This is a genomic window from Burkholderia sp. BCC0398, from assembly GCF_902833245.1.
Lineage (GTDB): Bacteria > Pseudomonadota > Gammaproteobacteria > Burkholderiales > Burkholderiaceae > Burkholderia > Burkholderia sola.
Genome location: NZ_CADFEM010000014.1, coordinates 1 through 115,343, shown reverse-complemented (window position 1 = coordinate 115,343; position 115,343 = coordinate 1). Strand labels below are relative to the sequence as shown.

General features: G+C 67.0%; 98 protein-coding genes, 1 tRNA gene and 1 riboswitch (1 of these 100 running past the window's edge). Of the genes, 47 read left to right on the top strand and 52 right to left on the bottom strand.

Annotated elements, in window-relative coordinates; genetic code table 11:
* The 3 genes in view from HWX76_RS27585 to HWX76_RS27575 are tightly spaced (at most 17 nt apart) and all read left to right on the top strand, a layout consistent with a single transcriptional unit that may run on beyond the window.
* Positions 1–523, top strand: partial view of an ABC transporter substrate-binding protein gene (locus tag HWX76_RS27585; RefSeq protein WP_124629988.1) — the 3' portion only. It extends 506 nt beyond the left edge of the window; the window shows 523 of its 1,029 coding nt (coding positions 507–1,029); the start codon falls outside the window, past its left edge; it ends in the stop codon at positions 521–523.
* A gap of 17 nt (positions 524–540) precedes the next feature.
* Entirely contained in the window at positions 541–1,365 is an 825-nt protein-coding gene (locus tag HWX76_RS27580; protein WP_050015128.1) for an ABC transporter permease, read from the top strand.
* Between the two features lie 10 nt (positions 1,366–1,375).
* Positions 1,376–2,278: an ABC transporter permease subunit gene (locus HWX76_RS27575; RefSeq protein WP_089488303.1), complete on the top strand. Its 903-nt coding sequence runs from the start codon at positions 1,376–1,378 to the stop codon at positions 2,276–2,278.
* Positions 2,279–2,308: 30 nt separating this feature from the next.
* On the opposite strand, the gene HWX76_RS27570 is transcribed toward HWX76_RS27575, so the two are convergent.
* Positions 2,309–3,361 carry an RNA-guided endonuclease TnpB family protein gene (locus HWX76_RS27570; protein ID WP_050015125.1) on the bottom strand — a complete coding sequence of 351 codons (1,053 nt, stop codon included), beginning with the start codon at positions 3,359–3,361 and terminating at the stop codon, positions 2,309–2,311.
* Between the two features lie 92 nt (positions 3,362–3,453).
* Here HWX76_RS27570 and HWX76_RS27565 point away from each other — a divergent pair, with 92 nt between their 5' ends.
* The 3 genes from HWX76_RS27565 to HWX76_RS27555 all read left to right on the top strand — a co-directional run bounded on the left by HWX76_RS27565 (position 3,454) and on the right by HWX76_RS27555 (position 6,771).
* Positions 3,454–4,485 (top strand): ABC transporter ATP-binding protein, encoded by a 1,032-nt coding sequence (locus HWX76_RS27565; RefSeq protein ID WP_050015123.1) that lies wholly within the window; start codon positions 3,454–3,456, stop codon positions 4,483–4,485.
* An 83-nt stretch (positions 4,486–4,568) separates the two neighbouring features.
* Positions 4,569–5,393, top strand: a complete 825-nt coding sequence (locus tag HWX76_RS27560; protein WP_124629984.1) for a phosphodiesterase — start codon at positions 4,569–4,571, stop codon at positions 5,391–5,393.
* Positions 5,394–5,571: 178 nt separating this feature from the next.
* Entirely contained in the window at positions 5,572–6,771 is a 1,200-nt protein-coding gene (locus HWX76_RS27555; RefSeq protein WP_176016613.1) for an MFS transporter, read from the top strand.
* A gap of 22 nt (positions 6,772–6,793) precedes the next feature.
* Here the strand turns inward: HWX76_RS27555 and HWX76_RS27550 are convergent, their stop codons facing one another.
* Positions 6,794–7,972 carry an EamA family transporter gene (locus HWX76_RS27550; protein ID WP_050015120.1) on the bottom strand — a complete coding sequence of 393 codons (1,179 nt, stop codon included), beginning with the start codon at positions 7,970–7,972 and terminating at the stop codon, positions 6,794–6,796.
* Positions 7,973–8,080: 108 nt separating this feature from the next.
* Here HWX76_RS27550 and HWX76_RS27545 point away from each other — a divergent pair, with 108 nt between their 5' ends.
* The 3 genes from HWX76_RS27545 (at position 8,081) to HWX76_RS27535 (ending at position 9,111) form a co-directional block, all read left to right on the top strand.
* On the top strand, positions 8,081–8,278 hold the full coding sequence (locus tag HWX76_RS27545; RefSeq protein ID WP_176016593.1) for a hypothetical protein: 198 nt from the start codon (positions 8,081–8,083) through the stop codon (positions 8,276–8,278).
* Between the two features lie 201 nt (positions 8,279–8,479).
* Positions 8,480–8,833, top strand: coding sequence for a type II toxin-antitoxin system RelE/ParE family toxin (locus HWX76_RS27540; protein WP_050015118.1), 354 nt, complete (start codon positions 8,480–8,482; stop codon positions 8,831–8,833).
* On the top strand, positions 8,830–9,111 hold the full coding sequence (locus tag HWX76_RS27535) for an XRE family transcriptional regulator (RefSeq protein ID WP_050015116.1): 282 nt from the start codon (positions 8,830–8,832) through the stop codon (positions 9,109–9,111). Before HWX76_RS27540 ends, HWX76_RS27535 begins: the two co-directional genes overlap by 4 nt.
* Before the next feature lie 25 nt (positions 9,112–9,136).
* On the opposite strand, the gene HWX76_RS27530 is transcribed toward HWX76_RS27535, so the two are convergent.
* From HWX76_RS27530 to HWX76_RS27520, 3 genes are all read right to left on the bottom strand, one after another.
* Positions 9,137–9,925 carry a molybdopterin-dependent oxidoreductase gene (locus HWX76_RS27530; protein WP_050015114.1) on the bottom strand — a complete coding sequence of 263 codons (789 nt, stop codon included), beginning with the start codon at positions 9,923–9,925 and terminating at the stop codon, positions 9,137–9,139.
* Positions 9,926–9,952: 27 nt separating this feature from the next.
* The gene (locus HWX76_RS27525; protein WP_089488301.1) at positions 9,953–10,588 is read right to left on the bottom strand and encodes a cytochrome b/b6 domain-containing protein; all 636 of its coding nucleotides are present in this window, start codon (positions 10,586–10,588) and stop codon (positions 9,953–9,955) included.
* Positions 10,589–10,664: 76 nt separating this feature from the next.
* Entirely contained in the window at positions 10,665–10,919 is a 255-nt protein-coding gene (locus HWX76_RS27520; RefSeq protein WP_050015110.1) for a pentapeptide MXKDX repeat protein, read from the bottom strand.
* 282 nt (positions 10,920–11,201) lie between these two features.
* Positions 11,202–11,318, top strand: a riboswitch (TPP riboswitch).
* 124 nt (positions 11,319–11,442) lie between these two features.
* Between HWX76_RS27520 and thiC the strand changes: the two genes are divergently transcribed.
* The 5 genes from thiC to HWX76_RS27495 all read left to right on the top strand — a co-directional run bounded on the left by thiC (position 11,443) and on the right by HWX76_RS27495 (position 17,150).
* Positions 11,443–13,374, top strand: coding sequence for a phosphomethylpyrimidine synthase ThiC (gene thiC / locus HWX76_RS27515; RefSeq protein WP_050015108.1), 1,932 nt, complete (start codon positions 11,443–11,445; stop codon positions 13,372–13,374).
* Positions 13,375–13,606: 232 nt separating this feature from the next.
* The gene (locus HWX76_RS27510; protein WP_011545020.1) at positions 13,607–13,819 is read left to right on the top strand and encodes a glycine zipper 2TM domain-containing protein; all 213 of its coding nucleotides are present in this window, start codon (positions 13,607–13,609) and stop codon (positions 13,817–13,819) included.
* Positions 13,820–14,038: 219 nt separating this feature from the next.
* Complete coding sequence (locus HWX76_RS27505) at positions 14,039–14,293, top strand: hypothetical protein (RefSeq protein WP_176016612.1); 255 nt, start codon at positions 14,039–14,041, stop codon at positions 14,291–14,293.
* Positions 14,294–14,445: 152 nt separating this feature from the next.
* Positions 14,446–15,372, top strand: coding sequence for a DMT family transporter (locus HWX76_RS27500; protein WP_089488300.1), 927 nt, complete (start codon positions 14,446–14,448; stop codon positions 15,370–15,372).
* Between the two features lie 497 nt (positions 15,373–15,869).
* A complete protein-coding gene (locus HWX76_RS27495; protein ID WP_050015104.1) occupies positions 15,870–17,150 on the top strand; it encodes an EAL domain-containing protein in 1,281 nt (426 codons plus the stop codon).
* 55 nt (positions 17,151–17,205) lie between these two features.
* Here HWX76_RS27495 and arfB read toward each other — a convergent pair whose 3' ends face one another.
* From arfB to recC, 4 genes are read right to left on the bottom strand one after another with little or no spacing between them, the layout of a single operon-like run.
* Positions 17,206–17,610 (bottom strand): alternative ribosome rescue aminoacyl-tRNA hydrolase ArfB, encoded by a 405-nt coding sequence (arfB, locus tag HWX76_RS27490; protein WP_050015102.1) that lies wholly within the window; start codon positions 17,608–17,610, stop codon positions 17,206–17,208.
* Positions 17,607–19,934: an AAA family ATPase gene (locus HWX76_RS27485; protein ID WP_176016611.1), complete on the bottom strand. Its 2,328-nt coding sequence runs from the start codon at positions 19,932–19,934 to the stop codon at positions 17,607–17,609. Before HWX76_RS27485 ends, arfB begins: the two co-directional genes overlap by 4 nt.
* Positions 19,931–23,638 carry an exodeoxyribonuclease V subunit beta gene (recB, locus tag HWX76_RS27480; RefSeq protein ID WP_176016610.1) on the bottom strand — a complete coding sequence of 1,236 codons (3,708 nt, stop codon included), beginning with the start codon at positions 23,636–23,638 and terminating at the stop codon, positions 19,931–19,933. Before recB ends, HWX76_RS27485 begins: the two co-directional genes overlap by 4 nt.
* Positions 23,635–26,973, bottom strand: a complete 3,339-nt coding sequence (recC, locus tag HWX76_RS27475) for an exodeoxyribonuclease V subunit gamma (RefSeq protein ID WP_176016609.1) — start codon at positions 26,971–26,973, stop codon at positions 23,635–23,637. Before recC ends, recB begins: the two co-directional genes overlap by 4 nt.
* Before the next feature lie 181 nt (positions 26,974–27,154).
* Between recC and HWX76_RS27470 the strand changes: the two genes are divergently transcribed.
* Positions 27,155–29,446 carry an FUSC family membrane protein gene (locus HWX76_RS27470; RefSeq protein ID WP_050015094.1) on the top strand — a complete coding sequence of 764 codons (2,292 nt, stop codon included), beginning with the start codon at positions 27,155–27,157 and terminating at the stop codon, positions 29,444–29,446.
* A gap of 295 nt (positions 29,447–29,741) precedes the next feature.
* Here the strand turns inward: HWX76_RS27470 and HWX76_RS27465 are convergent, their stop codons facing one another.
* Positions 29,742–30,794: an RNA-guided endonuclease TnpB family protein gene (locus tag HWX76_RS27465; RefSeq protein ID WP_176016608.1), complete on the bottom strand. Its 1,053-nt coding sequence runs from the start codon at positions 30,792–30,794 to the stop codon at positions 29,742–29,744.
* A 92-nt stretch (positions 30,795–30,886) separates the two neighbouring features.
* Between HWX76_RS27465 and HWX76_RS27460 the strand changes: the two genes are divergently transcribed.
* Positions 30,887–32,254, top strand: coding sequence for an amino acid permease (locus HWX76_RS27460; protein ID WP_089488294.1), 1,368 nt, complete (start codon positions 30,887–30,889; stop codon positions 32,252–32,254).
* Between the two features lie 146 nt (positions 32,255–32,400).
* Here HWX76_RS27460 and HWX76_RS27455 read toward each other — a convergent pair whose 3' ends face one another.
* On the bottom strand, positions 32,401–32,562 hold the full coding sequence (locus tag HWX76_RS27455) for a hypothetical protein (protein WP_006476417.1): 162 nt from the start codon (positions 32,560–32,562) through the stop codon (positions 32,401–32,403).
* Positions 32,563–32,804: 242 nt separating this feature from the next.
* On the opposite strand from HWX76_RS27455, the gene HWX76_RS27450 reads away from it, so the two are divergent.
* From HWX76_RS27450 to HWX76_RS27440, 3 genes are read left to right on the top strand one after another with little or no spacing between them, the layout of a single operon-like run.
* A complete protein-coding gene (locus tag HWX76_RS27450; RefSeq protein ID WP_050011360.1) occupies positions 32,805–33,848 on the top strand; it encodes a Fe(3+) ABC transporter substrate-binding protein in 1,044 nt (347 codons plus the stop codon).
* 52 nt (positions 33,849–33,900) lie between these two features.
* On the top strand, positions 33,901–35,535 hold the full coding sequence (locus HWX76_RS27445; RefSeq protein WP_239468932.1) for an iron ABC transporter permease: 1,635 nt from the start codon (positions 33,901–33,903) through the stop codon (positions 35,533–35,535).
* A gap of 4 nt (positions 35,536–35,539) precedes the next feature.
* A complete protein-coding gene (locus HWX76_RS27440) occupies positions 35,540–36,313 on the top strand; it encodes an ABC transporter ATP-binding protein (RefSeq protein WP_176016607.1) in 774 nt (257 codons plus the stop codon).
* A 38-nt stretch (positions 36,314–36,351) separates the two neighbouring features.
* Here HWX76_RS27440 and HWX76_RS27435 read toward each other — a convergent pair whose 3' ends face one another.
* The 4 genes from HWX76_RS27435 to HWX76_RS27420 all read right to left on the bottom strand — a co-directional run bounded on the left by HWX76_RS27435 (position 36,352) and on the right by HWX76_RS27420 (position 38,847).
* Positions 36,352–36,822 carry an Lrp/AsnC family transcriptional regulator gene (locus tag HWX76_RS27435; RefSeq protein WP_006484401.1) on the bottom strand — a complete coding sequence of 157 codons (471 nt, stop codon included), beginning with the start codon at positions 36,820–36,822 and terminating at the stop codon, positions 36,352–36,354.
* 249 nt (positions 36,823–37,071) lie between these two features.
* On the bottom strand, positions 37,072–37,713 hold the full coding sequence (locus HWX76_RS27430) for an NAD(P)H-binding protein (RefSeq protein ID WP_050011363.1): 642 nt from the start codon (positions 37,711–37,713) through the stop codon (positions 37,072–37,074).
* 159 nt (positions 37,714–37,872) lie between these two features.
* Positions 37,873–38,328, bottom strand: a complete 456-nt coding sequence (locus HWX76_RS27425; protein WP_050011364.1) for an Rrf2 family transcriptional regulator — start codon at positions 38,326–38,328, stop codon at positions 37,873–37,875.
* A gap of 90 nt (positions 38,329–38,418) precedes the next feature.
* A complete protein-coding gene (locus tag HWX76_RS27420) occupies positions 38,419–38,847 on the bottom strand; it encodes a hypothetical protein (RefSeq protein ID WP_050011365.1) in 429 nt (142 codons plus the stop codon).
* Between the two features lie 195 nt (positions 38,848–39,042).
* Between HWX76_RS27420 and HWX76_RS27415 the strand changes: the two genes are divergently transcribed.
* From HWX76_RS27415 to HWX76_RS27380, 8 genes are all read left to right on the top strand, one after another.
* The gene (locus HWX76_RS27415) at positions 39,043–39,378 is read left to right on the top strand and encodes a hypothetical protein (RefSeq protein ID WP_050011366.1); all 336 of its coding nucleotides are present in this window, start codon (positions 39,043–39,045) and stop codon (positions 39,376–39,378) included.
* A gap of 253 nt (positions 39,379–39,631) precedes the next feature.
* Entirely contained in the window at positions 39,632–40,825 is a 1,194-nt protein-coding gene (locus HWX76_RS27410; RefSeq protein WP_050011367.1) for an ammonium transporter, read from the top strand.
* 190 nt (positions 40,826–41,015) lie between these two features.
* Positions 41,016–42,974 (top strand): alkaline phosphatase PhoX, encoded by a 1,959-nt coding sequence (locus HWX76_RS27405; protein WP_050011368.1) that lies wholly within the window; start codon positions 41,016–41,018, stop codon positions 42,972–42,974.
* 613 nt (positions 42,975–43,587) lie between these two features.
* Positions 43,588–44,412 carry an IclR family transcriptional regulator gene (locus tag HWX76_RS27400; RefSeq protein ID WP_176016606.1) on the top strand — a complete coding sequence of 275 codons (825 nt, stop codon included), beginning with the start codon at positions 43,588–43,590 and terminating at the stop codon, positions 44,410–44,412.
* 255 nt (positions 44,413–44,667) lie between these two features.
* On the top strand, positions 44,668–46,041 hold the full coding sequence (locus tag HWX76_RS27395) for an MdtA/MuxA family multidrug efflux RND transporter periplasmic adaptor subunit (RefSeq protein WP_050011370.1): 1,374 nt from the start codon (positions 44,668–44,670) through the stop codon (positions 46,039–46,041).
* Between the two features lie 15 nt (positions 46,042–46,056).
* The gene (locus HWX76_RS27390; protein WP_050011371.1) at positions 46,057–49,170 is read left to right on the top strand and encodes an MdtB/MuxB family multidrug efflux RND transporter permease subunit; all 3,114 of its coding nucleotides are present in this window, start codon (positions 46,057–46,059) and stop codon (positions 49,168–49,170) included.
* Positions 49,171–49,253: 83 nt separating this feature from the next.
* Positions 49,254–52,562 (top strand): efflux RND transporter permease subunit, encoded by a 3,309-nt coding sequence (locus HWX76_RS27385; protein ID WP_050011372.1) that lies wholly within the window; start codon positions 49,254–49,256, stop codon positions 52,560–52,562.
* A 131-nt stretch (positions 52,563–52,693) separates the two neighbouring features.
* A complete protein-coding gene (locus tag HWX76_RS27380) occupies positions 52,694–53,077 on the top strand; it encodes a VOC family protein (protein WP_050011373.1) in 384 nt (127 codons plus the stop codon).
* A 99-nt stretch (positions 53,078–53,176) separates the two neighbouring features.
* Here HWX76_RS27380 and HWX76_RS27375 read toward each other — a convergent pair whose 3' ends face one another.
* Positions 53,177–54,628 (bottom strand): NYN domain-containing protein, encoded by a 1,452-nt coding sequence (locus HWX76_RS27375; RefSeq protein ID WP_176016605.1) that lies wholly within the window; start codon positions 54,626–54,628, stop codon positions 53,177–53,179.
* A 267-nt stretch (positions 54,629–54,895) separates the two neighbouring features.
* On the opposite strand from HWX76_RS27375, the gene HWX76_RS27370 reads away from it, so the two are divergent.
* Complete coding sequence (locus HWX76_RS27370) at positions 54,896–55,525, top strand: SDR family oxidoreductase (protein ID WP_124556947.1); 630 nt, start codon at positions 54,896–54,898, stop codon at positions 55,523–55,525.
* Positions 55,526–55,611: 86 nt separating this feature from the next.
* Here HWX76_RS27370 and HWX76_RS27365 read toward each other — a convergent pair whose 3' ends face one another.
* Complete coding sequence (locus HWX76_RS27365; RefSeq protein WP_050011409.1) at positions 55,612–56,160, bottom strand: peroxiredoxin; 549 nt, start codon at positions 56,158–56,160, stop codon at positions 55,612–55,614.
* A 278-nt stretch (positions 56,161–56,438) separates the two neighbouring features.
* On the opposite strand from HWX76_RS27365, the gene cdpA reads away from it, so the two are divergent.
* Positions 56,439–58,181 carry a cyclic di-GMP phosphodiesterase CdpA gene (gene cdpA, locus HWX76_RS27360; protein ID WP_200891613.1) on the top strand — a complete coding sequence of 581 codons (1,743 nt, stop codon included), beginning with the start codon at positions 56,439–56,441 and terminating at the stop codon, positions 58,179–58,181.
* Positions 58,182–58,207: 26 nt separating this feature from the next.
* Entirely contained in the window at positions 58,208–59,719 is a 1,512-nt protein-coding gene (locus HWX76_RS27355) for an HDOD domain-containing protein (protein ID WP_176016604.1), read from the top strand.
* A 93-nt stretch (positions 59,720–59,812) separates the two neighbouring features.
* On the opposite strand, the gene HWX76_RS27350 is transcribed toward HWX76_RS27355, so the two are convergent.
* The 16 genes from HWX76_RS27350 to hpnI all read right to left on the bottom strand — a co-directional run bounded on the left by HWX76_RS27350 (position 59,813) and on the right by hpnI (position 78,165).
* Positions 59,813–60,607, bottom strand: coding sequence for an ABC transporter substrate-binding protein (locus HWX76_RS27350; protein ID WP_050011412.1), 795 nt, complete (start codon positions 60,605–60,607; stop codon positions 59,813–59,815).
* A gap of 329 nt (positions 60,608–60,936) precedes the next feature.
* The gene (gene astE, locus HWX76_RS27345; protein WP_176016678.1) at positions 60,937–61,965 is read right to left on the bottom strand and encodes a succinylglutamate desuccinylase; all 1,029 of its coding nucleotides are present in this window, start codon (positions 61,963–61,965) and stop codon (positions 60,937–60,939) included.
* Positions 61,966–61,972: 7 nt separating this feature from the next.
* A complete protein-coding gene (gene astB / locus HWX76_RS27340; protein ID WP_176016603.1) occupies positions 61,973–63,313 on the bottom strand; it encodes an N-succinylarginine dihydrolase in 1,341 nt (446 codons plus the stop codon).
* A 14-nt stretch (positions 63,314–63,327) separates the two neighbouring features.
* Complete coding sequence (astD, locus tag HWX76_RS27335; protein WP_050011415.1) at positions 63,328–64,791, bottom strand: succinylglutamate-semialdehyde dehydrogenase; 1,464 nt, start codon at positions 64,789–64,791, stop codon at positions 63,328–63,330.
* Between the two features lie 7 nt (positions 64,792–64,798).
* The gene (astA, locus tag HWX76_RS27330; protein WP_089488287.1) at positions 64,799–65,845 is read right to left on the bottom strand and encodes an arginine N-succinyltransferase; all 1,047 of its coding nucleotides are present in this window, start codon (positions 65,843–65,845) and stop codon (positions 64,799–64,801) included.
* On the bottom strand, positions 65,842–66,909 hold the full coding sequence (gene aruF / locus HWX76_RS27325; protein WP_050011417.1) for an arginine/ornithine succinyltransferase subunit alpha: 1,068 nt from the start codon (positions 66,907–66,909) through the stop codon (positions 65,842–65,844). Before aruF ends, astA begins: the two co-directional genes overlap by 4 nt.
* Before the next feature lie 30 nt (positions 66,910–66,939).
* Positions 66,940–68,172 carry an aspartate aminotransferase family protein gene (locus HWX76_RS27320; RefSeq protein WP_050011418.1) on the bottom strand — a complete coding sequence of 411 codons (1,233 nt, stop codon included), beginning with the start codon at positions 68,170–68,172 and terminating at the stop codon, positions 66,940–66,942.
* 1,017 nt (positions 68,173–69,189) lie between these two features.
* Positions 69,190–70,230 carry a GlxA family transcriptional regulator gene (locus HWX76_RS27315; RefSeq protein WP_089488286.1) on the bottom strand — a complete coding sequence of 347 codons (1,041 nt, stop codon included), beginning with the start codon at positions 70,228–70,230 and terminating at the stop codon, positions 69,190–69,192.
* A gap of 21 nt (positions 70,231–70,251) precedes the next feature.
* Complete coding sequence (locus tag HWX76_RS27310) at positions 70,252–71,052, bottom strand: ATP-binding cassette domain-containing protein (RefSeq protein ID WP_006488736.1); 801 nt, start codon at positions 71,050–71,052, stop codon at positions 70,252–70,254.
* A gap of 20 nt (positions 71,053–71,072) precedes the next feature.
* Positions 71,073–71,786, bottom strand: a complete 714-nt coding sequence (locus HWX76_RS27305) for an ABC transporter permease (protein WP_006476443.1) — start codon at positions 71,784–71,786, stop codon at positions 71,073–71,075.
* The gene (gene hisQ / locus HWX76_RS27300) at positions 71,783–72,472 is read right to left on the bottom strand and encodes a histidine ABC transporter permease HisQ (protein WP_011544981.1); all 690 of its coding nucleotides are present in this window, start codon (positions 72,470–72,472) and stop codon (positions 71,783–71,785) included. Before hisQ ends, HWX76_RS27305 begins: the two co-directional genes overlap by 4 nt.
* 364 nt (positions 72,473–72,836) lie before the next feature.
* A complete protein-coding gene (locus HWX76_RS27295; RefSeq protein ID WP_050011421.1) occupies positions 72,837–73,391 on the bottom strand; it encodes a hypothetical protein in 555 nt (184 codons plus the stop codon).
* A gap of 87 nt (positions 73,392–73,478) precedes the next feature.
* Positions 73,479–74,528 (bottom strand): lysylphosphatidylglycerol synthase domain-containing protein, encoded by a 1,050-nt coding sequence (locus HWX76_RS27290; protein WP_176016602.1) that lies wholly within the window; start codon positions 74,526–74,528, stop codon positions 73,479–73,481.
* On the bottom strand, positions 74,525–75,409 hold the full coding sequence (gene hpnK / locus HWX76_RS27285) for a hopanoid biosynthesis-associated protein HpnK (protein ID WP_050011423.1): 885 nt from the start codon (positions 75,407–75,409) through the stop codon (positions 74,525–74,527). The genes HWX76_RS27290 and hpnK overlap by 4 nt, the downstream gene beginning before the upstream one ends.
* A gap of 3 nt (positions 75,410–75,412) precedes the next feature.
* Positions 75,413–76,834, bottom strand: a complete 1,422-nt coding sequence (gene hpnJ / locus HWX76_RS27280; protein WP_050011424.1) for a hopanoid biosynthesis associated radical SAM protein HpnJ — start codon at positions 76,832–76,834, stop codon at positions 75,413–75,415.
* A gap of 155 nt (positions 76,835–76,989) precedes the next feature.
* Positions 76,990–78,165, bottom strand: coding sequence for a bacteriohopanetetrol glucosamine biosynthesis glycosyltransferase HpnI (hpnI, locus tag HWX76_RS27275; protein ID WP_050011425.1), 1,176 nt, complete (start codon positions 78,163–78,165; stop codon positions 76,990–76,992).
* A gap of 637 nt (positions 78,166–78,802) precedes the next feature.
* On the opposite strand from hpnI, the gene HWX76_RS27270 reads away from it, so the two are divergent.
* Complete coding sequence (locus HWX76_RS27270) at positions 78,803–79,801, top strand: LLM class flavin-dependent oxidoreductase (RefSeq protein WP_050011426.1); 999 nt, start codon at positions 78,803–78,805, stop codon at positions 79,799–79,801.
* 36 nt (positions 79,802–79,837) lie between these two features.
* On the opposite strand, the gene HWX76_RS27265 is transcribed toward HWX76_RS27270, so the two are convergent.
* Positions 79,838–80,899, bottom strand: a complete 1,062-nt coding sequence (locus tag HWX76_RS27265; RefSeq protein WP_176016601.1) for an alpha/beta hydrolase — start codon at positions 80,897–80,899, stop codon at positions 79,838–79,840.
* A 244-nt stretch (positions 80,900–81,143) separates the two neighbouring features.
* Here HWX76_RS27265 and pdxY point away from each other — a divergent pair, with 244 nt between their 5' ends.
* The 3 genes from pdxY to HWX76_RS27250 all read left to right on the top strand — a co-directional run bounded on the left by pdxY (position 81,144) and on the right by HWX76_RS27250 (position 85,987).
* Positions 81,144–82,004 carry a pyridoxal kinase PdxY gene (gene pdxY / locus HWX76_RS27260; RefSeq protein ID WP_050011428.1) on the top strand — a complete coding sequence of 287 codons (861 nt, stop codon included), beginning with the start codon at positions 81,144–81,146 and terminating at the stop codon, positions 82,002–82,004.
* A 320-nt stretch (positions 82,005–82,324) separates the two neighbouring features.
* Positions 82,325–84,469, top strand: a complete 2,145-nt coding sequence (locus HWX76_RS27255; RefSeq protein ID WP_050011429.1) for a phospholipase C, phosphocholine-specific — start codon at positions 82,325–82,327, stop codon at positions 84,467–84,469.
* 369 nt (positions 84,470–84,838) lie between these two features.
* Positions 84,839–85,987: a branched-chain amino acid ABC transporter substrate-binding protein gene (locus tag HWX76_RS27250; RefSeq protein WP_050011430.1), complete on the top strand. Its 1,149-nt coding sequence runs from the start codon at positions 84,839–84,841 to the stop codon at positions 85,985–85,987.
* A gap of 135 nt (positions 85,988–86,122) precedes the next feature.
* On the opposite strand, the gene HWX76_RS27245 is transcribed toward HWX76_RS27250, so the two are convergent.
* Entirely contained in the window at positions 86,123–86,872 is a 750-nt protein-coding gene (locus HWX76_RS27245) for a FadR/GntR family transcriptional regulator (protein WP_011544971.1), read from the bottom strand.
* A 362-nt stretch (positions 86,873–87,234) separates the two neighbouring features.
* Here HWX76_RS27245 and gudD point away from each other — a divergent pair, with 362 nt between their 5' ends.
* Complete coding sequence (gene gudD, locus HWX76_RS27240) at positions 87,235–88,587, top strand: glucarate dehydratase (protein ID WP_050011431.1); 1,353 nt, start codon at positions 87,235–87,237, stop codon at positions 88,585–88,587.
* A 218-nt stretch (positions 88,588–88,805) separates the two neighbouring features.
* On the opposite strand, the gene HWX76_RS27235 is transcribed toward gudD, so the two are convergent.
* The 3 genes from HWX76_RS27235 to HWX76_RS27225 form a co-directional block, all read right to left on the bottom strand.
* Positions 88,806–89,270, bottom strand: coding sequence for a DUF2214 family protein (locus tag HWX76_RS27235; RefSeq protein WP_050011432.1), 465 nt, complete (start codon positions 89,268–89,270; stop codon positions 88,806–88,808).
* Between the two features lie 38 nt (positions 89,271–89,308).
* Complete coding sequence (locus HWX76_RS27230) at positions 89,309–90,118, bottom strand: hypothetical protein (protein WP_089488280.1); 810 nt, start codon at positions 90,116–90,118, stop codon at positions 89,309–89,311.
* 226 nt (positions 90,119–90,344) lie between these two features.
* Positions 90,345–91,409, bottom strand: coding sequence for a glycosyltransferase family 4 protein (locus tag HWX76_RS27225; protein ID WP_006476459.1), 1,065 nt, complete (start codon positions 91,407–91,409; stop codon positions 90,345–90,347).
* Positions 91,410–91,970: 561 nt separating this feature from the next.
* On the opposite strand from HWX76_RS27225, the gene HWX76_RS27220 reads away from it, so the two are divergent.
* On the top strand, positions 91,971–93,803 hold the full coding sequence (locus HWX76_RS27220) for an ABC transporter ATP-binding protein (RefSeq protein ID WP_050011436.1): 1,833 nt from the start codon (positions 91,971–91,973) through the stop codon (positions 93,801–93,803).
* Between the two features lie 87 nt (positions 93,804–93,890).
* Here the strand turns inward: HWX76_RS27220 and otsA are convergent, their stop codons facing one another.
* Positions 93,891–95,276, bottom strand: coding sequence for an alpha,alpha-trehalose-phosphate synthase (UDP-forming) (gene otsA, locus HWX76_RS27215; protein WP_124556929.1), 1,386 nt, complete (start codon positions 95,274–95,276; stop codon positions 93,891–93,893).
* Complete coding sequence (otsB, locus tag HWX76_RS27210; protein ID WP_050011438.1) at positions 95,273–96,025, bottom strand: trehalose-phosphatase; 753 nt, start codon at positions 96,023–96,025, stop codon at positions 95,273–95,275. Before otsB ends, otsA begins: the two co-directional genes overlap by 4 nt.
* 283 nt (positions 96,026–96,308) lie before the next feature.
* Between otsB and HWX76_RS27205 the strand changes: the two genes are divergently transcribed.
* From HWX76_RS27205 to HWX76_RS27195, 3 genes are read left to right on the top strand one after another with little or no spacing between them, the layout of a single operon-like run.
* The gene (locus HWX76_RS27205) at positions 96,309–96,923 is read left to right on the top strand and encodes an SCO family protein (protein WP_124556927.1); all 615 of its coding nucleotides are present in this window, start codon (positions 96,309–96,311) and stop codon (positions 96,921–96,923) included.
* Positions 96,924–96,931: 8 nt separating this feature from the next.
* Positions 96,932–97,378 carry a copper chaperone PCu(A)C gene (locus HWX76_RS27200; protein ID WP_050011440.1) on the top strand — a complete coding sequence of 149 codons (447 nt, stop codon included), beginning with the start codon at positions 96,932–96,934 and terminating at the stop codon, positions 97,376–97,378.
* 10 nt (positions 97,379–97,388) lie between these two features.
* A complete protein-coding gene (locus HWX76_RS27195; RefSeq protein ID WP_176016600.1) occupies positions 97,389–98,258 on the top strand; it encodes a cytochrome c oxidase assembly protein in 870 nt (289 codons plus the stop codon).
* Positions 98,259–98,273: 15 nt separating this feature from the next.
* Here HWX76_RS27195 and HWX76_RS27190 read toward each other — a convergent pair whose 3' ends face one another.
* Both HWX76_RS27190 and HWX76_RS27185 read right to left on the bottom strand, forming a co-directional pair.
* Complete coding sequence (locus HWX76_RS27190) at positions 98,274–98,765, bottom strand: GNAT family N-acetyltransferase (RefSeq protein ID WP_089488277.1); 492 nt, start codon at positions 98,763–98,765, stop codon at positions 98,274–98,276.
* Positions 98,766–98,900: 135 nt separating this feature from the next.
* Positions 98,901–99,767 (bottom strand): pirin family protein, encoded by an 867-nt coding sequence (locus tag HWX76_RS27185; RefSeq protein WP_050011444.1) that lies wholly within the window; start codon positions 99,765–99,767, stop codon positions 98,901–98,903.
* 111 nt (positions 99,768–99,878) lie between these two features.
* On the opposite strand from HWX76_RS27185, the gene HWX76_RS27180 reads away from it, so the two are divergent.
* Together HWX76_RS27180 and HWX76_RS27175 are read left to right on the top strand one after the other, a co-directional pair.
* Positions 99,879–100,796, top strand: coding sequence for a LysR family transcriptional regulator (locus tag HWX76_RS27180; protein WP_050011446.1), 918 nt, complete (start codon positions 99,879–99,881; stop codon positions 100,794–100,796).
* 103 nt (positions 100,797–100,899) lie between these two features.
* Positions 100,900–101,403: a GAF domain-containing protein gene (locus tag HWX76_RS27175; RefSeq protein ID WP_124629903.1), complete on the top strand. Its 504-nt coding sequence runs from the start codon at positions 100,900–100,902 to the stop codon at positions 101,401–101,403.
* A 91-nt stretch (positions 101,404–101,494) separates the two neighbouring features.
* Here the strand turns inward: HWX76_RS27175 and map are convergent, their stop codons facing one another.
* Both map and HWX76_RS27165 read right to left on the bottom strand, forming a co-directional pair.
* Entirely contained in the window at positions 101,495–102,301 is an 807-nt protein-coding gene (map, locus tag HWX76_RS27170; protein ID WP_124556925.1) for a type I methionyl aminopeptidase, read from the bottom strand.
* Complete coding sequence (locus tag HWX76_RS27165; RefSeq protein WP_050011449.1) at positions 102,301–102,537, bottom strand: ParD-like family protein; 237 nt, start codon at positions 102,535–102,537, stop codon at positions 102,301–102,303. Before HWX76_RS27165 ends, map begins: the two co-directional genes overlap by 1 nt.
* Positions 102,538–102,683: 146 nt before the next feature.
* Here HWX76_RS27165 and HWX76_RS27160 point away from each other — a divergent pair, with 146 nt between their 5' ends.
* Complete coding sequence (locus HWX76_RS27160; protein ID WP_176016599.1) at positions 102,684–103,304, top strand: helix-turn-helix domain-containing protein; 621 nt, start codon at positions 102,684–102,686, stop codon at positions 103,302–103,304.
* A gap of 48 nt (positions 103,305–103,352) precedes the next feature.
* Complete coding sequence (locus HWX76_RS27155) at positions 103,353–103,901, top strand: GNAT family N-acetyltransferase (RefSeq protein WP_050011451.1); 549 nt, start codon at positions 103,353–103,355, stop codon at positions 103,899–103,901.
* Positions 103,902–103,937: 36 nt separating this feature from the next.
* Here the strand turns inward: HWX76_RS27155 and HWX76_RS27150 are convergent, their stop codons facing one another.
* The gene (locus tag HWX76_RS27150; protein WP_124556921.1) at positions 103,938–104,222 is read right to left on the bottom strand and encodes a hypothetical protein; all 285 of its coding nucleotides are present in this window, start codon (positions 104,220–104,222) and stop codon (positions 103,938–103,940) included.
* A 496-nt stretch (positions 104,223–104,718) separates the two neighbouring features.
* On the opposite strand from HWX76_RS27150, the gene HWX76_RS27145 reads away from it, so the two are divergent.
* Positions 104,719–105,408 carry a hypothetical protein gene (locus HWX76_RS27145; protein WP_050011453.1) on the top strand — a complete coding sequence of 230 codons (690 nt, stop codon included), beginning with the start codon at positions 104,719–104,721 and terminating at the stop codon, positions 105,406–105,408.
* Between the two features lie 87 nt (positions 105,409–105,495).
* The gene (locus HWX76_RS27140; RefSeq protein WP_080334137.1) at positions 105,496–105,726 is read left to right on the top strand and encodes a hypothetical protein; all 231 of its coding nucleotides are present in this window, start codon (positions 105,496–105,498) and stop codon (positions 105,724–105,726) included.
* Positions 105,727–106,698: 972 nt separating this feature from the next.
* On the opposite strand, the gene HWX76_RS27135 is transcribed toward HWX76_RS27140, so the two are convergent.
* From HWX76_RS27135 to HWX76_RS27120, 4 genes are all read right to left on the bottom strand, one after another.
* Positions 106,699–106,804: transfer RNA gene (locus tag HWX76_RS27135), tRNA-Ser, on the bottom strand.
* 65 nt (positions 106,805–106,869) lie between these two features.
* Positions 106,870–107,388, bottom strand: coding sequence for a hypothetical protein (locus HWX76_RS27130; protein ID WP_176016598.1), 519 nt, complete (start codon positions 107,386–107,388; stop codon positions 106,870–106,872).
* Between the two features lie 550 nt (positions 107,389–107,938).
* Positions 107,939–109,009, bottom strand: a complete 1,071-nt coding sequence (locus HWX76_RS27125; RefSeq protein WP_175949409.1) for a D-cysteine desulfhydrase family protein — start codon at positions 109,007–109,009, stop codon at positions 107,939–107,941.
* Positions 109,006–110,034 (bottom strand): D-alanine--D-alanine ligase, encoded by a 1,029-nt coding sequence (locus tag HWX76_RS27120; protein WP_176016597.1) that lies wholly within the window; start codon positions 110,032–110,034, stop codon positions 109,006–109,008. Before HWX76_RS27120 ends, HWX76_RS27125 begins: the two co-directional genes overlap by 4 nt.
* Positions 110,035–110,225: 191 nt before the next feature.
* Here HWX76_RS27120 and HWX76_RS27115 point away from each other — a divergent pair, with 191 nt between their 5' ends.
* A complete protein-coding gene (locus HWX76_RS27115; RefSeq protein ID WP_279612904.1) occupies positions 110,226–111,131 on the top strand; it encodes a LysR family transcriptional regulator in 906 nt (301 codons plus the stop codon).
* 472 nt (positions 111,132–111,603) lie between these two features.
* Here HWX76_RS27115 and HWX76_RS27110 read toward each other — a convergent pair whose 3' ends face one another.
* Together HWX76_RS27110 and HWX76_RS27105 are read right to left on the bottom strand one after the other, a co-directional pair.
* Entirely contained in the window at positions 111,604–111,858 is a 255-nt protein-coding gene (locus HWX76_RS27110) for a hypothetical protein (protein ID WP_176016596.1), read from the bottom strand.
* A gap of 249 nt (positions 111,859–112,107) precedes the next feature.
* The gene (locus tag HWX76_RS27105) at positions 112,108–112,350 is read right to left on the bottom strand and encodes a hypothetical protein (RefSeq protein ID WP_175994914.1); all 243 of its coding nucleotides are present in this window, start codon (positions 112,348–112,350) and stop codon (positions 112,108–112,110) included.
* Between the two features lie 876 nt (positions 112,351–113,226).
* On the opposite strand from HWX76_RS27105, the gene HWX76_RS27100 reads away from it, so the two are divergent.
* Positions 113,227–113,400, top strand: coding sequence for a hypothetical protein (locus HWX76_RS27100; RefSeq protein ID WP_176016595.1), 174 nt, complete (start codon positions 113,227–113,229; stop codon positions 113,398–113,400).
* A gap of 814 nt (positions 113,401–114,214) precedes the next feature.
* On the opposite strand, the gene HWX76_RS27095 is transcribed toward HWX76_RS27100, so the two are convergent.
* The gene (locus tag HWX76_RS27095; RefSeq protein ID WP_124557756.1) at positions 114,215–115,234 is read right to left on the bottom strand and encodes an IS110 family transposase; all 1,020 of its coding nucleotides are present in this window, start codon (positions 115,232–115,234) and stop codon (positions 114,215–114,217) included.
* Positions 115,235–115,343: the final 109 nt, after the last annotated feature.

Below are 115,343 nucleotides of genomic sequence, written 5' to 3'. Positions count from 1 at the left end.
GAGCGCGTTCGTCGGCTATGCGGGCGCGGTCGCCGTCAACCAGGCGCTCGGCGGCAGCCTCGACAACTTCAAGCCGGGCCTCGACTGGTTCCGCAAGCTCAAGGCCAACGCGCCGATCGTGCCGAAGCAAACGGCCTATGCACGCGTGCTGTCCGGCGAGATTCCGATCCTGCTCGACTACGACTTCGACGCGTATCGCGCGAAATACAAGGACAACGCGAACGTCGAGTTCGTGATTCCGAAGGAAGGCACGATCGCGGTGCCGTACGTGATGAGCCTCGTGAAGGGCGCGCCGCACGACGCGAACGGCAAGAAGGTGCTCGACTTCGTGCTGTCGGACGAAGGCCAGAAGCTGTGGGCCAACGCATACCTGCGCCCGGTGCGCGCGCAGACGCTTGGCGCCGACATCGCCGCGAAGTTCCTGCCGGCGAGCGAATACGCGCGGGCGAAACCGGTCGACTTCGGCAAGATGGCGGCCGGCCAGCAGGCGTTCGGCCAGCAGTACCTGCAGATCATGCAGTAAGCCGCGGGACGCAACCGATGCTCGACCTGACTTTTCCGCTGCGCTGGCGCATCGCGCTCGTCGCGCCGGCGCTGGCGGTATTCGCCGCGTTCTGGCTGCTGCCGATGGCGTCGCTCGTGCAGGTGTCCGCCGACGGCGCTTTCTTCTCGCACTACGCGGCACTGCTCGGCAATGCGCGCTACATGAAGAGCCTCGGCGAGACGGTGGCGCTGTCCGCGGGCGTCACGCTCGCGACGCTCGCGCTGTCGACGATCTCCGGCCTGCTGCTCGCGCGCCGCGAATTCGCCGGCAAGCGCGTGCTGCTCGCGCTGCTCACGTTTCCGCTCGCGTTCCCGGGTGTCGTGGTCGGCTTCATGGTGATCATGCTCGCCGGGCGCCAGGGGCTGATCGGCATGCTGTCGGCGAAACTCACCGGCGACAAGTTCGTATTCGCGTATTCGGTGGCCGGCCTGTTCATCGGCTACCTGTACTTCTCGATTCCGCGCGTGATCGTCACCGTGATCGCGGCCGCGTCGAAGCTCGACGCGTCGCTCGAGGAAGCCGCGCGTTCGCTCGGCGCGTCGCCATGGCGCATCTTCGTCGACATCGTGCTGCCCGCGCTCGCGCCGGGCCTGGTCGCGGCCGGCGCGATCTGCTTCGCGACCGCGATGGGCGCGTTCGGCACCGCGTTCACGCTCGCCACCGACCTGAACGTGCTGCCGATGACGATCTATACCGAGTTCACGCTGAACGCGAACATCGCGACGGCGGCCGGCCTGTCGATCGTGCTCGGCATCGTCACCTGGGCCGTGCTCGCGCTCGCGCGTCGCTTCACCGGTCACACCGCCGCCGCCGCGGCCTGAGGATTTACGCATGCAATCGCTTTCCGGCTCTTCCACGCCGTCACCGGCACCCGCTCCAGCGCCGCTGCACGCGACACGCGCCGCCCGGCATGCGCCGCGGGTCGCCGGCGCGCGCGCGATCGCCGCGCTGCAATGGGGCGTCACGCTGCTGCTGTGCGCGTTCCTGATCGTGCCCGTCGTGACGTCGGTGCTCGCGGGGCTGACCGTCAACTATTTCCGCGGCCTGTCGAGCGGCCTCACGCTGCGCTGGCTTGAGCAGGTGTGGCAGCAGTATCACGGCTCGGTCGCGCTGTCGCTCTACGTCGCGTTCGCGACGCTCGCGATCGTGCTCGCGGTCGGCGTGCCGGCCGGCTATGCGCTCGCGCGCAGCAAGAGTCGCATCGCTCGGGCGATCGAGGAAGCGCTCGTGCTGCCGGTCGCGCTGCCGGGGCTGGCTTCGGCGCTCGCGCTGCTGGTCGTGTACGGCGGCTTCACCGCGTTCCGGATGAGCCTGTGGTTCATCGTCGTCGGCCACGTCGTGTTCACGCTGCCGTTCATGGTGCGCGCGGTCGCGGCCGTCGCGGCCGGCGCCGACCTGCGCACGCTCGAGGAAGGCGCGGCGAGCCTCGGCGCATCGTTCGTCACGCGCTTCGTCACGATCGTGCTGCCGAACCTGCGGCCGGGCATCGTCGCCGGTGCGCTCGCGGTGCTCACGCTGTCGATCGGCGAGTTCAACCTCACGTGGATGCTGCATACGCCCGACACCAAGACGCTGCCGGTCGGGCTCGCCGATACCTATGCATCGCTGCGCCTCGAAGTCGGCAGCGCGTACACGATCCTGTTCCTGCTGATGACGCTGCCGCTGCTCGTCGCGATGCAGTGGCTCGGCGTCGATCCGTCCGGTACGCGCGCGCTGAAGAAGCGCCCGCGCTGAAATTTTCGCAGACTTGACGTCCTCGTCCGCCTAAAGGCGGAGGATTCCCACACCTGGCGATGCACGTCCGCATCGGAAAATGTTCAGCGCAGCGTTGATATCACGATCATGCACGACACCACATCCACTGCAGGCCCACTCTCTTATTCGCAGTCCCGCGATACCTTTCGGCCGCGTCGTGCTGTCTTTCGACCCACACGACGAACAGGACTGGGTAGAACCGCTTTCGTCGACTTCCTCGAACGTGGCTCCGTGCGCGATCGCTTTGTAGCGGAGCTTGTTCCGGAAGGACGACCAGGATGCGTCGTAGACGCTCTTCGCCATCCTGGTTCTGGCGAGCTTCGCGGCCGACACGTTGCCGACCACGATGTAATCGAACCGCCGCACCAGATCGAGCGCGAGCTTATGCTGGAAATCGGCACGGGCATTCGCGACCTTGGCATGCAGCTTCGCGATATGCCGCTTGTGCTTTCGCGCCCGTTGCGCTTTCGCGAGCTTTTCCGCCGCGCGTCGGCCGAACCGGTCATTCGGCAGTTTTTCGCCGGTCGAAAGTGTGGCGAAGTCTTTCAGGCCGAGATCGATGCCAACACCGGAACGGATCGGACGAGCCTGAACATCCGGCATCTCGATCACGATATTCAGAAACCAGTTGCCGCGTGCATCTTGCGCAAAGTTGGTCCCGTCCTTGATCTTGCCTTCGGGAAGCGCTCGGCTGTTGAACACGCGAAACGTGTTGCCGGCGAAACGGAACGCGTCACCCTCGCGCTTCAGGTCGCGGCCCTTCAGCGGCACCCAGCCGAGCGATTTCCTGCCGCGATAGCGCAGGTAGGGCCGACGGCGCTGACTGCGCGACTTCACGTATTGCTCGCACGTCGCGTTGATCGTGCCGGAGTGGATGCCAAGTTCCTTACTGCTACCAGTGGTGAGCACATTCAAGTCGAAACCGGTCGGCCACTTCTTGTTCCACTTGAGCGCGTGCTTCTGCGTGTCGTTGCAGAAGTTCCAGACGTAGTTCACCGCGCGGCTCTGCTTGTTGAGCAGTCCGTTGAGCGACTTCACCCGGTAGCGGTAGACAAGGATCATGCCGGTGATCCTAACCCGTGGAAGAAGCTGCCTGTCAACAGCACGCCTTTCCTTCCCGCCATCAATGGCGGGGTTTCTCGGAGCAAATTCTGATGAAACTCGATTCCACTCCCATCACCCTGACCGGCTGCGCGAAGACGTTCCGCGGCACACGCGTGCTCGAACCGCTCGACCTGTCGATCGGCGCCGGCGAAACGCTCGTGCTGCTCGGGCCGTCCGGCTGCGGCAAGACGACCACGCTGCGCCTGATCGCGGGACTCGACACGCCGGACGCCGGCGGCACGATCGCGTTCGGCGACGACGACGTCACCGCACTGCCGATCGAACGCCGGCAAGTCGGCATGGTGTTCCAGAACTACGCGCTGTTTCCGAACCTGACGGTGCGCGGCAACGTCGGCTACGGGCTGAAGATCCGCAAGACCGAGCCGCGTACGCTGCGCGAGCGCGTCGACGAACTGCTCGCGATGATGCGGCTCGATGCCCATGCGGACAAGCCGGTCGATCAACTGTCGGGCGGCCAGCGGCAGCGCGTCGCGCTGGCGCGCGCGCTCGCGGTGCGCCCGCGCGTGCTGCTGCTCGACGAACCGCTGACCGCGCTCGACGCGAAGCTGCGCGACGTGCTGCGTCGCGACATGAACGCGCTGCTGCGCGAGCTCGGCGTGACGACCGTCTACGTGACGCACGACCAGGCCGAAGCGATGGAGCTCGGCGACCGGATCGTCGTGATGGGCGCGGGCCGCATCGAGCAGATCGGCACGCCGCGCGAGATCTACTACCAGCCCGCGAACCGCACGGTCGCGCAGTTCATCGGCACGCTGAACCGGCTCGCGGGCCAGTGGCGCAACGGCGCGCTCGAAACGACGGGCGGCGCGATCGCCACGCCGCATGCGGCCGACGAATGGTTCTTCCGCCCCGAGGATGCGCAGCTCGCCGATCCTGCGCATGCATCGCTGCGCGGTGCGGTCGGTGCGTGCGCGTTCCTCGGCGAACGCACGCGGCTCACGATCGAGCATGCGGCGCCCGACGCGCTCGTGATCGACGTGCCGGGCCGCGTCGCGCTTGCGCGCGGCACGGCGGTCGGCCTCACGATCGCGCCGGAAGGCTTGATCGCGCTCGGCGCGTAAGCCGTCGATCGGGCATCATCCACGCAGCACCCCACGCGGCGCCCGCCGCCGCGACAACAACCAGACGATTCCGAGGAACGACGATGCTGCTTGCTCAAATCAGCGATCTCCACATCAAGCGGCCGGGCCAGCTCGCGTACCGGCGCGTCGACACGGCGGCCGCGCTCGCGCGCTGTATCGAGAAACTGAACGCGCTCGTGCCGCGCCCCGACGCCGTGCTCGTCACCGGCGACCTGACCGACTTCGGCCACGACGAAGAGTACGGCAACCTGCGCGGGCTGCTCGACGCGCTCGAGATTCCGTATTACCTGATGATCGGCAATCACGACGACCGCGCCGGTTTGCGCCGCGCATTCGCCGATCGCGCCGAGCTGCAGGACGGCGAATTCGTGCAGTACGCGCTCGACGTCGGCGCGGTGCGCGTGCTCGCGCTCGATTCGCAGGTGCCGGGCGCGAGCCACGGCGACCTGTGCGACGCCCGGCTCGCGTGGCTCGCCACGCAGCTCGACGCCGCGCGCGACCGGCCGGTGATCGTCGCGCTGCATCACCCGCCGTTTGTGTCCGGCATCGGGCACATGGACAAGCTGCGTCTCGCGCCCGCCGCCGCCGCGAAACTCGATGCGCTGCTGCGCGGCCATCCGAACGTCGAGCGCGTGCTGTGCGGTCACGTGCACCGCACGATGTTCACGCGCTTCGGCGGCACGCTCGCGTGCGCGGTGCCGTCGCCCGCGCATCAGGTCGCCTTCGACTTGCGGGTTGATGGGCCGTCCGCATTCCGGCTCGAACCGCCGGCGTTCGCGGTCCATCGTCATGCGCCCGATACGGGGATGACGTCGCATCACGTCTATGTGGACGAAGGCGCCGGACCGTATCCGTTCTACGAGCCGACGGGCGAGCTGGTCGACTGACGACGTGAAGCGCGTGCCGTGACGGGGGCGGCCGGCCGGTTGTGCCCGTTATACCGGTTATGCGGCCGGCAGGATTCGCGTCGCTCCGGTATGATCGGCAGCCTCGACCGGCGCCCGGCCTGACTGCGCACCCGACGCGTGCGCCGCTGCCGCGCCGCCCCACTCCGTCGCCGCCGCCATGTCCACTGCCTCGACCGACCGTCCGACCGACACCCCCTCGCCCCACTACTCGCGCGGCCTGCTGTTGCTGCTTGCGACGATCGCAGGCGTATCGGTCGCGAACATCTATTACAACCAGCCGCTGCTCGACAGCTTCCGCTCGTCCTTCCCCGACAGCGCGTCATGGATCGGCGTGGTGCCGACCGCGACGCAGCTCGGCTATGCGGCCGGCATGTTCCTGCTCGCGCCGCTCGGCGACCGCTTCGATCGCCGCGGGCTGATCCTGCTGCAGATCGCCGCGCTGTCGATCGCGCTGATCGCGGCGGCCGCCGCGCCGTCGCTCGTCGTACTCGCACTCGCGAGCCTCGCGATCGGCATCCTCGCGACCATCGCGCAGCAGGCCGTGCCGTTCGCCGCCGAAATCGCGCCGCCGGCCGAACGCGGCCACGCGGTCGGCACCGTGATGAGCGGCCTGCTGCTCGGCATCCTGCTCGCGCGTACCGCCGCCGGCTTCGTCGCCGAGTATTTCGGCTGGCGCGCGGTGTTCGCCGCGTCGGTCGCGGCGCTCGTCGCGCTCGCTATCGTGATCGTGCTGCGGCTGCCGCGCAGCTCGCCGACGTCGACGCTGTCATACGGCAAGCTGCTCGGCTCGATGTGGCATCTGGCCGTCGAGTTGCGCGGGCTGCGCGAGGCATCGCTGACGGGCGCCGCGCTGTTCGCGGCGTTCAGCGCGTTCTGGCCGGTGCTCACGCTGCTGCTCGCCGGCGCGCCGTTCCATCTCGGCCCGCAGGCCGCCGGCCTGTTCGGGATCGTCGGGGCCGCGGGCGCGCTCGCCGCGCCGTATGCAGGCCGCTTTGCGGACACCCGCGGCCCGCGCGCGATCATCTCGCTCGCGATCGCGCTGCTCGCGCTGTCGTTCGTGATCTTCGCGCTGTCGGGTTCGAGCCTCGTCGGGCTGGTGATCGGCGTGATCGTGCTCGACGTGGGCGTACAGGCCGCGCAGATCTCGAACCAGTCGCGCATCTATGCGCTGAAGCCCGACGCGCGCAGCCGCGTGAACACGGTGTACATGGTGTGCTATTTCATCGGCGGCGCGCTCGGCTCGTCGGCCGGCGTCGCCGCATGGCGCGCGTTCGGCTGGACCGGCATGTGCGCAGCCGGCCTGCTGTTTACCGCGCTCGCCGGCTGGTCCCACCATCGCGGCGGCAGGCGCGGCTGAGCACGACCGGGCCACCGCGGCGTCACGCGTCGGTGCGCGACGCGGCCGGCTCCGCGGCGACGGGCGGCGGCGCGAACGCCGGGGCCGGGTCGATCACCGCGGCGGGATCCATCACTGCCGCGGGCGTTGGCACCGCGAGCGGGACGGCGGAAGGCGCGAGGATCGGCGCCGCCTCCTGCGTGGCGACCGGCTCGGCGACAGGCGAACCGTCCGCCGTCACCGCCTGCTCGGCCGCCATGGCCGGCGAACCGGCAGCAGCGGCCGCCGCGGGCCGGCGCGCCGGGTCGAACACGAACGACAATCCGACGCTGCCGAGGATCGCGACGGTCGCGACGACGGTCGCCATCGTCACCGGTTCGCCCAGCAGCAGCGCACCGAGCGCGACCGCGACGATCGGGTTCACGTACATGCAGCTGCTCGCGATGATCGGGCTCGTGTGGCGGATCAGGTAGCCGTACGCAACGTACGCGGCCATCGTGCAGAACACCATCAGGTACACGAACGCGAACACCGGCCCGACGGCCAGTTGTTCGACGCGTTCGCCGAGCAGCCACGCGACGATCGTCGACATCAGGCCGCCGAGGCCGATCTGCAGCGACGTCGACAGGAACAGGTCCGACGGCAGCTTGAGCCGCGTCGCGAGATGCGCGCCGCCCGCCCAGAACAGCGCGCCGGCCAGCACGCAGATCGTGCCGAGCGCCGAGTTCGCGGCGGGCGCGCCGCCCGAATTCAGCACGACGATGCCGACCATCCCGAGCGCGACGGCCGCCCATTCGCCCTTCGTCACCGGCCGCCCGGCCACCGCCGCGATCACGGTCGCGAACAGCGGCACAGTGGCGACCATCACCGCGGCCGACCCGCTGCTGACCGTGCGCATGCCGAGCGCGATCGTGCCGGACGACAGCGCGACGAGCATCGTGCCGACGATCGCCGAGTTGCGGATTTCCACGAGCGTCGGCCACTCGGGCTTGCGCCGCAGCGCGAAGATGAACAGGCCGATCCCGCCGAGCAGGTTGCGCAACCCCGACAGCAGCAGCGGCGGGAACGACTGCAGCGCGAAATGCAGCCCGCTGTAGGTCGAACCCCAGACGAAATAGATGAAGACGAGCGCGAGCGCCACGCGGCCGCCGCGGCTTTGCGGCAGGCGGATCCGGAACGAAAAACGGGCGAGGAAATCGAGGAGGCGGTCGAGCGGCGTCATCGAGTCACCCGCTCGCACGTCACGCCGCGTGCTCCGCTGAAAGGCGCCGGCGATGCCGGCAAACGGTCCATGCGGGACCGGGAAGGCAGAGCGAACGTGCGGGACGACATGGCAGTGCGAACGGCGACGAAAGAGAACCGGCAAGCGGCGGCAAAAGGGCAAAAACGGGGCAAAAAAAACGTGCGCAACCGCGCGGCTGCACACGCTCGGCATTATGGCATCAAGGATTCGAAAGCATCGTCAGACCTGTCTGAAAGATATCGACTGATGTTTCGGCGCGACATTTTTCGCGCGAAGGACGGGTGAAATGCGGGGCCGGATACGCGGGGGCGGATAACCGGCGCGTGGGCGACCCGCCTCGTCGCCATTCGCAGCCGTTGATCCAGCATCGGCCGGACGACCAGTCAAGTGCGCCGGCGCTTCGCGGCGCGTCTATCGTGACGGACGGCATGCTCGCGCATTGCCGTGAGCAGCCTCTTTCCGATACTCACACCGCCATACAAGATTTTGTATAATTCAGATATCCTTCCGCCGAAGCCGGTCGTTTTCGTCGGCACCGCGCTGGCCGATCTCCGCGACTTTCCGCTGCCCGCGCGGCGCGAAGCCGGCCACCAGATCGACCAGGTGCAGCGTGGCCTCGCGCCCGACGACTGGAAACCGATGCGCACCATCGGCATCGGCGTGCGGGAAATTCGCCTGCGCGATGCGAGCGGCGCCTTCCGGATCGTCTACGTCGCGACGTTCGCCGAAGCCGTCTACGTGCTGCACTGCTTCCGCAAGCAATCGTCGCGCACGAACAAGACCGATATCGACCTCGCCGCCCGCCGGTACCGGTCGTTGATGATGGAGTTGAAACAATGACCAATGAACGTTACGCGAACGTCTGGGACGCAATCGAAAGCGAGCCAGCGGAGGCCGCGAACATGAAGCTGCGCTCCGAACTGATGATCGCGCTCAAGCAGCGCATCGCGCGGCTCGAACTGAGTCAGGCCGAAGCCGCGAAGCAGCTGGGCGTCACGCAGCCGCGCGTGTCCGACCTGATGCGCGGCAAGATCAACCTGTTCGGGCTCGACGCGCTCGTGAACATGGCCGCGGCCGTCGGCCTGCGCGTCGATCTGCAGGTGCGCGAATCCGCATGACGCACGCGCATGCCCCGCGCATCGCTCACGATCCGCCGAACCAGTTGTAGCCCTGATCGACCCAGTAGCCACCCGGAAACGTATCGGTCACGAAGATTTCCATGATGTGCTTCGGGTTCTTGTAGCCGAGCTTGGTCGGCATCCGCAGCTTCATCGGGAAACCGTATTCCGGCGGCAGACGATGGCCGTCGTACTCGAATGCGAGCAACGTCTGCGGATGCAGCGCGGTCGGCATGTCGATGCTCTCGTAGTAGTCGTCCCCACATTTGAAGCCGACGTATTTCGCGTGCGTATCGGCACCGGCGCGCGCCAGAAACGCGCCGAACGGCGTGCCGCCCCAGCGGCCGATCGCACTCCACCCTTCCACGCAGATGTGCCGCGTGATCTGTTCCGCGTGCGGCAGCGCATACAACTCGTCGAGCGTCCACACGCGCTTGCCGGTCACGCGGCCCGACAGCACCAGCCGGTACGTCGACGCGTCGACGTGCCGCACTTCGTCGATCCCGTAGTACGCGTTGAACGGAAACGGCCGCGTGATGTCGGCTTCGGTGTAGGTCGGCGCGAGCTGGTTCGGGTTGAACAGCCACGCCTGCACGCGATCGTTCATGCGCGACACTTTTTCGAGAAACGTGTTGACCGATGCGTCATCCTGCAGCGTGCAGCCGGTCAGCATCGCAAGGCCGCCGAGCGTCAGCACGCGCCGGTTGAAGAGCCGTCGCGACGGCATCTCGAGTTCGCGGCGCACGTCAAGCTCGAGCGACTTCCGGTCGAGCGTCCAGCGCGGCTCGCCGCGGGATTTTTCGGATTCCGACATGATGATTTCCTTCGCCCGCGAAGCGGGTCAGCGGCCGCGCAGCATCGCGAGCAGCGAGCGCGGCACCAGCAACGCCATCGCGACGTGAACGACGACGAATGCGACGAGCAGCGCCATCGCCCAGAAGTGCACGATACGCGCGTTGTCGTAGCCGCCGAACAGCTCGCGCAGCAACGGGAATTGCACCGATTTCCAGATCGTGAGCCCGGACAGCACCAACAAGACGAGATCGACGATCGCGGTCAGGTACGCGGCACGCTGCACCGCGTTGTAGACGCTCAGGTCGTCGTGCGACAGCCGCCCGCCGAGCGCGGCGCGCACGTCGCGCCACACCGACGCGGGCGTCACGGGCAGCAGCTTGCGTGCGAAGCGCCCCGTCGCGATCGACATCGCGAGGTAGAACAGCCCGTTGCCGACCAGCAGCCACATCGCCGCGAAATGCCATTGCAGCGCGCCGCCGAGCCAGCCGCCGAGCGTGATGCCGTGCGCGAACGTGAACGACGGATAGATCGGCGACGCGTCGTAGATGCGCCAGCCGGACAGCGCCATCAGGATCGCCGCGAGCGCGTTGAGCCAGTGGCTCGCGCGCACCCACCGCGGATGGATCGTCGTCGGCGCGGGCGGCGGCACGCTCGCACGATCGGTGACAGGAACCGTTTGCATGATGATGACTCCCGGAATGAGGCGACGGGACGCGATGCGCGCCGATGACCGGCCGCCCGCGCCCCGCACGCATTCGTCAGTTCGACGGGCTCATGGCGTCCTTCTTCATCGCGTCGCCCTTCTTCATCGCGTCGTGGCCCATCGCATCCTTCTTCATCGCATGCTTCTTCATGCCGTCCTTCTTCATGCCGTCCTTCGCCATCGCGTCGTGGCCCATCGCGTCCTTCGACATCGACATGCCGTCCTTCGACATCGCATCGTTCTGCGCATGGGCGCCCGTTGCGATCGTGGCAAGTGCGGCGACGCAGGCGGCAAGGAATACGTTTTTCATGACATCTCTCCGATACATGGGTTTGGGAGCCGAATAGACGGAGGACGCCGCCGGAAATGACAGCGATGTCGAAAATTTTTTCGAAACGGGAAACAACGGACGGAAATGCTGCACTGCCCGCTCCTTCTGTTCCGGGCGCCACGGCGGATAGACGGCCGCGCCTGCTGCGGCGCACCGCGTCGGCGTCGGCGTCGGCGTCGGCGTCCGCGCCCCGCCCGCTGCCCGCCGACATCGGCTTCGGACCCGGTTGAAACCGCCGCCAAGCCGGTGTATCGTGTGCCCTTGCTAACGCGGGGGTCCTGCAATGCGTTCGGTCAAACAACCGGCATTGCGGGTGAGAAATACCCTTTGAACCTGATCTGGATAATGCCAGCGCAGGGAAGCGTACGGATTTCGCCGCCATCCTTCTGACGAAATCCGCCGCCTCACCAAGCCTCGTCTCCTGCTTAGCTCGAGCCCCACATTCGTCAAGGGCTCCGGGCAAGCGCCGACGCGCCTGCCCGGCGCCCGCACAGGAGATTGCATGAACGCCAATCCGAAGTTTCTGTCTGCCGACGCGCACGTCGACGCCGCTGCCGTCGCGCCGCTGCCCAATTCGCGAAAGGTTTATGTCACCGGCTCGCAGCCCGATATCCGCGTGCCGATGCGCGAGATCACGCAGGCCGACACGCCGACCGGCTTCGGCGGCGAGAAGAATCCGCCGATCTACGTGTACGACACGTCGGGCCCGTACACCGATCCGGACGCGAAGATCGACATCCGCGCGGGCCTGCCCGCACTGCGCCAGCGCTGGATCGAAGCACGCGGCGACACCGAGGTGCTCCCCGGCCTGTCGAGCCAGTACGGCCTCGAGCGCGCGGCCGATCCGGCCACGGCGGACCTGCGTTTCCCGGGCCTGCACCGCAACCCGCGCCGCGCGCAGCCCGGCAAGAACGTCACGCAAATGCACTACGCGCGCCAGGGCATCATCACGCCGGAAATGGAATACATCGCGATCCGCGAGAACCAGCGCCGCGCCGAATACATCGAGAGCCTGAAGTCGAGCGGCCCGAACGGCGCGAAGCTCGCCGCGATGATGGGCCGCCAGCACCCGGGCCAGGCGTTCGGCGCCGCGGCCTTCGGCGCGAACGCGCTGGCCGAGATCACGCCGGAATTCGTGCGCGACGAAATCGCACGCGGCCGCGCGATCATCCCCGCCAACATCAACCACCCGGAATCCGAGCCGATGATCATCGGCCGCAACTTCCTCGTGAAGATCAACGCGAATATCGGCAACTCGGCCGTCACGTCGTCGATCGGCGAGGAAGTCGACAAGATGACGTGGGCGATCCGCTGGGGCGGCGACACGGTGATGGACCTGTCGACCGGCAAGCACATCCATGAAACGCGCGAGTGGATCATCCGCAACAGCCCGGTGCCGATCGGCACGGTGCCGATCTACCAGGCGCTCGAAAAGGTCAACGGCAAGGCCGAGGACCTGACCTGGGAAATCTTCCGCGACACGCTGATCGAACAGGCCGAACAAGGCGTCGACTACTTCACGATCCACGCGGGCGTGCGCCTGCAGTACGTGCCGCTCACCGCGAACCGGATGACGGGCATCGTGTCGCGCGGCGGCTCGATCATGGCGAAGTGGTGCCTCGCGCATCACAAGGAAAGTTTCCTGTACGAACACTTCGAAGAGATCTGCGAGATCATGAAGGCGTACGACGTGAGCTTCTCGCTCGGCGACGGCCTGCGTCCCGGCTCGATCTACGACGCGAACGACGAAGCGCAGCTCGGCGAACTGAAGACGCTCGGCGAGCTCACGCAGATCGCGTGGAAGCACGACGTGCAGGTGATGATCGAAGGCCCCGGCCACGTGCCGATGCAGTTGATCAAGGAGAACATGGATCTCCAGCTCGACTGGTGCAAGGAAGCGCCGTTCTACACGCTCGGGCCGCTGACCACCGACATCGCGCCGGGCTACGACCACATCACGTCGGGCATCGGCGCCGCGATGATCGGCTGGTTCGGCACCGCGATGCTGTGCTACGTGACGCCGAAGGAACACCTCGGGCTGCCGAACAAGGACGACGTGAAGGAAGGGATCATCACGTACAAGCTCGCCGCGCACGCGGCCGACCTCGCCAAGGGTCACCCGGGCGCGCAGGTGCGCGACAACGCGCTGTCGAAGGCGCGCTTCGAGTTCCGCTGGGAAGACCAGTTCAACATCGGTCTCGATCCGGACAAGGCGCGCGAATTCCACGACGAAACGCTGCCGAAGGATTCGGCGAAGGTCGCACACTTCTGCTCGATGTGCGGCCCGCATTTCTGCTCGATGAAGATCACGCAGGACGTGCGCGAATTCGCGGCGCAGCAGGGCGTGTCGGAAACCGAGGCGCTGAAGAAAGGGATGGAGGTCAAGGCGGTCGAGTTCGTGAAGACGGGCGCCGAGATCTATCACCGTCAGTAAGCGCGCGCAGCGGGCCGCACCGCCCCCTCTGGCGATGCCTGAAGCCCGCTTTCGAGCGGGCTTTTTTGCGCATGCCGTGTGCCTGCCGGCGGACCCGAAACAATTGATTACGAAACCGCGGGAGCCTTAACAAGTCCTTACAGCAGCAGCGCGGGGCGGCGCGTAGATTGGGGACATGCGCGGCCGCCAGCCGGTCGTGCGCCTTCCGTTCACTACCACAAGGACAACGATCATGAACTCGATTCGGCGTTTTGGGGTATGCGCGCTCCTCGTCGCGACGGTGGCCAGCCTGTCGGCCTGCGATTCGATGTCGCGACGCCAGCGTGATACGGCAATCGGTGCGGGTGTCGGCGGCGTCGCCGGCGCGGCGATCGGCGGCAACGCGCTGTCGACGCTGGGCGGCGCGGCGGCCGGCGGCATCATCGGTAACCAGGTCGGCAAGTAACGAGTCCGACATTGGCCGGTTGGGCGTCGTCGCCCAGCCGCAGGCCGGCCGGTCCAACGGCGTTTCCGCGGTGCGGAAGCGCCGTTTTCGTATGTCCTGCCGGAACCGGCGCGGCCGCTGCGCCCGGAAATGATCGGTTACCGTTTTTCATGCCGTGTCATCGGTACTCGGCCTAAGCTACAAGCATCTGCCGATAGCCGGCTCCGCCGGAGACACATCATGAACAGGACCTTCGTCGCCGCGGCGCTTGCCTGCACGACGCTTGCCGGCTGCTATTACCCGTACGGCTATTATCCGGGCGGCTATTACACGGCGGCGCCGGTGCCGGTACAGCCCGCGCCCGTGTATGTCGATCCGGCCCTCGCCTACTACTATCCGGCGCCTGCGTATGCGCCTGCATGGGGCGGTTATTGGGGCCCGGCGCTGTCGCTCAATTTCGGCTTCGGCGGACGCGGCGGCTGGCGTCATCACTGACCTGATCGGCCGCGCCGCACGCGGTCGGCCGGCCGCCGCCCGGCGGCAAACCGGCGAAATTCCCGTTTCTTGTCGTTTCATCCGATCATGAAACGACGGTGCGGTCGCGCGGTGTAAGATTCCTCGCATCCCGTCCCCGCCCTCGCCGATCGATGTCGCCCAAGAACGCTTTCCTGCTGACCGTGCTCGCCGCCCTGTGGGGCGCATCCTTCCTGTTCATCCGGGTCGGCGTCGTCGATTTCGGCGTCGCGCCGCTGATGGCGCTGCGTGTGGGCATCGGCGCGCTGTTTCTCGCAGGCTTCGCGCTGACGCGCTTCAAACCCGCCGATCTCGGCGCCCGGCTGCGCCGTCATGCGTGGCCGCTGTTCGTCGTCGGCGCACTGAATTCGGGCATCCCGTTCTGCCTGTTCGCGTTCGCCGAACTGACGCTGTCGGCCGGGTTGACGTCGGTGATCAACGCGACGACGCCGCTGTGGGGCGCGCTCGTCGCTTACCTGTGGCTGAAAGACAAGCTGTCGCTGCCACGCGCGCTCGGCCTCGTGATCGGGTTTGCCGGCGTGCTCACGCTCGTGTGGAACCAGGTCGCGAACGCGCATGGCGACACGGGCGCCAGCGCGACCGCGCTCGCCGCGGCGGCCGCACTCGGCGCGACGCTGCTGTACGGCATCGCGGCCAACTATACGAAACGCAAGCTCAGCGGCGTCGATCCGCTCGTCAACGCAGCCGGCAGCATGATCGGCTCGACCGTGCTGCTGCTGCCGTTCGCGATCGCGACGTGGCCGGCCGCGCCGGTCGGCGTGCACGCATGGGGCGCGGTGCTCGCGCTCGGCGTCGCGTGCACCGGCATCGCGTATTTCATCTTCTTCTACCTGATCGCGCATGTGGGGCCCGCCCGCGCGATTACCGTCACGTTCGTGATTCCCGTGTTCGGGCTGCTGTGGGGCGCGCTGTTCCTCGGCGAACACGTGTCGGCCGTAATGATCGAAGGCTGCGTGATCGTGCTCGTCGGCACCGCGCTCGCCACCGGCGTGATCAAGCGGATTCCGGGCGTCCGACCGCGCGGCGGCGAGGCGACCTGACGATCGGCGCGCGGGGCGCGCACGGACCGCCGCCGGTCGCGCGGCGCTGCCGGTGGCGACGCGACGCGGGTTGGCCGATGCGCCACCGATCGCACCGCGGTGCGCGGGCATTCGTTTCATTCGTCTGACGGCGGCGGTTGGCCGCCGGAATTTCCCGTACCCGCCTGCGCATCGGGCGGCATCGACGCACGGTCATGCCGCCGCGCTGCCGGGATTGTCATCTCCGCCGTCACACGCTTCGTTTCGCGACGGTCATGCACCGGACGCATGCACGCGGCGCCAGTCGACGCACCGCTGCGCACGGGCGGAATCGCGGTGTACCGTTTGCGTCTGGAGTTACCCTGATACGCGCGCCGCGGCAATCCCGTTACACTCGGAAAACTTATCCGCAGAAGGCGTTTCGATGCCCCACGTTCTTTCGCGTCCGCCTGCGCATGCGGCTGCATCGGCGTGGCGGGGCGTCGGCGCCCCGCCGCCCGCTTCCGGGCACCGTTGACATGAAGCCCGCTCGCGACCTGTCGCTCGACGCCCTGCTCGAACGCCTCACGCCGACACCCCACGGCTGGCTCGCCACCTATCGCACCACGACACTGCGCAGCGTGTTCCAGCCCGTGCTGTCGATCACGCACAAGCGCGTCGTCGGCTACGAGGCGCTGCTGCGCGTCGTCGACGCGAACGGTGCGCTGGTGTCGCCCACCGCCCTGTTCGACAAGACGCGCGGCGACGCCGACGCGCTGCTGCTCGACCGGCTCGCGCGCTGCCTGCACACTGCCAACTTCGTCACGCAAGGCATCGGCGACGGCTGGCTGTTCCTGAACGTGACGCCGCGCGTGCTCGACACGGGCCTCGTGCAGCGCGAGTTCGTCGAGGCGCTGTGCCGGCATTTCGCACTGCCGCCGAACCGCATCGTGCTGGAAGTGATCGAACAGCCGGCGCGCGACGAAGCCGCGCTCGCCCGCACGATCGACATGATCCAGCATCGCGATTTCCTGATCGCGATCGACGATTTCGGCACCGGCTTCTCGAACTTCGACCGCGTGTGGCGGGCGCGGCCCGACATCGTGAAGCTCGACCGCTCGCTCGTCGAGCGTTCGACCGGCTCGGCCGACGATCGCCGCATCATGCATCACCTCGTGTCGATGCTGCACCAGGCCGGTGCGATGGTGCTGGCCGAAGGCGTCGAAAGCGACGACGCACTGCAGGCGCTGATGGAAGCCGACATCGATTTCGTGCAGGGTTTCCAGTTCGGCCAGCCCGACGCATCGATCGCGCACGCGAGCGCGGCGGCGCCCGCGATGCTCGACGCCGCATGGCGGCGCTTCATCGCCCGCCGGCACACGCCGGTGGCCGCCGAGCAGCCGGGCTTCGACGCGATCGAACGGCTCGTGCTCAGTGGCGCGGCCGCGTTTTCGGCGAGCGGCAACCTGCAGGACGCCGCGCAACGCGTGTTCGCGGTGCCGGCCGCGCGTCGCGTGTTCGTGACGGACGAGACCGGCGAACAGTTCCTGCCGTCGATCGGCGCACCGCCCGACGACAGCCAGGCAAGCGTCACCCGTCTCGCCCCGCTATTCCCGGAGACCCACAGCAACTGGTCGCGCCGCCCGTATTTCCAGCGCGCGATCGCCGCCCCCGGCCGCGTCGCGCTGATGGGCCCGCACTTCTCGCTGACGGAAGGCCGCGACTGCTATACGGCCGCCGTCGCGATCCGCGCGCAGAGCCGGCTCGTCGTGTTCTGCGTCGACTTCGTGCTCGACAGCGCCGGAACCGTGATGCGGTAGCCGGCGCGCACGGCGGACGTTCGCTCGCCTGCGACAAGCACCGACCCTTCGTTCGTCAGTCGACCACCTTCCCGCGCCCCGACTTCACCACGCTGCGGCGCGACTTGTGCTCGAGCCGCCGCTCCTTCGACGCGCGCGTCGGCCGCGTCGCGACCCGGGCGCGCGGCGTGTACGCGACGCTGCCGATCAGCGCATCGAGACGAGCGAGCGCGGCCTCGCGATTCTTCTCCTGCGTCCGATATTCCTGCGACTTGATCACGACGATGCCGTCGCGCGTGATGCGCTGGTCGGACAGCGCGAGCAGCCGCTCCTTGAGGACCGGCGGCAGCGACGACGCGCGGATGTCGAAGCGCAGATGAATCGCGCTCGACACCTTGTTGACGTTCTGCCCGCCCGCGCCCTGCGCGCGCACGGCCGTCCATTCGACGTCGGCCGGATCGAGCGTGTAACGGATCATCATCGCGAAGCCTCCATGCGGCGCCGCGCGAGCGCCTCGTCGACGCGGGCAGCGAGCCCCGAATCGCGCTGCGTGCGCGTCGCGACCGCCTGCGCCAGCACGCGCCGCGGCCCGATCACCTGCACGCGCGTGCGCGCGCGCGTGACGGCCGTATAAACGAGCTCGCGCGTCAGCACCCGGCCGAACGACGCGGGCAGCACGAGCGCCGCTTCGTCGAATTCCGAGCCCTGCGACTTGTGCACCGTCAGCGCGAACGCCGTTTCGTGCGGCGGCAGCGCAGCCGGCGACACCGCGCGCGCGGAGCCGTCCGCGCGCCGGAACCACACGCGCAGCACGCCGTGCGCGTCGGGCAGCGCAATGCCGATGTCGCCGTTGAACAGCCCCAGCGCATAGTCGTTGCGCGTGACCATGATCGGCCGCCCGGTGAACCAGTGCGCGCCGACCGCGAGCGGCACGCGCGCCGCATGCCGCATGTGCGCGGCCACCAGCGCATTGACGTGTTCCGCGCCGCGCGAACCGCTGCGGGTCGCGCACAGGATCCGGAACCGGTTGAGCGCGTCGAACAGCGGCAGCGGATCGGGCGCCGGCGCGGCCAGCGCGTCGCGCAACGCGTCGAGGTAGGCGCCGAAGCGCCGTGCGAGCCGCTCGACCGTCGATGACGCCAGCGTGTCGCCCGCATCGTCGTGAAACGATGCGGCTGCCGATTCGTCGGCGGGCAGCGCATCGAGCGCCGCCTGCACGTCGCCGCGGCGGATCGCGAGCGACAGCCGCCCGATCGGCGAATCGAGCCCGAAGCGGTAATTGCGTTCGAGCCACACGACGCAGTCCGCGAGCGGCGCCGACGCCGGTGCGGGCGTGCCGGCGGACGCGGCAGCGGCTTCGCCGGTCAATGGCGATGCAGCCGCCATCGCCACTGCCGATGCAAGTGCCGCGTCGTCCGCGTCGAACGGCGGTAGCTCGACGGCGTCGAGCCATGCGAGGTCGTCGGCCTCGATCCAGGCCGGCGCATTGCTGTCTGGTGCGCCGGCATCGGCCGGTGCCGACTCGGTGGGCTGTGGCGGCGCGATGTCGGCCGTCGACGACACTTCGTCATCCTGCGGTTCGTCGTCGAAGAGCGACGCCTGTCGCGCATCGACTTTCGACGACCGAGGCGCCGATCTGCGTGAAACGGGAGCAGACGCCGATGGCGACGCCGGAGCACGTGCGGAAGCAGGAACCGGATGCGCGGCCGAAATCGCCGCCGCCGGCGCAGCTTCGTCCGGCATCGGCAACGCCGCGACGAACGCCGCCTCGTCGATACCCAGCGCGTGCGCGATGCGCGTGCGCGCCGCGGCGGTGAACGCCGGCCGCGCGCTCAGCTCCGCGAACACGGCGCCGGCCTCGACCGCGGCCAGTTGATCCTTGTCGCCCAGCAACACGAGCCGCGCGCCCGGCGCGAGCGCGTCGAGCAGATGCGCGGCGAGCGCGACGTCGATCATCGACGCCTCATCGACGACGATCAGATCGTACGGCAGAGGATTGTCGCGATGATGCCGGAAACCGGCCGCCCCGCCGCCGCCCAGCAGCCGATGCAGCGTGTACGACGTGTCGGGCAGGCGCGCCGCGAGCTCGGGCGGCAGATCGCCTGCGCGCGCGTGCAGCGCCTCCTGCATCCGCTGCGCGGCCTTGCCGGTCGGTGCGGCCAGCGCGATGCGCAGCCCCGGATGGGCGTCGAGCAGACAGGCCAGCACGCCGACGACGGTCGTCGTCTTGCCCGTGCCCGGCCCGCCGCTGACGATCGTCACGCGGCCCGTCAGCGCGACGATCGCCGCCACGCGCTGCCAGTCGACTTCGCCCGTAGCCGGCCCGAAGTAACGGGCGAGACTGTCGCGCAAGCGGTCGGGCGACAGGCCTTCGTCCGGCGCGGCGACACCGGCCTGCGCGACGAGCGCATCGGCGAGCCGCCGTTCGTAATCGAAATAGCGCGACAGGTACAGGTGATCGAGCCGATCGACGATCAGCGGCCGCTCGTCGCCGCGCGCGAGCGTGCCGAACGCGACCACGCCGCTCGCGGCGAGCGCGGCGCGCACTTCGTCGAGCGGTGCTTCGTAGCGCTGCGCGAGCGCGCCAAGCGCGACGCACACGTGGCCGCCGGCGGTCGCGCGGCTCGTCGCGAACGCGGCGCGCGCCGCCCAGCGCGCCGACGCGGACGGCGCACCGGCTCGCCGCGCGAGGTCGCCGATGCGGCGCGCAAAGCCCTCCGCGAGCGCGATGCCGAAATCGGCCGGCTCGGGCAGCCGCGCGACGAGGCCGCCGGTGAATTCGAGCATGTCGTCGGACGCGGTCATGCGCGGCCCCCTTCCATCATCCGGTCGAGTGCGTCGACGAGCGCACGGGCGGGCCGCCGCGCATGCACGCCGGCCGGCTCGCCGCCGCTGCGCCAGCCGGGCCGCACGCCGCGCACGAACAGGTACAGGTAGCCCGCGATGTGCGTGTCGTAGTCGTAATCGGGCAGCCGGCCGCGCAGGTAACGATGCAGCGCGACCGTATAGAGCAGCGCCTGAAGGTGATACGCGTGATCGGCCATCGCGACGTCGAGCGCGCGCGGGCCATAGGCATCCGGCGTCGTGCCGAGGTGGTTCGACTTCCAGTCGACGATCCAGAAACGGCCGTCGTGTTCGACGATCATGTCGATGAAACCCTTGATGAAACCGGCGAGCGTACCCGCCTCCAGTGCAACGTCCGGATAGCCGTGCGCGACCAGCAGCCGGCGCAGCGCCAGCAGGTCGAGCGACGGCGCCGGAAACAGGAAGCCCATTTCGTCGAGCCGCTTCGCCGGATCGAGATCGACGAGCCGCATGCCCGGCACGAGCTCGGTGTGCACGACGTCGTCGACCAACTGCACCATCATCGCCGGCAGGCGCGTCGCAAGCGCCGGCCCGGCCTCCACCGGCCGGTCGTGCAGCGCGCCGAGCGCGGCCTTGTGCCACGTTTCGGGCGCCGTGAACCGGCTGAGCTCGAACAGGCGGTGCAGGCATTCGCCGGCCGCCGCGCCGCGCGGGAACGCGAGGATGTCGTCGTCCGGCGGGTCGGCCGCGACCATATCGGCCAGCATCGGTTCGCCGTCCGGCGTCACCGCGGCCAGCGCATCGTGATCGGGCCGCAGTTCGTCGTCGGGCACGGCCGCGACGCCCGCCTCCTCGCGCGCCATCGACGCGGTCAGCGAGCTGAAGCTCGCCATTCGCCACGCATCGCGCAGCACGCGCGTCGCATGACGCGCCGCGAGCGTCTGCGACGCGTCGTGCCCGGCCGCGAGACGCTCGCGGCGCGCAGGCACGGGCAACGGCGCGACGCTCACGGGGCCGCCCGCAAGCGCGCGCCACGCCGCATCGAGCGCGGCTTCGTCGGGCGGCTCGTCGAGCCACGCATCGAACGCAAGGCCGGCGCCCGCGACGAGCCAGTTGAGCACGCTACGCCGCGCTTCGCGCGTCGAGCGCGACGACAGGTAGGGCCCGGCCACGACATAGCAGCGATACACCGCACGCGTGAGCGCCACGTAGACGAGCCGCGCGCGCTCCGCGGCCTGCTCGCGCAACGCCTGCCGCGCCGCGTGCGCGGCCGCTTCGTCGTCGCATCCGTAATGCAGCACCGCATCGCCCGCGTCGTCGTGATACTCGCGCGCATCGGGCAGCGCGGACGACGGGGGCTCGCGCAGGCCGCCGTCGTTCAGGAACGGACAGAACACGACCGCGTATTCGAGCCCCTTCGACTTGTGCACCGTGACGATCTGCACGAGGTTGCGATCGGATTCGAGCCGCAGTTGCGCTTCCTCGCCGCCGCCGTCGAGCCGTTGCGCGGCGAGCCAGCGCAGCGTCGGCGCGATGCCCGGCTGCGCGGACGCACGCGCCTGCGTCAACTCGGCCAGATGGTTGATGTCGGTCACGCGGCGCTCGCCGTCCGCACCGGCCATCAGCCGCTCGGCGATCCGCAGCTCGCGCGTGAACGTGCGCCACATCACCGCGAAGCCGCGTTCGCGCCACAGCAGCCGATACCGCGAGAAGCGTTCGACCCAGCTCATCGCGTCGGCGCCGTCGGCCGCCGATGCACCGGGTGGCGCATCGCCGTCGCCTTGCTCCATGCGCCACAGCGCGCCGGCATCGAGCCCGAACCAGTCGGACGCGAGCGCCGCGCGCAGACGCCGCAGGTCGCCCGGTGCATCGATCGCCGCCAGCACGCGTTCGAGCTGCTCGGCGTCGCCGGTCGAGAACACCGACGCCTGCGCCAGCTCGACGCTCCCGATGCCCCACGTCGCGAGCACGCGCTTCACGAGACTGCCCTGCCGGTGCGTCTGCACGAGCACCGCGATGTCGCCCGGCGACAGCGGCGTGTCGCCCAGCCGCACGCGCCCGTCCCGCGCGCCGCGCATCAGCCGCGCGATCTCGGCCGCGCAAGCCTGGGCAGCCTGCGCTTGCGCATCGCGCTTGTGCAGCGTGCCCTCGCCGCCCGGCAGCGCCCATACGCGGAAATCGCCGGCCGGACCCGGATCGGTTTCGTCGACGAACGGCGCACGCACGCGCGTGCCGGCGCGCACCGCGTAATAGTCGAGCCCGTCGAGCACGAACGCGCACGGATTCGACATGAAGAAACGGTTGCATGCGTCGACGATCGCGGGCGTCGAGCGCTGGTTCACCGCGAGCGTGTAGCACGCGCTCGCCCGCGCGCGCGCGGCGAGATAGGTATGCAGATCGGCCGCGCGGAAACTGTAGATCGCCTGTTTCGGATCGCCGACGAGGAACAGCGGGCCGCCCGGCGCGAAGATCCGGTCGAAGATCGCGAACTGCAACGGATCGGTATCCTGAAACTCGTCGATCAACGCGGCCGGATAGCGTGCGCGCAGCGTCTCGGCGAGCCACGGATGCGCGTGCAGCGCGTGATACAGGTTCGCGAGCAGATCGTCGAACGACACGACGCGCCGCGTGCGCTTGCGCTCGGCCAGCTCGCCCGGCGCCATGTCGAGCCATTCGGCGATCAGCGCGAGCCAGCGCGCGCGCTGCGCGGCCTCGGCGGCGGCCACCGCCGCTTCGAGCGCGTCGGCCACGTCGAAGAACGCGTGGGCGGGTGTCGCGCCGCCTTTTTTGGTCGCCTTGGTCAGCGCGGTTTGCGTGAGCTTCAACGCGGCTTTCGGCAGCGCGGCCGTCGCGTCGCCCTGCTCGAAATGCACGGCCCACGCGGCGAGCGCATCGGCGACCGCATCGGGCTTGTGCGAGCGCTGATTGAGCGCCGGCTGCGCGGCATGCAGCAACGCATCGATCGCGTCGCGCTCGGCCGCCCACATCCGCGCCGCCTCGGCGAAGCATTCGGCCGCCGCCGCTTCCGCCGATTCGTCCGGCTCGGTCACGCCGTCCCAGCGCAGCGCGGCGAGCGGCTTCTTCAGCCGGCGTGCGAGCTGCGCATCGAGCGCGGCCGGGCCGGCGCCCGATTCGACGAGCCAGGTCGCGAAGCCCGGCCAGCGCGCGGCCGCCGGTTCGACGCGCGTGCGCCAGAAATCCGCCGCGAGTTCGAAGCGCAGCGACGCATCGTCGGCCTCCATGTCGAACGCGAACGGCATCGCCGCCGCGAACGGCGCTTCCTGCAGCGCGCGCTGGCAAAACGCGTGGATCGTATGGATCGCGGCCTGGTCGAACGCGCGCAGCGCGCGGCGGATCCGCTTCACGGCCGTCTCGGCGTCGAGCGCGCCGCCTTCGCCGAGCGTGGTCTCCAGCAGGCGCGCGATGAACGGATCGCCGCCGTCGTCGCCCGTGTCGAGCGCATGCGCAAGCTGTGCGAGCCGGCTGCGAATCCGCTCGTGCAGCTCGGCCGTCGCCGCTTTCGTGAAGGTCACGACGAGGATTTCGTCCGCGCCGAGATCCTTTTCGAGCAGCAGGCGCACGTACAGCGCGCAGATGTTCCAGGTCTTGCCGGTGCCGGCCGACGCCTCGATCTGGTTGACGCCGTCGAGCGGGCACGCGAACACGTCGAGTTCGAGCGCCGGTTGCTGCGACACGGCACTCATGCGACCTCCTTCAGATGCTCGACGAGCGGTTCGAACACGAGCCGCGCGAGCGTGCCGAACGGCTCGTCGAGCGACGGATGCGCACCGCGCCACGCGATCGCGATGGCCGGATCGTCGGCTTCGCTCACGACCCGCTCGTTGATCCACACGCTCGCGGCCTTGGCCTCGCCGTCGGATACCCTCGCCCACGCACTGCGCGGGAAAAACCGCAGCGGCATGCGTCGACCCGCGCGAAACAGCGCGGCCAGCGGCGCGAGCCGGTCGAGCGGCGCCGCCACCGGCGTCAGCTCGAACGCGCCGCCGCTGCCGAACCACAGCGTGCGGCGCGGGCCGCCGGGCTCGATCGCGCAGTAGACGAGATGTGCGAGCCACGCGGACAGGTAGTCGCGCGCGCTCGGCCGCGCATAGCGATAGATGACCTGCCCGGCCGGTGTCAGCCGGTTCAGCGTGCCGTGCAATTCGAATGGTGCGCGCACCGCATCGGCCGCCAGCATCGCGTCGTCGGCGCCGAACAGCGCCTGCTCGGTGTCGGGCCACTTCGGCACGACGATGAGCGAGAACGGCCGTCGCTCGATGCCGTCGGCCAGCGCACGGCGCACGTTCGACGCAAGCTGCGTCATCGAACCGAGCGCCTGGTCGCGCCACACCGCGCCCGTCGCGCCGCCGGGCAACTCCGGGCTCGCGTCCGCAATGCGCAGCGCGTGATCGTGCACGCCGCCGTCGCCTGCTTCGATCAGCAGCGGCAGCACGCGCTCGGCCAGCGCGTCGCTGCCGGCAAAGTCGAGCGCGAACGGCTCGGTATCGAGCAGTTCGGCCTGCGCGTCGGCCAGCACGATGCCGAGCCGGCCGCGCAGCAACGCACGCGCCGGATGCCGCCAGAAACGTTCGAATTCGCCGAACGCGACGGGCTCGACCGGCTCGGCCGGCAGCGGCTGCGCGAAGAAAGCTTGCTCGCGCGGCCCGTCGCGCGACGCTTCGGCAGCCAGCAGCGACGCGAGCGTCGCCCGCTCGGCGTCGTACGAAACGAGGTCGCTGCCCGGCTGGAAATACGCGGCCGCGAACGGCTGCAGCGGATGCTCGACGATGAACGCGCGGCGCGCGGCGTCGACCGCGTCCGGTGCGGCGCCGGGCCCGGCCGTGACGTCCGCCAGATGATCGAGCAGTTCGTCGACGAGCGCCGCGGGCGGCAACGGCGCATTGTCGCGAATGCTGCGGCCCGTATAGGCGATCAGCAAGCGGTCGCGTGCGGCCAGCAGCAAATCGAGAAACAGATTGCGCTCGTCGTCGCGGCGCTGCCGGTCGCCCAGCTTCGGCAGCACGGCCATCAGGTCGAATTCGTCCGCGCGCGCGAGGCTCGGCAGCACGCCGTCGTCCATCCCGAGCAGGCAGACGACGCGATACGGCAGCCCGCGCAGGCTCGTCAGCGACGAGAACGTGACGCCGCCCCACGGCACGCCGCCGCGGGCCGGATCGTCGAGCGCCGCCGCGAGCCCCGCGCGGACGACGGCCGCCGGCAACGCCTCGTCGGGCGCGCCCTCCGTCATCGCGGCCAGCATCGCGTCGAGCGCGTCGCGCACACCGGCCAGCGCGTCGGCATACGCGGCGCCCGAATCGAAGAAGCGCGCGAGCGTGTCGCCAAACAGTTCGCTCCAGCCGCGCGGCGTGTGCGATTCCGCGAGCCGCCGCGCGAAGCCGTCGAGATCGTCGGTGAAGCGCGCGAGCCGGCCGAGCAGTTCGGCCTCGCTGCCGGTGGCCGCCTCGATCGGCAGCCATGCACCGATCGGCGCCGCGCCTTCGGGCATCGCATAGCCGAGAAAGAGCCGCGCGAGCGCATCGGAGAACGTATGGCGCGGCGCGGGCACGGCCGCGTCGTCGCTCGCGAGCGGCGACAGCCCGCGCCGCGCGCCGGCGGCCGCGAGCCAGGTCTGCACCGTTTCGAGCGCGGCCGCGTCGATGTCGTAGCGCGCGGCCACCGCATCCACGCGCAGCCATTCGACCAACTCCGGCGCGCCGACCTGCCGCTCCGGCAACGCGAGCCAGTCGAGCAGCACGCGCGCGACCGGGTTCGCCTGCGACGGCGGCAGGCCGGTGATCCGGTAAGGCACCCGCGCGCCGCCGGCGCCGGCCGTGCCGAACACCGCGTCGATCAGCGGCCCGGCCGCGGCGAGATCGGCCACCGCGACGAGCACGTCGGACGGCTGCAGGCTCGCATCGGCGTCGAACCACGCGAGCAGCCGGTCGTGCAGCACCTCGAGCTGGCGCGCGAGGCTGTGGCACACGTGCACCTCGATTCCGCGCTCGACCGGCGTGTCGCCGATTTCGGCTTCCGGCTGCAGCTCGAGGATCGCGTTCTGCACGCGCGCGAGCCAGGTGGATGCGGGATTTTCGACGAAACGCGACGCATCGCCCGACGCGGCGCTTTCGGTCAGCTCATGCAGCATGTGCAATTGCGCTTGCGTCTGCCTGCCCCATTCGGCGAGCAGCGGATGGCCGACTTCCTGGTAGTCGCGCCGCCCGGCCGCATCGAGCGCCTCGGCGTGCGCGGCGGTCACGATGTCGAACCAGAATTCGCGGCACGGGTTCAGCGCGTAGACACGCACGTCGATCCAGCGCGACAGTTCGCGCAGCAGCGCGACGTGCAGCGGCGGCATCGTCGGCAGCGCGAACACGCTGACCGATTCGGGCCAGTCGGCGCGTGCGACCGCCTCGGCATCGAGATGGCGCGCCTCGACGAGGAAACGGTGCGCCGGCGGCGTGCCGCTGTCGCTCAGCTCGGCCAGCAGCGCACGCCACAGCGCGGCCTGCCAGCGTTCGTCGTCGCGCGCGGCGTCGCTGATCCCGCGCGGCGCGGCGTCGCCCGCGAGCACCGATTCGCCGGCCTGCCACGCGGCCAGCCATTCGGGGCGATAGGTCAGGTAGTGATCGAGCACGGCCGCGACGCGATGGGCCAGTTCGTAGCACATCGCGTCGTCGGAGGCAGACAGATACGCGGCCAGCCGCGGCGACGCGAGCCACGGCGCGTCGCCTGCCGGCTGCGCGAACAGCCGGTAGCAGCGCCACACGAGCCGGTCGGGCGCGAACGGCGAACGCGCGGGCACCGTCAGCACGCGGCCGATCTGCGCCCACAGCCACTGCGCGAGATAAGTGAACTCGACGTTCGCGCACACGCCATTGCGCGCGGCGATGTCGAGCTCGAGGCGGCGGCGCAGCGCCGCGCTCGGCACGATGACCTGTTGCGGCGCCCACGGGCCGTTGCGGGCCGGGAACGCGGCCAGATCCTCGAGCAGCGCGTCGGCCAGCGTTTCGTGACGGTTCGAATAGAAAAGATGGAGCATGAAGCGGGCGTCGGAACCTCGCACCGGCGGGGCCGGGCGAACAGGATCACCAAGGATAGCAAATGGGCCGCCGCCGCGAACCTCGGCCGGAAAGCCAGCTTTTACGAGACGCGAAATACGATAGACTCGTCGCCAGTCAATACGCCGCCCCGGGCGTCTTCGTCTGTCATTCAGCTCATCGATGCGCTATTCGGTCGAAATCAGAAAGTTTTTCTACAGCCAGTACTTTTTCGGCGGCCTGCGGATCGCGGTCGGCGTGTCGCTGCCGGCCGTGTTGTGCCTGATCGTGTTTCACAACCGGGAGCTCGGCTTCACGATCTCGACGGGCGCGCTCGGCGCGTGCGTCGTCGACATGCCGGGCCCGCTCAAGTACAAGCACAACGAAATGCTCGCGTGCAGCGTGATCGGCTTCCTCGCCGCGCTCGCCACCGGCCTCGCGACCCCGAACATCTTCGCGCTGTGGCTCACGATCGTGCCGCTCACGTTCGTGCTGTCGCTGATCGTCGTCTACGGCAACCGCTGGCCGCAGATCAGCTTCGCGACGCTGTTCATGATGGTGATGACGCTCGAGGAGAAATTCACGCCGCTGCAGGCGTTCGTCAACGCCGGCTGGATTCTCGCGGGCGGCCTCTGGTACACGTACTGGGCCACGCTCGTGTCGCAATGGCAGGCGCGTCGGATCGAGCAGCAGGCGCTGGCCGAAAGCCTGTTCGCCTGTGCCGACTACCTGCTCGCGCGCGCGCAGTTCTACGATCTCGACGCCGATCTCGACGAGTGCTACCGCAATCTCGTCGCGAAGCAGATCACCGCGGTCGAAACGCAGGAAACCGCGCGCGACATCGTGCTGCGCAACCTGCCGAAACTGCGGCGCGGCAAGCTCGATCCCGGCCGCACGACGATGTACAACCTGTTCATCAACAGCGTCGACCTGCACGAGCTGTTCGTCGGCGCGCACACCGATTATCCGCTCGTGCGCAACACGTTCGGCGGAACGGACCTGATCATTTTCTATCGCGACCTGATCCGCAAGGCCGCCGCCGATCTCGAGGAGGTCGGCCTCGCGGTGCTCGAAAACCGCGCGCCGCATTCGCACATCAGCGTGAAGGCCGAGCTGCGCGCGATCGAGTACGAGATCGAGCTGATGCGCAAGAAGAACTTCGCGGCCACCAACCCGGAAGCGTATGCGGCCGTGCTCGCGACGTTCCGGCGCATCTGGAGCGCGACGCGCCTGATCGACCGGATGCGCCGCAACCTGTCGGGCCGTGCCGATCCGCAGCAAACCGAACTGAAGATCGACAAGGCGCTCACGCGCTTCCTGCAGCGCCGCCGCATGTCGCCGCTGCTGATCTTCTCGAACCTGAACATGCGCTCGCCGAGCTTTCGCCATGCGCTGCGCGTGACGATCGCCGTCGCGGTCGGCTTCTGGATCGGCCGGCTGCTGCCGCTCACGAACGCGTACTGGATCGTGATGACCACCATCATCATCCTGAAGCCCGGCTACTCGCTGACCAAGCAGCGCAACGCGGCGCGTATCGTCGGCACGCTGATCGGCTGCGCGGCGAGCGTCGCGCTGATCTACACGGTCAAGGATACGCACCTGCTGATCGCGATCATGTTCGGGTCGATGGTGATGAGCTACAGCCTGCTGCTGTTCAACTATGCGGCGAGCGTCGTGTTCACGTCGTCATACGTGCTGCTGATGTTCCACCTGCTCGCGCCGGGCAGCATGCGGATCATCGGCGAGCGCGCGATCGACACGGTGGTCGGCTGCATGATCGCGATCGCGGCGAGCCGGCTGTTCCCGTACTGGGAATACCGGTTGATGGGCAAGCTCGTCACCGACATGCTGACGTCCACCCGCAAGTATTTCGAGGCCGTATGGCGCGCCGGGCGCGGCATGTCGCCGCCGCCGGTGCCGACCGCCGACGGCGCTGCCGTCGTCGCGGGCGTCGCGGCCGCGATCGAGTCGCCGACGGCCAGCCTCGAGGACGACTACCGCTACCGCCTCGCCCGCAAGGACGTGCACATCGCGTTCGCGAACCTCGGGCAGGCGTTCCAGCGGATGATGATCGAGCCGAAGGCGCACCAGCGCTTCGTGCCCGAACTGAACGACCTGCTCGTGCAGACGCACGTGCTCGGCGCGCAGATCACGGCCGCCGCGCCGCTGATCCGCAGCGCATGCGCGGCCGATGGCGGCCTCGTTCACGACGACGCGCTGCAGCGCGGCCTCGCCGCCGTGCTCGACAATCTCGAGAAGGCCGAGGCCGGCGAGCCGCCGCCCGCCGACCAGCTCGAAGCGTCGAAGCAGATCACGCGCGATCTCGATGCGATGGTCGTGTCCGCGGAAAAATCCGATGCGGTCGGCGCCGAGCTCACGCACGACCTGAAGGTGCTCGCGCACCAGTGCAAGCAGATGCTCGCGTCGTCGCTGCTGATCCGCAAGGATGCGAGCGTGATCCGCCTGCCTGCCTGACCTCCGTATGTCCACGCCGGCAGGCCGGCCCGCGCACGCCGCGGCTCGGCCACCGGCGCGCTTCGATTCAACCCTCTCCCGAAGCATGCTCCACCGCGCATTCAGCGCGCGACCGCCCCACGCCCCGTTCTGCTCGCCGCGCCAGTCAGGGAATACCCGATTCCGGTCACCGGCTCCGGCTTGTTATCATTCGTTCACATTCAAGTTGTATAGACAACTTGACGCATTCGAACCGGCCCCGCTCGCCAGGTTCGTCGCATAACGATATCGGAGACTCCTTGACGCCCTCTCCCGCCTAAAGGCGGAAGATTCCCACACCTGGCGATGCACGTCCGCATCGGAGAATGTTCAACGCAGCGTTGGTATCTCGATCATGTTCGACACCACAGTCACTACAGGCCCACTCTCTTATTCGCAGTCCCGCGATACCTTTCGGCCGCGTCGTGCTGTCTTTCGACCCGCACGACGAACAGGACTGGGTCGAACCGCTTTCGTCGACTTCCTCGAACGTGGCCCCGTGCGCGATCGCTTTGTAGCGGAGCTTGTTTCGGAAAGACGACCAGGATGCGTCGTAGACGCTCTTCGCCATCCTGGTCCTGGCGAGTTTGGTTGCCGACACGTTGCCGACCGCGATGTAATCGAAACGCCACACCAGCTCGAGCGCGAGCTTGTGCTGGAAATCGGCTCGGGCATTCGCGATCTTGGCGTGCAGCTTCGCGATATGTCGCTTGTGCTTTCGCGCCCGTTGCGCTTTCGCCAGCTTTTCCGCCGCTCGTCGACCGAACTGGTCATTGGGCAGTTTCTCGCCGGTCGAAAGTGTGGCGAAGTCTTTCAGGCCGAGATCAATGCCCACACCGGAACGGACCGGGCGAGCCTGAACATCCGGCATCTCGATCACGATGTTGAGAAACCAATTGCCGCGCGCATCCTGCGCAAAGTTGGTTCCATCCTTAATCTTGCCTTCGGGAAGCGGTCGACTGTTGAACACCCGAAAAGTATTTCCGGCAAAGCGAAACGCGCCGCCCTCGCGCTTCAGGTCACGCCCCTTCAGCGGCACCCAGCCCAGCGATTTCCTGCCGCGATAGCGCAGGTAGGGCCGACGGCGCTGGCTGCGCGACTTCGCGTATTGCTCGCACGTCGCGTTGATCGTACCGGAGTGGATGCCGAGCGCTTTGCTGCTCCCCGTCGTCAGCACGTTCAAGTCGAATCCCGTCGGCCACTTCTTGCCCCACTTGAGCGCGTGCTTCTGCGTGTCATTGCAGAAATTCCAGACGTAGTTCACCGCACGGCTCTGCTTGTTGAGCAGTCCATTGAGCGACTTCACGCGGTAGCGGTAGACAAGAATCATGCAGGTGATCCTAACCCGTGGAAGAAGCTACCTGTCAACAGCACCCCTTTCCTTCCCGCCATCAATGGCGGAGTTTCGCGGAGCAAATTCTGATGAAAAACCTGCAGCGCCACCTGAGCGCGCGGCACATCCGCTTTCTCGCGCTGGGCTCGGCGATCGGCACGGGCCTGTTCTACGGTTCGGCGTCCGCGATCCAGCTCGCGGGCCCGGCCGTGATCCTCGCGTACATCCTGGGCGGCGCGGCCGTCTACATGGTGATGCGCGCGCTCGGCGAGATGGCCGTGCGCGAACCCGTCGCCGGCTCGTTCGGCCACTACGCGACCGAGAACCTCGGCCCGTTCGCGGGCTTTGTCACCGGCTGGACCTACACGCTCGAAATGGTGATCGTCGCGATCGCCGACATCACCGCATTCGGCATCTACATGGGTTTCTGGTTTCCGGACGTGCCGCAATGGATCTGGGTGCTCGGCGTCGTCGCGGTCATCTGCGGGCTGAACCTGTGCCACGTGAAGGTGTTCGGCGAGCTCGAATTCTGGCTGTCGATCATCAAGGTCGGCGCGATCGTCGCGATGATCGGCGGCGGCGTCGCGATCCTGCTGACCGGCATGCACTTCGGCCATTCGGCCGACGTGCCGACCTTTGCCAACCTGTGGAACCATGGCGGCTTCTTCCCGAACGGCGTCGGCGGGCTGATCGCGTCGCTGTCGGTCGTGATCTTCGCGTACGGCGGGATCGAGGTGATCGGGATGAGCGCCGGCGAGGCGAAGGACCCGGAACGCGTGATTCCGCGCGCGATCAACGCGGTGCCCGCGCGGATCCTGCTGTTCTACGTGCTGACGATGGTCGTGCTGATGTCGATCAGCCCGTGGACCGGCGTCGGCAGCGACGGCAGCCCGTTCGTGCAGATCTTCTCGGCGCTCGGCGTGAAGTCGGCCGCGACGATCCTGAATCTCGTCGTGATCAGCGCGGCGATCTCGGCGATCAACAGCGACATCTTCGGCGCGGGCCGGATGATGTTCGGGATGGCGCGGCAAGGCCAGGCGCCGCGCGTGCTGACGACGACGTCGCGCCACGGCGTGCCGTGGGTCACGGTGCTCGTGATGGCCGGCGCGCTGCTGGTCGGCGTGCTGCTCAACTACCTGATGCCGAAGGACGTCTTCCTGGTGGTCGCCGCGATCGCGACGTTCGCGACCGTGTGGGTCTGGCTGATGATCCTGCTGTCGCAGGTGGCGATGCGTCGCCGGCTGTCGAACGCCGAAGTCGCCGCGCTGAAGTTCAAGGTGCCGCTGTGGCCCGTCGCGCCGGCGCTGACGATCGCCTTCATGGGCTTCGTGATCGTGATGCTCGGCTGGTTCGACGATACGCGCGTCGCGCTCTACGTGGGCGCGGCGTGGCTCGCGCTGCTCGCGGCCGTGTTCTACGCACGGATCCGCCCGAAATTCGCCGCTGCGTCACGTTGACGCACGGCTGAGCTGCCGATGCGGCGCGCCGGTTCCGGCGCGTCTTCTGCCGTCCCGGTTCCGCGCGGCGCCCGTCGCGCCGGCAACCGCGGATCGACTCCGTTCACATGCCCCGCACGCGACCCGCCGGGCCGCGCACCGGCGCGTCAGTGCGACGCCGCGCTCGCGGCCTCGGCCGGATGGGCCTCGTCGTACGCGTGCTTCTGCGAAATCGCGTTGTACAGGATCGTCCCGATCACGAGCAGCACGGCCACGACGATCAGGATGCTCACGTTGCGGACAGGGTTCTTCTTGCGCTGATCGTTCATGGTCGGTGCCGCTCCGTCAAATTCGTCGAAGCGGGCATTCTACGCGCTGGCGCCGCGCTGCGCCGCCCCGTTCGCCGGTCCCCGCCGCCGGCCGCTCTCCGGCTTTCCGCAAGCTTTCGTTTGTTAATCATTCCCATTTCGATTTAGAATCCAGCGTCTTTCATTTTGTAATGTTTCGGGTCGCGCGGGCGGCAGGCGCGCCGCGGAACGCTCCCTCGTCCACCTGCCGCACCGGAGTCTCCATGTCGAATCCGCGCACCCGCCTGCTGCCGCTCGCCGGCGCCCTCGCCCTGACCGCGGCCGCCTTCGCGCCGCTTGCCCACGCGGCCGAGGAAGTGAGCCTGTACACCACCCGCGAGCCGAAGCTGATCCAGCCGCTCATCGACGCGTTCACGAAGCAGAGCGGCGTCAAGGTCAACACGGTGTTCGTGAAGGACGGCCTGCTCGAGCGCGTGAAGGCGGAAGGCGCGCAGTCGCCGGCCGACGTGCTGATGACGGTCGACGTCGGCAACCTGCTCGACCTCGTCGACGGCGGCGTCACGCAACCGGTGCGCTCGAAGGCGCTCGACGACGCGATTCCCGCGAACCTGCGCGGCGCGAACGGCGACTGGTACGCGCTGTCGCTGCGCGACCGCGTGCTCTACGTCGAAAAGGACCTGAAGGTCGATGCGTTCCGCTACGAGGATCTCGCCGATCCGAAATGGAAGGGCAAGGTCTGCATCCGCTCGGGCCAGCATCCGTACAACACCGCGCTCGTCGCGGCGATGATCGCGCACGACGGCGAGGCCGCGACCGAGACATGGCTGCGCGGCGTGAAGGCCAACCTCGCGCGCAAGGCGACCGGCGGCGACCGCGACGTCGCGCGCGACATCCTCGGCGGCATCTGCGACGTCGGCCTCGCGAACGCTTACTACGTCGGCCATATGAAGAATGCGGAAGCCGGCAGCGATGCGCGCAAATGGGGCGACGCGATCAAGGTCGTGCGCCCGACGTTCGCGAACGCGAAAAGCGGCGGCACGCACGTGAACATCAGCGGCGCGACGGTGGCGAAGCACGCGCCGCACAAGGCCAATGCGGTGAAGCTGCTCGAATACCTGGTGTCGCCGGAGGCGCAGGCGCTGTATGCGCAGGCGAACTACGAATATCCGGTGCGCGCGAACGTGAAGCTCGACCCGGTGATCGCGAGCTTCGGTACGCTGAAGGTCGACCCGCTGCCGCTCGCGGATATCGCGAAGCATCGCAAGCAGGCGAGCCAGCTCGTCGACAAGGTCGGCTTTGACAACTGACGCATCGCCTGCTGCCCGCGCCTGTCGCGAGCCGCGCGGTCCGCGACCGCGCGTGCGACCGCGCGCGGGCAGCCTGTGGCTGCTCGCGGCGCTGACGATCGCCGCGGCGGTCGCGGCGCCGCTCGCGGTGCTCGTGGCCGCCGCGTTCGACGCCGATCTCGCGCACTGGCGGCATCTCGCCGAATTCGTGCTGCCGCAGGCGCTCGTCAATACGCTGCTGCTGCTCGCCGGGGTCGGCACCATCGTGTCGATCGTCGGCACCGGCTGCGCATGGCTCGTCACCGCGTACGATTTTCCCGGCCGCCGGATCCTGACCTGGGCGCTGCTGCTGCCGCTCGCGGTCCCCACCTACATCGTCGCGTTCGCGTATCTCGACCTGCTGCATCCGATCGGCCCGGTGCAAGGCGCGATCCGCTGGCTGCTCGGCTTCGACAGCCCGCGCCAGTTCCGCCTGCCCGACCTGCGCTCGCTGCCCGGCGCGATCTTCGTGCTCGGCTTCGTACTGTATCCGTACGTCTATCTGAGCACGCGCGCGATGTTCGTCACCCAATCCGCAAGCCTGCTCGAAGCCGCGCGCACGCTCGGCGCCGGCCGCGTCGCGACGTTCTGGCGCGTCGTCGTGCCGCTCGCCCGGCCGGCAATCGCGGTCGGCGTGAGCCTCGCGCTGCTCGAAACGCTGAACGATATCGGCGCGTCGGAGTTCCTCGGCGTGCAGACGCTGACCGTGTCCGTCTATACGACGTGGATCACGCGCTCCGATCTCGCCGGCGCCGCGCAGATCGCACTCGCGATGCTCGCGATCGTCGTCGGCATGATCGCGCTCGAACGTTACGGGCGCCGCCGCCAGCGCTACGCGCACGGCCGGCGCATGCGTCCGATCGCGCCGCGCCGCCTGACCGGCCCGGCCGCGCTGGGCGCCGCGGTGCTCGGCTGGCTGCCCGTCCTGCTCGGTTTCGGCGCGCCGGCCGCATACCTCGCGGTCGAAACGGCCAAGCGGCTGCACGTCGTCGGCGGCGTGTCCGCGCAACTGATGACGGGGCTCGCGAACACGCTGACGATCGCGACCGCCGCTACCGCCGCGACGCTCGCGTGCGGGCTCGTCGTCGCGTGGGCCGCGCGCACGCAACGCGACAGCGCCCGCGCGGGCCCTGCCCGCCTGTGCGCGCGGATCGCGAGCCTCGGCTACGCGGTGCCGGGCACCGTGCTCGCGATCGGCCTGCTGATGCCGTTCGCGGCGGCCGACCGGCTGTTCGGCGCGGCGCTCGGCCGCGACGGGCTGCTGCTGATGGGCTCGGCCACCGCGCTCGCGATCGCCTATACGGTGCGCTTTCTCGCGATCCCGGCCGGCGGCATCGAGGCCGGCCTCGCGCGCATTCCGCCGTCGCTCGAACAGGCCGCGCGCTCGCTCGGCGAGACGGCCGGCGGCACGCTGCGCCGCGTCCACCTGCCGCTGTTGCGGCCCGCGCTCACGACGAGCGCGCTGCTGGTGTTCGTCGACGCGATGAAGGAATTGCCGGCCACGCTGCTGCTGCGCCCGCTGAACTTCGACACGCTCGCGACCTGGCTGTATGCGGAAGCCGCGCGCGGCACCTATGAAGAAGGCGCGGTCGCCGCGCTCGCGATCGTGGTGGCCGGGCTCGTGCCCGTGATCCTGCTCGCCCGCACCCGCCACAAGATCGGAGCCTGACACCGTGAACCTGCTCGAACTCGACGACCTCTGCATCGCCTACGACAGGCCGCACGGCCGCCGCACAGTGGTCGACGGCCTGAGCCTCGCGCTGCCGCGCGGCGAGATCGGCTGCCTGCTCGGCGCGTCCGGCTGCGGCAAGACCACCGTGCTGCGCGCGATCGCCGGCTTCGAGCCCGTGCGCATGGGGCGTATCGTGCTGGACGGCACGCCGGTCGCGGCGCCGTCGCTCGACGTGCCGCCCGAGCGACGGCGGATCGGCCTGATGTTCCAGGATTACGCGCTGTTCCCGCACCTGAGCGCGGCCGACAACGTCGCGTTCGGACTGCGGCGCATGCCGAAGGCCGAACGGCGCCTGCGCGTCGCGGAGTTGCTCGACCTCGTCGGCCTCGCCGATGCCGGCGACGCCTATCCGCACGAACTGTCGGGTGGCCAGCAGCAGCGCGTCGCGCTCGCGCGCGCACTCGCGCCGTCGCCGGAATTGCTGCTGCTCGACGAGCCGTTCTCGAACCTCGACGTCGATACGCGCGAGCGGCTCGCGTTCGAGCTGCGCGACATCCTGAAGCGTACGGGCCACACCGCGATCCTCGTCACGCACAACCAGGCGGAAGCGTTCGCGATCGCCGACCGGATCGGCGTGATGAAGGACGGCCAACTCGCGCAATGGGATACGCCGTACGCGCTGCATCATCATCCGGCCAGCCCGTTCGTCGCGGATTTCGTGCGCCGCGACGCGCTGGCCGACGAACGCGCACGCGCGCTGGCGCGCGGCCGCTGAAGCCGCGCCGCCGACGCGATGGCGCGGCGGCGTGCCCGTCAGGCCGGCTCGGCCAGATCGCGCACGGGCAGCGCGGTCGAATACTTGATCTGCTCCATCGCGAACGACGAACTGACGTCGAACAGCGGCACCGTGCGAATCAGTTGCTTGTACACGCGGTCGTAGTCGTCGATGCCGGCCACGACGACGCGCAGCAGGTAATCGGTCTCGCCGCTCATCCGGTAGACCTCGACTACTTCCGGCATGTCGCGCACCGCCTGCGTGAAGCGCTGCGCCCACTCCTCGGTATGCTGGTTCGTGCGGATCGCGACGAACACGGTCGTGCCGACCCCGAGCTTGCGCGGATCGCACAGCGCAACCTGCGCGCGAATCGCGCCGGTTTCCTTCAGACGCTGCACGCGCTTCCAGCACGGCGTCTGCGACAGGTTCACGCGCTGTGCCAGCTCCGCGATCGGCAGCGTGGCATCCGCCTGCAGCAGCTCCAGCAGCTTGCGATCGATGGCGTCCATTTCTCCATTCCCTCGTCGATAGAAATTTATTCTATTCATCCTGCCCGACGGGGAACGATATGAAAACTGTCTCGGCGCGTCGACCGGTGTAAATACCGATCCGTCACGCAGTCGCCGCGCCAAAGAAACAGGCGACGCCACCCGACAGGGCGGAATCGCCTGAATTTGCCGGCGCGTCGCGGCTTGCGCGTCGCGCGCGCCCCGGCCGGCGCTCACACGCGGCCGGCCGTCATGCCGCTCAAATACTGCTCAATACGCGACCGTCGCGATCTCGCGCACGAAGCCGTCCTGCTCGAGCGCGTCGACGAACGCGACCGCGTAGTCTTCCGCCGAGATCTTGCTGTTGCCTTGCGCGTCCACGATCAGCTTGCCGACGCCCGTGCGGAACGTGCCCGTGCGCTCGCCCGGCGCGATCAGCGCGGCCGGCGCGAAGAAGGTCCAGTCGAGATCGGCGACCGTCTTCAGGAAGTCGAGCGCGTCGCGGTGCGCGAGCGCGACCGCCTTGTACGCTTCGGGGAAACCTTCGGTGTCGACGAGCTGCTTGCCCGGCGCGACTTCGAGCGAACCTGCACCGCCCACCACGACGAGCCGCTTCAAACCGGCCTGACGCGTGCCGGCGACCAGCGCCTTCGCAACCGCGACGACCTTCGCCGCGTCGTCCTGCTTCGGGCCGTACGCGCTTGCGACGACGTCATGGCCCGGCAGCGCGGCCGCGATGCTGGCCGCATCGAACAGGTCGGCCGCCTTCGCAGTGATGCCGTCGCCGGATGCGCCCGGATGGCGCGACAGCGCCGTGACACGGTGGCCACGCCGCACGGCTTCCGCCGCGATGCGCGAGCCGATCATGCCGGTGGCGCCGAACAGCGCGATATTCAACGAACGTTGCGTCATATCGATTCTCCAGAGTTGAAAATATGTAACACAATTAATTACATATAAGACCGAAAAAAACGGGGCGAAGCCCCCGTTGCGCCGATCGCCGCGCGTACGCGCCGTCCGGCTTCCTGCCCTGCCTGCCGACGGTCAATCGCCGTCGGCACCCGCCATCGATTACCCGCCGGCGCGCGCCGCCCGTTGCGTGCGCTGCTCCCGATCCAGCATGTCGGCCGTCACGTCGACGAGCGTGCGTGTGGCGAGCGACGCCTCCATCGCGCGCTGCGCGTCGCCGATATAGCCCGTCAGCACGCCCTGGATGTGCCGCCCGACGAGACACGCCGGATTCGGCGCCTCGCGGTGCAGCGCGAACAGCTGCGCATCGTCGACCGCGCGATACACGTCGAGCAGCGTGATCTCGCTCGGCTCGCGCGCCAGCAGCGCACCGCCGCCCGCGCCGAGCTGCGACGTCGTCAGCCCTGCGGCCGCCAGCATCGACAACAACCGGCGAATCAGCGCCGGATTCGTATTCACGCTGCCCGCGATGATGTCGGACGACAACGGCACGCCTTCCTGCATCGACAGCAAGGCGAGCACGTGGACGGCAAACGCGAACCGGCTGCTGGTATTCATTCGTGACTCACTCGGCGACACCGGCCCGACCCGCAACCGGCGACATATGTAACCATCATAATTACAATTCGCGGATCATGCAAGCCCGCGTCATTCGCCGCTCGCGGGTTTCGTCCCCGAGGCGCCCTGCTGGCTCCACTGCTGGAGTTTCTTGCCGGCTTCGGCGATCTTCGCGCCCGCTTCGGAAGCCGCATGCGCGACGACCGCGGACGCCGCCGCGTCGATCTGCGCCTGCGCGGCCGACGCGAGGCCGCTGGCGGACAACGGCGGCACGGCCGACGCCGCGGACGCGAGGCCGGCCTTCGCCGCGTTGATCTGTTGATTGACGGTGCTTGCCACCTGGTCGAGCGCCTTGGCCGCATGGTTCGCGGCGTCGGCCGCCGCGCTGGCGGCCGTATCGGGTTGGGCGGCCGGCGTGCCGGACTTCTCGCAGCCCGCGAGCAACAGCAGCGCACCGGCGGCCACGGCCGCCAGCACGAACCCGGGCGCGCGACGCGCCCGCGATGTCTTCATGTTCATCAGCAATCTCCGGCCGCGCATGGCGCGACCTCGTGGTTGGACCGGGGTTGATGATACCGCCTGTGGAACAGGCCCAATGACGACCCACCATTAAAAATGCCTTTCAATTTCGGACTCGTCTGATTCAATCGCACGCGCCACGCCTCTAAAGTGGGCACGCTTCGATCCGCTTCGTACGTGCCCCTTTCCCTCGTCATGGCTTTCCTCGTTGATTGGCTCATCGCCCTGGCCGCGCTGCTCGCGGCCACCCTGTTCCTGTGTCTGCGCGCGCCGTCGGCGCGCCGCCTCGCCGCATCCGGGCGGCCGCGCCGCATCGCCTGTGCGCGCCTGCTCGCGCAGGCCGTGATCGGCTTCTGGACGGCCGCGCTGATCGTCGCGCAAGGCATCCTCGGCGCCGATGGCGACGGCCAGTCCCTCGCCAGCTTCGCCGCGCTCGCGTTCGCCGCGCTCGGGCTGGCGACCGTCGCCGCCTACTGGTCCGCGTGCGCGCTGCGGCTGCGCCGGCCGCCCACGCTGTTCGAGCGCCACTGACGCGCCAGATCGGTGCGCGCCCCGCGCCGGCGCGCACCGTTTCATTCGTCATACGCACCAGTTCGGCACGCATCGCACCACGCACGTGCACCCGACGCGCTGCGCGGCCGGCGGCGGTCACGCCCCGATCCCGTGCACGATTCACCGGAATGCCGCATCGCGCGGGTCTCCCGGCACCAATTCCACGCAGCCGTTCACCACGTTGGCTCGATACTTGCGTCCTCGCCCGTTTTTTGCGCAAGGAAGCCACGGCATGGATGGTCTGAAATCCGGCGTCGACACACTGTTCCTGTTGATCGGTGCCGTCATGGTGCTCGCAATGCACGCGGGCTTCGCATTTCTCGAACTCGGCACGGTTCGCAAGAAGAACCAGGTCAACGCGCTCGTGAAGATCCTGGTCGACTTCTCGGTGTCGACGCTCGCGTATTTCCTGATCGGCTACACGATCGCGTACGGCGTCGAATTCTTCGACGACATCGGCACGCTGTCGCAGCACAACGGCTACGCGCTCGTGCGGTTCTTCTTCCTGCTGACGTTCGCGGCGGCGATCCCGGCGATCGTGTCCGGCGGCATCGCCGAGCGCGCGAAGTTCAATCCGCAGCTCGTCGCGACGCTGATCATCGTCGGTTTCATCTATCCGTTCTTCGAAGGCGTCGCGTGGAACGAGCGCTACGGCGTGCAAGCGTGGCTCACGCACGCGTTCGGCGCGCCGTTCCACGACTTCGCGGGCTCGGTCGTCGTGCATGCGTTCGGCGGCTGGGTCGCGCTGCCGGCCGTGCTGCTGCTCGGCGCGCGCCACGGCCGCTATGCGAAGGACGGCCGGATCGCCGCGCATCCGCCGTCGAACATCCCGTTCCTCGCGCTCGGCGCGTGGGTGCTCGCGGTCGGGTGGTTCGGCTTCAACGTGATGAGCGCGCAGACGCTCGACAAGATCAGCGGCCTCGTCGCGGTGAACTCGCTGATGGCGATGGTCGGCGGCACGCTCGCGGCATGGATGGCCGGCCGCAACGACCCGGGCTTCACGTACAACGGGCCGCTCGCGGGCCTCGTCGCGGTCTGCGCGGGCTCCGACGTGATGCACCCGATCGGCGCGCTCGTCACCGGCGCCGCGGCCGGGGCGCTGTTCGTCGCGATGTTCACCTGCGTACAGAACCGCTGGCGCATCGACGACGTGCTCGGCGTCTGGCCGCTGCACGGGATGTGCGGCGCGCTCGGCGGCCTCGCGGCCGGCGTGTTCGGGCTGCCGGCGCTCGGCGGTCTCGGCGGCGTGTCGTTCCTGTCGCAGCTCGTCGGCACGCTTGGCGGCATCGCGATCGCGACCGCGGGCGGCACGCTCGTCTACGGCGTGCTGAAGGCGACCGTCGGCCTGCGTCTCGATCGCGAAGCCGAATTCGACGGCGCGGACCTGTCGATCCACCGCATCTCGGCCACGCCCGAGCGCGACTGAGCGCAAACGCTTGCGACCGGCGTCCGTCAGCTCACCGGACGGACGCCCGACGCATCATTACGTTTCCGATTCAAAAAACTTTCATCTAGCGTCCTTACACTTCGGTCCAGTTTTCAATCCGCCTTCACGAAGCTTGCCGCTCGCCTGCTTCGCGAAGGCCATGCTTCCAACAACCGAAACTGGACTCCACATGCCCGCGTTGCCCAATGCTTCCCGTCGTCAGGCCCTGAAGATCCTCGCCGGCGCGCCGATGCTTCCCCTTTCCGGCCTCGCGCTGCCGGCCCTGCTGACGGGTTGCGGCGGCGACGACGATCCCGCGTCGACGCCGGTCGCCGCCGCCTATACGTCGGCGGCATTCTCGGCGATGGCCGCGCCGACGCTCGACAACGCGGCCGCGATGGCCACGACGACGGTTGGCTCGACGCTGGCGGTGTCGTTCTCGGACGGCTCGTCGCGCAACTTCAAGCTCGCGTACAAGCCGTTCTTCGTGACCGGCGACATGGTGCCGGACGGCAACGGCGGCACGACGCTCGCGGGCGGCTACTACGACATCAACAACCAGCCGATCATCGATCGCTCGGTCGCCGGCAAGGAACGCCAGTTCTATTCCGACTGCCCGGACGGCAGCTCGCTGCTGACGCTGAAGAACGCCACCGTGCCCGGCGTGAAGGGCAACGCGGTGTTCGCGGTCGTGCAGTTCGAATACACGACGCGCGACCAGGCGAGCGCATCGCAGTACGGCCAGCTGCCGTCGCCGATCGCGGTGATCACGCTCGACCAGGACCCGGCCACCGGCGCGCTGAAGGTCGTGAAGTACCACAACGTCGACACGTCGAAGGCGCACGGCCTGTGGATCACCTGCGGCGCGAGCCTGTCGCCGTGGGGCACGCACCTGTCGAGCGAGGAATACGAGCCGGACGCGACGAAGGCCGCGACCGACGCGCAGTTCAAGGCATTCAGCAAGAACACGTTCGGCGACGAGACGAAGGCGAACCCCTACCACTACGGCCACCTGCCCGAGATCACCGTGAATCCGGACGGCACCGGCACCGTGAAGAAGCACTACTGCCTCGGCCGCATCTCGCACGAGCTGATCCAGGTGATGCCGGACCAGCGCACCGTGATGATGGGCGACGACGCGACCAACGGCGGCCTGTTCATGTTCGTCGCGGACAAGGCGGCCGACCTGTCGGCCGGCACGCTGTACGTCGCGAAGTGGACGCAGACGTCGTCCGCCGGCGCGGGCACCGCGACGCTCACGTGGATCAGGATCGGCCACGCGACCAGCAGCGAGATCGAAGCGCTCGCGAACACGCTGAAGGCGTCGGACATCATGGACCTCGCGACCGTCGACCCGAACGATGCGAGCTACACGAAGATCCATTTCGGCGGCAAGTTCAACTGGATGCGCGTGAAGCCGGGGATGGAAAAGGCGGCCGCGTTCCTCGAGACGCACCGCTACGCGGCGCTCATCGGCGGCAGCATGGCGTTCACGAAGCTCGAAGGCACGACCGTGAACGCGAAGGACAAGATCGTCTACACGGCGATGTCGCGGATCGAGACGTCGATGGTCAAGGGCAACGCGGTGTCGCGCGACGTCGCGGTCGACAAGAAGATCGCCGCGGGCGCCGTCTACGCGCTGAACCTGAAGGCCGGCCAGCGCGACACGACGGGCGCCGCGATCGACAGCGAATGGGTGCCGGTCGACATGGGCGCGCCGGCCGCGCTGGTCGGCGAGGATCTCGCCGCGGCCGACGCGCTCGGCAACCTCGCGAACCCGGACAAGATCGCGAATCCGGACAATCTGAAGTTCTCCGAAAAGCTGCGCACGCTGTTCATCGGCGAAGACTCGGGGATGCACGTGAACAACTTCCTGTGGGCCTACAACGTCGACACGAAGTCGCTCGCGCGCGTGCTGTCGTGCCCGGCCGGCGCCGAATCGACGGGCCTGCACGCGGTCGACGAAATCAACGGCTGGACGTACATCATGAGCAACTTCCAGCACGTGGGCGACTGGGAATCGCCGCTGCACGACAAGGTCAAGCCGACGCTCGACCCGCTCGTGCGCGCGAACTACAAGGATCGCTTCGGCGCCAGCGTCGGCTACCTGACGGCCGAGCAGACCAGCATCAAGCTCGCGAAGGGCTGACCGGCCACGCACGAGGGGCGTGGCTCGCCAGCCGGGCACGCCCACCGGGCCCCTTTCTTCATCATCGTTCATTCGTCGGCGCTCCACGCCGTTTCACGCGCGATGCCCACTGTGGGCATCGCGCTTTTTTTTGCGTGGGCGAATCGTGCAAGCAGCGCAAACGGCACGCGCAAGCAGGCGCGAAACCGGCCAGGACGGGGCGTTTGCGGCGATCGGGGGATAATACGGGCCTGACGCGTCCGGGCGGACGGTCGGAAAGACAGGCAAAAAAAAGCGCCACGGAGACCGTGGCGCTAAAAAAGTTCTAGCCATTCCGAGGGCCGTGCTAGAACCTGAGAGACTGCGCGAAACATCGTTGCCGGTTAAACTCTTGAAACGATGTTTCGAAAACGTGAGACATTCTTTCCGTTTCCGCCCGACAAGTCAAGCGGTATTTGCACCGGTTCATGCACTTTCCGGCAATGCTCCTTTGAGCGTTTTCCTAATAAACCAAGGGTGAACCCGTAAAATCTCATCCAATGACCGGTTTGCCCTCGGAACATGCATCCTTTGACAATAGTCCTACAATACCAACAAAATTGAAATCGAGTTTCGGAATTAGAGAGAATCCCTCGTGTCGACACCTGTAACCTCTCCCGCGTCGCGGGACCGTGAATCGTCGCCCGACGAGATCACCGCCCTTGCCCGCGGCCTCGCCGTGCTGCGCCGCATCGCGGCTGCCGACGCGCCCGTCAGCAACCGCGAACTGACCGAATTGACCGGCATCCCGAAGCCGACCGTCTCGCGCATCACCGCGACGCTCGTCAGCGCCGGCTTCCTGTTCCAGTTGCCCGACAGCGAGCGCTTCGTGCTGACCGCGTCGGTGCTCGAACTGAGCCACGGTTTCCTGCGCAACTTCGACATCCGCGCGCGTTCGCGGCCGTTCATGATCGAGCTGGCCGAGCGCACGTCGCTGTCCGTGCACCTCGCGGTGCGCGACCGGCTCGACATGGTCGCGATCGACGTGATCCGCCCGCGCTCGGCCGTGCTCGTCACGCGCCTCGAGATCGGCTCGCGGATGGACATCGCGCGTACGGCCGTGGGCCGCGCGTATCTCGCCGCGCTCGAGGACGACGAGCGCCGCCAGCTGCTCGAGTCGCTGCGCACCACGGCCGGCGACGACTGGCCGCACGTATCCGCCCGCCTGACGCCCGCGCTCGACGAAGCGATGCGCGACGGCCACGCGATCGCGATCGGCGAATGGCGCGAAGGCCTGAATGCGGTCGCGGCCGGTTTCGTCGGCCCGTCGGGCCAGCGCTATTCGGTGAATTGCGGCGGCGCGTCGCACCAGTGTCCGCCCGAATGGCTGCAGCAGCACGTGGTGCCCGCGCTGCAGGAATGCATCACGAAAATCACCCGCGAAATCGGCGGCGCGCCGGCCCGGCGCATCGGCCTGTAACCGTTTCGTCATCGCGCCGTCGCGTTGTGTAACGACCGTAACCCGTTGAAAGATAGACCGCTGGACTGTAACGGGGACGGCACGTAGGATCATGCCCATCGTCGCGCCGCATTCGCGGTGCGCACCGCTCTTTTCCCGCGCGGATCGGCGGGGCCCCGGACCGAGCCGGGCCGCCCCGTCCCGTCACCCGCACGCCCACGCGCAGCCGAGCAGCCCGATTTCCGGCCCGCCTCGCCGTCTTCCTGACAGAACACGATGGATAACGAACAAAAGCCCACGCCCCCTTCGAAAGACCCCGCGCCCGCCGTCGCCCGGCGCCCGCGCCGCACGCTGCTGATCGGCACCGCCGCGGTCGTCGTGATCGGCGGCCTGTTGTGGTGGCACCCGTGGAACCGCACGCCGGCGGCAGGCAGCACCGCGAAAGGCGCGGGCGCCAGCGCCGCCGCGGGCAGCCATCGCGGCCGCGGCGGCCCCGCCGCGATGGCGAACATGCCGCAGCCGGTGCAGGTCGCGACCGCGACGCAGGGCGAGATGCCGATCGTGCTGTCCGCGCTCGGCACGGTCACGCCGCTCGCGAACGTGACGGTGAAGACGCAGCTGTCGGGCTACCTGCAGTCGGTGTCGTTCCAGGAAGGCCAGCTCGTCAAGAAGGGCGACGTGCTCGCGCAGATCGACCCGCGTCCGTACCAGGTCGCGCTCGAGAACGCCGAAGGCACGCATGCGCGCGACGCGGCGCTGCTCGCGACCGCCCGCCTCGACCTGAAGCGCTACCAGACGCTGCTGTCGCAGGACTCGATCGCGTCGCAAACCGTCGATACGCAGGCGTCCCTCGTCAAGCAGTACGAAGGCGCGGTGAAGACCGACCAGGCCGCGATCGATTCCGCGAAACTCAATCTCACGTATGCGCGCATCACGGCGCCGGTGTCGGGCCGCGTCGGCCTCCGCCAGGTCGACCCCGGCAACTACGTGACGCCGGGCGATACCAACGGCATCGTCGTGATCACGCAGTTGCAGCCGATGAGCGTGATCTTCACGACGTCGGAAGACAACCTGCCGCAAATCCTCAAGCAGGTGAACGCGGGCCAGAAGCTGTCGGTCACCGCGTACAACCGCAACAACACGGTGCCGCTCGAGACGGGCGCGCTCGCGACGCTCGACAACCAGATCGACACGAGCACCGGCACGGTCAAGCTGCGCGCGAATTTCGATAACAAGGCAGGCATGCTGTTCCCGAATCAGTTCGTGAACACGCGGCTGCTCGTCGACGTGATGCGCAACGCGACGATCGTGCCGACCTCCGCCGTGCTGACGGGCTCGATCGGCCAGTTCGTCTACGTCGTCAAACCCGACGATACGGTGACCGTGCGCAAGGTCACGATCGGGCCGGTCGACGGCGAACGCACGAGCATCGTCAGCGGCGTCGCGCTCGGCGAGCGCGTGGTGACCGACGGCTCGGACCGCCTGCGCGAAGGCGCGAAGATCTCGATTCCGGCCGACAAGCCGAAAGGCGCGTCGGGCGCGCACGGCGCCGGCGCGGCGTCGGGCGCCTCGGCGGCCTCGGGCGCGGCCGGTCATCGCGGCGGACACAAGCACGGCGCGTCGCAGGCCGCGGCCCCCGCGGCCCAGTAACGCGCGGGCCGCTCGATGAATCCATCCCGCCTCTTCATTCTCCGGCCGGTCGGCACCGCTCTCCTGATGGCGGCGATCATGCTGGCCGGTCTCGTCGCGCTGCGCTTCCTGCCGCTCGCCGCGCTGCCCGAAGTCGACTATCCGACGATCCAGGTCCAGACCTTCTATCCGGGCGCGAGCCCGGAGGTGATGACGTCGTCGGTCACCGCGCCGCTCGAACGCCAGTTCGGGCAGATGCCGTCGCTGAACCAGATGTCGTCGCAAAGCTCGGCCGGCGCGTCGGTGATCACGCTGCAGTTCTCGCTCGACCTGCCGCTCGACATCGCCGAACAGGAAGTGCAGGCCGCGATCAACGCGGCCGGCAACCTGCTGCCGTCCGACCTGCCCGCCCCGCCGATCTACGCGAAGGTGAACCCGGCCGATGCGCCGGTCCTGACGCTCGCCGTCAAGTCGAAGACGCTGCCGCTCACGCAGGTGCAGGACCTCGCGGACACGCGCCTCGCGATGAAGATCTCGCAGATCGCCGGCGTCGGCCTCGTGAGCCTGTCGGGCGGCAACCGGCCGGCCGTGCGGATCCAGGCGAACCCGACCGCGCTCGCGCAGTACGGGATGAACCTCGACGACCTGCGCACGACGATCTCGAACCTGAACGTCAACACGCCGAAGGGCAACTTCGACGGCCCGACGCGCGCGTATACGATCAACGCGAACGACCAGCTGACGAGCGCCGACCAGTACAACAGCGCGGTCGTCGCGTACAAGAACGGCCGCCCGGTGATGCTGACCGACGTCGCGACGGTCGTCGCCGGCTCGGAGAACACCAAGCTCGGCGCATGGGTGAATGCGGACCCGGCGATCATCCTGAACGTGCAGCGCCAGCCGGGCGCGAACGTGATCGCGACCGTCGACGCGATCAAGGCGCAGTTGCCGAAGCTGCAGGAAACGCTGCCGGCCGCGCTCGACGTCGAGATCGTCACCGACCGCACGACGATGATCCGCGCGGCCGTGCGCGACGTGCAGTTCGAGCTGCTGCTCGCGGTCGCGCTCGTCGTGCTGGTGATGTACCTGTTCCTCGCGAACGTCTACGCGACGATCATCCCGAGCCTGTCGGTGCCGCTGTCGCTGATCGGCACGCTCGCGGTGATGTACATGGCCGGCTTCTCGCTGAACAACCTGTCGCTGATGGCGCTCACGATCGCGACCGGCTTCGTCGTCGACGACGCGATCGTGATGATCGAGAACATCGCGCGCTACGTCGAGGAAGGCGAATCGGGGCTCGAGGCCGCGCTGAAGGGTTCGCGGCAGATCGGCTTCACGATCATCTCGCTGACGGTGTCGCTGATCGCGGTGCTGATCCCGCTGCTGTTCATGGGCGACGTGGTCGGCCGCCTCTTCCACGAATTCGCGATCACGCTCGCGGTGACGATCGTGATCTCGGCGATCGTGTCGCTCACGCTCGTGCCGATGCTGTGCGCGAAGCTGCTGCGCCATTCGCCGCCGCCGGAGAGCCACCGCTTCGAGGCGCGCGTGCACCGCGCGATCGACTGGGTGATCGCGCGCTACGCGGTCGCGCTCGAATGGGTGCTGAACCGCCAGCGCTCGACGCTCGTCGTCGCGCTGCTGACGCTCGGGCTGACCGCCCTGCTCTATGTGTTCGTGCCGAAGGGCTTCTTCCCCGCGCAGGACACCGGCGTGATCCAGGCGATCACGCAGGCGCCGCAGTCGATCTCGTACGGCGCGATGGCCGAACGCCAGCAGGCGCTCGCGGCCGAAATCCTGAAGGACCCGAACATCGACAGCCTAACGTCGTTCATCGGCGTCGACGGCAGCAACATCACGCTGAACAGCGGCCGGATGCTGATCAACCTGAAGGCACGCGACGAACGCACCGAAACCGCCGCGCAGATCATCCGCGACTTGCAGCAGCGCGTCGCGAACGTCACCGGCATTTCGCTGTTCATGCAGCCGGTGCAGGACCTGACGATCGATTCGACGGTCAGCCCGACGCAGTACCAGTTCATGCTGACGAGCCCGAACTCGGAAGAATTCGCGACCTGGGTGCCGAAGCTCGTCGCGCGGCTGCAGCAGGAGCCGTCGCTCGCCGACGTCGCGACCGACCTGCAGAGCAACGGCCAGTCGGTGTACATCGAGATCGACCGCGCGAGCGCCGCGCGCTTCGGCATCACGCCGGCGACCGTCGACAACGCGCTGTACGACGCGTTCGGCCAGCGCATCGTGTCGACGATCTTCACGCAGTCGAACCAGTACCGCGTGATTCTCGAATCGGAGCCGAAGGAGCAGCACTACGCGCAATCGCTGAACGACATCTACCTGCCGTCGGCCGGCGGCGGCCAGGTGCCGCTGTCGTCGATCGCGTCGTTCCACGAGCGGCCGTCGCCGCTGCTGGTCGCGCACCTGTCGCAGTTCCCGTCGACGACCATCTCGTTCAACCTCGCGCCGGGCGCGTCGCTCGGCGAGGCCGTCAAGGCGATCGAGGCCGCCGAGAAGGACATCGGCCTGCCCGGCTCGTTCCAGACGCGCTTCCAGGGCGCGGCGCTCGCGTTCCAGGCGTCGCTGTCGAACCAGCTGTTCCTGATCCTCGCGGCGGTCGTCACGATGTACATCGTGCTCGGCGTGCTGTACGAGAGCTACATCCACCCGATCACGATCCTGTCGACGCTGCCGTCGGCCGGCGTCGGCGCGCTGCTCGCGCTGATGATCACCGGGCACGACCTCGACATCATCGGGATCATCGGCATCGTGCTGCTGATCGGCATCGTAAAGAAGAACGCGATCATGATGATCGACTTCGCGCTCGAGGCCGAACGCGTCGAAGGCAAGCCGCCGCGCGAGGCGATCTACCAGGCGTGCCTGCTGCGCTTCCGGCCGATCCTGATGACGACGCTCGCCGCGCTGCTCGGCGCGGTGCCGCTGATCGTCGGCTCCGGCGCGGGCTCCGAGCTGCGCCAGCCGCTCGGGATCGCGATCGCCGGCGGCCTGATCGTGTCGCAGGTGCTGACGCTGTTTACGACGCCCGTGATCTATCTCGGCTTCGACTCGCTCGCGCGCCGCGTGCGCGGCTGGTTCGAACGCCACGGCCCGCAAGCCGGCACGCGCACGGATGCGTAAATGAAACGACCCCCACGCTCACTTCGTTCGCTGCCCCCCACGGGGGCGGTCGGCACCCTTGGGGCGGCCCAGCGAGTGCCGACATGAACCTGTCGCGTCCCTTCATCACCCGCCCCGTCGCGACGACGCTGCTCGCGCTCGGCGTCGCGCTCGCGGGCCTGTTCGCGTTCATCAAGCTGCCGGTGTCGCCGCTGCCGCAGGTCGATTTCCCGACGATCTCGGTGCAGGCGTCGCTGCCGGGCGCGAGCCCGGAAACGGTCGCGACCAGCGTGACGAGCCCGCTGGAGCGGCACCTCGGCTCGATCGCGGACGTCTCCGAAATGACGTCGACGAGCACGGTCGGCAATGCACGGATCATCCTGCAGTTCGGCCTGAACCGCGACATCGACGGCGCCGCGCGCGACGTGCAGGCCGCGATCAACGCGGCGCGCGCCGATCTGCCCGCCGCGCTGAAGAGCAACCCGACCTACCGCAAGGTCAACCCGGCCGATTCGCCGATCATGGTCGTCGCGCTGACCTCGGAAACGGCGTCGCCGGCGAAGGTGTACGACGCCGCATCGACGGTGCTGCAGCAGTCGCTGTCGCAGATCGACGGGATCGGCCAGGTCACCGTGAGCGGCTCCGCGAACCCGGCCGTGCGCGTCGAGCTCGAACCGCAGTCGCTGTTCCACTACGGGATCGGCCTCGAGGACGTGCGCGCCGCGCTGGCCTCCGCGAACGCCAACGCGCCGAAGGGCGCGATCGAGTTCGGCCCGCAGCGCTTCCAGCTCTATACGAACGACCAGGCGTCCCAGGCGTCGCAATACCGCGACCTCGTCGTCGCGTACCGCAACGGCTCGGCCGTGCGGCTGTCCGACCTGTCCGACGTCGTCGATTCGGTCGAGGACCTGCGCAACCTCGGTTTGTCGAACGGCAAGCGCGCGGTGCTCGTGATCCTCTACCGGTCGCCCGGCGCGAACATCATCGAGACGCTCGACCGCGTGCGCGCGGCGCTGCCCCAGCTCACCGCGTCGCTGCCGGCCGACATCACGGTCACGCCGGTGCTCGACCGCTCGACCACCATCCGCGCGTCGCTGAAGGACACCGAGCACACGCTGCTGATCGCGATCAGCCTCGTCGTGATGGTCGTGTTCCTGTTCCTGCGCAACTGGCGCGCGACGCTGATCCCGAGCGTCGCGGTGCCGATCTCGATCGTCGGCACGTTCGGCGCGATGTACCTGCTCGGCTTCTCGATCGACAACCTGTCGCTGATGGCGCTGATCGTCGCGACCGGCTTCGTCGTCGACGACGCGATCGTCGTGCTCGAGAACATCTCGCGGCACATCGAGAACGGCAAGCCGCGGATGCAGGCGGCGTTCGACGGCGCCCGCGAAGTCGGCTTCACGGTGCTGTCGATGAGCATCTCGCTCGTCGCGGTGTTCCTGCCGATCCTGCTGATGGGCGGGATCGTCGGGCGCCTGTTCCGCGAGTTCGCGCTGACGCTGTCGCTCGCGATCGCCGTGTCGCTCGCGGTGTCGCTCACGCTCACGCCGATGATGTGCGCGCGCCTGCTGCCGGAACAACACGACCCGCAAAGCGAGGGCCGCTTCGGGCGCTTCCTCGAACGCGGCTTCGCGCGCATGCAGCGCGGCTACGAGCGTTCGCTGTCGTGGGCGCTGCGCCGGCCGCTGCTGATCCTGCTGACGCTGTTCGCGACGATCGGGCTGAACCTCTACCTGTACGTCGTCGTGCCGAAGGGCTTTTTCCCGCAGCAGGACACCGGGCTGATGATCGGCGGCATCCAGGCCGACCAGTCGACGTCGTTCCAGGCGATGAAGCTGAAGTTCTCCGAGATGATGCGGATCGTGCAGGGCAACCCGAACGTGAAGAGCGTCGCGGGCTTCACCGGCGGCACGCAGACCAACTCGGGCTTCATGTTCGTCACGCTGAAGGACCGCACCGAGCGCAAGCTGTCGGCCGACCAGGTGATCCAGCAGCTGCGCCCGCGGCTGGCGGACGTGGCGGGCGCGCGCACGTTCCTGCAGGCGGCGCAGGACATCCGCGTCGGCGGCCGGCAGAGCAACGCGCAGTACCAGTTCACGCTGCTCGGCGATTCGAGCGCCGACCTGTACAAGTGGGGGCCGATCCTGACCGAAGCGCTGCAGAAGCGCCCCGAGCTGACCGACGTGAACTCCGACCAGCAGCAAGGCGGCCTCGAGGCGATGGTGACGATCGACCGCGCGACCGCCGCGCGGTTCGGCATCAAGCCCGCGCAGATCGACAACACGCTGTACGACGCGTTCGGCCAGCGCCAGGTCTCGACGATCTACAACCCGCTGAACCAGTACCACGTCGTGATGGAAGTCGCGCCGAAGTACTGGCAGAGCCCGGAGATGCTCAACCAGGTGTGGATCAGCACGTCGGGCGGCAGCGCGAACGGCTCGCAGACCACCAACGCGGCCGCCGGCACCTTCGTCGCGACCTCGGCCGGCACGTCGAGCGCCGGCACGGCCGCGCAGAGCGCCGCGGCGATCGCGTCCGACTCCGCGCGCAACCAGGCGCTCAACGCGATCGCGGCAAGCGGCAAGTCGAGCGCGTCGTCGGGCGCATCGGTGTCGACGTCGAAGTCGACGATGATCCCGCTGTCGGCGATCGCGACGTTCGGGCCGAGCACGACGCCGTTGTCGGTCAACCACCAGGGGCTGTTCGTCGCGACGACGATCTCGTTCAACCTGCCGCCGGGCGTGTCGCTGTCGCAGGCGACGCAGATCATCTATCAGACGATGGCGCAGATCGGCGTCCCGCCGACGATCGTCGGCAGCTTCCAGGGCACCGCGCAGGCGTTCCAGCAGTCGATGAACGATCAACCGATCCTGATCCTCGCGGCGCTGCTGGCCGTCTACATCGTGCTCGGGATCCTGTACGAGAGCTACATCCACCCGATCACGATCCTGTCGACGCTGCCGTCGGCCGGCGTCGGCGCGCTGCTCGCGCTGCTGCTGTTCAAGACCGAGTTCAGCATCATCGCGCTGATCGGCGTGATCCTGCTGATCGGCATCGTGAAGAAGAACGCGATCATGATGGTCGACTTCGCGATCGACCAGACGCGCAACAACGGGAAGTCGTCGTTCGACGCGATCCACGAGGCGTGCCTGCTGCGCTTCCGCCCAATCATGATGACGACGATGGCGGCGCTGCTCGGCGCGCTGCCGCTCGCGTTCGGCAGCGGCGACGGCGCCGAGCTGCGCGCGCCGCTCGGGATCGCGATCGCCGGCGGCCTGGTGATGTCGCAGGTGCTGACGCTCTATACGACGCCCGTCGTCTACCTGTACATGGACCGGTTCCGCGTATGGGGCGAGAAGCGCCGCAACCGCCGCGGCAATACCGGCGGGCCGGCGGTCGCCGGCGAGTGACGGAAAGCGGCTGCCCTTCGGGCAGCCGTCTTTTGCGCTTGATTGGCGGGCTCGGTTGCCGGACTTGTTTGCTGGCCGCGATCGGCTATCGTGTGTCCATGTCCACCGCCGCGCCTTCCCGGGAACCCGCCATGAACGTCCAGCTCAATCACACGATCGTCTGGTGCCGCGACAAGCATGCGTCGAGCCGCTTCGTCACCGAACTGCTGGAATTGCCGCCGCCGACGCCGTTCGGCGCAATGCTGGTCGTCGCGCTCGACAACGGCGTGTCGCTCGATTTTTACGAACAGGCGGGGGAAATCCGGTCGCAGCATTACGCGTTCCTGATCGACGAAGCCGGCTTCGACCGCGTGCTCGCGCGCATTCGCGAACGCGGGTTGCCGCACTGGGCCGATCCGGCGAAGCGGCAAGCCGGCGACATCTACCGCCACAACGGCGGACGCGGCGTGTACTTCGACGATCCGGACGGCCACTTCCTCGAAGTGATGACGCAGCCGTATGTGCTGAACGGGTAGCGCGGCAGGCCGGCGGGGCGCCGGCCCGGCATGCGCGGCGCGGGTGTCGCCCGGTTGCGGACGAGACCCGGCCGATTGTCCGACTGTCGCCCGCTGCCGTTACTCGGCGGCAGCCGTCGTCTTGCGCGGACGACGCGCGCGCGGCGCCGCCTTGCGGGCCGGTTTCTTCGGCTTGGCGGCGGCCAGGGCTTCGGCAGCCGCTTCGGGGAGTGCCGCGTCGTGCGACGGTTGCACGGCCTCGTCCCGAGCGTCGGACGCGCGAGCCGCCGGTTCGGCCGGCGCCGCCGCGTGCCGCTCGTCATGCGCCGCGTCGCGGTGCGGTTCGTCCGCATGCCGGCCGGGCACGTGCGCTTCGCCACCGTGTGTCGTATCGCCCTGCACGGCGGCGTCCGGCTTGCCGGCCGCGTGGCGACCGGCGCCCTTCGCGGCCGCGCCCTTCTTCGCGGCGGTCTTCTTGGCCGCGCTCTTGCGCGCGCGCTTGCGGCCATCCTTCGCGTCGCCGTGCGCGTCGGTCACATCGGGCGTGTCGGCCGTATCGGCCGGCGCCGCATCAGCGACCTCGGCAAACTCCGCGTCTTCCGCGTCGAACTGCACGCTTTCGTGAACGACCGCTTCCGCGCGCTGCCCGCGACGGTGCGCGTCGCGGCCGGCCGGTGCCGGCTCCGCCGCGCGCGCGCCGTGGTGCGCCGCGCCACCGTCACCGCCCGCCGCGACGTGCTCGGCCGCGGCCGACTGGCGGGCCCGCGACACGAACGCGCCCGACTTGTCGTCGCGCCCCACTTCGAGCAGGCCGCGCGCCTGCGCCTCGTCGAGCAGGTTGCCGAACGCGCGGAACCCGTAGTACGACTCGTTGAAGTCCGGCTTGCGACGCTTGATCGCGCTCTTGAGCACCGACGCCCAGATCTTGCCGACGTCGTCACGCTCCGACGCGAGCGCGTCGAACGTCTCGACCGCCAGCGCGATCGCCTCGGCCTTGCGCGCATCCATGTCGTGCTTGCGCGACGGCTCGTCCGGTCGCTTCGCGCCGCCGTTGCCCGCGCGCTGCTGTTCGCGCTTCGCGAGCGCACGCTGCTGCTCGCGCACCAGATCGTCGTAGAAGATGAATTCGTCGCAGTTCGCGACCAGCAGATCCGACGTCGATTTCTTCACGCCGACGCCGATCACCTTCTTCGCGTTCTCGCGCAGCTTCGACACGAGCGGCGAAAAATCCGAGTCGCCGCTGATGATCACGAACGTATCGACGTGCGACTTCGTGTAGCAGAGATCGAGCGCGTCGACGACGAGCCGGATGTCGGCCGAATTCTTGCCCGACTGGCGCACGTGCGGAATCTCGATCAGCTCGAAGCTGGCCTCGTGCATCGACGCCTTGAAGCCCTTGTAGCGATCCCAGTCGCAATAGGCCTTCTTCACGACGATGCTGCCCTTCAGCAGCAGGCGCTCCAGCACGGGCTTGATGTCGAATTTCTCGTACTTCGCATCGCGCACGCCGAGCGCGACGTTCTCGAAGTCGCAGAACACGGCCATGCTGACGTTGTCCAGGGGTAATGCCATGTGTACTCCAACCGGTGGGCCGACGCGTGATGCACGCGTAGCGGCGAAAAATGCATCGCGCACATGATAGCCGGTCGGCGCGTCATTCCCGCATCCGTGTGAACGAATGAACACCGGTACCCGGCACCGGTACGCCGAAGCCGGTACGCCCGATGCCGGTACGCCCCTTATTACGTGCGCACCGTCGGGGCGATTCGACATTACACTTGAGTTATCGGTCGTCCGTCCCTATCTGCACGGATGACGCATCGAGCAAGGAGCGGTTTCATGACGACGAAGGTACTGCTGATTGGCGCGACCGGCCGGACGGGCCAGGCCTGCGCGGATCTGCTGCTCAAGCAGCCGGAGTTCGAGGTCACGGCGCTCGTGCGCCGGCACGGCTATGCGCTGGCGGGCGCACGGGTCGTCGAGGCCGATCTGACGAACGATTTCTCGCACGCTTTCCAGGGCATCACGCACGTGATCTACGCGGCCGGCTCGGCCGAATCGGACGGCGCGACCGAAGAGGAGCAGGTCGACCGCGATGCGGTCGCCCGCGCGGCCGACTACGCGCTCGCGTTCAACGCGCAGAAGCTCGTGGTGGTCAGCTCGCTGTCCGCCTACCGGCCCGAGCACGGGCCCGACGCGCTGCACCACTATTCACGGATGAAGCGCGAAGGCGACGATCGCGTGATCGCGTCGGGCGTCGACTACGTGATCCTGCGCCCGGGCCCGCTGACGGACGATCCGGGCGTCGGCAAGATCGCGCTGACCGACACGTGGCTCGAGCCCGCGCCGCCCGTGTCACGCCAGGATGTGGCATGGGCCGCGATCGAGGCGATCAAGCTCGGCATCTCGCGCAAGGTCGTCGGCTTCGTCGGCGGCAGCGTGCCGATCGAACAGGCGCTGCGCGCATAACGGCCCGCTGTGCGCCGCCGGGAGGCGGCGCGTTCCCGTGCCCGCGGCCCGCACGACGGGCCGTTTTCACGCGCGGGCCAGCCGTTTTACTGCTTCGGATGCGCGTCGGCCCACGCCTTCACGGCGGCGAGCGTGTTCTCGACGTGCTTGTCGGGCGACAGGCTCGTGTATTCGTAGAGAATCTTCCCTTCCGGCGAAATCACGTAAGACACGCGGTTCGCCCGGTCGAGCGCCGGCAGCTTCGCGTCGTACTCGCGGATGATCTTCGCATCCGGGTCGGCCGCCACCGGGAACTTGCTGCGGCACTCGCTCACCGAGAACTTCGTCAGCGTGTCGATGTTGTCGGCCGACACGCCGATCACCGTCGCGCCGTAAGCCTTGTAACGGTCGACCGCGTCCGCGAACGCATGCGCCTCGATCGTGCAGCCCTTCGTGAACGCCGCCGGATAGAAATACAGCACGACCGGCCCCTGCTTCAGCGCGTCCGCGAGCGCGTACGTGTATGTCTTGCCGCCCAGCGACGCCTGCGTCGTGAAATTAGGCGCGGCCGCGCCCGGCTTCAGTTCCGCCTGCGCCACGAGCGCATGGCCGGCCACCAGCGCCGCCATGGCGCCCAGCAACAGTTTTCGCTTCATCTGCGTCCTCATTTCTTATAAAGTCGGCCTCGATACAGGCCACGCGGGCGTTCGCCTGCCGAACATCCGCGTGAAAGATCCGGCCGGCGGCAGCGCCGCCTGGGGCCGGTCCGTTAAAGATTTCGCACAGTCTGCCGTTATTCCTTCCGGACAACCGGTTCCAGCCCTTCACGTCAGCGAGAAACATGGAAGCCAACAGGAAACAGACGTCACGCAAGGGCTCCTGGCGCAGCGCCTTGCATACGCTGCGCCGCTTCGCTCGGTCGGGCGGCGCGCTGATGCCCGCGCGCGCGGTCGCGCCGCGACGCGACGACTCCGTGCGCAACTGGCTGGAACAGACGGTCGGCACGGTGGATTTCCTCGCCCACGTCGACCGCGAGTTGCGCTTTCTGTACGTGTCCGACGCGAGCCTGCGCTTCATCGGCTACCACCGCGACTACCTGCATACGCTGACGCTGCGCGACCTGATCGCCGAACAGGATACCGCGGCGCTCGAAGGCCTGCTCGCTCGCGCCGCGCGGTCGGGCCAGGTCGAGAAGGCGACGATGTGCATCGTCAAGTCGCTCACCTACCCGCTGGACGTCGAGGTCCGCGCGTTCAAGAGCCGCCACCACGGCGTCGACGGCTTCGCGATCGCGGCGTTCGACGTGTCGTCGTGGCGCGCGCTCGAGGCGCGTCTGACCTACGAAATGCACCACGACCCGATGACGGGGCTCGACAACCTGTCCGCGCTCGTGCCGGCGCTGATGCGCGCGCAGCAGACCGCCGACGAGGACGGCACCTGCGCGGCGCTGCTGCTGCTCGACCTCGACGACTACCAGCGGATCAACCGCGCGCTCGGCTACGACGCGGGCGACATGCTGCTGCGCGAGACCGCGCAGCGGCTGAAGGCGCTCGTCACGCCGGACGAGCAGCTCGCGCGCGTCGCGAGCGACAAGTTCGCGGTCGTGCTGGGCGCACCGGACCGCACGCAGGCGAGCCATGCCGCCGATTCGCTCGCGCGCCGGCTGCAGGCCGCGGTGCGCGAGCCCTACGTGTTCCAGGGCCAGACCGTGCACCTGTCCGCGAGCATCGGCATCGCGCTCTATCCGGACGAACGCGCCGCGCCGCATCGCGCGCAGCATCACAGCCCGCTGCTGCGCCGCGCCGACCACGCGCTCTCCCAGGCGAAGGCATCGGGCGGCAACGCGCTCGCGTTCCATGCGCCCGTCGACGATCCGGCCGACGCCGAACGGCTCAAGCTCGAAGCCGACCTGTACGACGGCGTGCGCAACGGCGAGTTTTCGCTGCATTTCCAGCCGATCACGCGCAGCCAGTCGGGCGCGGTGGTCGGCGTCGAGGCGCTGATCCGCTGGCGCCATCCGGTGCATGGCCTCGTGCCGCCGGCCACCTTCATCCCGCTCGCCGAATCGATCGGCCTGATCAACTACCTCGGCAACTGGGTGCTCAAGGCCGCGTGCATGCAGCTCGTCGCGTGGGACGGCCAGGGCCTCGCGCTCCAATACGTGGCGGTCAACGTGTCGCCGCAGCAGTTCCGCGACCCGCGCTTCACGCAGAGCGTGCGCGAGGCGATCGCGCTGACCGGCATCGACCCGCGCCGCATCGTGCTCGAAATCACCGAAAGCCTGCTGATGCACGATCCCGCGCACGCGAAAATGCTGCTCGAGGAGCTGACCGGTCTCGGCATCCGCTTCGCGATCGACGATTTCGGCACCGGCTATTCGAGCCTGGCCTATCTGCAGCGCTTCCCGCTCGCGAAGCTGAAGATCGACCGCAGTTTCGTCGAGAACCTGCTGACGTCGCGCAACGACCGCGCGATCGTGTCGGCGGTGGTCGGCCTCGCGCAAACACTGGATCTCGAGCTCGTCGCCGAAGGCGTCGAGACCGAGGCGCAGCGCGAGCTGCTGACGGAGATGGGCTGCAATCACATCCAGGGCTGGCTCGTCTGCCAGGCGCTGCCGTCCGAGGAGCTCGCGCGGCGCTTCGAGGCGCAGCAGCTGCACCTGCACGCCGCCGCCTGACGCGCGCGGCGAACCGAAAGATCCGTATGTCAACCACCGAATACCTGCCCCGCACCGCGCTGCTCGACAAGCTGTGGGCCCGGATGAACGAACGGGGCGATTTCCCGCTGCTGTCGGAATCGCTGCGCGCGACGATGGCCGCGATGAAGAACGACGACCTCGACTTCACCGCGCTCGTGCGCGTCGTGCTGTCGGACTTCGCGCTCACGCAGAAAGTGCTGCGGCTCGCGAACTCCGCGATGTACATGGCGTTCGGCGGTAACATCACCACCGTGACCCGCGCGCTGATGGTGCTCGGCATGGACGCCGTCGGCCATCTCGTGGTCGGGTTGAAGCTCGTCGACCACTTCCATCAGAGCACGCCGCGACGCATCGACGCGAAGCTTGAGCTGAACCGTGCGCTGCTGTCCGGCTGCGTCGCGCGCAAGCTCACCGAGCACGCCGAACTGCGCGGCGGCGAGGAAGCCATCGTCTGCACACTGATGCGCCAGGTCGGCAAACTGCTGGTGGTCTGCTATCTCGACAGCGAATGGGACCGCATCCGCCGCCGCGCGGCCGAGCTGAACGGCGACGAAGCGGCCGCCTGCGTCGACGTGCTCGGCGTCGGCTTCGACGAGATCGGCGTCGAAGCGGCCGCGCGCTGGAGGCTGCCCGAGGTGATCTGCGGCGGGATGGCCGACGACGATCGCGCCACCCGCGCCGACGCGTTCGACAACGAAGACGGTGACGCCCGCCACGCGGGCCCGGCTGGCGACGACGGCTCGGCCGATCGCATCCGCTGGCTGCGCGCGGTGAGCCGCTGCTCGACCGACGTCGCCGGCGCGCTCGTCATGCCCGCGAGCCCGCAGCGCGACGCGCGCATCGCGGCGCTCGCGCAGCACTACGGCGCCGAGCTCGACATGGAGGCCGACGCGCTCGTCGAGATCGCCGATCGGCTCGCGCGCGAGGAAGCGAGCGACACCATGATGCGCGAGATCGTCGAGCTGCGCGCGAACGCCGATGCGATCGCGCGCGCGCAGGCCGCGCCCGAGGCCTGCCTCGAAGCCGGCCTCGCGGACTTGCGCGCGCTGCCGTCCGAGCACGTGCTGACGCCGGTGCTCGCGCTCGCGTCGGAAAGCCTGCTGGCCGGCCTCGCGTTCACGCGCACCGTGATGTTCGTGCGGCACGACGACGGCACCTTCGCCGCGCGCCTGGGCTTCGGCCCCGGCGTCGATACGGCGCTCGACCGGCTGCATTTCGACGAACGCTTCGAGCCGGACGTGTTTCATCTCGCGATCTCGAACTCGGTCGGCATCTTCATCGAGCAGGCGCAGGACCCGAAGATGACGAAGCGCCTGCCCGCGTGGTATCTCGACGCGTTCGACGACGCGCGTGCGTTCGTGCTGCTGCCCGTGCGCGTCGGCACGACGAGCGTCGCGCTGCTGTACGGCGACTGGGCCGGCGCGCAACCCGCGCGCAAGATCTCGCAGCAGGAGATGGCCGTGCTCAACGAACTCGCGCGCGAGCTGGGACGGTTCTTCGCCGCGCAGCCCGGCTGACGGCGGGCCAGCCTCCCGTCGTTTTCGCTCCCCAAAAGCAAACCGGCCGCATCAGCAGCCGGTTTTTTACCATCGTGCGATCGAGCGAGGCGCTTACTTGAGCGTGACAGGCACGCTGAAGTACTTCTTCGCGAGGTTGTCGATCGTGCCGTCGGCCTTCAGGTCCTTCAGCGCCTGATCGAGCGCGGTCTTCAGCGCCGCGTCGTTCTTGCGCAGGCCGAAGCCGACGCCCGAGCCGAGGATCTCGGCGTCGCTGACCGTACCGCCCGCGAACGCGAAGCCCTGGCCTTGCGGCTTCGTCAGGAAGCCCTTCGAGCCCGCTTCCGAATCCTGGAACGTCGCGTCGAGACGGCCCGACTTCAGGTCGGCATACGCCAGATCCTGCGTCTGATACGGCACGACATCAACGCCGGCCGGCGCCCACTTCTTCTTCGCGTACGCTTCCTGGATCGTGCCCTGCAGCACGCCGACGCGCTTGCCCTTCAGCGATTGCGGGGTCGGCAGCAGGCCGCTGCCCTGCTTCGCGATCAGCTGGTTCGGAATCGTGTAGATCGGATCGGTGAACGCGATCGCATGCTTGCGCTGGTCGGTAATCGTCATGTCCGAGTTGATCGCGTCGAACTTGCGCGCCTGCAGCGCCGGGATCAGGCCGTCGAAGTCGTTCTCGACCCACACGCACTTCGTCTTCAGCTTCGCGCACACCGCGTTGCCGATGTCGATGTCGAAGCCGGTCAGCTTGCCGTCGGGCGTCTTGTATTCGAACGGTGCGTACGAGGCCTCGACGCCGAACCGGATCTCCTTCAGATCCGCGGCAAACGCGCTGCCTGCCGCCACCGCCGATGCCGCTACCACCGCGTGCGCGGCCACTTTACGCCAATCCAACTTCATCAGGTGTTCTCCTCGATACTCGAATGTTCCGGAACGACGGACGCATGCATCATTGCAGGGTCGAATGCCACCGACAATGCCCACGCGGCGCCGTGATGCGGCGCAACAGCCGCAAGGCCGCGATTGTACCAATCCGCGCGGCCCGATACGGCAAAGCGGCCGCCGGTGCGCGATGCTGCGCTGCGCGCACGGCGGCCGCCGCGCGACCCGTCGAACTTGCAAGACGGTGTCGCAAATATGCAAGCGCGCCGTCCGCGCAGCGGGCGGGCGTCATCGCAAAAAATGAATCGACTGCCGGACGATGCGCGGTCCGCACGATTGCACGTCGATCAGACGAGCGCCGCCAGCGTGTCGCGCGTCGTATCGACGACGAGCAAGCCCGCGCGCAAACCCGGCTTCACGGTCGGGTTCGGAAATACGATGCGTTCCTCGTCGTGCTTCACCGTATAGCGGTAGTCGCCGTCCTGCGCGAGCACCGTGCCGCGCGCGAACGCGGTGAAGTTCGCGACGTCGGCCGCGACGAACAGCTCCAGCGCATCGCTCTGCTTGGTGATCTGATCGATCACCGTGAACACCCGCGGCAATGAGGCGTCGACGTCACGCCGCTCACCCGACACGAGCTTGCGCACCGCGCGGTCGGCCGGCGCGAAGCGCGTCAGGTCGTTCTGGCCGAACGGCCGCACCTTGCCGAGTTCCAGCGTGCACGCGAGCGCGCCGCACTGCTCAGCCGTGAAATGCGAATACGTGTTGCCCTTCGCGGTATGCAGCAGCACGGCCGCGATGCGTGCATCGCCGAGCCATTCGACCATCGCGCGCGTCGGCGGCGTGCCCGTATGCGGCAGCAGCGCGAATTGCTCGAAGACCGATGCGCGAATCGCCGTGTGCATGTCGATGTGCCAGCGCGCGCTGCCTGCCGGCGCGGCCGCGAAGAATGCGGCGGCCGCCGCCTCGAGCTGCGCGGCGCGCGGCGCTTCGCGGCTCGCGCTCACCTGCGCGTGACGGCCGCTGAACAGGCGGTTCAGGTCGTCGTCGAGATAGCGTTCGCCCGCACGCATCGCCGGCACGTTGCCGAGCACGACCAGCAGCCGGCACGCGAGCGGCAGCGCGCCCGCCGCGAGATCGCGTACCAGCATCGACAGCAGCTCGATCGGCGCCGTCTCGTCGCCGTGCACGCCGGCCGACACGAGCACGCTCGCGCGCGCCGCGGCGTCGGCCGCCGCCGGTTCGAACGCGAGCAGCCCGTCGCCGAGCCAGCGCCAGCGCACCGCGCCGCCCGCGCACGCGCCGTCCCGTTCGGCCGGCGCGCCACCGGCCAACGTGAACGCGAGGAAGTCGTCGAGCAGCGCGGCGGCCGGCATCCGTGCCTCAGCGCTGGAAGTCATACAGCGAACCGACGCGCAGGATCTGCGTAAGCTCATCGAGCGCCGTGCGCGATTCGTCGAGCAGCGCCGGATCGGCGAGGTCTTCCGGGGCGAGGCGATCGCGATAGTGCGTGTCGATCCACGCGTCGAGCGACGCGAACAGCGTGTCGTTGATCCACACGTTCGACGTGACGGCCGCGCGCTCGGCTTCGGTCAGCACGACGCGCAGACGCAGGCACGCGGGGCCGCCGCCGTTCTTCATGCTTTCGCGCAGGTCGAACACGAGCACGTCGTGAATCGGGCCGTTGCCGGCAACCAGTTGATCGAGATAGGCGGCGACCCGCTCGTTCTCGCGGCATTCCTGCGGCACGACGAGCACCTGCGAGCCGTCCGCGCGCGACAGCAGCTGGCTGTTGAACAGATACGACGTGACCGCATCGTTCACGCTCACCGCTGCGTCGGGCACCTCGATCACGTTCAGGCGCGCCCCGCGTGCGTCGAGCGCGGCGGTCAGCGTGTCGTAGATCGCCTGCTTGTTGACGAACGCGCGTTCGTGCGTGAACAGCGTGTCCCGGTTGCCGACCGAGATCACGTCGTTGTGGAACACGCCCGCGTCGATCACGTCCGGATCCTGTTGCGCGTAGACCGTCGCTTCCTCGGCGAGCCCGTGGCGATGCGCGACTGCGCGGCTCGCCTCGAAGGTCTGCCGTGCCGGGAAGCGCTTCGGCTCGGGGCCGCGGCGGTATTCGGCGCGGCCGTACACGAAGAATTCGACGCCCGGCTTGCCGTATTCCGCGCAGAAGCGCGTGTGGTTCGCCGCGCCTTCGTCGCCGAGCGCCGGCGTGCCCGTCAATGCTTCGTGCACCGCGAAGTGCGTGGGGTCCGCGAACAGCGTCGACAGCGTGCGGCGCGTCGCTTCGTGCTCGATCGCGCGATGCAGCTTGCTGCACAGGTTCGCCGGCGTGAAATGCACGCGGCCGTCGCTCGTGTCGGCCGACGGGCTGACGGTGGCCGCGTTCGCGGTCCACATCGCCGACGCCGAGCTCGCCGCGGCGAGCAGTTCGGGCGCCTGCTTCGCCGCCTTCGCGATCACGTCCGCGTCTTTGCCGGAGAAGCCGAGCTCGCGCAACAGGCGCAGCGACGGCCGCTCCTGCGGCGGCAGCACGCCTTGCGCGAAACCGAGGTCCGCGAGCTGCTTCATCTTGCGCAGCCCCTGCTTCGCGGCGGCCTTCGGGTTCGCGGCCGACTTCTCGTTGTTCAGCGACGCCACGTTGCCGAACGACAGCCCGGCGTAGTTGTGGGTCGGGCCGACGAGCCCGTCGAAATTGGCTTCTTGTGCGTTCATCGTCGCTCCCTCGATCAGAAATGCAGGCCCGGCGACAGGCTCGCGGGCAAAGTCAGTTGCGTGCTTTCCACCGACGCCATCGGGTACGCGCAATAGTCGGCCGCGTAGTACGCGCTCGGCCGATGGTTGCCCGAGCGGCCGGTGCCACCGAACGGCGCGGCCGACGATGCGCCGTTGGTCGGGCGGTTCCAGTTGACGATCCCGGCGCGGATCGTGCGGCGGAAGTGATCCCATGCGTTGGCGTCATCGGCCAGCAAGCCCGCGGACAGGCCGAACGCCGTGTCGTTCGCGCGCTCGATCGCTTCGTCGAACGTCGCGTAGCGGACGATCTGCGCGAGCGGGCCGAAATGTTCTTCGTCGGGCAGGTTCGCGACACCCGTCACGTCGATGATCGACGCGTTCACGAAACCCAGGCGCGGATCGCGCTGCGTCATCGCGATGATCGGCTTCGCGCCCTGCTCGACCAGGCGCGCCTGCGCATCGACCAGCTTCGCGGCCGCGCGCGCCGAGATCACCGCGCCCATGAACGGCTGCGGATCGGCGTCGAACACGTCGGCCGTGATCTTCGACGTGACGTCGGCAAAGCGTGCGAGGAAGCGATCGCCGAACGCGCCCTGCGGCACGAAGATGCGGCGTGCGCACGTGCAGCGCTGGCCGGCCGACAGGAACGCCGACTGGATCGTGTGATGCACGGCGGCGTCGATGTCCTCGACCTCGCCGATCACGAGCGGGTTGTTGCCGCCCATCTCGAGCGCGAGCACGATTTCCGGACGGCCGCCGAACTGCTTGTGCAGCAGCGTGCCGGTATCCGAGCTGCCGGTGAAGAACAGCCCGTCGATCTGGCGGTGATTCGCGAGCGCGATGCCGGTGTCCTTCTCGCCCTGCACGAGATTCAGCACGCCGGCCGGCAGCCCGGCTTCGCGCCACACGTCGACCGTCGCGCGCGCGACGCCCGGGGCAAGCTCCGACGGCTTGAACACCACGGTGTTGCCGGCGATCAGCGCCGGCACGATATGACCGTTCGGCAAGTGGCCGGGGAAGTTGTACGGGCCGAACACCGCGACGACGCCGTGCGGGCGGTGACGCAGCACCGCGACGCCGTCGGCCATGTCCTGGCGCTTCTCGCCGGTGCGTTCCTGATAGGCCTGGATCGAGATGCCGACCTTCGCGGCCATCGCCGCGACTTCGGTGCGCGCTTCCCACAGCGGCTTGCCGGTCTCGCGGCCGATCGCGGTCGCGATCGCTTCCTTGCGTTCGGTGAGCAACGCGGCAAAGCGCTTGACGATTTCGCAGCGCGCTTCGAAGTCAAGCGCCGACCAGCCGGCGAATGCGCGGCGTGCGCTCGCGACCGCACGGTCGACGTCCGCCGCCGATGCGCTGCCGCCCTGCCATGCGATTTCATCGGTACCCGGGTTGCGCGACGCGAAGACGGGGCCCGAGCCTGCGACCCAGGCGCCGTCGATGAAGAGTTCCGTCATGATTCGTTTATCCCTGTTTGACTTTGAGCGGCAGCACGCGGACCGGATCGCCGGCCTTCACGTCGAGCGCGGCGGCATCGTCGGCCGACAACACGAACGCGCCGTTCTCAACCACGCCCGGCGCGACGCCGACGCGGAAATCGCCGAGCGACGTGTTCGACACGAGCGACTTCGGCGGATGGCCGCCCCGCGCGTCGTCCCGCGCGTCGGGCACACCGATCGCAACCGGCACGACGACGCTCTCGCGCACCGTGCGCAGGTCGTTCACATGGCATTCGAGCACCGGGCCCGCGTCGAAGATGTCGACGTGATTCTGGTAGCGCAGCCCTTCCGCTTCGAGCATCTTGCGGGCCGGCAGCGTGTCGCGATGCGTGAGGCCGACCGCGTCCTGCGCGTCCTGCGGCAGCAGGTCGACGTACACCGGGTAGCGCGGCATCAGTTCCGCGAGGAACGACTTGCGGCCGTGCGAGCTCAGGTAATCGGCCGCGTTGAAATCGATCTGGTAGAAGTGCGAACCGACCGCGCGCCAGAACGGCGACGTGCCGTCCTCGTCGAAGTGGCCGCGCAGTTCCGCGCAGATGCGTTCCGGAAAGCGGTCGCGGAACTGCGCGATGAACATGAAGCGCGAGCGCGACAGCAGGCCGCCGACGCCGCCCGTGCGATAGCGCGGGCTCAGGAACAGCGAGCACACTTCCGCGTAGCCCGTCAGGTCGTGCGAGATGTTCAGCGCGGACATCCGCGTCCACACGCCGAGCTCCTGGCTCGCATGCACGACCGTGCTCACGCGATAGTTGTAGAACGGTTGTTCGAGGCCGACCTGCGTCTCGATTCCGCACACGCCTGCGATGTCGCGCGTCTTCGAATCTTCCATCACGAAGAAGTAGCCGGCCTCGCCGGGCGCCGCGTGGCCTTCGAGCGTGCGGCGCGAGCGTTCGATGCGCGCGGCCAGCGCGTCGCGGTCGGGCTTGAACGTGGTCAGGCCCGGCCCGGTTTCCTGCGCGAGCGACACGAGCGCGTCGACGTCGCCCGTTTGTACGACCCGAACGACGATCATGCTGCGTCTCCCTTCAAATCTTCATCGTCGCGGCGATGCAGCGGCACGCAGCGCACGACATCGCCTTCCTTCACATCGAGCGCCGCGCGCACGTCGCCGGCGAGCGGCGCCTCGGTGCTCCGCGCATCGGCCGTGTCGCCCGGCAAGTCGACCAGCACGCAGCGGAACGATTCGCCGCTGCCCGTCGACACCATGTACGCGACGTCGCCCTGCTGATGCGCGGCCTCGCGCACGACGCGCTCCGACGCCTGCTTCACGCACGCGGTGCGGTCGACCTGCGCGGTCAGCACCGGGCCCGCGTCGAAGATGTCGACGAAGCGGTCGGGCTCGAAGCCTTCCTCGAGATGGATGTCGTACGCGAGCAGTGCCGTTTCGTTCGGCTCGCCGAGCACGCGTTGCGCGGCTTCCGGCAACAGCGGCACGTACAGCGGATAGGCCGGCATCACTTCCGCGATGAACGTGCGGCTGCGACCGCCCGATGCGATGTCGACGTCGGTGAAGTCGCGGCCGAAGAACTTGCGGCCCACCGCTTCCCAGAACGGCGACGCGCCGTTGCCGTCGCTCACGCCGAGCAGCAGCGTGAACACTTCCGGCGTGAAGCGGCGGCGGTTCGCGGCGATATACATCATCCGGGCACGCGAGATCAGGTGCGCGGCCGCGTCGCCGCGCAGCGACGGATCGACGTAGAAGCCCGCGAGCCGGCTCTTGCCGGTCAGCTCGTGCGACATCGTGAGCGCGTGGATCTTGCGGTTCACGTGCAGCTCGCGCGACGCGTGGATCAGCGCGTCGTTGCGGAACGCGTAGAACGGTTCCGAGTAGCCGGCCGCGGCCACGATGCTCGCCGTGCCGAGCAGCTTGCCGGTTGTCGAATCCTCGAGCACGAAGAGGTAGAACTCCTCGCCGGCGAAGTCGACGTCCGCGCGAAACGAATCCTCGGAGAGCGCCACGCGCGCTTCGAGCGCCGCGCGGTCGTGCGGCAGCGAGTGCAGGACCGGCTGCGCGGTGCGCGCCATGTGCGCGAGCGCATCGAGATCCGTGAGTTTGCCGGGGCGAACAAATAGCATCGTCGTTCCTGTCTGCGATGGGGGCGCCGATCAGCGCGCGGTGGCTTCCTGTGCGGCAAGCACTTGTTCGACCGCCTTCTCGAAGCGCTTCACGCCTTCGTCGAGCAGGTCGAACGGGATCACCAGCGACGGAACGAAGCGCAGCACGTTCGGGCCGGCGATCAGCATGATCAGGCCGTTCTCGGCGGCGGCGGTGACGAAATCCTTCGCGCGACCGTCGAATGCGGCGGTGAGTTCCGCGCCGACCAGCAGGCCCTTGCCGCGGATGTCCTTGAAGATGCCGAAGCGCGCGTTGATGCGTTCGAGTGCGCCCTTCAGGCGCACGCTGCGTTCGCGCACGCCTTCGAGCAGCGCCGGGTCGCCGATCAGTTCGACGACCTTGTCCGCGATCGCCGATGCGAGCGGGTTGCCGCCGTACGTCGTGCCGTGCACGCCGACCTTGAAGTGCGCGGCCAGTTCGTTCGTCGTCAGCATCGCGCCGATCGGGAAGCCGTTGCCGAGCGCCTTGGCGGTCGTCAGGATGTCCGGCGTGACGCCCGTGTCCATGTAGGCGTAGAACTGGCCGGTGCGGCCCACGCCCGTTTGCACTTCGTCGAAGATCAGCAGTGCGCCGTTGGCGTCGCACGCTTCGCGCAGTGCCTTCAGGAACGCCGGATCGGCGGGGATCACGCCGCCTTCGCCTTGCACCGGCTCGACGATCACGGCGCAGGTTTTCGGGCCGATTGCGGCCTTCGCGGCTTCGATGTCGTTGAACGGCAGGTGCTTGATGCCTTCCGGCACCGGGCCGAAGCCTTCCGAGTACTTCGGCTGGCCGCCGACGCTGACCGTGAAGAACGTGCGGCCGTGGAACGACTGCACGAACGACACGATTTCGTATTTGTCTGCGCCGTGGCGGTCGAACGCGACGCGGCGCGCGAGCTTCAGTGCGGCTTCGTTCGCTTCCGCGCCCGAGTTCGCGAAGAATGCGCGGTCGGCGAAGGTCAGCGATTCGAGGCGCTTCGCGAGGCGCAGCACCGGCTCGTTCGTGTAGCCGTTGCCGATGTGCCAGAGCTTGCGGCCTTGTTCGTCCAGCACCTTCAGCAGTTCCGGGTGGCCGTGGCCCAGCGACGTGACCGCGATGCCGCACGCGAAATCCACGTACTCGCGGCCGGCCGTGTCCCACACGCGGGAGCCCTCTGCACGGTCCGGCACGAACGGCGCGGGAGAGAATACCGGCACCATCACTTCGTCGAATGTCTGGCGGGTCACGGTCGAGGTCGTCATGGTCGTTCCTTTCGGTTTCGTAAGAGGGTTCAACAGGATCAAGTTTAGGGAAGGGTGACGCAAGCGTCTTGCGGAATTGCGACGGGTTCTATCGGAAGGTTTTGGTTTTGCCCTTTCGGGCTGGCCGGGGCGGCTACGCCGTGTCGGTATTTTGGGGCTTTTTCTCGCTCGTCTGGGGTCGGCTTCCCGGGTCGTGAAGCACCTGCGATCGTGTCGGTCCATTAGCGTCGCCCCTCCGCGGGGCAGCGGTCACTTTTCTTTGTCTTGCCAAAGAAAAGTAACCAAAAGAAAGGCGCTCAGATATCGCATAACCTCCGGTGCCATCGCCAACAAAGTGGTCCGCACAAAAGTGTCCGCGCCAGTCACGAAACCGGAGTGGTTCGAGCAATGGTTCTGACACCACTGCCTGCCCCACGGAGCGGTATACCGCTCGCTAGCTCCGTCCTCGCTTCGCTCGGCCGATAGGTCCATCCCGGCCAATGCCGCCATCTTCCGCCCGTTGCAAGGCACTCGCTCTGCTTTCGATAAACGGGAATACGCTGCTCTGCCCGTGAAAAAAATGGGGGACACAAATACATCGTCTCGCGCAGACATCGATCGTCAAACGATCCGGTCATACAAATGCGGAGAGCAGAAAAAGTGCCTGGCAGTCGACAGTTCATGCAGGAAGCAAGAGCGCCCTCCCCGCCCTGAAGTACCTTCCAGCCGAGCGTAGCGAGGATGGAGCTAGCGGACGGTATACCACTCCGTGGGGTAACGAGAGATGTCAGAACCATTACTCGAACCACTCCGGATTCCTGACTGGCGCGGACACTTTTGTGCGGACCACTTGGGGTGCCATGGCACCGGTAAGTCATGCGTTATCCGAGCGCCTTTCTTTTGGTTACTTTTCTTTGGCAAGACAAAGAAAAGTGACCGCTGCCCCGCGGAGGGGCGACGCTAATAGACCGACACGATCGCAGGTGCTTCACGCCAACCGCGGGCGGACCGCCAACCAAACCAAGTCAAACCCGGATCTCAATCCTTCCCGCGCTCGACGAGCGCCCCACCCCGAGGTTCGCTGCCGCCGCCGGTCTGCTTCTCGAGCCACGCTCTTCGATCCTCCCGAGGCGTAACACCAAACCTTTCGCGATAAGCGTTAGAGAAGTGCGCAGCAGAAGAGAACCCACAAGCGAGAGAAACCTGAACGACAGACTTGCTGGTCCGCTGCAACTGCGTCCTTGCCTTGAGCAACCGAAGATTGAGGTAATACTTCGAGGGCATTGCCCCGAGATACTGACGAAAGAGCCGCTCCAGTTGCCGGCGTGAAACGCCCACGAGCCCGGCGATCTCATCGGTCGTCAAAGGATCCTCGATATTGGCTTCCATCAAAAGCAAAGCATCATTCAACCGAGGATGTCGCTCACCGGGCGCGGTAACAAAAGGAATCCGTTGGCGCTCCTCACCACTCCGCAGCGTCCCGGCCCCGAGCGCATCAGCAATCCGCTCCGCGAGATCCACCCCATGTTCCCGGCCAATCATGGCCAACATGAAATCGACGGTCGCCTGCCCACCGGCACAGGTGGCCCGATCGCGATCGATCTCGAAGATCTGCTGCGTGACGATCGACCGCTCGAACTGCTCGGCGAACTGCTGATACGTCTCCCAGTTCACGCTCACGCGATACCCGGAAAGCTGCCCGGCCATCGCCAGCCACCACACGCCGTGATGAATGCCGGTCACAACGGGCGTACGCTGCCCGACCCGCGCGAGACTCGCGAGAAACAACCGGTAATCGGCAAACTGCTGAAACCGCTCGGACACGACGATTACCCAGTCGCACGCGATCGCATCGTTGAACGCCGCATCGGCATGCCACTGCGCGCCGCCCGCGAGCGGCACCGGCCGACCGTCCCACGAACACACCTGCCAGCGATACAGCAGGCGTCCGTCGATCTCGTTCGCGAGATTCAGCGCATCGACGATCGGACCCACGCCCGACATCGACACGGGCGGCAATGCAACGATCGCCACCTGCGTCGTGCGGGTGGCGCCTGCGGGACGAGACACCGGTACCACGTTGAAACCTGCCCTGTCGCGTTACTTGAGGCTGCCCGACAGGAACTGCTTGAGCCGCTCGCTCTGCGGGCGCACCAGCACCTCCTTCGGATCGCCCTCTTCTTCGGTCCGCCCCTGATGCAGGAACATCACATGATTCGACACGTTGCGCGCGAAACCCATCTCGTGCGTGACGACGATCATCGTGCGGCCTTCCTCGGCCAGCTTCTGCATCACCTTCAGCACTTCGCCCACCAGTTCCGGATCGAGCGCGGAGGTCGGCTCGTCGAACAGCATCACGTCCGGATGCATCGCCAGCGCCCGCGCGATCGCCACGCGCTGCTGCTGGCCGCCCGACAGATGCGACGGATACTGCTTCTCGACGCGCGGCGGCAGACCGACCTTCTCCAGGTACTCGCGCGCACGCTCCTCGGCTTCCTTCTTCGAAATGCCGAGCACGTGCACGGGCGCTTCCATCACGTTCTCGAGCACGTTCATGTGCGCCCACAGGTTGAAGTGCTGGAACACCATCGCGAGCTTCGTGCGGATGCGCTGCAACTGCTTGTGATCGGCGACTTCGAGCGCGCCGGCGCGGTCGGTCTTCGTGCGCACGGCCTCGCCGTCGACGACGATCTGCCCCGCATTCGGCCGCTCGAGAAAATTGATGCAGCGCAGGAACGTGCTCTTGCCCGAGCCGCTCGCGCCGATGATGCTGATGACGTCGCCGGCCTTCGCGTTCAGCGACACGCCCTTGAGCACCTCGTTGTCGCCATAGCGCTTGTGGATGTCGACCGCGGCAAGCTTGACGGAAGCGGACGCGCTCGTTTGAGTGATCTCGGCCAACTGGCTCTCCTCGAAGTAATTCAATGACGGGCGGCCGCGAGATACGCGAGCCAGTGGCGCTCCGCGCGGCGAAACGCCGCGACGAGTGCGAACGATACCGCAAGATAGATCAGCGCGGCGATCCCGAACGACTGGAACGCCATGTAGGTCGCGGAATTGGCGTCGCGCGCGACCTTCAGGATGTCCGGCACGGTCGCGGTGAACGCGACGGTCGTCGCGTGCAGCATCAGGATCACCTCGTTGCTGTACAGCGGCAGCGCGCGGCGCAGCGCCGACGGCAGGATCACGCGGCGGTACATCGTAAACGGCGACATCCCGTAGGCCCGCGCCGCCTCGACCTCGCCGTGCGGGATCGCACGAATCGCGCCGGCGAAGATCTCGGTGGTGTACGCGCAGGTGTTCAGCGCGAACGCGAGGATCGCGCAGTTGAAACCGCTGCGGAAAAACGCGTCGAGCAGCGAGTGCGAGCGCACGAACTCGAGGCTGTACATGCCCGTGTACATCAGCAGCAGCTGCACGTAGAGCGGCGTGCCGCGGAACACGTACGTGTAGAACCGCACGGGCATCGACACCCACTTGTTCCTCGACACGCGCGCGACCGCGAGCGGCACCGCGCACACGAAGCCGAGCGAAATCGACGCGACGAGCAGCCACAGCGTCACCGCGAGGCCGGACAGGCGCTGGCCGTCCCAGAAAAGGAACGCCTTGCCGAATTCCTGGAGGATCTCGATCATAGTTCTGCGTGCCGCACGCCCATGGAATAACGCTTCTCGAGCTGGATCAGCACGAGGTTGGAGACGGTCGTGATCGCGAGATAGATCAGCGCCGCGACGAGGATGAAGAAGAACATGTTGAACGTGCTCTTGCCGGCGTCCTGCGCGGCCTTCACGACGTCCGCGAGACCGATGATCGACACCAGCGCGGTCGCCTTCACGAGCACCTGCCAGTTGTTGCCGATGCCCGGCAGCGCAAAGCGCATCATCTGCGGAAACATGATCCGCACGAACACGCGCGCGCCGCTCATCCCGTAAGCCGAACCGGCTTCGAGCTGGCCGCGCGGCACCGACAGGAACGCGCCGCGAAACGTCTCGGTGAAGTACGCGCCGTAGATGAAGCCGAGCGTCAGCACGCCGGCCACGAACGGATCGATGTCGATCTGGTTCCAGCCGACGAGGTCGGTGAACTGATTCAGCCAGATCTGGATGCTGTAGAACAGCAGCAGCATCAGCACAAGGTCGGGCACCGAGCGGATCAGCGTCGTATAACCGGTCGCGATCGCTCGCAGCACCCGGTTGTGCGACAGCTTCGCCACCGCGCCGATCAGCCCCAGCGCCACCGCAGTGGCGAGCGACAGCACCGACAGCTCGATGGTCTGCACGGTGCCGGCCCAGAGGACGGGACCAAAGCCGTAAAGGAACACGCGCGTCTCCAGAGTTGAATGAATGCCGACGCGTATGCCTGTCCCGCGCCGGGCTGACGCGGATAGTCGCAAGCGAAATTATTTGCCTCAAATCACCGTGCGCGCGATTGCTGCGTCGCAACAATTCGTCCCATCATTTCTGCGCACGGCCTACGCCGCTGTTTCAAAAGGAAAAAAACCGCTTCCTGACAGTCCGATGACGCGCCGGGAAGCGGGCTTTTTGCAATTTTCCGGTCGCTTTTTCGATATAGCGCCGGCTTGGCCGTCAGGCCGAATGGGCAGATCCGGACCGACGCCACACAATTGCTCGCTCATGCCCGCGACGCGCTGCGCGGGCTGGCTGAAGAAGCGCCGCGCGTGAGCGTCACCGCCCTTTCAGGATATCGGAGCGCGATGTCGTATAGACGAGCCCGTCCGGGCCGAAATGGACGTTGAAGAACGCGTCGGTGTTGACGCCGTCCTCGAGCCAGCGCCAGCTCCAGACCGTCTCGGGTTTCAGCGGATACTGCGCGACGTCGCCGGGCTTGCCGAGCAGGCGCCGCACCTCGTCCTCGTCCATCCCCGGGCGCACTTTCGCGAAATTCTCGGCGGTCAGCACCTGTGTCGCGCCCGTGTAGCGCCCGTTCGCGTCGAGATCGACGAACCACGTCTGGTTGCCCATCGGGCCGCGCGGATATTCGAGACGCTTCGAGCCGTCGGTGAACGTGCGCTCGGTCTCGGGTTTGCCCATCGTGCCGCGCACGTCGGCCTCGGTCGATTCGCCGACCTTCAGCCCCTTCAGCAGCAGCGGCGCGGGCTTGATCGCGTTGAAGAAGTCCCTGATACGTTGCACGTCGAGATGGCCTTGGTCGTCGCAACCGGTCAGCGCCAGCGCGGCGGCCAGCATCGTCACGGAAAGCAGCCGGAAACGAAAAATCATCGGAAGAATGGCGCGTGGAGAAACACGCGGCAAGGATACCCGCGCGGCGCCGAAAGCGCGAGACGGGCCGCGCGGCCCGTCGGAGGTTCAATGCGTCGTTTCGGTTTCGGTCCGGGCTTCGGACGCCCGCTTCGCCGGCGGCGCCGGGCGCGGCCCACTCGGCGGCGCGCCCGGACGGCCGCGCGTGCGCACCAGCTCGGCAAGCTGCCACGAGCCGAGCGCGAGGCAGCCGAACAGCACTTCGCGGCCACGCTTGACCACCGCGAGCGACAGCGCCGTCTCGCGGTCGACGCCGAACATCTGCGCGAGCAGCACGACGGTCGCCTCCTGCACGCCGAGCCCGCCCGGCACCATGAACGCCGCATGCCGGACGGCCTGCGTCATCGCCTCGATCGCGATCGCGCCGCCGATCGACACCGGATGGCCGAGCAGCGCGAGCGCCCAGTAGATCTCGAGCGCGCCGAGCACGTAGCCGGCCAATTGCCAGAAGAACGCGCTGAACAACAGGCCCGTGCGCGACATCAGCGAATCGATGTCGGCGTCGAGCCGGCGGCCGTCGACGCCCTGCAGCAGCCGGTGCGAATCGCCGAGCAGGCGGCCCGCGAAACGCTCGATCGCATGGAAGATGCCGCCGCGCCGCATCAGCACGACGCCGAGCACCGGCAACGGCAGCGTCAGCAGCAGCGCGAGGCCGATCGTGCCGCCGCCCATGTTGTCGGTCGTCGCGAGCAGCAGCACGAGGCCGAGCGCCGCGAACGCATACTGGACGACGATCGTCACGAGCACCTCGACGATCACCGACGCGGTCACGCGGCTCGCGTCGGGCACCTGCCAGCGCGCGAGCCGGATGCCGGCGATCTCGCCGCCGATCCCGACCACGGGCAGCAGCCGGTTCACGGCCTCGCGCACGGTCGCGATCCACCACAGGAACGCCAGCGACGCGCGCCGGTCGAGCAACTGGTGCCACGCGTATGCATCGAGCAGCAGCGGCAGCGCGTGGAACGGCACGAGCCACAGCAGCGCGTAACCGGCGCGCGCGAGCATCTGCGACACGTCGCCGACGCCTTCGTGCAGCCCCAGCGCGAGCAGGATGCCGATGCCGATCGGCCAGCCGAGCCACTTGATCCACTTGCTCATGACGGCTGCGCTCCCGGTGCGCGCGACGCATGCGCGCCGCGCCGGGCCGCGGGCCCGCCGAACACGTCGGCAAAGCCGCCGGTCGCGACGCCCGCCGCCTTCAGCGCGGCCGCGACACGCGGCGACAGCAGCGCATCCAGTTCGTCGACCGGTCGGTAGCCGGCCATCGTCGGCGTGATCGGACCGTCGCCGGCTTCGGCCGGATGGCAGTAGATCTCGCCGACGCCCGGCGGCAGCTTCGCGAGCGCGTCGAGCAGCACGGCCTCGTCCATCGCACCCGTATGCTCGATGCCGACCACGTAGTCGTTGTGCGCGAGCCCGGCCCGGTCGAGCCGCGCGCGCACCAGCGCGATCCACGGCTTGAGCAGCGCGGGCGCGCTCGTTTCGTACGGCAGCCGCACCGCGCGCAGCCCGTAGTCGCGGCCGATCTCGACGATCATCGACAGCACGGTCGGGTGCAGGTGGAAATGCTTGTGCGCGTTCACGTGATCGAGCGGCAGGCCGCTCGCCGCGAACGCGTCGAACTGCGCACGGATCTCGCGGCGCAGTTGCGCGCGCACGTGCGGCAGGAAGAAGAAGCGACAGCCGTCCTTCGCCATCGCGTCGCCGAAGCGCCCGTCAAGGCCGACGAGCGCGGGAATCTCGTGCGCGGGCAGCGTGGCCGGCCCGTCCGCGAGCACCAGATGCAGGCCGACCGCGAGCGACGGCAGCCGCCGTGCGCGCTCGATCGCATCCTGCGCCGCAGGCGCACCGACCATCAGGCTGGCGGCGTTCAGCACGCCGTCGCGATGCGCACGCTCGACCGCCGCGTTGACGCGCGGGTGCAGCCCGAAGTCGTCCGCGGTAAAGATCAGCGCCCGCGCCGCCCGCTGCGTCGTCACGGATCAGGCCTCGTGCGCGCGCAGGAAACGGAAGAACTCGACGCCTTCGCGCAGGCGACGCTTCATCATGTCCCAGCTCGTCAGCATCTCGCGCACGATTTCCCAGATCTTCGACGGGCGGAAGTAGAACTGGCGATAGAACTGCTCGAGATGGTGATAGATCTCGTCGCGCGACAGGTGCGGATAGCCGATCGCCGCGAGCTGCACGCCTTCCTTGCTGACCAGGTTGATGGTCTTGTTCTCTTCCATCCAGCCGTTCTCGACGGCCTGCTTGTACAACGTCGTGCCCGGATACGGCGCGGCGAGCGACACCTGGATCGTGTGCGGGTTGATTTCCTTCGCGTACTCGATCGTCTTCCTGATCGTCTCCTGCGTCTCGCCCGGCAGGCCGAGGATGAAGGTGCCGTGGATCTTGATGCCGAGCTTCTTGCAGTCCGCGCTGAAGCGGCGCGCGAAATCGGTGCGCACGCCCTTCTTGATGTTCACGAGGATCTGGTCGTCGCCCGATTCGAAGCCGACCAGCAGCAGGCGCAGGCCGTTGTCCTTCATGATCTTCAGCGACTTGTACGGCACGTTGGCCTTCGCGTTGCACGACCACGTGATGCCGAGCTTGCCCAGGCCGATGGCGATGGCTTCGGCGCGCGGCAGGTCGTCGGTGAAGGTGTCGTCGTCGAACATCAGTTCCTTCACTTCCGGCATGTTGTCGCGGATCCACTTCGCTTCCGCGAGCACGTTCTCGACCGAGCGCGTGCGGTAGCGATGGCCGCTGACCGTCTGCGGCCACAGGCAGAACGTGCAGCGCGACTTGCAGCCGCGGCCCGTGTAGATCGACACGTACGGATAGTTCAGGTAGCCGATGAAGTAGTTGTCGATCTTCAGGTCGCGCTTGTAGACGGGCGCGACGAACGGCAGCTCGTCCATGTTCTCCAGGATCGGACGCGCTTCGTTGTGCTCGATCGAGCCGTCCTTCGCGCGCCAGCTCAAACCCTTGATTTCGGGGAACGGCTTGCCTTCGGCGATTTCCTTGCAGGTGTAGTCGAATTCCTCGCGACAGACGAAGTCGATCGCGTCGCTCGCCGTCAGCGAGTTGTGCGGATCGACCATCACCTTCGCGCCGACCATGCCGACCCGCATCGACGGCTTCATCTTCTTCAGGTCCTGCGCGAACATCGCGTCGGTCGGGAACGACGGCGTGCTCGTGTGGATGATCACGAGGTCGTAGTCGTTCGCGATCTTCAACGTTTCCTCGACCGACAGCCCGTCGGCCGGCGCATCGACGACGCGGCTGCCCGGCACGAGCGCGGCCGGCTGCGCGAGCCAGGTCGGATACCAGAAGGAACGGATTTCGCGCTTCGCCTGATAGCGCGAACCGGCTCCGCCGTCGAAGCCGTCATACGAAGGGGCCTGCAAGAACAGCGTTTTCATGAATGCTCCGGTAGCCTGCATAGTTCGTTTCGTTACAACGATTCAGTCAAAAAACCGCGGGCCGCCCTGCCGGCGCCCGCCTCTCTGTCATGTCGCGCCGCGCGGCTTCGCCGTGCGACGCGTCTCGGCCCGCGGGCCGGGTTCGATCGACGGCGCTAGCGGCCGTCCACTGCTTCCACGGCCGCCGTCGCGCGTTCGCCGCCGACGACCGTCATCCTGGCGCCGCGCCACACGACCTGCGTGCCGAACACGGCCGCGAGCCACTCGAGCGCGAGCAGCGTGTCGCGCACCGCGACGAGCGGCAGGTCGCGCCAGAACGCGCGCCAGCCGTCCTCGCCGCGCGCGTGCAGCACGAGCCGCCCGAATGCGCCGACCGCGGCCGCCCCGCCCGCCAGCGTGCCGGCGAAGGTGCCGTCGAGGCGCAATGCCAGCACCGCGCCGATCGCGAGCCACGGCGCGGTAAACGTGATGAACAGGAACGCGAAGCCGGCCGGGTTCAGCGAACGAATCGTGCGCAGCCAGCGCGTCTCGCGGTGCCACAGCGGCCCGAACGACGGTTCGATCACGTCGGTCGCGACCTCGACCTCGGACAGCACGGTGCGCCGCCCGAGGCGGCGCGGCAGCTCGGCCAGCCAGAAATCGTCGGCCAGCTCGTCCTTCAGCGCGAAGAGACCGCCGATCCGGTCGAGCGTGTCGCGCGTGAGCGCGAGCGTCGCGCCGAAGCCGAAGCGGCTCGAGCGGCCGAGGTGGGTGATCCGCACCGACGGCGCGAACCACGCGTCGACGAACTGCGCGCCGATCCGCGTCCAGAAGCCGCCGACGCTGCGCGCATGATACAGGCACGTGACGACCCCGACCGACGGGTCCGCGAGCGGCGCCGTCACGCGCTCCAGATAGTCGGGCTGCACCGCGATGTCGCTGTCCGCGATCACGATGCGGCCGTATTTCGCGCGCTCGGCGAGATTGATCAGGTTGCTGACCTTCAGGTTCTTGCCGTGCACACGCGCGTCGATCACGACCGTGATGTCGCAATCCGGATGATCGGCGCGCAGCCGCTCGACGACGGCCGCGGCCGGATCGGCCGACGATGCGACGCCGAACAGCACCTCGTAGCGAGGATGGCGCTGCGCGCAGAAGGTCGCGAGGTTTTCATACAGGTGCGGCTCCGCGCCGCACAGCGGCTTCAGCACGCTGACCGGCTCGAAGCCGTCGCGCACCGTCGTGCGCGGCGTGCGCGGCCGCGGCGCGAAGGCCGCGACGAGCGCATAGCCGGCCGCGGCCAGCGTGAACGCGATCAGGAGCCAGTCGAGCAGCGTGGCGGTGGGCGTCATGTGCGATGCCTCCCGGCGACGTGGGCGCCATGGCAAACGCTTGAGCGTGATTGAGCGTGATGCGGTATTCCGACAACGACGAACGCGGGCACGACCCGACTCCTTGTTCCAGCAGCGTCTGTAAGGGGAAGGCGCGACCCGTTGTTCGGGTTCGGCCATGCCCGGCTTCGCGTGGCGTATCCCCGCGCAGCGCCCGGACGGCATGCGGGAAGACTCGAATGGCTCCATCGGCACAAGATGGGCAGGCGGCGGATTTTAGCAGTCTGCGCCCCCGCGCGCGCGGTGCTACGCGAAACGGACTAGTGCAATTCCGGCAAAGCTGAGCGGTCGACGAGCCTGATCGGCCCGGCCACGTTCACATTAGCGTAAGCACTTTGCAGGCGTATTGCAGTCTTTAAAATCAAACGTTTCGTGCAAATTTGTATGTCGATGCGGTTTCACTTCCAATCGCCGTAAAGTTTGGTAATTAATCAGCGATTAGATTGATTTTCGCAACGATCGTCGCAAGCAACCCTGCGCCCCTGTAAGGCGCATGGGTATCCGCGCGCCGCCAGCACGTTCCGGAACCCTTTGGCAAAATCCTTGGCGTCTGTTGCGTCAGCGCATCACCACGCCACCCCGTTTCGAAGGTCTTCCGATGACACCGTTTTCCGTACTCGATCTCGCGCCCATTCCGGCCGGCGCCGACGCCTCGCAGGCGTTCCGCAACACCGTCGATCTCGCGCAGCACGCGGAGCGCTGGGGCTACCGGCGTTACTGGCTGGCCGAGCATCACAACATGCCGGGGATCGCGAGTGCGGCCACCGCCGTCGTGATCGGCCACGTCGCGGGCGCCACGCAGACGATCCGGGTCGGCTCGGGCGGCATCATGCTGCCGAACCATGCGCCGCTCGTGATCGCCGAGCAGTTCGGCACGCTCGCGTCGCTGTATCCGGGGCGCATCGACCTCGGCCTCGGCCGCGCGCCCGGCACTGACCAGACCACGTCGCGCGCGCTGCGCCGCGACCTGATCGGCAGTGCGGACTCGTTCCCGGACGACGTCGCCGAGCTGCAGCGCTACTTCGCGGAGCCGGTCCCCGGCCAGCGCGTGCGCGCGGTGCCTGGCGCAGGGCTCGACGTCCCGGTGTGGCTGCTCGGTTCGAGCCTGTTCAGCGCGCAGCTCGCGGCGATGCTCGGGCTGCCGTTCGCGTTCGCGTCGCACTTCGCGCCCGACTATCTGATGCGGGCGCTCGAGATCTATCGCGCGCAGTACCGGCCGTCGGCCGCGTGGCCGAAGCCGCATGCGATGGTCGGCGTCAACGTGTTCGCGGCCGAGACCGACGACGAGGCGCGGCGCCTGTTCACGTCGCTGCAACAGCAGTTCATCAACCTGCGGCGCGGCACGCCGGGCAAGCTGCCGCCGCCCGTCGACGCGCTCGAGGCGAACGAACTCGAACTCGCGACCGTCGCGCATTCGCTGTCGTTCGCGGCGGTCGGCTCGCGCGACACGGTGCGCGACAAGCTGCGCGACCGTATCGCGCAGACGGGCGCCGACGAGCTGATCATCACCGCGCAGATCTACGATCATGCCGCGCGGCTGCGCTCGTTCGAACTGGCCGCGCAGATCCGCGACGAACTCGCGAACGAGGCAAGCTGACGGCACGACCGCGCGCGGCCGGCCGCCCGCGCCGCATCACTGCGGGCGCACGGCGTCCAGCCCGTCGAGCAGCGCCTTGTGGAACGCGTCCGGGTCCTGGATCTGCGGCGCGTGGCCGAGCGCCGGGAATTCGACGAGCTGCGCGCCGGGAATCGCGGCCTGCGTGCGCTTCGCGAGTTCCGGATAGCGGCCGAGCTTCGCGTGCACGTCGGGCGGCGCGACGTCCTTGCCGATCGCGGTCGTGTCCTTGTCGCCGATCATCAGCAGCGTCGGCACGCGAATCGCGCCGAATTCGTAGACCACCGGCTGCGTGAGGATCATGTCGTAGATCAGCGCGGAGTTCCACGCGACCGCGTCGCGGCCGGCGCCGCGATACATGCCGGCGAGCATCTGCACCCAGCGCTCGTACGACGGCGCCCACTTGCCCGCGTAGTAGGTCGCCTGCTCGTAGCGGCGGATGCCGTCGGCGTTGGTCTTCAGCTCGCGCGCATACCAGTAGTCGACCGACAGCGGCGGCACGCCGAGCGCCTTCCAGTCCTCGAGGCCGATCGGGTTCACGAGCACGAGCTGGTCGGTCGCCTTCGGATACATCAGCGCGTAGCGGATCGCGAGCATCCCGCCCGTCGAGTGGCCGACGATCGTCGCCGATTTCACACCGACCGATTCGAGCAGCGCGTGCGTGTTGCGCGCGAGTTGCTGGAAGCTGTACTGGTAGCGCTCGGGCTTCGACGACTTGCAGAAGCCGATCTGGTCGGGCGCGATCACGCGATAGCCGGCGCGGCTCAGCACGCCGATCGTGTCCTCCCAGGTCGCCGCGCAGAAGTTCTTGCCGTGCAGCAGCACGACGGTGCGGCCGTTCGGATGCGCGGGCTGCACGTCGAGGTACGCCATCTCGAGGGTTTCGCGCTGCGACACGAACGCGTATTCGTGCACGGGCGCCGGATACGCGAACCCTTCCAGACGCGGGCCGTACGCGGGCCCGTCGTTGGCGGCGGGCGTCGCGGCGACGCTCGCAACGGGCGCCGCGCACGCGGCGGCGGCGCTCGCGCCGAGCACGGCGGCGCGCGCGGCGGACAGGATCTTGCAAATCGAAAGCATGGCGATCACGGTGATGGGGGGACGCGCGCGGGCTGCCGGGTTGCCGCTGGCTGTCTCGGGCTGTCTCGGGCTGTCTCGGGCTGTCTCGGGCTGTCTCGGGCTGTCTCGGGCTGTCTCGCGCCCCGCGATTCTACGCGGTCGCGTGACGACGGCGCGCAACACTCCAACGCCGCGCGACTTCCGCGCGTACGACGAACTCGGGTATCGTGTGACGTGACCCTGAAACGCGTGCAGGCGAATTCCCATGAAAAACGTCCTCAGCATTCAGTCGCACGTCATCTACGGCCATGCCGGCAACAGCGCGGCCGTGTTCCCGATGCAGCGCCTCGGTGTCAACGTCTGGCCGCTCAACACCGTCCAGTTGTCGAATCACATGCAGTACGGCCACTGGGCCGGCAGCGCGATCGACGCCGCGAAGATGGAGCAGCTCGTCGACGGCATCGCCGCCATCGGCGCGCTCAAGCGTTGCGACGCGGTGCTGTCCGGCTTCCTCGGCTCGCCGCCGCAGGCACGCGCGGCGGTCGAGATCGTACGCTCGGTGAAGGCGATGAATCCGAACGCGTGGTACTTCTGCGATCCGGCGATGGGCCAGACGGGCGGCGTCCGGCCCGAGCCCGGCGTCGAGGAATTCATCGTGCAGGAGGTGCCCGCGCTCGCGGACGGCATGTCGCCGAACCATACCGAACTGCAGAAGCTCGCCGGGCGACGCATCGAGACCGTCGCGGAAGCCGTCGACGCGTGCCGCGCGCTGATCCGCCGCGGCCCGAAGATCATCCTCGTCAAGCACCTGCACGACCGCAACAGCCCGGCCGACCGCTTCAACATGCTCGCCGTCACCGAAACCGAAGCGTGGATCGGCCAGCGGCCGCTGTATGCGTTTCCGCGCCATCCGGTCGGTGTCGGCGACCTGACCAGCGCGATCTTCGTCGCGTGCCGGCTGCGCGGCGACTCGGTGCGCGCCGCGTTCGAACACACGCTCGCGGCCGTGCACGCGGTCGTGAAGGCCACCTACGACGCACGCCGCTACGAGCTCGAGCTCGTCGCCGCGCAGGATGAAATCGCGCGGCCGAGCGAATGGTTCGGCGCGTGGGTGACCGACGCCTGACGCGTGTGCATCGCCCTGCTCGCCGCGGCTGCCTGCTGCCGCACCTCGGCCGTCCTGCGGCTCCCTCGCTGTTCCCGCTGTCCGCGTGCCGCGCAGCACCCGCCTCGCCCGTTGCCGCTGCCCCGCAGTCCGTGCGGCGGCGCACCGCCGGCTGCAACCCGGTCCACGCGTGCAAACGTTTCCGGACTTCACATGAATGACACCGATTCCTCGCTATGCTCGCGGCGGCACGCATCGGCGCAGCCGCATCCTGCGACCCGGTGTGCGCCCTTTCCGCAGGTCCCGCCAATCGGCTCCCTCTTTACCCCACGATAACGACCATGACCCGATCGAACCGTCGTGACTTCCTGCGCGTCGCCGCCGGCACTGCCGGCGCCGCCGCGCTGAACCTGTTTCCGCCCGTGATCCGCGATGCGCTCGCGATTCCCGCGAACCGCCGTACCGGCACGATCCGCGATATCGAACACATCGTGATCCTGATGCAGGAGAACCGCTCGTTCGACCATTACTTCGGCACGATGCGCGGTGTCCGCGGCTTCGGTGACCCGCGCCCGCTGCGCCTCGCGAACGGCAAGTCGGTGTTTCACCAGCCGGTCGGCCCGGCCGAACTGCTGCCGTTCCACCCGGGCGCCGACAAGCTCGGCCTGCAGTTCCTGCAGGACCTGCCGCACGGCTGGCAGGACATGCACGCTGCCTGGAACAAGGGCCGCTACGACCAGTGGGTGCCGAACAAGGGCACGACGACGATGGCGTACCTGAAGCGCGACGACATCCCGTTCCACTACCAGCTCGCCGACGCGTTCACGATCTGCGACGCGTACCACTGCGCGTTCCCGGGCTCGACCGACCCGAACCGCTATTACATGTGGACCGGCTACGTCGGCAACGACGGCACGGGCGGCGGCCCGGTGCTCGGCAACGATGAAAAGGGCTACGGCTGGACGACCTATCCGGAAGTGCTCGAACAGGCCGGCGTGTCGTGGAAGATCTACCAGGACGTCGGCACGGGACTCGACGCGAAGGGTTCGTGGGGCTGGACGTCCAACCCGTACATCGGCAACTACGGCGACAACGCGCTGCTCTACTTCAACCAGTACCGCACCGCGCTGCCGGGCACGCCGCTGTACGACAAGGCGCGCACCGGCACCAACATCAGCGCCGGCGGCACGCTGTTCGACGTGCTGCAGCAGGACGTGAAGAACGGCACGCTGCCGCAGGTATCGTGGATCTGCGCGCCGGAAGCATATTCCGAGCACCCGAACTGGCCGGCCAACTACGGCGCGTGGTACATCGAGCAGGTGCTGAAGGCGCTCGTGTCGAATCCGGACGTGTGGAGCAAGACCGCGCTCTTCATCACGTATGACGAAAACGACGGCTTCTTCGATCACGTGCCGCCGCCGTTCGCGCCGCAGTCGCGCGACAACGGGTTGTCGACGGTCGCGACGACCAACGAGGTCTATGCCGGCGACGCGTCGCACATGGCCGGTCCGTACGGGCTCGGGCCGCGCGTGCCGATGCTGGTCGTGTCGCCGTGGACCAAGGGCGGCTGGGTCTGCTCGCAGACCTTCGATCACACGTCGCTGCTGCAATTCATCGAGGCGCGGTTCGGCGCGCAGTATCCGGTCACGGCCGCCAACGTGTCGCCGTGGCGCCGCGCGGTGTGCGGCGACCTGACGTCGGCGTTCGAGTTCGCGACCGTGGACGCCGCGTGGCCGACGCTGCCCGACACGAGCGGCTACGCGCCGCCCGACCGCGTGCGCCATCCCGACTACATCCCGGTGCCGCCGGTGCTGCAGAAGCTGCCGAAACAGGAAGCCGGGCTGCGTCCGGCGCGCGCGCTGCCGTACGAGCTGTTCGTGCACGGCCGCGTCGAAGCCGCGAACGGGCAGTTCCGGCTGACCTTCGCGAACACGGGCCGCGCAGGCGCCGCGTTCCAGGTCCAGTCGCGCAACCGCGTCGACGGCCCGTGGGCGTACACGGTCGAAGCCGGCAAACGCATCGCCGATACGTGGAGCGCCGCCGCGTCGCTCGGCCTGTACGACCTCGACGTGTACGGCCCGAACGGCTTCTACTGCCATTTCCGCGGCCCGTTCGCGACCGGCGTCGGCAGCGCGAGCGTGAACCCCGAAGTGATCTACGGCTACGACGTCGCGAACGGCAACATCACGCTGCGCCTGATGAACCGCGGCCACAAGGCCGTGCGGCTGAAGGTCACGAACGCGTACGGCCACGGTCACGCGCGCACGTTCGACCTCGCGCCGGGCGCGCACGTCGACGATTACTGGGACCTGCGCGGCAGCCACGGCTGGTATGACCTGACCGTCAGCGACGGCCGCCAGCTCGGCTTCCTGCGCCGCTTCGCGGGCCACGTCGAAACGGGCCGCCCGAGCACCAGCGACCCGCTGATCCGCACGACCGCGTCGCACGACGACGCCGAAGCCGCATCGGACGCCCTGTCCGACTGACGTCGACCCACGCGCGGCGCGGCCCCGGCGGGCTGCGCCGCGTCTTTGCCCCGCAGCACTCCCCCCCTCTGAGCCCGTTCCGTTCGCGACGGGAAACTCCCGATACCGGCCGCCCGCGCTCGCGCGGAAGCTATGCGCAAATCCGCATCGAATGCGCGACAAATTTCCAAGACCCGCGCATATCGGCGACCTATATATCGAAGCAATCGGGGCTCTTCACGGAGCCTGACGGGAGATGTTTCCGAGGATCACGCTGCCGACCTCCCCGCCCGATTCCGAGAAGCGGTCGAACCGCCCGCCCGTCGCACGCGCCCGGCCCGCCCGGACGCGCGCGGTACCCACTCGCCGGTGTCGAACAAGAGGAACAACATGAAATTCCGTCATTCCCTGCTGTCGGTGTCCATTGCCTCCGCGCTTGCCCTCCTCTCGCAACAGGCTGCTCACGCTGCCGACGCAACCGACGTGAAGGTCGGCTTCGCCGCGCCGCTCACGGGCGTGAACGCCGGCTACGGCAAGGATCTGCAGAACGGCGTGCAGCTCGCGCTCGACGATGCGTTCGCGCAGAAGGTGCAGATCGCCGGCAAGCCCGCCCGCTTCAATCTCGTCGTGCAGGACGACCAGGCCGACCCGCGCATCGGCGTGCAGGCCGCGCAGGCGCTGGTCGACCAGAACGTGTCGGTCGTGGTCGGCCACTTCAACTCGGGGACGACGATTCCGGCGTCGGTGGTCTACGACAAGGCCGGCATTCCGGTGATCGACCCGGCCGCGACCAACCCGACGCTCACGTCGCGCGGGCTCGCGAACATGTTCATGGTGATCGCGACCGACGGCCAGAACGCCGGCAACGCGGGCAAGTACGCGGTCGACGTGACGAAGGCGAAGCGCATCGCGATCATCGACGACCGCACCGCGTTCGGCCAGGGCGAGGCCGACGAATTCGAGAAGGCCGTGAAGGCTGCCGGCGGCACGATCATCGGACGCGAGTTCACCAACAACCAGGCCGTCGATTTCCGCGCGCAGATCACGAGCCTCAAGGGCAAGAACCCGGACCTGATCTTCTTCGGCGGCCTCGATTCGCTCGCCGCGAACTTCATCAAGCAGATGCGTCAGCTCGGGCTGAACGCGCAGTTCGTCGGCGGCGGCGGCGTGAAGGACAACGAGTTCATCAAGATCGCGGGCCCGGCCGCCGAAGGCGCGATGGCATGGGAATACGGCCGGCCGCTCGACGAGCTGCCGCAGGGCAAGGATTTCGAGGCGCGCTTCAAGAAGCGCTTCGGCGTCGACGTGCTGTCGTACGCGCAGTTCGGCTATGACGCGGCGTGGGCGGCGATCAAGGCGATGCAGGCGGCCGGTTCGACCGACCCGAAGGCCTATCGCCCGGCGCTCAAGAAAGTCGACTTCGAAGGCGTGACCGGCCGCATCTCGTTCGCGAACGACGGCTCGCTGAAGAGCGGGATGTCGACGCTGTACCAGGTGAAGAACGGCGCGTGGAAGACGATCGTGACGAAGGGAGGCTGATCGGCGAGGCGGGCGGCCGGCGGCGGGCACGCCGCCCGGCCGTGAAGATCGGCGGAATCACCCCGATCTCATATGACGACTGATGTTAAAGCGATTTCACCCGCGCGCAGCCGCGCGGGCTCCGCAACCCGGCGGTCAGCCGGCTTCGGCCTCCGCCGCCTCGTGCGCGCGGCGCAGCCGCTCGCGGCTGTTCGTGAGATGCGTGCGCATCGCGGCGCGGGCCGCTTCCGGGTCGTGGCGCGCGATTGCCTCGTAGATGTCCTCGTGCTCGTGATTCAGCCGGCCGACGTAGCGCTCGAGGTCGTCGCCGGCAAAGCGCGCCGAATTCACGCGCGTGCGCGGGATGATCGACGTGCCGAGCTGCGTCATGATGTCGACGAAATAGCGGTTGCCGGTGGATTGCGCGATCTGCAGGTGGAACTGGAAGTCGAGCTGCGCGGTGTCGCGGCCGCCGCCCGCGCCCGTCGCGATCGCGTCGAGCGCGCGCCGCAGCGCGGCGAGGTCGGCATCGTTCGCGCGCTGCGCGGCGAGGCTCGCGCACTCGCTTTCGAGGCTGATGCGCAGCTCCAGCACCGCGAGCACGTCGCGCAGCGTCGTGATCGTCGCGGGATCGATGCCGAGCGTCTGGCGGCGCGACGGCTCGAGCACGAAGCTGCCGATGCCGTGGCGCGTCTCGACGAGGCCGCTCGCCTGCATCCGCGAGATCGCCTCGCGCACGACCGTCCGGCTCACGCCCTGCGCCGCCATGACTTCGGTTTCGGTCGGCAGCTTGTCGCCGGGACGCAGTGTGCCGTTTTCGATCTGCGCGGTCAGCGCGTCGACGACATCTTGTGCGAGGCTGCGTGCGCGACGGCGCGGCGCTGCGGGAAGCGTAGGCACGGACATGTGGCCGGTTCCTTTTTGAATGATCGTAATGTGAGCCGAGGGTTTACGCGGGGTTTGAGCGAAAGCCGATGATTCATTATACTGCGTCACAAGTCATCCGACGACTGATGATCGGCGCACAGTCTCCTGTCGACTCAGGTCGGCTGTTCAGTCCCGCCTGGTCCCGTGCGTAACGATCGATCGACCCGTGTTCGCGCGCTGCGCTCCATGGGCCCGGTTGTCGCTTCCACCCCGTGTTCGGGTTGCGTCGACATGCGGGGCTTGCGCGCCGCGCACGTCGGTTGTCGAATGATCGCACCTCACGCCGCGCGCGGCAAAGCTTTTGCCGCACGGCATCGCCTACTTTTTCGCCATCGCCGCCCATGAACGCCGTCACTGCCTCGCCTTCCCACGACACGCCGCGCATCGTCGACCTGCAAGCGATTCCGGTCGCCGGCCACGACAGCATGCTGCTCAACCTGAGCGGCGCGCACGGCCCGTTCTTCACCCGCAACCTCGTGATCCTGAAGGACAGCGCGGGCCGCACGGGCGTCGGCGAAGTGCCGGGCGGCGAGAGCATCCGCCGCACGCTCGACGACGCGCGCGCGCTCGTCGTCGGCCAGCCGGTCGGCAACTATCACGCGGTGCTCAACGACGTGCGCCGCACCTTCGCCGACCGCGACGCGAGCGGCCGCGGGCTGCAGACCTTCGACCTGCGCACGACGATCCACGCGGTCACCGCGCTCGAAGCCGCGCTGCTCGACCTGCTCGGCCAGCATCTCGGCGTGCCGGTCGCCGCGCTGCTCGGCGAAGGCCAGCAGCGCGAGCGGGTCGAAATGCTCGGCTACCTGTTCTACGTCGGCGATCGCACGAAGACGGCGCTCCCCTATCGCGACGGCCGCGGCGCGACCGACGACTGGACCCGCGTGCGCGACGACGCCGCGCTGACGCCCGAAGCCGTCGTGCGGCTCGCCGAAGCCGCGCATGCGCGCTACGGCTTCAACGACTTCAAGCTGAAGGGTGGCGTGTTCGACGGGGCGAGCGAGATCGAAGCCGTGACGGCGCTCGCCGAGCGCTTCCCCGACGCGCGCGTGACGCTCGATCCGAACGGCGCATGGTCCCTCGACGAGGCCGTGCGACTGTGCCGCGATCAGCATCACGTGCTCGCGTATGCGGAAGATCCGTGCGGCGCGGAGAACGGTTACTCGGGCCGCGAGGTGATGGCCGAATTCCGCCGCGCGACGGGGCTGCCGACGGCCACCAACATGATCGCGACCGACTGGCGGCAGATGGGCCATGCGGTGCAGTTGCACGCCGTCGACATCCCGCTCGCCGATCCGCATTTCTGGACGATGCAGGGCTCGGTGCGGGTCGCGCAGATGTGCCGCGACTGGGGCCTCACGTGGGGTTCGCATTCGAACAACCACTTCGACGTGTCGCTCGCGATGTTCACGCACGTCGCGGCCGCGGCGCCGGGCCAGGTCACCGCGATCGATACGCACTGGATCTGGCAGGACGGCGAACGGCTGACGCGCGAGCCGCTGAAGATCGAGAACGGGCTGGTGGAAGTGCCGAAGCGGCCGGGGCTCGGTATCGACATCGACATGGATGCGGTCGCGCTCGCGCACGAGCTGTACAAGCAGCACGGCCTCGGCGCCCGCGACGACGCGGCGGCGATGCAGTATCTGATCCCGGGCTGGACGTTCAACAACAAGCGCCCGTGCCTCGTGCGTTGAGGGGGCGACGAACCGGGCGGCAGGTCCGCCCGGTCGGACGGAATGATGCGGTTCGCCGGTGGATTGGCGATCGCCGGCCGGGAAAGGCCGGCGAAGCAAAAGCGGGATTCGCGCGCGCGGCTAGCCTGTCGCCCGCTGATGGATCCCCTGGCCTGCCGCCCCCTAACCGGGCGTCCCTAACCGGGCGTCCCTAACCGGGCGTCCCTAACCGGGCGTCTCTAGCCGCCTGCGCCAATCCCCCGCGCCATCCCCGACGCGGCGAACACGATGACGATCACCAGCACCGCCTGCCAGTGACCGACCCGCACATAGGTGCGCGCACGGCCGATATCGGGCATCTGCTGCCGCCGCGCGGCGACACGCCAACGGATCAGCCCCAGCATCGGCACGACCTCGAGCAGCAGGATCAGCACGAGCGCGGTCATCTTCAGGTGAAAGAGCGGTTCGTGCAGGTAGTACGCGGTGCCTTTCTCGAAACCGCCGAACGCGCGTGCGACGCCCGTCGCGATCAGCACGAGCGCCGACACGCCCCAGACCGCATCGGCCTTGAACACGCCGGGCAAATCGACCGCCTGCGCGGATGCGATGAGCCGGCGCAACGCGCGGTTACGCGCCGCGATCGCGGCAAACGCGACGCCGAACGCACTCAGGTGAATGGCAGCCAGCAACCAACGGACGATCATCGCGCCTCCTTGTCGCCCGCGCCCGGTGCGCGAGCCTGTCAGACGATTTGCTTGAGCGCCGCGTCGAGCGCGAGCACCGCGACGCGGTCCCCTTCGGTCGCGAGCGGCGTGCGCATCACGACCTGCCGGTTGTGGCCGACAGCCGCCGGCGAATCCCACAGCAGTTCCACCTTCGGCCGATTGAACAGGCTGCCGCGACGCGGCGGCACGACCGCCTGCTGCGCGCCCTGCTCGCCCGCGGCGGGCGCGGCAGGTGCGACCCGGCCGGGCCAGCGCACCGACAGTTCGCGCGCGTCGTACTGGCCGACCTTGCGGCTTTCCATCCAGACGATCGCGGTGCGCGTCAGCACGTCGAGCGAGATCGCATACCGGCCGACCGCGAAGCGGCGCGCGGCCACGTTGGTCCGCCACAGCGGCCGCGGCCGGCAGATCCAGACGATCGCCGCGTACAGCGCCGGCGCGGCGACGAGCCAGCCGTTGGTCGCCGTCACCGCATGCAGCGCGCGGCGCCAGCCGGCCGCCCACGTGAACGCGCCGATCGACCACGCGGCAAACAGGAAACCGATCAGCGCGAACACGCGCAGCGCCTGGCGCAGCCACTGCGGCAGCGGATGGAACGGCCGCTCGGCCCGCGCGGCGGCGCCCGGCAGCGCGAGCAGCAGGAAGATCAGGATGAGGTAGAGGAATGCCCACGGCGACGACACCATCGCCGACAGCGACGAGCGATAGCCCATCTGGGACATCGAGAACAGCCAGCGCGCGAGCAGCACGAGACCGATCGCGCGCAACGCGAAGATCACGCCGGCGCCGGGGGCCGGCGCTGCGCGCGTGGTTTTCGTTCTCGCCAAGACTGCTCTCCTCTGGATAGTCGTACCGGGCCGGATTTCACGGCACGGCCATTATAGGGACATTACCGTCTGGACAGACGGCAGGATGGTGTGCCGGGCCGCTTCGGAGGCCGTTCGCAGCGTCGGGCGCGGCGAGAATACAACAGATCCGCGCCGCAGATGTGACAACGCCCCGCCGGAAAACCCGGACGGGGCGTCGTGGCGGCCGCGCGGCGGCGGCCCGCAATCAGCTTGCGTTGACTTCGCGGAGCACCGTGCGGCGCTTCTGGCGCAGCAGTTCCTCGTAGCCCTTCACGTAGTTCTGCGCCATCACCTTCGACGAGAAACGGGCTTCGAACGCGGCGCGAACCTTCTCGCGCGGCAGCGTATCGAGACGCTTGAGCGCGGCGACGGCCGACAATTCGTCTTCGACGACGAAGCCCGACACGCCGTTGTCGATCACTTCCGGCACCGAGCCGCGCTTGAACGCGATCACCGGCGTGCCGCAGGCCATCGCCTCGATCATCACCAGGCCGAAGGGCTCCGGCCAGTCGATCGGGAACAGCAGCGCATGCGCGTTGCCGAGGAATTCGGTCTTCTCCGACTCGCTGATTTCGCCGATGTACTCGACGTGCGGCAGCGCGAACAGCGGCTTGATCTTCTCTTCGTAGTACGCGCGGTCGGCCTTGTCGAGCTTCGCGGCAATCTTGATCGGCAGGCCGGCCTGCTCGGCGATGCGGATCGCCGTGTCGACGCGCTTCTCCGGCGAGATGCGGCCGAGGAACGCGAGGTAGCTCGGCTTCACGTTCGGGATCGGCGTCAGCAGGTTTTCCGGCAGGCCGTGGTAGACGGTCGACAGCCAGTTCGCCTGCGGCAGCGGGATGCGCTGGTTGTCGGAGATCGACACGACCGGCACGTCGCTGAACGCGTTGAAGATCGGCTGCAGTTCCGGCAGGTCGAGACGGCCGTGCATCGTCGTCAGATGCGGGACCGGCTGGCGCGAGAACAGCGAGAACGGGTAGTAGTCGATATGGCAGTGCAGGACGTCGAACTCTTCCGCGCGACGGCGCACCTGCTCGAGGAGCAGCATGTGCGGGGCCATCACGTCGCGGATCGTCGGGTCGAGGCGCAGCGCCTGCGGCCAGCACGCTTCGAGCTTCGCGGAGGTTTGCGAATCGCCGCTCGCGAAGAGCGTGACGTCATGCCCCATCTCGACGAGTGCTTCGGTGAGATAGGACACCACTCGCTCGGTACCGCCGTACAGTTTCGGGGGCACCGCTTCATGCAACGGAGCGATTTGGGCGATTCGCATGCGTAACTCCTAAAAAATCGGCAAAAAACCAGGTATGGGTCGGCAACCTGCCGGTGGTCCGGGCTGGAAACATGTCGTCCGAACCTCGGACGAATCAGCCTGCCGGGGGCGTCGAACCCGCGCTGCTCAAGGAGCGTCGGCGACGCGACAGGCATAGAACGTTTGAAACGAAGACCCGTTGACAGGGGTTCGTAAAAAAACCTGGAATCGAACCCGGAGCCGATTATCTAGGGTTATTCCCGATACGGCGCACGACATTTCAAACACTTTACTTTGTTACAAAGGCGCAACACTTTGCAACCCGCGGACTCGGGCGTCCGTTCTAGAGTGGAAGGCCGTTTTGGCGATCCTTGTTAACCCGCAGCTGCCGGCAGCGTGATTCCGGCACGCAGGACGGGATGCCGGATTTTATCTCAAAATCGAGCGCGAGCCCCTGGCCAAGGCAAGATTCGCGCAGCGCGACGCGCGGCGTTGTTTACAATGCCGGATTATTCAGTCCGGGCGAACGCCGGCCTGCGACCCAGCCGCCCCGCTCAATCACCGAATCACCGCACCCATATTTTGGAATCTCTCACCCCCGCCCAGCGCAACGCCCACAACGCGAAGCTGTCGAGCTACGCGCATCGGCCGATCGCGTTCCTGTTCCGCTACATCCGCCTCCACCCCGTCGCGCACCTGGTCGTGCTCTGCAGCGTGCTGGCCGCCGTCGGCTGCGCGCTCGGCTCGCAATATGCGATCAAGCACCTGATCGACGTGCTCGCGACCGGACGCCATCACCCGGGCCCGCTGTGGAGCGCGTTCGCGCTGCTCGTCGGGCTGATCGCGGCCGACAACCTGCTGTGGCGCGTCGGCGGCTGGGTCGCCGCGCACACGTTCGTCGCGGTCACCGGCGACCTGCGGCGCGACCTGTTCCAGTACCTGATCGGCCATTCGCCGACGTATTACTCGGAGAAGCAGCCCGGCACGCTCGCCAGCCGCATCACGGCCACGTCGAACGCGGTCTACACGTCGGAGAACACGATGGCGTGGAACGTGCTGCCGCCGTGCATCGCGGTGATGGGCGCGATCCTGATGATCATCGTCGTCAATCCGCTGATGGCGGCCGGCCTGCTCGGCTGTTCGGCCGTACTGTCCGTCATCCTGTTCAAGCTCGCCGGCCGCGGCTCCGCACGCCATCACGCGTTCGCGGCGAAGGCCGCGGCGGTCGACGGCGAGCTCGTCGACGTGATCGGCAACATGGGCCTTGTGCGCGCGTTCGGGATGACGCTGCGCGAACAGAAGCGCTTCAGCGCGACGGTGAAGGCCGAGATGGACGCACGCCAGCAGAGCCTGCTCTATCTCGAAAAGCTGCGGCTGCTGCACGCGGTGATCACCGCGATGCTGTCCGCCGGCCTGCTTGGCTGGGCGCTGTGGCTGTGGGATCAGGGCCGCGCGACGTCGGGCGACATCGTGCTCGTCAGCTCGCTCGGCTTCACGATCCTGCACGGCACGCGCGACCTCGCGGTCGCGCTCGTCGACGTCACGCAGCACGTCGCCCGCCTGTCCGAAGCGGTGAAGACGCTGCTCGAGCCGCACGGGATGCCGGACCGCTCGGACGCGCAGCCGCTGTCGGCCACGGGCGGCCGCGTCGATTTCGAGCGCGTGACGTTCGCGTATCCGCACCGCCGCGCGATCCTCGACCACTTCGATCTGCATATCGAGCCGGGCCAGCGCGTCGGCCTGATCGGCAAGTCGGGCGCGGGCAAATCGACCGTGCTCGCGCTGCTGCAGCGCTTCTACGACACGCAGGACGGCGTCGTGAAGGTCGACGGCCAGGACGTGAAGGCCATCACGCAGGACAGCCTGCGCCACGCGATCGCGCTGGTGCCGCAGGACATCTCGCTGCTGCACCGGACCATCTACGACAACATCGCGTACGGCCGCCCCGACGCGACCCGCGACGAAGTGCTCGCCGCAGCGCGCGACGCGCGCTGCGCGGAGTTCATCGAGGCGATGCCGGAAGGCTATGACACGATCGTCGGCGACCGCGGCGTCAAGCTGTCGGGCGGCCAGCGCCAGCGCATCGCGATCGCGCGCGCGATCCTGAAGAATGCGCCGATTCTGCTGCTCGACGAAGCGACGTCGGCGCTCGACAGCGCATCCGAGGAAGCGATCCAGAGCGCGCTCGACCGACTGATGGTCGGCCGCACGGTGATCGCGATCGCGCACCGCCTGTCGACGCTGCGCAACTTCGACCGCATCATCGTGATGAGCAACGGCAAGGTGATCGACGACGGCCCGCCCGAGGTGCTGCGCAACCGCCCCGGCCTGTACCGCGATCTGCTCGCGAAGCAGCACGGCCGCCATCATGCGGCCACCGACGGCAACACGCCGACCGGCGAACGCGTGGCCTGACGCGCGTCGGCATCCGGCCAACGAAAAAGCCGCCGTGCTTGCTCGCACGGCGGCTTTTTCAATTGCAGCGGCAGCAATGGATCGGGATCAGACCTGCTGCAGATCGCGCAGAAAATTGTCCCGCCACACCGACACGTTGTTCTCGCGAAGCTGCGCGATCATGTCCGCATAGCGTGCGCGCCGTTCGGCGAGCGGCATCGTCAGCGCCTGCGACAGCGCATCGGCCATCCCGTCGATATCGATCGGATTGACGATCAGCGCGCCCGTGAGCTCGCGCGCGGCGCCCGCGAAGCGCGACAGCACCAGCACGCCCGGATCGTCCGGATTCTGCGCGGACACGTACTCCTTCGCGACGAGGTTCATCCCGTCGCGCAGCGGCGTCACGAAACCCACGCGCGCGAGCCGGTACAGCGCGGCCAGCAGCTGCCGGTCGTACTGGCGGTGAATGTAGAGGATCGGCGCCCAGTCGAGCTCCGCGTAGCGCCCGTTGATGCGCCCCGACTCCGCTTCGAGCTGCAGCCGGATGTCCTGATACGCGCGCAGGTCCGCGCGCGTCGACGGCGCGATCTGCAGGAACGACACGCGGTTGCGAATCGACGCCTGATGCTCGAGCAGCTTCTCGAACGCCCGGAAGCGCTCGACGAGCCCCTTCGAATAATCGAGCCGGTCGACGCTCATGATCAGTTGCCGCCCGCGCAGCGACGTCGCGAGCGTGCGCACCGCCTTGCCGTGCTCGCCCGCCTGCGCGAGCGACGCGATCTCGTCCGGATACACGCCGATCGGATAGGCGGCCGCGCGCAGCGTCTGGCCGAACGCCCGCACGTGCGCCGTGTGCCCGTCGTGCTCGACCTCGCCGTCCGCCTCGAACGCGACGTAGTCGCAGAACGCGCGCAGATCGGGCTCGGTCTGGAAGCCGAGCAGATCGAACGCGCACAGCGACTCGACGAGCTCGCGGTGCGGCGGCACGTTGACGAGCACCTGCGCGGCCGGAAACGGGATGTGCAGGAAGAAGCCGATGCGGTTTTTCACGCCGGCGTCGCGCAGCGCGCGCGCGAACGGAATCAGGTGATAGTCGTGCACCCAGATCACGTCGTCGTCCTGCAGCAGCGGCACGAGCTGCTGCGCGAGCCACACGTTGACGCGGCGGTAGCCGTCGAATTCGTGGCGATCGTACTGGATCAGGTCCGCGCGGTAGTGAAACGCGGGCCACAGCGTCGCGTTCGAGAAACCGCGGTAGTACTGGTCGTAATCGCGGCGCGACAGCCCGACGGTCGCGAACGTCACCGGCCCGCGCTCCTCGATGCGGATCTGCGGCTGCGGCGCGCCGGACGCGACCACTTCGCCGCTCCAGCCGAACCACATGCCGCCGGTTTCCTTCAGCGCGTCGTAGACGCCGATCGCGAGGCCGCCCGCCGCCGGTTCGCCTTCCGAAATCGGTGCGACGCGGTTTGAAACGATGATGAGCCGGCTCATGCGTGCGGTTGCCCCGCGCCGAGCCAGCGTGCGATCTGCTCATGCAGTGCGTCGACCGAATCGAGCCGCATCCGCGCGGACGTCTCGCCCGCGCCGACCTTGATCGACAGGCCGCCGCGCGCGTTGACCACCGCGAAGCCCTTCTCGTCGGTCAGGTCGTCGCCCGCGAACAGCGGCACGCGGCCCGCAAAGGGCGGCTCGTCGAGGAACGCGGCCAGCGCGCGCCCCTTGTCGACGCCCTTCGGCTTGATCTCGAACACCATCTTGCCGGGTTGCAGCACGTACGCATCCGGATAGTCGGCGACGAGGCGCTCGGCCGCTTCGCGCGCCACCGCCTCGCGCTCGGGCGCATTGCGAAAGTGCAGCGCGACGGCCGCACCCTTGATTTCGAGCAGCATGCCCGGATGGCGATCGACCACGCCTGCGAGCTCGCGCTCGATGCGCAGCAGGCGCTCGTCGTTGAAGCCGATGCGCTGCGTGTCGCCGTTCGCGTCGCGGCGCTCCGCGCCGTGCAGGCCGGCGATCGGCAGCCCGGGCATCTTCAGGAACGTGTCGAGGTTGTCGATCCCGCGTCCGGACACGATCGCGACCGCGCCGTGCGAGCGGCGCGACAACTCGTCGAGCAGCGTCAGCAGCGACGGCGGAACGTGAATGCTGTCGGGGGTCGGCGCCAGCTCGACGAGCGTGCCGTCGAAGTCGAAGAAGAACGCGGTATCGGTCAGGGACAGGGAAGCCGGAACGGATTGCATCGATTCGATAGTCTGAGGGCCGGCCGGCAAAACGCAGGCCGCCACTGCGCGAATGGAGTTGTGCGCATCTTACCGCGCCTGCGCCCCCAGATGGGCGAAACCGGGGCAGCGCGGACGTCGCGCCAGCCGCCGCGTCAACTGCGACATATTGCCCCGCTCGCCGGCCCCGTACCGGTTTCAAAAGGACGCAGGCGCGCGAATTGCGCTACAGTCGCAACCGCCTGCCGCGCGACGCATGGCATCGCGCCGGCCGGTCACCCATTTCGCCCGATCGAGCCCCAGGATGCCGTCTCGCCTCTCCCGCCTCATCCGCACGGCCGCGGCCCTCGCCGCCGCCGTGGCGCTCGCCGCGTGCACGCACGACGAGCCGCGCTGGAACCTGACCAACGTCACCGGCCACCTGCCCGACCTGTCGTTCGAGCTGACGGGCGGCGACGGCCGTCCCGTCGACGCCGACGCGTTCCGCGGCCGCGTCGCGCTCGTCTACTTCGGCTACACGCACTGCCCCGACGTCTGCCCCGAAACGCTGGCGCGGTTGATGGAAGTGCTGGCGAAGCTCGGCCCGCAGGCGGACAACGTGCGCATCCTGTTCGTCTCGGTCGACCCCGCGCGCGATACGCCGCAGGCAATGCAGTCCTACGTCGCCGCGTTCGACGCCGCGCATGCGCGCGGCCTGACCGGCACCGACGGCCAGATCGAATCGCTCGCGAAGCGCTATCGCGTCGCGTACCAGATGGAAAAACGCGATCCGTCCGGCGGCTACGAAGTGACGCACAGCTCGGCCGTCTACGTCTTCGACGCGACCGGCCGCGCGCGCCTGCTCGCGACCGATCGCGATTCGCCCGACGCCATCGCCGCCGATGTGCGCCGGATCATCGACACTGCCTCAACGACCTGAATTCCGCCATGAACACGAAAACGACCTTCAAGACGTTCGCCCTCGTCGCCGCGCTGTGCGCCGGCGCGCACGCGTATGCCGCCGGCGCGATCAGCGCGCAGAACGCGTGGGTGCGCTGGCTGCCGAACAAGCTGCCCGCGGGCGGCTACGTGACGCTCGTGAACACCGGCGACAAGCCGATCGACCTCGTCGACGTCGACAGCCCCGACTACGGGATGGCGATGCTGCACCAGACGGTGTCGAACGGCTCGACGCAGAAGATGGAAATGGTCGACAAGCTGACGATCCCCGCGCGCGGCAAGGTCGACATCGCGCCGGGCGGCTATCACTTCATGCTCGAGGAACCGAAGCACGCGATCAAGCCCGGCGACACCGTGCACCTGCGCCTGAAATTCTCCGACGGCGAAACGGTCGATGCGCCGTTCGCCGTGAAATCGCCGGCCAAGACGAAGTGATGCGCGCGCGATGAACGTCCTGTACTGGCTCGATCCGTGGGAACCGTCGCCGACCGTGGTCATCGCGGTGCTGACGGCCGCCGTGCTGTTCGCGCGCGGCGCGAGGAAGGCGAAGGTGTCGCCGCTGCGGCAGTTCTCGTTCTGGTTCGGGCTGACCGCGCTCTACATCGCGCTGCACACGCGGCTCGACTACTTCTTCGAGCATGAATTCTTCCTGCACCGCGCGCAGCACCTCGTGCTGCACCATCTCGGGCCGTTCTTCATCGCGCTGTCCTATCCGGGCGCGGCGATCCGTGCGGGCATTCCGTTCCGCTGGCGGCAGCGCTTCGTGCGCCCCGCGCTCGCGTGGGCGCCGGTGCGGGCGACGCTCGACGTGGTGTTCCATCCGGTCGTCGCAGTCGTGCTGTTCGTCGGGCTGATCTATTTCTGGCTGCTGTCGCCGATCCACTTCATCGCGATGCTCGACTGGCGCCTCTATCGCGTGATGAACTGGAGCATGGTGATCGACGGGCTGCTGTTCTGGTGGCTCGTCGTCGATCCGCGCCCCGCGCCGCCCGCGCGGCTGTCGCCGGGCCGCCGGATCCTGATCGTCGTCGCGGCGATCCCGCCGCAGATCGCGCTCGGCGCGCTGATCTTCTTCACGCCGCACGAGCTGTATCCGATCTATTCGATCTGCGGCCGCGCGTTCACGTGGCTGAGCCCGCTGCGCGACCAGCAGATCGGCGGCCTGCTGCTGTGGATTCCCGGCTCGATGATGAGCGTGATCGGCGCGCTGATCGCACTGCGGCACTGGCTGCGGCTGTCCGCGCGCGGGCGCCTGATCGACGAACGGGTCGCGCAGCGCGCGGACAAGCCGCCGGTCGCACGCACCGCGCACTGACCGCCTCGGCGCGCGTCATGCTCGCGCGCTGCTCATCCACACGTGCGGGATGCCGTCCTCGTCGTGCACGTCCGAACTCGGCGTGAAGCCGAATGCCCCGTAGAAACGCTGCAAGTGGGCCTGCGCATGCAGGCTCACCGGCGTATCCGGCCATTGCGCGCGGATATGCTCGAGCGCGCGCGACAGCAGCCCGTTGCCGAGGCCCGCGCCGCGAAACGCGGCGGTCGTCAGCACGCGGCCGATGCGCACGTCGGTGTGCTGCGCGTCCGGCAGCAGCACGCGCAGATAGCCGGCCAGGCGGCCGGCCGGATCGAAGGCGGCCAGGTGCCACGCGGCCTGGTCCGCATCGTCGATGTCGCGATACACGCAGTTCTGTTCGACGACGAATACGGCGCTGCGCGCTTCGAGGATCGAATAGATTTCGCGTGCCGTCAGCGCGTCGAAGGGTTTCCAGCGCCAGTCGAGATCGGCGGCGCTCGGGGATGCGGCGGGTGCGGAGGCGTTCATGTGCGGTCCTGATTCGGGCGCGCCGGCCGGCGCGCGGCAACCGTCGATTATGCCTCGAAGCACGCGTCGCGCGCGACCGCCTGCCCGCGCGCGAAAAAAAGGCCCCGCATCGCGCGGGGCCTGCTCGTCATGCGGTCATGCCGGCATCTGGCCGAAGCGGCCGCTGTTGAAATCGTCGATCGCGGTCCGGATTTCCTCTTGCGAATTCATCACGAACGGGCCGTAACCGACGACCGGCTCGTCGATCGGCTCGCCGCTCAGGATCAGCAGCTTCGCGTCGCCATTCGCTTCGATCTCGACGTCGCTGCCGTCGCGGCCGAGTTGCACGAACTGCGCTTCGCGCGCCACCGTCTCGCCGTTCACCAGCACGGTGCCGCTCAGCACGACCACCGCGAGCGTGCGCCCTTCGGCGACCGGGAACCGCGCATGGCCGCCCGCCACGAGCCGCACGTCCCACACGTCGATCGGCGTGTGCGTGCGGGCCGGGCCGCGCCGCCCGTCGAACTCACCGGCGATGATCCGCGCGCGCCCCGCGCCGTCCGGCAGCTCGACCACCGGGATATCGGCGTTCAGCAGCGTCTGGTAGCCGGGCGCGCCCATCTTGTCCGCGGCGGGCAGGTTCACCCACAGCTGCACCATCTCGAGCGGGCCGCCCCGCGTCGTGAACGCCTCCGAGTGGAATTCCTCGTGCAGGATCCCGCTCGCGGCCGTCATCCACTGCACGTCGCCCGGGCCGATCGTGCCGCCCGCGCCGGTCGAGTCGCGGTGCGCGACTTCGCCGTCATAGACGATCGTCACCGTTTCGAACCCGCGGTGCGGATGCTGGCCGACACCGCGCGGCGCGCTCGCCGGTTCGAACGTCGCCGGGCCGGCGTAATCGAGCAGCAGGAATGGGCTCAGGTGCGTGCCGTGAGACTGGTAGCTGAACATCGAACGCACCGGGAAACCGTCGCCGACCCAATGGCCGCGCGGCGCACTGTACACACCCTGGATCTTCTTCATTTGCCTTCTCCGAATTGCGGCGAAACCCGTGTTTCGCATCCATGAGCGACAATATAGAGATGGAACGATCGATCCGGTAGACTGCCGAAATCGCACTCAGCGTTCCATTTCATGAACGATAAAGCGCGGGATCTGAACGATCTCTACTACTTCGTGCAGGTCGTCGAACATGGTGGCTTCGCGCCGGCCGGGCGCGCGCTGGACATGCCGAAATCGAAGCTGAGCCGCCGTATCGCGCTGCTCGAGGCGCGGCTCGGGATGCGGCTGATCCAGCGTTCGACGCGCCGCTTCACGGTCACCGACGTCGGGCAGACCTATTACGCGCATTGCCGCGCGATGCTCGTCGAAGCCGATGCCGCCGACGAGGCGATCGCGCTGCTGCACGAGGAGCCGCGCGGCATCGTGCGCGTCAGTTGCCCGATCGTGCTGCTCGATTCGCTGGTCGGCACGATGATCGCCGCGTTCATGGCCGCGTGCCCGCGCGTCGAGATTCACCTGGAAGCCACCAACCGGCGCGTCGACGTGGTCGGCGAAGGGATCGACGTCGCGATCCGCGTGCGGCCGCCGCCGCTCGAGGACAGCGATCTCGCGCTGCGCGTGCTCGCCGAGCGCGGCCAGTGCCTCGTCGCGAGCCCCGCGCTGCTGCGCGAGCATGGCGTGCCGGCCGTTCCCGCCGATCTGACGCGCCTGCCGAGCCTCGATCACGGCGTGCCGCAGTCCACGCACGTGTGGCGGCTGCGCGGGCCCGACGGCGCGCACGCGGAAATCCATCACCAGCCGCGCTTCGTGACGGGCGGCATGCTCGCGCTGCGCGCGGCGGCCGCCGCGGGCGTCGGCGTCGTGCAGTTGCCGACGATGATGGTGCGCGACGAGGTGTCGCGCGGTGAACTGGTCACCGTGCTGCCCGACTGGGCGCCGCGCCGCGAAATCGTGCACGCGGTGTTCGCGTCGCGCCGCGGGCTGCTGCCCGCGGTGCGGGCGTTGCTCGATTTCCTGGCCGAGCGGTTCGCCGAACTCGAACCCGACTGAACGCGCCGCATCACGCACAACCGTGCGCTGCAGACCGCGCGCGCGTGCCGTAGACTGCGGTACGCGCAATGCGCATTTTCACAACCCCTATCGCTTTCCCGCCATGTTCACGCTGTCCAACGACCCTACCGCCTCCAAGGCCGATCAATACGCGACGCTCGTCGAGCAGGCACGCGCGCTCGTCGAATCCGAACGCGACCTGACCGCGAACGCCGCGAATTTCTCCGCGCTCGTGTATCACTCGCTCGATCGCCTGAACTGGGCGGGCTTCTACTTCTTCGACGGCGCCGAGCTCGTGGTCGGGCCGTTCCAGGGCAAGCCCGCGTGCGTGCGGATCGCGCTCGGCAAGGGCGTGTGCGGCACGGCCGCGCAAACGCGCGAGACGCAGGTCGTGCGCGACGTGCACGACTTCCCCGGCCATATCGCGTGCGATGCGGCGTCGGAATCGGAAATCGTCGTGCCGCTGGTGGCCGCCGACGGCACGCTGATCGGCGTATGGGACGTCGACAGCCCGGTCGCCGCGCGCTTCGACGACGAAGACCGCCAAGGGATGGAAGCGCTGTGCCGCGTGTTCGTCGAACGCGCGTGGCAGAAGGCGCGCGGTTAGGCGTCGCGGTGCCGCCGCGAACGACACGGGCCCCGCGAAGGGGCCCGTTTCATTGCAATGCCGCGCCGCCGTCTGCGGCGCACGACCGGCGTCAGGTCGCGTGCGTGCCCGAAAGCGCGGCGAACGCCTGCGGCTTCGCGTCCTCGGTCAGCACCTCGAAGCCCGTTTCCGTCACCACGACCATGTGCTCCCACTGCGCGGACAGCGAATGGTCCGCCGTGACGACGGTCCAGCCGTCGGCCAGCATGCGCGTGTCGCGCTTGCCCGCGTTCAGCATCGGCTCGATCGTGAAGATCATCCCCGGCCGCAGCGGCAGGCCGGTGCCCGGGCGACCGTAATGCAGCACCTGCGGCTCGTCGTGATAGACGTCGCCGATCCCGTGTCCGCAATACTCGCGCACCACGCTGAATCCTTCGCGATGGGCGACCTGCTGGATCGCATAGCCGACGTCGCCGAGCGTCGCGCCGGGACGCACCGCGCGGATGCCGGCATGCATCGCCTCGTAGGTCGACGCGACGAGCCGCCGCGCGAGTTCGTTCGGTTCGCCGACGAAATACATGCGGCTCGTATCGCCGAACCAGCCGTCCTTGATCACCGCGATGTCGAGGTTCACGATATCGCCGTCACGCATCGGCCGCGACGTCGGAATGCCGTGACAGACCACGTGATTGACCGACGTGCACAGCGTCTTCGGATAGCCGTGGTAGCCGATGTTCGCGGGGATCGCGCCCAGTTCGTCGACGATGTATTCGCGGCAGCGCGCGTCGAGCTCGTCGGTGGTGACGCCCGGCTTCACGTGCTCGGTGATCATCGTCAGCACCTGCGACGCGAGCTTCGCGGCTTCGCGCGACTTGGCGATTTCCGCGGCACCGCGGATCGGAATTTCGCGTTTCGCCATTACGCCACCTGCTCGATGCTCTGCGCGACCGTCTCGGCCGGCCCCACGTCGCCGCCCCGCGCCTCGGCCTCGATCAACATCTTGCAGATGTCGCCGTAGGAGAGCGCCGGATTGAGTTCCGCCAGCATCCCGACGCGCAGCCAGTGTTCGGCCTGTGCATTGATCGAACGGCTCAGCGCCGTGCTCGTCGAGCGCAGCCGTTCATGCATGTGCTCGGAAATCTTGATGATGCCCATATATCCCCAATTAAACGAAACGTAGCTGTTTCGTATATTACGCCGTGCACGACGACCGGGCAAGCCGTTCGCGCGCGCCTCCCGCCGCCCAGCGGCCGGAAATGCCATTGACATCAAATTCCAGTTTGCTGGAAAATCAATCCATCATGAAAGAATCAGCGATCACCGCGGCCGACGATACCGGCATCAACGAGCGCATTGCCCGGCGCGTGCGCGACCTGCGCACCGTCCGAGGCTACACACTCGACGCGCTGGCCGCGCGTTCCGGCGTCAGCCGTTCGATGATCTCGCTCATCGAACGCGCGGCGGCCAGCCCGACGGCCGTCGTGCTCGACAAGCTCGCGGCCGGCCTCGGCGTGTCGCTGGCCGGGCTGTTCGGCGGCGACCGGGACGACGCGCCCGCCCAGCCGCTCGCACGGCGCGCGCAGCAGGCCGAATGGCGCGATCCGGCGTCCGGCTATGTGCGACGCAACCTGTCGCCGGCCGGCTGGCCGTCGCCGATCCAGCTCGTCGAGGTCGATTTCCCGCCCGCCGCGCGCGTCGCGTACGACAGCGGCGGGCGCGAAAGCGCGCTGCATCAGCAGGTGTGGATCATCAGCGGCCGCGTCGACGTCACGTTCGGCGATACGCTTCACGAACTTCGCGAAGGCGACTGCCTGGCGATGCGGCTCGACCAGCCGCTGATCTTCAGCAATCCGTCGCCGCATGCGGCGCGCTATATCGTCGCGATTTGCGATGCATCCGCCGCCGGCATGCGCGGCGCGTAATGCGCGCGCCGTGTGTGCAACCGGTTTAGCCAAACAGGAAGGAAACGTATGAATTCCCCGACACAGCGCGACGACGTGCGCCTGATCGATTGCAGCGAGGCCGAACACGCGGCGGCCATTCTCGAGATCCTGAACGACGCGATCGTGAACTCGACCGCGCTGTACGACTACCGGCCGCGCCCGCCGGAAGCGATGATCACGTGGTTCGCGACGAAGCGCGCGGGCGGCTTTCCGATCATCGGCGCCGTCGACGCGGCGGGCACGCTGCTCGGCTTCGCGAGCTGGGGTACGTTCCGCGCGTTTCCGGCGTTCAAGTACACGGTCGAGCACAGCGTCTACGTGCGCAACGATCAGCGCGGTCGCGGGCTCGGCGAACTGCTGCTGCGCGAAGTGGTCCGGCGTGCGCGCGAAGCGCAGGTCCACGTGCTGGTCGGCTGCATCGACGCAGCCAACGCCGGCAGCATCGCACTGCATACGAAACTGGGGTTCGAGCACGCGGGCACGATCGCGGAGGCCGGATTCAAATTCGGCCGTTGGCTCGATGCGGCGTTCTATCAACTGAAGCTCGAGACGCCGGTGCAGCCGGTGGATGGGTAATTGCTTTGCGGCCGGCGCATAAATCGACGCCAAGACTTACCCCACCCTACCCGCATCGTTTTGCCACCGGACGCTCTCTTCCGACCAGTCTCTCGACCCACTATGTAACGACGCGCGAGCGGCACGGGCAATTTTCAGCAGAGCGGCAACGGCAGCCGTATTTTTATTTATCAGGCATTCACCTTGAATGCCGCCTTCTTTTACGTGGAAATATAATCGACGCAAGATGCGGCGGTTAGCATTTACTGCGGCAACCGTCTTTAAATGCGCAATAGAGATCGTCCACGCAAGCACGTCTGATGCAGATATCGTGATCTGCACCTGAATTCGAAGCCGAAACTACAACGCCCAGTGCTGACAAAAATAATCTTCATTCCCAATGGAGAAACATTCAATTTAATTGGATATGAAATCATCAAATCAATTGCTACGGGTAAACGATAGATAGCTTGTCACACCTTATTTAAGGAAATTTCCTAATATGATCTGACGGGGATCTACAGATCTGATTATTGCTTGCCACATGAAAATCATTACGGCACCATTTTTTTAAAATTATCGGGAAATTTCACCAGGACCCCTGGCGGCCGCAGACAGGGCAGAAAGACCTATTGCCGACGAAAAAACATTTTCTGGGCGCGAACGCTGAACATTGCCGAAAATATACAGCCCGAATCGCAGATGCCGTGAATTTTGCCTGCCAAAGAGTATCGGATCGTCAATCGCAGATTGCGGAGGCGTTTATGTAAAAAATCAAGCCATCCATGAACCGAGTGTGGCGAAACACCAAATCCATCTTTCATCGTGGAGACCGAAAATGACTTCCTATTATGTCGACTTCAACAACGACACCAAGCAAACCTGGACCATGGCTGTATATCAGACCCTGCCGAGTTCCATTGGATTGGAAAGCGTGTCATGGAAGCAAACGACCGTTCCTCAAAGTGGCGCCAGCGGTGTGACGTGGGATATTTTCTATAACGTCGCCATTGCCAATTACCAGCAGATTGGCGGCATCGGAGTCTACAAAGCCAGTCAGACGCTGACGACGGAATTGGGGACGTCATGGGACTGCATTTTTAAAGACAACGTCCAGCAATTGGTGCCGGGGTCCGGTTCCGTACCTCCGGATTCCGTCCTGATCAACAACAAGTCGACCAATCTCGCGAACCTTGGTATCGGCATGAGCGGTCAGGGATCCGTGTTCAAGAAGGGCGTGGTCAGCGGCGCATCGGCTCAGTTCCAGGTGACACCGACTTATTGGGTCGGCTTGTTCAATTCACTCGTCCTCGGCGAAGTGATCTCGAGCAACGTCGTCGTGGGTCCGCTACAGCTGTCTTATCCCAGCGGGCAGAACCTCGCAACCGTCAATGCATACATGGACGGCAACACGATCAAGCTCAACGTCACATATGGCCAGCAAGTGGCCGTCGAAAATAGTGTGGTGGACAGAATCATTGCTGCGCAACCGACGCGATCAGGGATTTTGCTCGAGTACGGCAACTAAACGGCTACGCGCTCTTGTCATGCGAGGGACAGGCGCCGTTACGGCGCCTGTCTTGTTACACAAAATTTTCCGATGTGGACAACTGATATGCGAACCATTGCCAAGATTCTCTTTCCGACCTTGATGGCCTGCCTTGTATTCAACGGAGAAGCCGGCGCCGCCGAAAAATCCTTTTGCTATTACCATCACAATTGCCCTGCCGACGGAAAACTGCCGAAAGGTCAATTGCCCGAGCAATATACCAAGCGCCAGTGCACGAACGGTGGAGGAAAGAGCTGGGGCGACGGCCCGAAGAGCTGTGAGAACGTAAACGATTGATGGGCCTTGGTATTGAGGGACGACTTCAGACGTGATTGCACGAATTTCGACGATGCCGACATTTTTGCCGGACCGAACCCGTCGGCAAAGGAATTTTCCTGTGAACCGCCCTGGTTATTCGGAGATTTTCTGTCGATACCGCCTATGTCGATTGACACGTAGCAATCCATCGCGACGAGATCGACGGTCAATCGTCCCTCAAAATCACACTGCCTGCCCGGACGATGCAATAGCAGGAAGAATGGCGTAGTTATTTAACATCCCAACGACTGCTTTTATATTTGTGGCGCATCTTTATCTCGTGCCTAAACGGTGCGCTCGCAGCCCCCTGCCACTTCCCTCGTTGTGGCAGGGGTTTTTTAGTGTCTTCCGATATTACGGTCGCACGGTCGGGCCCTGCCATAGAAAGACCTTCCAAACGGGTTGGACGAGTTGCGCGGCGGCTGGAGCGCAGCCACCTTCAAGAAATGACGCTCGAACAGCCCTTCGTGCCGGAACTCTGCATGTGCGCCCGAAGCCGGAGGGCAGCGCGACCGCCACCATTGATGGAAAGCCCATTACCGGCGGCCGCAAGTACCACTCCTCCCCGCAGTACGAAGCCCTCGTTCCGATCCTGCGGCCACGGGGCGGTATTACCCTCACACGTTCGACGGCCGAAAAATCGCCATCGATGGCATGAAAACCGCGTGCGGAGCGACGCTGATCGCATCCTGGTCGTCCCGACGTCGGCTCGGGTAACGCGACGACTGGTGTCGCTACGTCCGCCCAGCAACCCTGAAACCCGATGCGGTCAGGAACGGTGCCCGTTCCTGACCATGCCCGAGCCGATGCTTCGCCTGCAGGCGTGGTTACGCGTGCCTCTTGAGTGGTTCGAGGCGGCTTTGTATTGCTCCGGGTGATTTACTTACGAGAATGAAAGCGCCGCAGAAAAAAGAAAAGCCCTGACGAATCAGGGCTTTATCTCGTTCTACCTGGAGGCGCGAGCCGGAGTCGAACCGGCCTAAACGGCTTTGCAGGCCGTCAGCACTCTTTGAAAATCAGTGCGTTGTAGTATTTGACCATCCAATTCAGCCGCCCCAGAAGTACGGACGGGTGACATTGCCCCAGACAAGGTTAGGTAGTCGAACCCGGCCGGCACTAACTCTAGTTCACCCCACCGCCGCCGAACGGAGAAAGATCATCCGGCTTCTCTACACGCTCCCCGACCGGATCGTCGTGATTGATCGGATCACCGGCACTCGGAATCCCTGGTTCGGCGGGGTCCAAAGCCAGATCACTACGCTGCTCGTTCCACTTGAGCTGACCACCGCGCAGACTTTCTTGAGGCATTGTCTCCAAGGCACCCGACTGATCGCTTTTGCTGACAGTATCCGGATTTGCAGCGGTGTATTCGGGGGGATCTTCAATTGTCGCCACGCCACCGGGACGCGCCACGGTGGGGTTGCTTTCTTGCGTCTGCTGCCCTACTGCGCCCGTTGAGTGCGCCGTCGACTGATACGCCGTGCCACCTCCGACGGTAGCCTCGGCCGGCCGCTCGACGTACGCTGAAGTCGGCACTTGGATGCTTTGATGCGGCTGCTTTACCACACTCCCTGCGGAACCTTCCGCGTTGGCCCGCGTCACCGCGTCGTCCTTCGACGTATCCGAGCTATGGGTCGACATCTTATTCTCCTCGCTTCACCTAGGATTGGCACCGAGAACAATGGTAGGACAAAAAGAAGAACGCCACCTGAGATTCGCCCCGGTGACCTCTGGGTCAATTGCTGCAAAGAGCCGGCATCCGTCCCGTGGTTCAGGGGTTGGAATGACAAGCGCAAGGCTTGTCCAGCAAGGCTCCCGCACTGTGCTGTAGCAAATTTGGAGCACATAAAAAAGCCCGCTCGCAGCGGGCTTTCGTGTATCTGGGCACCCAATCCCACCATTTGGTCGCAAAGCAACTTGCATCCTCTGATGATCCAGCAGCATCTGTGTCTTATCTGACGAGACTCGACGCGCAAAGCTACGCTGAAACCTACGCCCACAATTTTGTGGACGGGCCGTTATCGACCCAAAGCGGACTATGGCAAACGAGCGGTGTCGATGGCCGCTTTCAATAGGAAAGCAGTCATCGTCCAGGCTGCTGTAAGATTTCCGGGAAACGCCAATTGTCGAGCATTCCTTCTCTGTCTCCAGAAGTTATGTCTGGACATCCTGGCTGGCTCACCGAGCCACCTTAGGCAGCCTGAAACTCTTGCCGGTAGGCGAATAGGCCAGGCAACCCTCCGGTCATGACAAAGAGAATGTTTTTATCTGACGCATAGCGACCTGACGTGACACCTTCAATCAGCCCCGCGAACGCTTTACCACTATAGACAGGATCGAGCAGTAGCCCCTCTTGCGAGGCCAGCAACCGGACGGCGCCGCGCATCGAGTCCGTTGGTAATCCGTAGCCTGGGCCGAGTTGCGATGAGTCGACGCGAACGGCATCGGGCGAAATCTCCCCCTGAAAATTGATGATGCGGGCCGTCTGTCGGGCCTTGTCGAGCGTGATGCGCAGAGCGTCTGCGGCTGGGGCATAGACGGTGTAGGCGTCGATTTCTATTGTGCCGTTGCCGAGCGCCGCGAATCCGGCAACCAGCCCGGCATGCGTGCCTCCACTTCCATTAGGCACAACGATGCGATCGAAGTACAGGCCGAGTGCCTTGGACTGTTGCGCGATTTCGGCTGCGCAAGCCGCATAGGCGACACAGCCAATCGGACTCGATCCACCGAACGGGCAGACATAGACCTGGCGGCCGGCGGTGCGCAATTCGTCCGCGCGTGCGATTGCGTAGGCCATCGCATCGGCAGAGGCCGGCAAATCGTGCACACGCGCGTCGAACAGGCCATCGAGCAGGACGTTGCCGCTTTCGGTGTAGTCGGCGTCCTCGCGCGGTACCGATCGTACGAGAACGACCTCACATCGCATGCCCGCGCGGGCTGCCGCAGCCGCGGTCAGCCGCGCGTGATTCGACTGCCTCGCGCCCACCGTGATGACCGTGTCGGCGCCGGCCTGCAATGCTTCGCCAATCAGGAGTTCCAGTTTCCGCAACTTGTTTCCGCCACCTCCCACGCTGCCCAAGTCGTCCCGCTTGACATAAATGTTCGCACCTCCGAGATGCGCGCTCAGGCGCGGCAGAGCGTGAATTGGTGTTGCGCCGTCGAGCAGACGATATTGCGGTACCCGGATTGAATCGAAGCCGAACAAACCCTCGGGACGCACTCGTGCATTGCGCGCGAAAGCGGCTGACCTGTCGATACTCATGCAAGCACCTTGTGACGATTAATGGCGGCGAAACAGATCTGCTCGCATAGTTGCGAGAACTCAATGCCGGATGCGGCTGCGGACTGCGGGAGCAGGCTCGTGGCAGTCATGCCTGGCAGCGTATTCACCTCGAGACACCAAAGATTTCCCTGCGCATCGAGTCTGAGGTCAGTGCGGCTGTAGCCGTCGAGTTCCAGCAGTGCATGAGCACGCAAGGCGATGCGTTGCGCCGCTTCCAGCGTGTCCGCTGGCAAGTCGGCTGGAAATTGTTCGAGCACATGGCCTGCCTGATATTTCGACCGGTAGTCGAAAACCTCACCAACCTTCACGAAGATTTCACCGACACTCAACGCGTGTGCGCCCAGTACGCCGACCGTAAGTTCTCGGCCCTCGATGAACTGCTCCACCATCACTTGAGTGTCGAACCGGCGAGCGAGCTTCACCGCGTCTTCCAGTACTTCGGGAGCGCGCACCAGCGACAGCCCGACCGTCGAGCCTTGCCGATTCGGTTTGACGATGAGCGGATAGCCTACGCGCCGGAGTATGTCATCGGCGTCGCCCGGCAGCATCAGCCAGCGTGGCGTACGGATGCCGCCCGCGGAGAACAGGCGCTTTGCAACGTTCTTGTTCATGGCAATCGCGCTACCCACGTGCCCGCTGCCAGTGTATGGCATGCCCGCCATGTCGAGCATCGCCTGAATGGTGCCGTCCTCGCCTGTACCACCGTGCAGTGCGAGAAACACGACATCGGCATCGGTCAGTTCGCGAAAGCGGAGCAGATCGAAAGCCGCCGACGGCAATTGGGCCAATACGTTGGGCGGCGGCGGGGTGTCGTTCACGCTCGACGTCAAGATGCGCGCGTCCTCTTCTGGCGAGAGTGGGCCGAGTGCCGTGTCTATGGCCACCACGCTGTGACCGACGCTTCGCAGTGCCTTGATCACTTGAGCGGCGCTGGAAATCGAGACCTCTCGCTCTTCGCTGGTACCGCCGAAAAGTACCGCGATCTTAAGTTTGGGGTCGTGCATTGTTGTCTTCACGCGATGAAAAATAGTGGGGGACAGCGCAGACGGTCCTTCCCGCGAAATGTAGCGGGGGAAAAATCCGTCAGTTCTGTTGCTGCTGGCTGGTCACTGTAAGTTGCAATTTCGTCCACGTATATTTATTGTTTTTGGTGTAATGCATTAGCCAATCTTAATGATTTATCGGGTGGAGGTGAGTGTTGGAGTTTGGGCGACTGAAGGCACTTCTGGAACTGGCGAGGTATGGGACGATGGCGGCCGCTGCTGAGGCTTTGCACCTGACGCCATCGGCAGTTTCACAGCAGATCGCGCAACTGGAGGAGGATGCGGGCGTTCAACTTACGGAACGAATCGGCCGCGGCGTCAGGCTGACGCCAGCCGGTCACGCATTGGTCACTCATGCCGAACGGGTGATGGTTGTATTGGACGAGGCGCGCTCGGAACTGGCGGAGTTGCGGCGCGAAATCGTCGGAGAACTTCGTATTGCTGCGTTTCCTTCGATTGCTTCTCTCGTCCTGCCTGATGCGGTCAAGCGGTTGCGGCTCGCCTATCCGCGGCTGGAAATCGGACTTGAGGAACTGGAGCCCATTGACGCAGTTGCGGCGCTGCGGGCGTGGCGAACCGACATTGCGCTGATCGACGATCTTTCGATCGAAGCCGGCAAAGACAGGGAGAACATCGAGCTAGTCCCGCTCGCCGAGGATGTCCTTTACGTGGCGGTCGCGACGGATCATCCGTTGAGCAAAAGGCGATCGCTGGGTGTTGCCGATCTCCGAGACGAAACCTGGGCGATGGAATCGACGTGGAGCACCTTCGGCGGTTTCGTCATCGAATTATGCCGCCGCGCCGGCTTCGAGCCTCGTATCAACGCTAAATGCCGCGGCTCCGAAATGGTCGAGGCGATGGTGGCCTCCGGCTGCTCGGTGTCGGTTGCCCCTGGCCTGCGAGTTCAGCGGGCGTCGGCCGGCGTGGCGTGGATCAAGTTGAAGCCAGAGGTGCGGCGCAAGATATATGTCGCTTATCGCCGCGGAGAACGTAACCATCCAACGATCAAGGTGTTCGTCGAGGAAATCGTTCGGGCGGTATCGAGCATTCCCAGCTAGTTGAGTCGAAGGCGGATGCCCACTAGCTTCCTTCCCAACCGCATCGGCGCATCAAACGTCGTGAATTCATCCGCGTCGGCGCGGATCGCCTTTCGGGGCGGCCGCGACGATCGCCGCCGCGAATGTCCGCTAAGCGGGTTGGCCGCGACGTTCCAAATACGACCTCAGCCCTTGGCTAAACGTCTGGAAGTGGCCGCCAACCGACGGAGGCGGCCTGCGGTTGCCGACCCTTAGCCGCCGTTGAACGCGGAGCCACGTCAATGGCCGCTCTCTGCTAACGAACGGCCGTAGGCGATGGCGCGACGTCAATAATCGCTATTTCGTGATTAGTGAGCGAAACACCATTCGAGATGTCCCTCTAGGACAAGATGTCGCGAGCATTGTGCAGTGAACGCTCGCGTGATCGGGAGCAGCGGGGGGTCTGCGGCGCAGCATCTGACGCAGGGAGGTCCGGAGCGAACCGCGTCGCAGATCAGGCAGCAGAGCTATCGTCGTTGGGTGGACCAAGCAGCACGTCGATCGCTGCCTGCCCCGCCACCTCCGCGATGAGGTATGCCCAGCGTCGGGTAAAAGGGCCGTTGCGCAAACGGATGCGGCCACCTCGTTCGCCGATGAGGGTGAGATTCTGGCTACCTTTTATCTGGAAACTTACGTTGTACAGGTCCTCTGCCGAGGAAGTCAGTTCAACATGAATCTCGAAACCCCGATATGGGATCATCCGGTACATGAGGCGCTCCGTCTATTGACGAGCCAACGCGCCTCTTGTCGGGGCTGTGCGAAGGGCGATGTGAATCCATTGTACATGTGATGCCGGTGCGGCCCGATGGCACGGACTCGACGGCAACAAAAAGCACACGCGGCGCATCTCAAAGATACCAGCCAGACTCGACTTGTACGTCAGCGGCGCAGCGCGCGGCCATGGCTGGGACGCAAATCTGCAAGTCTGGCCAATTGAATTCTGGAAGGCGCATTGAGCCTACTTATCCCCGAACTTTTGTTCGTCGATGAGCATATGGCAGTAGGCGTCGGAGGCATCTCGGGCCAAGCCCTCAGAGCTGAACGTGCCAGGCACGTCCATATTCGAAATCACAGCCTCGGTTGTGCCGTTCCAATGACGTCGACGAATATCAATCGTGCCGCGCCACTCTCCTGCCGGACGGGAATTTGCAGAGACGCGATAGAAATAGCCGCGATACGGCTTGAATCCGTCTAGGTCCATTGCCTACTCCCGATCATTCGGTAGTCAATCGTAGCACGTCGCGGAAACTTGGATTGCAAGAAGCAGCGCAACAGATATTGGAAGTGTCCCGGATAAATCGGGGATTGATATGAGCAAGCGAGCCCTCATCCCAAACGAAGCCGCCAAGTTGCTCCACGTCTCGTACTCCACAGCGTACGCCCACCAGGAAGAAATGGCCACCTTCGGCCATTCGACCCGAATCCTGGCAGGGTCGGTATGCGCCGAGAGCGCGCATATGAATATAGTGGCAGTGAGCGTCCCGTGTTTGGTACGAAGCGGACGTCCAATTATCCTACCTATAGCGTCGAGCAATCACCGGAACAGGCCTATAAGGGACTTATCGAAAATAGGTACTTCAGTTTTCTGTTGCATCGAGCCGAATTTCAGCGCAAGGTGGAAATGCCCGATGCCCCGGCCGCGCCTTCTATCGCATCGAGGTTCCTACCTGTGCCTCGGCGGTCAGCACAGTTCTTAGGAGTTCGTCGTGAGCGTTCCCATCCTCGAATATCGCGGGTACGAACTTCGTGCGTATTCCCAGCAGGTCTTTCCGCCATACTGGGACCCATACGCAAGCGGATCGAAATCCTTTTCGTCGGTTGTGCGCATTGACTCAATTCCTTCAGGAAGAATAGTTCCGCGACGATTCCGAACCATCAGTGAGGAAGCCCCTCCAGATACGGCGATGGATGCCCTCATCCTTGCGATGAACTACGGTCGACTCATTGTCGACTTAGCGCTCGAAAGTGTTCCATCGCCGTGTCTGTTCCGCGCTGATACGGGGTCGGGAAGTTGGCGTTGACCGGCTCAGTAGGTTGGCCGTCAAACGTAGTACATACACACATCAAAGGAGATGCCATGCATACCGATCAGGTAAAGGAACTGTGGACCGAATTCGATGACCTCGCTTCGAAAAGCGAAAACGAGGACGTTCAATTCCTGATCCGGGCGATCAAACTTCATGCAGAACTCGTAAATGTCCGGCTCGCCGCACTCGAAGCTCAAGGCGGGATAAATATTCAGACAAAATAGAGATAGTTTTCGAGCAGATGCGGGCGGCCGCGCTGGAATCATCTCGCCGCCCGTCGATTCGCGTAGGTTATACAGAGGTTAAAGAACCGGACCTCGAGCACGCTTTTGGTCTCCTTCACCAAAACTTTTCATCCGTAGTTCCAGCATGCAAGTAGAAGTTCAGCCTTCCGAACGAGATCAGAGATCAAGTCATTTTTACGTTTTCCGACATGATCCTCGCCGAGGAACCCTTCCGTCGCGAGCAGAGATATGCCCGTTCGGCAAAACAGATTCTTGTGAACCAGCTGATCACACTTGCATCGGATCCCGTGAACCCGCTTCTTATTTCCCTCCATGCCCAACAATCGCGTCTAAATAATGAGCAGGCAAAGCGTTTATCGAGAGCGAATAGTGGAGTTGACCCTGTAATTCCGGACACAGCGTCACACTAAGGTTGCTGAATCCATCGAGCGCCGGAACTCGCGAGGCGAGCGGTATTTGAGCGCGCTATGGGGATGCTTCTCGTTGTAATGTATATGAACGCCTCCCTTTGCGAGAAGCTTTGCTTGAAATTCAGAACAAGACGGGCTGCAGCTGTATATCCGGCCTGATTGCAGCTCAAACCACTGCTGCGGGCCCCGATGAAATCCGCTGACTCGCACCTCATTGCTCAAACGAGCTCGGAGCTCACATTACAACCCAGGTTCAGCGAGTCCCGGTCCTACCTGTTCTGTCATATCAGCGAAGCGCCTGCGCAACCTGTTGATGGTACATGTACAGTACAATGAGTTTTTTGGCTGAGTTGCTGTTTACCGGCTCCGATGGGGGAGTATGTTCACGTCGGACGAACACTCCCATAGCTCTTTTCATAGGGCCGATCGTGTGCGAGGACAGCCCAGATGATTCGTGCAAGCTTGTTCGCCAGAGCGATAACTACCACGTTCGCTGGCCGTCGCTTCTTTAGCTGCTCGACCCAAGGACCCGGGTCTTTGGCATTTGCCAGTACGCAGCGCGCTCCGTGAGTTAAGAGCGTGCGTAAATAGCTGTCGCCCCTTTTGCTGATTCCAAACAGATTTACCTTTCCGCCCGATCCAGACTGTCGGGGAACGAGCCCTATAAACGCTGCAAACTCTCGCCCCGACCTAAACGACTTGGGATCAGCCATCGTGGCCACGGCCGCCGTGGCAGTAAGGAGGCCGACACCAGGAATTTCTGCGATGGCTGAACAGTTTCTGTCCTGCTTTAGCCAGACGCGAAGCCGTTGCTCAATCCTTGCGATCTGCTCATCCATTCGTGCGACTTCGCTCCATCTTTCACGCAACGTGTCGATCAGCATTTCCGGTAGACGTTCGGCGAGCCTTTGCAGGGTGCCTGGCATTTCTCTTTCGAGGGTCGCGCGGCTCCTGCCCATAACCTCTCCGTATTCGGTCATCAGACCGCGCAAAGCATTTATCTGCATCGTCCGCATCTTCACAAGCTGCTCGCGGACCCTATGCATGGCAAGCACTGCCTGCTGCGTTTCGGTTTTTACGGCAACCTGCTTGCCCGGCTGTTGGACAGCCAGCCAGATCGCTCGCGCGTCCGCCGCATCGCTCTTGTTGCCGATGTTGAATGCCTTCACGAATCTCGGTGAGAGCAGCCTGACCTGATGTCCCAGTTTTGTCAGTTCACGTGCCCAATGTTGCGCGCCACCGCATGCCTCCATTCCGATAAGGCAAGGGGGACGATTTGCGAAATACTGCAAAAAGCTTGCACGTTTGACCGTCTTGCTGACAGTGCGGCCCGTGGTTGCGTCCATGTGGTGCACCTGAATTACTGACTTCGCGATGTCAATCCCGACTGGCGTGAGCAGCATATCGACCTCCGACTTGTACCAAGACTCCTTGGCCGTCTAACTATAGGTCGGCACCGTCGTCTCGGCTTGGGTGGGAGGCGTTCATTTCATTGCTCGAACGCGATGGCCA

Coding starts and splice junctions, on each gene's coding strand:
- HWX76_RS27195 (WP_176016600.1), top strand. CDS start 97,389: ATGAACGTCCTGTACTGGCTCGATCCGTGGGAACCGTCGCCGACCGTG.
- astD (WP_050011415.1), bottom strand. CDS start 64,791: ATGACGGAACTCTTCATCGACGGCGCCTGGGTCGCAGGCTCGGGCCCC.
- HWX76_RS27535 (WP_050015116.1), top strand. CDS start 8,830: ATGACCAATGAACGTTACGCGAACGTCTGGGACGCAATCGAAAGCGAG.
- recC (WP_176016609.1), bottom strand. CDS start 26,973: ATGCTCCATCTTTTCTATTCGAACCGTCACGAAACGCTGGCCGACGCG.
- HWX76_RS27380 (WP_050011373.1), top strand. CDS start 52,694: ATGAACGTCCAGCTCAATCACACGATCGTCTGGTGCCGCGACAAGCAT.
- HWX76_RS27555 (WP_176016613.1), top strand. CDS start 5,572: ATGTCCACTGCCTCGACCGACCGTCCGACCGACACCCCCTCGCCCCAC.
- HWX76_RS27160 (WP_176016599.1), top strand. CDS start 102,684: ATGAAAGAATCAGCGATCACCGCGGCCGACGATACCGGCATCAACGAG.
- pdxY (WP_050011428.1), top strand. CDS start 81,144: ATGAAAAACGTCCTCAGCATTCAGTCGCACGTCATCTACGGCCATGCC.
- HWX76_RS27100 (WP_176016595.1), top strand. CDS start 113,227: ATGCATACCGATCAGGTAAAGGAACTGTGGACCGAATTCGATGACCTC.
- HWX76_RS27395 (WP_050011370.1), top strand. CDS start 44,668: ATGGATAACGAACAAAAGCCCACGCCCCCTTCGAAAGACCCCGCGCCC.
- HWX76_RS27435 (WP_006484401.1), bottom strand. CDS start 36,822: ATGGACGCCATCGATCGCAAGCTGCTGGAGCTGCTGCAGGCGGATGCC.
- HWX76_RS27375 (WP_176016605.1), bottom strand. CDS start 54,628: ATGGCATTACCCCTGGACAACGTCAGCATGGCCGTGTTCTGCGACTTC.
- HWX76_RS27370 (WP_124556947.1), top strand. CDS start 54,896: ATGACGACGAAGGTACTGCTGATTGGCGCGACCGGCCGGACGGGCCAG.
- HWX76_RS27570 (WP_050015125.1), bottom strand. CDS start 3,361: ATGATCCTTGTCTACCGCTACCGGGTGAAGTCGCTCAACGGACTGCTC.
- HWX76_RS27225 (WP_006476459.1), bottom strand. CDS start 91,409: ATGCGAATCGCCCAAATCGCTCCGTTGCATGAAGCGGTGCCCCCGAAA.
- HWX76_RS27365 (WP_050011409.1), bottom strand. CDS start 56,160: ATGAAGCGAAAACTGTTGCTGGGCGCCATGGCGGCGCTGGTGGCCGGC.
- HWX76_RS27500 (WP_089488300.1), top strand. CDS start 14,446: ATGTCGCCCAAGAACGCTTTCCTGCTGACCGTGCTCGCCGCCCTGTGG.
- HWX76_RS27510 (WP_011545020.1), top strand. CDS start 13,607: ATGAACTCGATTCGGCGTTTTGGGGTATGCGCGCTCCTCGTCGCGACG.
- HWX76_RS27110 (WP_176016596.1), bottom strand. CDS start 111,858: ATGTACCGGATGATCCCATATCGGGGTTTCGAGATTCATGTTGAACTG.
- HWX76_RS27140 (WP_080334137.1), top strand. CDS start 105,496: ATGCGAACCATTGCCAAGATTCTCTTTCCGACCTTGATGGCCTGCCTT.
- HWX76_RS27125 (WP_175949409.1), bottom strand. CDS start 109,009: ATGAGTATCGACAGGTCAGCCGCTTTCGCGCGCAATGCACGAGTGCGT.
- HWX76_RS27455 (WP_006476417.1), bottom strand. CDS start 32,562: ATGAACGATCAGCGCAAGAAGAACCCTGTCCGCAACGTGAGCATCCTG.
- HWX76_RS27525 (WP_089488301.1), bottom strand. CDS start 10,588: ATGCAAACGGTTCCTGTCACCGATCGTGCGAGCGTGCCGCCGCCCGCG.
- map (WP_124556925.1), bottom strand. CDS start 102,301: ATGGCGAAACGCGAAATTCCGATCCGCGGTGCCGCGGAAATCGCCAAG.
- HWX76_RS27470 (WP_050015094.1), top strand. CDS start 27,155: ATGCGCTATTCGGTCGAAATCAGAAAGTTTTTCTACAGCCAGTACTTT.
- HWX76_RS27530 (WP_050015114.1), bottom strand. CDS start 9,925: ATGTCGGAATCCGAAAAATCCCGCGGCGAGCCGCGCTGGACGCTCGAC.
- HWX76_RS27175 (WP_124629903.1), top strand. CDS start 100,900: ATGTTCACGCTGTCCAACGACCCTACCGCCTCCAAGGCCGATCAATAC.
- HWX76_RS27550 (WP_050015120.1), bottom strand. CDS start 7,972: ATGACGCCGCTCGACCGCCTCCTCGATTTCCTCGCCCGTTTTTCGTTC.
- astA (WP_089488287.1), bottom strand. CDS start 65,845: ATGATCGTCGTTCGGGTCGTACAAACGGGCGACGTCGACGCGCTCGTG.
- HWX76_RS27200 (WP_050011440.1), top strand. CDS start 96,932: ATGAACACGAAAACGACCTTCAAGACGTTCGCCCTCGTCGCCGCGCTG.
- astE (WP_176016678.1), bottom strand. CDS start 61,965: ATGCCGGCCGCCGCGCTGCTCGACGACTTCCTCGCGTTCACGTTGGCC.
- HWX76_RS27120 (WP_176016597.1), bottom strand. CDS start 110,034: ATGCACGACCCCAAACTTAAGATCGCGGTACTTTTCGGCGGTACCAGC.
- aruF (WP_050011417.1), bottom strand. CDS start 66,909: ATGCTATTTGTTCGCCCCGGCAAACTCACGGATCTCGATGCGCTCGCG.
- HWX76_RS27350 (WP_050011412.1), bottom strand. CDS start 60,607: ATGAAGTTGGATTGGCGTAAAGTGGCCGCGCACGCGGTGGTAGCGGCA.
- HWX76_RS27155 (WP_050011451.1), top strand. CDS start 103,353: ATGAATTCCCCGACACAGCGCGACGACGTGCGCCTGATCGATTGCAGC.
- HWX76_RS27410 (WP_050011367.1), top strand. CDS start 39,632: ATGGATGGTCTGAAATCCGGCGTCGACACACTGTTCCTGTTGATCGGT.
- HWX76_RS27460 (WP_089488294.1), top strand. CDS start 30,887: ATGAAAAACCTGCAGCGCCACCTGAGCGCGCGGCACATCCGCTTTCTC.
- HWX76_RS27205 (WP_124556927.1), top strand. CDS start 96,309: ATGCCGTCTCGCCTCTCCCGCCTCATCCGCACGGCCGCGGCCCTCGCC.
- otsB (WP_050011438.1), bottom strand. CDS start 96,025: ATGCAATCCGTTCCGGCTTCCCTGTCCCTGACCGATACCGCGTTCTTC.
- gudD (WP_050011431.1), top strand. CDS start 87,235: ATGAACGCCGTCACTGCCTCGCCTTCCCACGACACGCCGCGCATCGTC.
- HWX76_RS27165 (WP_050011449.1), bottom strand. CDS start 102,537: ATGGGCATCATCAAGATTTCCGAGCACATGCATGAACGGCTGCGCTCG.
- HWX76_RS27245 (WP_011544971.1), bottom strand. CDS start 86,872: ATGTCCGTGCCTACGCTTCCCGCAGCGCCGCGCCGTCGCGCACGCAGC.
- HWX76_RS27235 (WP_050011432.1), bottom strand. CDS start 89,270: ATGATCGTCCGTTGGTTGCTGGCTGCCATTCACCTGAGTGCGTTCGGC.
- thiC (WP_050015108.1), top strand. CDS start 11,443: ATGAACGCCAATCCGAAGTTTCTGTCTGCCGACGCGCACGTCGACGCC.
- HWX76_RS27430 (WP_050011363.1), bottom strand. CDS start 37,713: ATGACGCAACGTTCGTTGAATATCGCGCTGTTCGGCGCCACCGGCATG.
- HWX76_RS27505 (WP_176016612.1), top strand. CDS start 14,039: ATGAACAGGACCTTCGTCGCCGCGGCGCTTGCCTGCACGACGCTTGCC.
- HWX76_RS27305 (WP_006476443.1), bottom strand. CDS start 71,786: ATGATCGAGATCCTCCAGGAATTCGGCAAGGCGTTCCTTTTCTGGGAC.
- HWX76_RS27295 (WP_050011421.1), bottom strand. CDS start 73,391: ATGATTTTTCGTTTCCGGCTGCTTTCCGTGACGATGCTGGCCGCCGCG.
- recB (WP_176016610.1), bottom strand. CDS start 23,638: ATGAGTGCCGTGTCGCAGCAACCGGCGCTCGAACTCGACGTGTTCGCG.
- HWX76_RS27520 (WP_050015110.1), bottom strand. CDS start 10,919: ATGAAAAACGTATTCCTTGCCGCCTGCGTCGCCGCACTTGCCACGATC.
- astB (WP_176016603.1), bottom strand. CDS start 63,313: ATGAACGCACAAGAAGCCAATTTCGACGGGCTCGTCGGCCCGACCCAC.
- HWX76_RS27485 (WP_176016611.1), bottom strand. CDS start 19,934: ATGACCGCGTCCGACGACATGCTCGAATTCACCGGCGGCCTCGTCGCG.
- HWX76_RS27320 (WP_050011418.1), bottom strand. CDS start 68,172: ATGACGACCTCGACCGTGACCCGCCAGACATTCGACGAAGTGATGGTG.
- hpnI (WP_050011425.1), bottom strand. CDS start 78,165: ATGACGCCCACCGCCACGCTGCTCGACTGGCTCCTGATCGCGTTCACG.
- HWX76_RS27560 (WP_124629984.1), top strand. CDS start 4,569: ATGCTGCTTGCTCAAATCAGCGATCTCCACATCAAGCGGCCGGGCCAG.
- HWX76_RS27420 (WP_050011365.1), bottom strand. CDS start 38,847: ATGAACATGAAGACATCGCGGGCGCGTCGCGCGCCCGGGTTCGTGCTG.
- HWX76_RS27270 (WP_050011426.1), top strand. CDS start 78,803: ATGACACCGTTTTCCGTACTCGATCTCGCGCCCATTCCGGCCGGCGCC.
- HWX76_RS27425 (WP_050011364.1), bottom strand. CDS start 38,328: ATGAATACCAGCAGCCGGTTCGCGTTTGCCGTCCACGTGCTCGCCTTG.
- HWX76_RS27580 (WP_050015128.1), top strand. CDS start 541: ATGCTCGACCTGACTTTTCCGCTGCGCTGGCGCATCGCGCTCGTCGCG.
- HWX76_RS27450 (WP_050011360.1), top strand. CDS start 32,805: ATGTCGAATCCGCGCACCCGCCTGCTGCCGCTCGCCGGCGCCCTCGCC.
- cdpA (WP_200891613.1), top strand. CDS start 56,439: ATGCCCGCGCGCGCGGTCGCGCCGCGACGCGACGACTCCGTGCGCAAC.
- HWX76_RS27185 (WP_050011444.1), bottom strand. CDS start 99,767: ATGAAGAAGATCCAGGGTGTGTACAGTGCGCCGCGCGGCCATTGGGTC.
- HWX76_RS27565 (WP_050015123.1), top strand. CDS start 3,454: ATGAAACTCGATTCCACTCCCATCACCCTGACCGGCTGCGCGAAGACG.
- HWX76_RS27265 (WP_176016601.1), bottom strand. CDS start 80,899: ATGCTTTCGATTTGCAAGATCCTGTCCGCCGCGCGCGCCGCCGTGCTC.
- arfB (WP_050015102.1), bottom strand. CDS start 17,610: ATGATGATCCGTTACACGCTCGATCCGGCCGACGTCGAATGGACGGCC.
- HWX76_RS27495 (WP_050015104.1), top strand. CDS start 15,870: ATGAAGCCCGCTCGCGACCTGTCGCTCGACGCCCTGCTCGAACGCCTC.
- HWX76_RS27145 (WP_050011453.1), top strand. CDS start 104,719: ATGACTTCCTATTATGTCGACTTCAACAACGACACCAAGCAAACCTGG.
- HWX76_RS27465 (WP_176016608.1), bottom strand. CDS start 30,794: ATGATTCTTGTCTACCGCTACCGCGTGAAGTCGCTCAATGGACTGCTC.
- HWX76_RS27415 (WP_050011366.1), top strand. CDS start 39,043: ATGGCTTTCCTCGTTGATTGGCTCATCGCCCTGGCCGCGCTGCTCGCG.
- HWX76_RS27105 (WP_175994914.1), bottom strand. CDS start 112,350: ATGGACCTAGACGGATTCAAGCCGTATCGCGGCTATTTCTATCGCGTC.
- HWX76_RS27390 (WP_050011371.1), top strand. CDS start 46,057: ATGAATCCATCCCGCCTCTTCATTCTCCGGCCGGTCGGCACCGCTCTC.
- HWX76_RS27405 (WP_050011368.1), top strand. CDS start 41,016: ATGCCCGCGTTGCCCAATGCTTCCCGTCGTCAGGCCCTGAAGATCCTC.
- HWX76_RS27190 (WP_089488277.1), bottom strand. CDS start 98,765: ATGAACGCCTCCGCACCCGCCGCATCCCCGAGCGCCGCCGATCTCGAC.
- HWX76_RS27290 (WP_176016602.1), bottom strand. CDS start 74,528: ATGAGCAAGTGGATCAAGTGGCTCGGCTGGCCGATCGGCATCGGCATC.
- HWX76_RS27250 (WP_050011430.1), top strand. CDS start 84,839: ATGAAATTCCGTCATTCCCTGCTGTCGGTGTCCATTGCCTCCGCGCTT.
- HWX76_RS27095 (WP_124557756.1), bottom strand. CDS start 115,234: ATGCTGCTCACGCCAGTCGGGATTGACATCGCGAAGTCAGTAATTCAG.
- HWX76_RS27545 (WP_176016593.1), top strand. CDS start 8,081: ATGGCAGTGCGAACGGCGACGAAAGAGAACCGGCAAGCGGCGGCAAAA.
- HWX76_RS27575 (WP_089488303.1), top strand. CDS start 1,376: ATGCAATCGCTTTCCGGCTCTTCCACGCCGTCACCGGCACCCGCTCCA.
- otsA (WP_124556929.1), bottom strand. CDS start 95,276: ATGAGCCGGCTCATCATCGTTTCAAACCGCGTCGCACCGATTTCGGAA.
- hpnJ (WP_050011424.1), bottom strand. CDS start 76,834: ATGAAAACGCTGTTCTTGCAGGCCCCTTCGTATGACGGCTTCGACGGC.
- HWX76_RS27255 (WP_050011429.1), top strand. CDS start 82,325: ATGACCCGATCGAACCGTCGTGACTTCCTGCGCGTCGCCGCCGGCACT.
- HWX76_RS27130 (WP_176016598.1), bottom strand. CDS start 107,388: ATGTCGACCCATAGCTCGGATACGTCGAAGGACGACGCGGTGACGCGG.
- HWX76_RS27385 (WP_050011372.1), top strand. CDS start 49,254: ATGAACCTGTCGCGTCCCTTCATCACCCGCCCCGTCGCGACGACGCTG.
- HWX76_RS27355 (WP_176016604.1), top strand. CDS start 58,208: ATGTCAACCACCGAATACCTGCCCCGCACCGCGCTGCTCGACAAGCTG.
- HWX76_RS27180 (WP_050011446.1), top strand. CDS start 99,879: ATGAACGATAAAGCGCGGGATCTGAACGATCTCTACTACTTCGTGCAG.